General features: G+C 59.6%; 109 protein-coding genes and 2 tRNA genes (1 of these 111 running past the window's edge). 64 read left to right on the top strand and 47 right to left on the bottom strand.

Annotation, left to right across the window (positions count from 1 at the left end; genetic code table 11):
• Both glnL and ntrC read left to right on the top strand, forming a co-directional pair.
• Nucleotides 1-751: nitrogen regulation protein NR(II) (glnL, locus tag N8H71_RS17270; protein WP_262194915.1), on the top strand; the 751-nt coding region annotated here is incomplete at its 5' end.
• Nucleotides 748-2,184: a nitrogen regulation protein NR(I) gene (ntrC, locus tag N8H71_RS17265; protein WP_007952518.1), complete on the top strand. Its 1,437-nt coding sequence runs from the start codon at nucleotides 748-750 to the stop codon at nucleotides 2,182-2,184. The genes glnL and ntrC, both read left to right, overlap by 4 nt.
• A 410-nt stretch (nucleotides 2,185-2,594) precedes the next feature.
• On the opposite strand, the gene N8H71_RS17260 is transcribed toward ntrC, so the two are convergent.
• Nucleotides 2,595-3,035 carry a hypothetical protein gene (locus tag N8H71_RS17260; RefSeq protein WP_262194913.1) on the bottom strand — a complete coding sequence of 147 codons (441 nt, stop codon included), beginning with the start codon at nucleotides 3,033-3,035 and terminating at the stop codon, nucleotides 2,595-2,597.
• Here N8H71_RS17260 and N8H71_RS17255 point away from each other — a divergent pair.
• Nucleotides 3,034-3,489: a tRNA (cytidine(34)-2'-O)-methyltransferase gene (locus N8H71_RS17255; protein WP_065257698.1), complete on the top strand. Its 456-nt coding sequence runs from the start codon at nucleotides 3,034-3,036 to the stop codon at nucleotides 3,487-3,489. The genes N8H71_RS17260 and N8H71_RS17255 overlap by 2 nt on opposite strands.
• Before the next feature lie 121 nt (nucleotides 3,490-3,610).
• On the opposite strand, the gene secB is transcribed toward N8H71_RS17255, so the two are convergent.
• The 3 genes from secB to N8H71_RS17240 form a co-directional block, all read right to left on the bottom strand.
• Nucleotides 3,611-4,096, bottom strand: a complete 486-nt coding sequence (secB, locus tag N8H71_RS17250) for a protein-export chaperone SecB (protein ID WP_007909233.1) — start codon at nucleotides 4,094-4,096, stop codon at nucleotides 3,611-3,613.
• A gap of 63 nt (nucleotides 4,097-4,159) precedes the next feature.
• Complete coding sequence (grxC, locus tag N8H71_RS17245) at nucleotides 4,160-4,414, bottom strand: glutaredoxin 3 (RefSeq protein ID WP_262194912.1); 255 nt, start codon at nucleotides 4,412-4,414, stop codon at nucleotides 4,160-4,162.
• Between the two features lies 1 nt (nucleotide 4,415).
• Nucleotides 4,416-4,829, bottom strand: a complete 414-nt coding sequence (locus N8H71_RS17240; RefSeq protein ID WP_007952524.1) for a rhodanese-like domain-containing protein — start codon at nucleotides 4,827-4,829, stop codon at nucleotides 4,416-4,418.
• Between the two features lie 152 nt (nucleotides 4,830-4,981).
• On the opposite strand from N8H71_RS17240, the gene gpmI reads away from it, so the two are divergent.
• The 5 genes from gpmI (at nucleotide 4,982) to N8H71_RS17215 (ending at nucleotide 11,684) form a co-directional block, all read left to right on the top strand.
• Nucleotides 4,982-6,508, top strand: a complete 1,527-nt coding sequence (gpmI, locus tag N8H71_RS17235) for a 2,3-bisphosphoglycerate-independent phosphoglycerate mutase (protein ID WP_262194911.1) — start codon at nucleotides 4,982-4,984, stop codon at nucleotides 6,506-6,508.
• A gap of 251 nt (nucleotides 6,509-6,759) precedes the next feature.
• On the top strand, nucleotides 6,760-8,046 hold the full coding sequence (locus N8H71_RS17230) for a murein hydrolase activator EnvC family protein (protein ID WP_262194910.1): 1,287 nt from the start codon (nucleotides 6,760-6,762) through the stop codon (nucleotides 8,044-8,046).
• A gap of 33 nt (nucleotides 8,047-8,079) precedes the next feature.
• Nucleotides 8,080-9,399 carry a S41 family peptidase gene (locus tag N8H71_RS17225; protein ID WP_262194909.1) on the top strand — a complete coding sequence of 440 codons (1,320 nt, stop codon included), beginning with the start codon at nucleotides 8,080-8,082 and terminating at the stop codon, nucleotides 9,397-9,399.
• 2 nt (nucleotides 9,400-9,401) lie between these two features.
• On the top strand, nucleotides 9,402-10,178 hold the full coding sequence (locus tag N8H71_RS17220) for a divergent polysaccharide deacetylase family protein (protein WP_262194908.1): 777 nt from the start codon (nucleotides 9,402-9,404) through the stop codon (nucleotides 10,176-10,178).
• A gap of 117 nt (nucleotides 10,179-10,295) precedes the next feature.
• On the top strand, nucleotides 10,296-11,684 hold the full coding sequence (locus tag N8H71_RS17215; protein WP_262194907.1) for a Vps62-related protein: 1,389 nt from the start codon (nucleotides 10,296-10,298) through the stop codon (nucleotides 11,682-11,684).
• On the opposite strand, the gene N8H71_RS17210 is transcribed toward N8H71_RS17215, so the two are convergent.
• The 7 genes from N8H71_RS17210 to N8H71_RS17180 all read right to left on the bottom strand — a co-directional run bounded on the left by N8H71_RS17210 (nucleotide 11,665) and on the right by N8H71_RS17180 (nucleotide 17,530).
• Nucleotides 11,665-12,420, bottom strand: coding sequence for a substrate-binding periplasmic protein (locus tag N8H71_RS17210; protein WP_262194906.1), 756 nt, complete (start codon nucleotides 12,418-12,420; stop codon nucleotides 11,665-11,667). The genes N8H71_RS17215 and N8H71_RS17210 overlap by 20 nt on opposite strands.
• A gap of 76 nt (nucleotides 12,421-12,496) precedes the next feature.
• Nucleotides 12,497-13,267, bottom strand: a complete 771-nt coding sequence (gene hisF / locus N8H71_RS17205; RefSeq protein ID WP_007897430.1) for an imidazole glycerol phosphate synthase subunit HisF — start codon at nucleotides 13,265-13,267, stop codon at nucleotides 12,497-12,499.
• Nucleotides 13,268-13,276: 9 nt separating this feature from the next.
• The gene (gene hisA, locus N8H71_RS17200) at nucleotides 13,277-14,014 is read right to left on the bottom strand and encodes a 1-(5-phosphoribosyl)-5-[(5-phosphoribosylamino)methylideneamino]imidazole-4-carboxamide isomerase (protein ID WP_262194905.1); all 738 of its coding nucleotides are present in this window, start codon (nucleotides 14,012-14,014) and stop codon (nucleotides 13,277-13,279) included.
• A 42-nt stretch (nucleotides 14,015-14,056) separates the two neighbouring features.
• Nucleotides 14,057-14,317: a DUF2164 domain-containing protein gene (locus tag N8H71_RS17195; protein WP_011332018.1), complete on the bottom strand. Its 261-nt coding sequence runs from the start codon at nucleotides 14,315-14,317 to the stop codon at nucleotides 14,057-14,059.
• Nucleotides 14,318-14,956: an imidazole glycerol phosphate synthase subunit HisH gene (hisH, locus tag N8H71_RS17190; protein ID WP_007952546.1), complete on the bottom strand. Its 639-nt coding sequence runs from the start codon at nucleotides 14,954-14,956 to the stop codon at nucleotides 14,318-14,320. It abuts the gene before it with no gap.
• Entirely contained in the window at nucleotides 14,956-15,549 is a 594-nt protein-coding gene (gene hisB, locus N8H71_RS17185) for an imidazoleglycerol-phosphate dehydratase HisB (protein WP_007952547.1), read from the bottom strand. Before hisB ends, hisH begins: the two co-directional genes overlap by 1 nt.
• A gap of 316 nt (nucleotides 15,550-15,865) precedes the next feature.
• Nucleotides 15,866-17,530 carry an OFA family MFS transporter gene (locus N8H71_RS17180; protein WP_085608651.1) on the bottom strand — a complete coding sequence of 555 codons (1,665 nt, stop codon included), beginning with the start codon at nucleotides 17,528-17,530 and terminating at the stop codon, nucleotides 15,866-15,868.
• A gap of 352 nt (nucleotides 17,531-17,882) precedes the next feature.
• Here N8H71_RS17180 and N8H71_RS17175 point away from each other — a divergent pair, with 352 nt between their 5' ends.
• The 6 genes from N8H71_RS17175 (at nucleotide 17,883) to N8H71_RS17150 (ending at nucleotide 23,878) form a co-directional block, all read left to right on the top strand.
• On the top strand, nucleotides 17,883-20,108 hold the full coding sequence (locus N8H71_RS17175) for an AsmA family protein (protein ID WP_262194904.1): 2,226 nt from the start codon (nucleotides 17,883-17,885) through the stop codon (nucleotides 20,106-20,108).
• Entirely contained in the window at nucleotides 20,105-21,172 is a 1,068-nt protein-coding gene (mutY, locus tag N8H71_RS17170; protein ID WP_262194903.1) for an A/G-specific adenine glycosylase, read from the top strand. Before N8H71_RS17175 ends, mutY begins: the two co-directional genes overlap by 4 nt.
• Entirely contained in the window at nucleotides 21,169-21,441 is a 273-nt protein-coding gene (locus tag N8H71_RS17165) for an oxidative damage protection protein (RefSeq protein WP_007952551.1), read from the top strand. The genes mutY and N8H71_RS17165 overlap by 4 nt, the downstream gene beginning before the upstream one ends.
• Before the next feature lie 103 nt (nucleotides 21,442-21,544).
• Nucleotides 21,545-21,620, top strand: a tRNA-Phe gene (locus N8H71_RS17160).
• Between the two features lie 320 nt (nucleotides 21,621-21,940).
• Nucleotides 21,941-23,020, top strand: a complete 1,080-nt coding sequence (locus N8H71_RS17155) for a hypothetical protein (protein ID WP_262194902.1) — start codon at nucleotides 21,941-21,943, stop codon at nucleotides 23,018-23,020.
• Nucleotides 23,021-23,086: 66 nt separating this feature from the next.
• Nucleotides 23,087-23,878, top strand: a complete 792-nt coding sequence (locus N8H71_RS17150; RefSeq protein ID WP_262194901.1) for a TSUP family transporter — start codon at nucleotides 23,087-23,089, stop codon at nucleotides 23,876-23,878.
• Between the two features lie 186 nt (nucleotides 23,879-24,064).
• Here N8H71_RS17150 and N8H71_RS17145 read toward each other — a convergent pair whose 3' ends face one another.
• Both N8H71_RS17145 and N8H71_RS17140 read right to left on the bottom strand, forming a co-directional pair.
• Nucleotides 24,065-24,355, bottom strand: a complete 291-nt coding sequence (locus N8H71_RS17145) for a YceK/YidQ family lipoprotein (RefSeq protein WP_262194899.1) — start codon at nucleotides 24,353-24,355, stop codon at nucleotides 24,065-24,067.
• Nucleotides 24,356-24,430: 75 nt separating this feature from the next.
• Complete coding sequence (locus N8H71_RS17140) at nucleotides 24,431-24,880, bottom strand: carboxypeptidase regulatory-like domain-containing protein (RefSeq protein WP_262194898.1); 450 nt, start codon at nucleotides 24,878-24,880, stop codon at nucleotides 24,431-24,433.
• 260 nt (nucleotides 24,881-25,140) lie between these two features.
• Between N8H71_RS17140 and N8H71_RS17135 the strand changes: the two genes are divergently transcribed.
• The 4 genes from N8H71_RS17135 to N8H71_RS17120 all read left to right on the top strand — a co-directional run bounded on the left by N8H71_RS17135 (nucleotide 25,141) and on the right by N8H71_RS17120 (nucleotide 28,133).
• Entirely contained in the window at nucleotides 25,141-26,199 is a 1,059-nt protein-coding gene (locus N8H71_RS17135; protein ID WP_262194897.1) for a PDDEXK nuclease domain-containing protein, read from the top strand.
• Nucleotides 26,200-26,268: 69 nt separating this feature from the next.
• Nucleotides 26,269-27,240: an alpha/beta hydrolase family protein gene (locus N8H71_RS17130; RefSeq protein WP_262194896.1), complete on the top strand. Its 972-nt coding sequence runs from the start codon at nucleotides 26,269-26,271 to the stop codon at nucleotides 27,238-27,240.
• A gap of 20 nt (nucleotides 27,241-27,260) precedes the next feature.
• Nucleotides 27,261-27,674 (top strand): hypothetical protein, encoded by a 414-nt coding sequence (locus N8H71_RS17125; protein ID WP_262194895.1) that lies wholly within the window; start codon nucleotides 27,261-27,263, stop codon nucleotides 27,672-27,674.
• Between the two features lie 6 nt (nucleotides 27,675-27,680).
• Complete coding sequence (locus N8H71_RS17120; protein ID WP_262194894.1) at nucleotides 27,681-28,133, top strand: hypothetical protein; 453 nt, start codon at nucleotides 27,681-27,683, stop codon at nucleotides 28,131-28,133.
• Nucleotides 28,134-28,203: 70 nt separating this feature from the next.
• On the opposite strand, the gene gabP is transcribed toward N8H71_RS17120, so the two are convergent.
• The gene (gabP, locus tag N8H71_RS17115) at nucleotides 28,204-29,595 is read right to left on the bottom strand and encodes a GABA permease (protein WP_262194893.1); all 1,392 of its coding nucleotides are present in this window, start codon (nucleotides 29,593-29,595) and stop codon (nucleotides 28,204-28,206) included.
• Nucleotides 29,596-30,147: 552 nt separating this feature from the next.
• Between gabP and N8H71_RS17110 the strand changes: the two genes are divergently transcribed.
• The 7 genes from N8H71_RS17110 (at nucleotide 30,148) to N8H71_RS17080 (ending at nucleotide 35,691) form a co-directional block, all read left to right on the top strand.
• The gene (locus N8H71_RS17110) at nucleotides 30,148-30,921 is read left to right on the top strand and encodes an ABC transporter ATP-binding protein (protein ID WP_007897462.1); all 774 of its coding nucleotides are present in this window, start codon (nucleotides 30,148-30,150) and stop codon (nucleotides 30,919-30,921) included.
• A gap of 13 nt (nucleotides 30,922-30,934) precedes the next feature.
• Nucleotides 30,935-31,684: an ABC transporter substrate-binding protein gene (locus N8H71_RS17105; protein ID WP_262194892.1), complete on the top strand. Its 750-nt coding sequence runs from the start codon at nucleotides 30,935-30,937 to the stop codon at nucleotides 31,682-31,684.
• Nucleotides 31,685-31,762: 78 nt separating this feature from the next.
• Nucleotides 31,763-32,458, top strand: a complete 696-nt coding sequence (locus N8H71_RS17100; RefSeq protein ID WP_007952567.1) for an ABC transporter permease — start codon at nucleotides 31,763-31,765, stop codon at nucleotides 32,456-32,458.
• Nucleotides 32,455-33,144, top strand: coding sequence for an ABC transporter permease (locus N8H71_RS17095; RefSeq protein ID WP_007952568.1), 690 nt, complete (start codon nucleotides 32,455-32,457; stop codon nucleotides 33,142-33,144). The genes N8H71_RS17100 and N8H71_RS17095 overlap by 4 nt, the downstream gene beginning before the upstream one ends.
• Nucleotides 33,125-34,360 carry an SAM-dependent methyltransferase gene (locus N8H71_RS17090; RefSeq protein ID WP_262194891.1) on the top strand — a complete coding sequence of 412 codons (1,236 nt, stop codon included), beginning with the start codon at nucleotides 33,125-33,127 and terminating at the stop codon, nucleotides 34,358-34,360. The genes N8H71_RS17095 and N8H71_RS17090 overlap by 20 nt, the downstream gene beginning before the upstream one ends.
• 343 nt (nucleotides 34,361-34,703) lie before the next feature.
• Nucleotides 34,704-35,540, top strand: coding sequence for an FkbM family methyltransferase (locus N8H71_RS17085; RefSeq protein WP_262194890.1), 837 nt, complete (start codon nucleotides 34,704-34,706; stop codon nucleotides 35,538-35,540).
• Between the two features lie 75 nt (nucleotides 35,541-35,615).
• Nucleotides 35,616-35,691 (top strand) — tRNA-Thr (locus N8H71_RS17080).
• Between the two features lie 255 nt (nucleotides 35,692-35,946).
• Here N8H71_RS17080 and N8H71_RS17075 read toward each other — a convergent pair.
• Nucleotides 35,947-36,795 (bottom strand): hypothetical protein, encoded by an 849-nt coding sequence (locus N8H71_RS17075; RefSeq protein WP_262194889.1) that lies wholly within the window; start codon nucleotides 36,793-36,795, stop codon nucleotides 35,947-35,949.
• Nucleotides 36,796-37,122: 327 nt separating this feature from the next.
• Here N8H71_RS17075 and N8H71_RS17070 point away from each other — a divergent pair, with 327 nt between their 5' ends.
• From N8H71_RS17070 to N8H71_RS17055, 4 genes are all read left to right on the top strand, one after another.
• Nucleotides 37,123-38,571 (top strand): hypothetical protein, encoded by a 1,449-nt coding sequence (locus tag N8H71_RS17070; RefSeq protein ID WP_262194888.1) that lies wholly within the window; start codon nucleotides 37,123-37,125, stop codon nucleotides 38,569-38,571.
• A 422-nt stretch (nucleotides 38,572-38,993) separates the two neighbouring features.
• Entirely contained in the window at nucleotides 38,994-39,743 is a 750-nt protein-coding gene (locus N8H71_RS17065; protein WP_262194887.1) for a hypothetical protein, read from the top strand.
• A 26-nt stretch (nucleotides 39,744-39,769) separates the two neighbouring features.
• Complete coding sequence (locus N8H71_RS17060) at nucleotides 39,770-40,261, top strand: hypothetical protein (RefSeq protein WP_262194886.1); 492 nt, start codon at nucleotides 39,770-39,772, stop codon at nucleotides 40,259-40,261.
• 13 nt (nucleotides 40,262-40,274) lie between these two features.
• Nucleotides 40,275-40,466, top strand: a complete 192-nt coding sequence (locus N8H71_RS17055; RefSeq protein ID WP_262194885.1) for a hypothetical protein — start codon at nucleotides 40,275-40,277, stop codon at nucleotides 40,464-40,466.
• A gap of 177 nt (nucleotides 40,467-40,643) precedes the next feature.
• On the opposite strand, the gene N8H71_RS17050 is transcribed toward N8H71_RS17055, so the two are convergent.
• Nucleotides 40,644-40,826, bottom strand: a complete 183-nt coding sequence (locus N8H71_RS17050) for a hypothetical protein (RefSeq protein ID WP_262194884.1) — start codon at nucleotides 40,824-40,826, stop codon at nucleotides 40,644-40,646.
• Nucleotides 40,827-40,856: 30 nt separating this feature from the next.
• The gene (locus tag N8H71_RS17045) at nucleotides 40,857-41,282 is read right to left on the bottom strand and encodes a type II toxin-antitoxin system HicB family antitoxin (RefSeq protein WP_262194883.1); all 426 of its coding nucleotides are present in this window, start codon (nucleotides 41,280-41,282) and stop codon (nucleotides 40,857-40,859) included.
• Between the two features lie 500 nt (nucleotides 41,283-41,782).
• Between N8H71_RS17045 and N8H71_RS17040 the strand changes: the two genes are divergently transcribed.
• Nucleotides 41,783-42,049 (top strand): DUF3077 domain-containing protein, encoded by a 267-nt coding sequence (locus tag N8H71_RS17040; protein ID WP_262194882.1) that lies wholly within the window; start codon nucleotides 41,783-41,785, stop codon nucleotides 42,047-42,049.
• Between the two features lie 58 nt (nucleotides 42,050-42,107).
• On the opposite strand, the gene N8H71_RS17035 is transcribed toward N8H71_RS17040, so the two are convergent.
• From N8H71_RS17035 to N8H71_RS17020, 4 genes are all read right to left on the bottom strand, one after another.
• On the bottom strand, nucleotides 42,108-42,818 hold the full coding sequence (locus tag N8H71_RS17035) for an SDR family NAD(P)-dependent oxidoreductase (protein WP_262194881.1): 711 nt from the start codon (nucleotides 42,816-42,818) through the stop codon (nucleotides 42,108-42,110).
• A gap of 37 nt (nucleotides 42,819-42,855) precedes the next feature.
• Entirely contained in the window at nucleotides 42,856-43,500 is a 645-nt protein-coding gene (locus N8H71_RS17030; protein WP_262194880.1) for a DsbA family oxidoreductase, read from the bottom strand.
• On the bottom strand, nucleotides 43,497-43,715 hold the full coding sequence (locus N8H71_RS17025) for a tautomerase family protein (protein WP_007952610.1): 219 nt from the start codon (nucleotides 43,713-43,715) through the stop codon (nucleotides 43,497-43,499). The genes N8H71_RS17030 and N8H71_RS17025 overlap by 4 nt, the downstream gene beginning before the upstream one ends.
• Before the next feature lie 348 nt (nucleotides 43,716-44,063).
• Nucleotides 44,064-44,597, bottom strand: coding sequence for a PBECR2 nuclease fold domain-containing protein (locus N8H71_RS17020; RefSeq protein WP_262194878.1), 534 nt, complete (start codon nucleotides 44,595-44,597; stop codon nucleotides 44,064-44,066).
• 446 nt (nucleotides 44,598-45,043) lie between these two features.
• Here N8H71_RS17020 and N8H71_RS17015 point away from each other — a divergent pair, with 446 nt between their 5' ends.
• Nucleotides 45,044-45,970, top strand: a complete 927-nt coding sequence (locus N8H71_RS17015) for a LysR family transcriptional regulator (RefSeq protein WP_085608637.1) — start codon at nucleotides 45,044-45,046, stop codon at nucleotides 45,968-45,970.
• On the opposite strand, the gene N8H71_RS17010 is transcribed toward N8H71_RS17015, so the two are convergent.
• The 6 genes from N8H71_RS17010 to N8H71_RS16985 all read right to left on the bottom strand — a co-directional run bounded on the left by N8H71_RS17010 (nucleotide 45,887) and on the right by N8H71_RS16985 (nucleotide 50,587).
• Nucleotides 45,887-46,204: an AzlD domain-containing protein gene (locus N8H71_RS17010; protein ID WP_007952614.1), complete on the bottom strand. Its 318-nt coding sequence runs from the start codon at nucleotides 46,202-46,204 to the stop codon at nucleotides 45,887-45,889. The two genes, N8H71_RS17015 and N8H71_RS17010, sit on opposite strands and share 84 nt — an antisense overlap.
• Nucleotides 46,183-46,899, bottom strand: a complete 717-nt coding sequence (locus tag N8H71_RS17005; protein ID WP_085702720.1) for an AzlC family ABC transporter permease — start codon at nucleotides 46,897-46,899, stop codon at nucleotides 46,183-46,185. Before N8H71_RS17005 ends, N8H71_RS17010 begins: the two co-directional genes overlap by 22 nt.
• Nucleotides 46,896-47,273 carry a GNAT family N-acetyltransferase gene (locus tag N8H71_RS17000; protein ID WP_007952618.1) on the bottom strand — a complete coding sequence of 126 codons (378 nt, stop codon included), beginning with the start codon at nucleotides 47,271-47,273 and terminating at the stop codon, nucleotides 46,896-46,898. The genes N8H71_RS17005 and N8H71_RS17000 overlap by 4 nt, the downstream gene beginning before the upstream one ends.
• Before the next feature lie 79 nt (nucleotides 47,274-47,352).
• A complete protein-coding gene (locus N8H71_RS16995; RefSeq protein WP_262194877.1) occupies nucleotides 47,353-48,099 on the bottom strand; it encodes a 2OG-Fe dioxygenase family protein in 747 nt (248 codons plus the stop codon).
• 233 nt (nucleotides 48,100-48,332) lie between these two features.
• Nucleotides 48,333-49,619, bottom strand: a complete 1,287-nt coding sequence (locus N8H71_RS16990) for an OprD family porin (RefSeq protein WP_262194876.1) — start codon at nucleotides 49,617-49,619, stop codon at nucleotides 48,333-48,335.
• Nucleotides 49,620-49,918: 299 nt separating this feature from the next.
• Nucleotides 49,919-50,587 carry a DsbA family protein gene (locus tag N8H71_RS16985; RefSeq protein ID WP_262194875.1) on the bottom strand — a complete coding sequence of 223 codons (669 nt, stop codon included), beginning with the start codon at nucleotides 50,585-50,587 and terminating at the stop codon, nucleotides 49,919-49,921.
• A gap of 255 nt (nucleotides 50,588-50,842) precedes the next feature.
• Between N8H71_RS16985 and N8H71_RS16980 the strand changes: the two genes are divergently transcribed.
• The gene (locus N8H71_RS16980) at nucleotides 50,843-52,930 is read left to right on the top strand and encodes a TonB-dependent receptor (protein WP_262194874.1); all 2,088 of its coding nucleotides are present in this window, start codon (nucleotides 50,843-50,845) and stop codon (nucleotides 52,928-52,930) included.
• Nucleotides 52,931-52,995: 65 nt separating this feature from the next.
• Here the strand turns inward: N8H71_RS16980 and N8H71_RS16975 are convergent, their stop codons facing one another.
• From N8H71_RS16975 to N8H71_RS16965, 3 genes are all read right to left on the bottom strand, one after another.
• Complete coding sequence (locus N8H71_RS16975) at nucleotides 52,996-53,208, bottom strand: hypothetical protein (RefSeq protein WP_065257771.1); 213 nt, start codon at nucleotides 53,206-53,208, stop codon at nucleotides 52,996-52,998.
• 245 nt (nucleotides 53,209-53,453) lie between these two features.
• Nucleotides 53,454-54,560: an agmatine deiminase gene (aguA, locus tag N8H71_RS16970; RefSeq protein WP_262194873.1), complete on the bottom strand. Its 1,107-nt coding sequence runs from the start codon at nucleotides 54,558-54,560 to the stop codon at nucleotides 53,454-53,456.
• A 179-nt stretch (nucleotides 54,561-54,739) separates the two neighbouring features.
• A complete protein-coding gene (locus tag N8H71_RS16965; RefSeq protein ID WP_262194871.1) occupies nucleotides 54,740-57,652 on the bottom strand; it encodes an aminotransferase in 2,913 nt (970 codons plus the stop codon).
• Between the two features lie 178 nt (nucleotides 57,653-57,830).
• Here N8H71_RS16965 and rfbC point away from each other — a divergent pair, with 178 nt between their 5' ends.
• The 4 genes from rfbC (at nucleotide 57,831) to N8H71_RS16945 (ending at nucleotide 62,125) form a co-directional block, all read left to right on the top strand.
• Entirely contained in the window at nucleotides 57,831-58,376 is a 546-nt protein-coding gene (gene rfbC / locus N8H71_RS16960) for a dTDP-4-dehydrorhamnose 3,5-epimerase (protein WP_262194870.1), read from the top strand.
• A gap of 106 nt (nucleotides 58,377-58,482) precedes the next feature.
• Nucleotides 58,483-60,291 (top strand): sensor histidine kinase, encoded by a 1,809-nt coding sequence (locus N8H71_RS16955; RefSeq protein WP_262194869.1) that lies wholly within the window; start codon nucleotides 58,483-58,485, stop codon nucleotides 60,289-60,291.
• Nucleotides 60,288-61,673 carry a sigma-54-dependent transcriptional regulator gene (locus N8H71_RS16950; protein ID WP_262194868.1) on the top strand — a complete coding sequence of 462 codons (1,386 nt, stop codon included), beginning with the start codon at nucleotides 60,288-60,290 and terminating at the stop codon, nucleotides 61,671-61,673. Before N8H71_RS16955 ends, N8H71_RS16950 begins: the two co-directional genes overlap by 4 nt.
• Entirely contained in the window at nucleotides 61,670-62,125 is a 456-nt protein-coding gene (locus N8H71_RS16945; protein ID WP_262194866.1) for a thioesterase domain-containing protein, read from the top strand. Before N8H71_RS16950 ends, N8H71_RS16945 begins: the two co-directional genes overlap by 4 nt.
• A gap of 31 nt (nucleotides 62,126-62,156) precedes the next feature.
• On the opposite strand, the gene cysQ is transcribed toward N8H71_RS16945, so the two are convergent.
• Together cysQ and nudE are read right to left on the bottom strand one after the other, a co-directional pair.
• Nucleotides 62,157-62,990 (bottom strand): 3'(2'),5'-bisphosphate nucleotidase CysQ, encoded by an 834-nt coding sequence (gene cysQ, locus N8H71_RS16940; RefSeq protein WP_262194917.1) that lies wholly within the window; start codon nucleotides 62,988-62,990, stop codon nucleotides 62,157-62,159.
• A gap of 5 nt (nucleotides 62,991-62,995) precedes the next feature.
• Nucleotides 62,996-63,562 carry an ADP compounds hydrolase NudE gene (gene nudE / locus N8H71_RS16935; RefSeq protein WP_065257777.1) on the bottom strand — a complete coding sequence of 189 codons (567 nt, stop codon included), beginning with the start codon at nucleotides 63,560-63,562 and terminating at the stop codon, nucleotides 62,996-62,998.
• An 88-nt stretch (nucleotides 63,563-63,650) separates the two neighbouring features.
• On the opposite strand from nudE, the gene yrfG reads away from it, so the two are divergent.
• A complete protein-coding gene (gene yrfG / locus N8H71_RS16930; protein WP_262194865.1) occupies nucleotides 63,651-64,313 on the top strand; it encodes a GMP/IMP nucleotidase in 663 nt (220 codons plus the stop codon).
• A 93-nt stretch (nucleotides 64,314-64,406) separates the two neighbouring features.
• On the opposite strand, the gene lysM is transcribed toward yrfG, so the two are convergent.
• Nucleotides 64,407-64,847, bottom strand: a complete 441-nt coding sequence (gene lysM, locus N8H71_RS16925) for a peptidoglycan-binding protein LysM (protein WP_258712739.1) — start codon at nucleotides 64,845-64,847, stop codon at nucleotides 64,407-64,409.
• 137 nt (nucleotides 64,848-64,984) lie between these two features.
• Here lysM and N8H71_RS16920 point away from each other — a divergent pair, with 137 nt between their 5' ends.
• From N8H71_RS16920 to N8H71_RS16905, 4 genes are all read left to right on the top strand, one after another.
• Nucleotides 64,985-65,872, top strand: a complete 888-nt coding sequence (locus N8H71_RS16920) for a LysR family transcriptional regulator (RefSeq protein ID WP_262194864.1) — start codon at nucleotides 64,985-64,987, stop codon at nucleotides 65,870-65,872.
• A gap of 92 nt (nucleotides 65,873-65,964) precedes the next feature.
• A complete protein-coding gene (gene fdhD, locus N8H71_RS16915; RefSeq protein WP_085684137.1) occupies nucleotides 65,965-66,804 on the top strand; it encodes a formate dehydrogenase accessory sulfurtransferase FdhD in 840 nt (279 codons plus the stop codon).
• Nucleotides 66,801-69,149: an FdhF/YdeP family oxidoreductase gene (locus N8H71_RS16910; protein WP_262194862.1), complete on the top strand. Its 2,349-nt coding sequence runs from the start codon at nucleotides 66,801-66,803 to the stop codon at nucleotides 69,147-69,149. Before fdhD ends, N8H71_RS16910 begins: the two co-directional genes overlap by 4 nt.
• A 358-nt stretch (nucleotides 69,150-69,507) precedes the next feature.
• Complete coding sequence (locus N8H71_RS16905; RefSeq protein WP_085608624.1) at nucleotides 69,508-69,987, top strand: YMGG-like glycine zipper-containing protein; 480 nt, start codon at nucleotides 69,508-69,510, stop codon at nucleotides 69,985-69,987.
• Between the two features lie 55 nt (nucleotides 69,988-70,042).
• On the opposite strand, the gene N8H71_RS16900 is transcribed toward N8H71_RS16905, so the two are convergent.
• The 3 genes from N8H71_RS16900 to N8H71_RS16890 form a co-directional block, all read right to left on the bottom strand.
• A complete protein-coding gene (locus tag N8H71_RS16900) occupies nucleotides 70,043-70,474 on the bottom strand; it encodes an acyl-CoA thioesterase (protein ID WP_262194861.1) in 432 nt (143 codons plus the stop codon).
• 31 nt (nucleotides 70,475-70,505) lie between these two features.
• Complete coding sequence (locus N8H71_RS16895; protein WP_262194860.1) at nucleotides 70,506-71,729, bottom strand: 3-hydroxyacyl-CoA dehydrogenase; 1,224 nt, start codon at nucleotides 71,727-71,729, stop codon at nucleotides 70,506-70,508.
• Between the two features lie 109 nt (nucleotides 71,730-71,838).
• Entirely contained in the window at nucleotides 71,839-73,767 is a 1,929-nt protein-coding gene (locus tag N8H71_RS16890; protein WP_262194859.1) for a RecQ family ATP-dependent DNA helicase, read from the bottom strand.
• A gap of 233 nt (nucleotides 73,768-74,000) precedes the next feature.
• Here N8H71_RS16890 and N8H71_RS16885 point away from each other — a divergent pair, with 233 nt between their 5' ends.
• A complete protein-coding gene (locus tag N8H71_RS16885) occupies nucleotides 74,001-74,132 on the top strand; it encodes a hypothetical protein (RefSeq protein WP_262194858.1) in 132 nt (43 codons plus the stop codon).
• A gap of 6 nt (nucleotides 74,133-74,138) precedes the next feature.
• Here the strand turns inward: N8H71_RS16885 and N8H71_RS16880 are convergent, their stop codons facing one another.
• Nucleotides 74,139-74,642 (bottom strand): polysaccharide deacetylase, encoded by a 504-nt coding sequence (locus N8H71_RS16880; protein WP_262194857.1) that lies wholly within the window; start codon nucleotides 74,640-74,642, stop codon nucleotides 74,139-74,141.
• 304 nt (nucleotides 74,643-74,946) lie between these two features.
• Here N8H71_RS16880 and N8H71_RS16875 point away from each other — a divergent pair, with 304 nt between their 5' ends.
• The 6 genes from N8H71_RS16875 to N8H71_RS16850 all read left to right on the top strand — a co-directional run bounded on the left by N8H71_RS16875 (nucleotide 74,947) and on the right by N8H71_RS16850 (nucleotide 79,242).
• Nucleotides 74,947-75,228: a hypothetical protein gene (locus tag N8H71_RS16875; protein WP_262194856.1), complete on the top strand. Its 282-nt coding sequence runs from the start codon at nucleotides 74,947-74,949 to the stop codon at nucleotides 75,226-75,228.
• A gap of 102 nt (nucleotides 75,229-75,330) precedes the next feature.
• Nucleotides 75,331-76,458, top strand: a complete 1,128-nt coding sequence (locus tag N8H71_RS16870) for a hypothetical protein (protein WP_262194855.1) — start codon at nucleotides 75,331-75,333, stop codon at nucleotides 76,456-76,458.
• A 347-nt stretch (nucleotides 76,459-76,805) separates the two neighbouring features.
• A complete protein-coding gene (locus N8H71_RS16865; RefSeq protein ID WP_039764593.1) occupies nucleotides 76,806-77,105 on the top strand; it encodes a hypothetical protein in 300 nt (99 codons plus the stop codon).
• Between the two features lie 75 nt (nucleotides 77,106-77,180).
• Complete coding sequence (locus tag N8H71_RS16860) at nucleotides 77,181-77,345, top strand: hypothetical protein (protein WP_262194854.1); 165 nt, start codon at nucleotides 77,181-77,183, stop codon at nucleotides 77,343-77,345.
• 149 nt (nucleotides 77,346-77,494) lie between these two features.
• The gene (locus tag N8H71_RS16855) at nucleotides 77,495-77,974 is read left to right on the top strand and encodes a helix-turn-helix domain-containing protein (RefSeq protein ID WP_262194853.1); all 480 of its coding nucleotides are present in this window, start codon (nucleotides 77,495-77,497) and stop codon (nucleotides 77,972-77,974) included.
• Nucleotides 77,971-79,242: a type II toxin-antitoxin system HipA family toxin gene (locus N8H71_RS16850; RefSeq protein WP_262194852.1), complete on the top strand. Its 1,272-nt coding sequence runs from the start codon at nucleotides 77,971-77,973 to the stop codon at nucleotides 79,240-79,242. Before N8H71_RS16855 ends, N8H71_RS16850 begins: the two co-directional genes overlap by 4 nt.
• A 78-nt stretch (nucleotides 79,243-79,320) precedes the next feature.
• Here N8H71_RS16850 and N8H71_RS16845 read toward each other — a convergent pair whose 3' ends face one another.
• Together N8H71_RS16845 and hslO are read right to left on the bottom strand one after the other, a co-directional pair.
• Nucleotides 79,321-80,862, bottom strand: coding sequence for a phosphoenolpyruvate carboxykinase (locus N8H71_RS16845; RefSeq protein ID WP_007952682.1), 1,542 nt, complete (start codon nucleotides 80,860-80,862; stop codon nucleotides 79,321-79,323).
• A 181-nt stretch (nucleotides 80,863-81,043) separates the two neighbouring features.
• The gene (gene hslO / locus N8H71_RS16840) at nucleotides 81,044-81,946 is read right to left on the bottom strand and encodes an Hsp33 family molecular chaperone HslO (RefSeq protein WP_262194851.1); all 903 of its coding nucleotides are present in this window, start codon (nucleotides 81,944-81,946) and stop codon (nucleotides 81,044-81,046) included.
• Between the two features lie 104 nt (nucleotides 81,947-82,050).
• On the opposite strand from hslO, the gene N8H71_RS16835 reads away from it, so the two are divergent.
• Nucleotides 82,051-82,851, top strand: a complete 801-nt coding sequence (locus N8H71_RS16835) for a phosphatase PAP2 family protein (RefSeq protein ID WP_262194850.1) — start codon at nucleotides 82,051-82,053, stop codon at nucleotides 82,849-82,851.
• A gap of 69 nt (nucleotides 82,852-82,920) precedes the next feature.
• On the opposite strand, the gene N8H71_RS16830 is transcribed toward N8H71_RS16835, so the two are convergent.
• Nucleotides 82,921-83,328 (bottom strand): RNA-binding S4 domain-containing protein, encoded by a 408-nt coding sequence (locus tag N8H71_RS16830; RefSeq protein ID WP_085684161.1) that lies wholly within the window; start codon nucleotides 83,326-83,328, stop codon nucleotides 82,921-82,923.
• A gap of 116 nt (nucleotides 83,329-83,444) precedes the next feature.
• Here N8H71_RS16830 and N8H71_RS16825 point away from each other — a divergent pair, with 116 nt between their 5' ends.
• The 3 genes from N8H71_RS16825 to rimK all read left to right on the top strand — a co-directional run bounded on the left by N8H71_RS16825 (nucleotide 83,445) and on the right by rimK (nucleotide 85,623).
• Nucleotides 83,445-84,224: an EAL domain-containing protein gene (locus N8H71_RS16825; protein WP_115076182.1), complete on the top strand. Its 780-nt coding sequence runs from the start codon at nucleotides 83,445-83,447 to the stop codon at nucleotides 84,222-84,224.
• 77 nt (nucleotides 84,225-84,301) lie between these two features.
• The gene (locus N8H71_RS16820; protein WP_230737646.1) at nucleotides 84,302-84,721 is read left to right on the top strand and encodes an ATP-dependent zinc protease family protein; all 420 of its coding nucleotides are present in this window, start codon (nucleotides 84,302-84,304) and stop codon (nucleotides 84,719-84,721) included.
• Nucleotides 84,718-85,623 carry a 30S ribosomal protein S6--L-glutamate ligase gene (gene rimK, locus N8H71_RS16815; protein ID WP_065257794.1) on the top strand — a complete coding sequence of 302 codons (906 nt, stop codon included), beginning with the start codon at nucleotides 84,718-84,720 and terminating at the stop codon, nucleotides 85,621-85,623. The genes N8H71_RS16820 and rimK overlap by 4 nt, the downstream gene beginning before the upstream one ends.
• A 130-nt stretch (nucleotides 85,624-85,753) precedes the next feature.
• Here the strand turns inward: rimK and N8H71_RS16810 are convergent, their stop codons facing one another.
• Nucleotides 85,754-87,067 carry an ATP-binding protein gene (locus N8H71_RS16810; protein WP_262194849.1) on the bottom strand — a complete coding sequence of 438 codons (1,314 nt, stop codon included), beginning with the start codon at nucleotides 87,065-87,067 and terminating at the stop codon, nucleotides 85,754-85,756.
• 114 nt (nucleotides 87,068-87,181) lie between these two features.
• Nucleotides 87,182-87,922 carry an osmolarity response regulator transcription factor OmpR gene (gene ompR / locus N8H71_RS16805; RefSeq protein WP_007952694.1) on the bottom strand — a complete coding sequence of 247 codons (741 nt, stop codon included), beginning with the start codon at nucleotides 87,920-87,922 and terminating at the stop codon, nucleotides 87,182-87,184.
• Between the two features lie 360 nt (nucleotides 87,923-88,282).
• On the opposite strand from ompR, the gene N8H71_RS16800 reads away from it, so the two are divergent.
• The 7 genes from N8H71_RS16800 (at nucleotide 88,283) to tauD (ending at nucleotide 96,721) form a co-directional block, all read left to right on the top strand.
• Nucleotides 88,283-90,607 carry a Tex family protein gene (locus N8H71_RS16800; protein ID WP_262194848.1) on the top strand — a complete coding sequence of 775 codons (2,325 nt, stop codon included), beginning with the start codon at nucleotides 88,283-88,285 and terminating at the stop codon, nucleotides 90,605-90,607.
• Nucleotides 90,607-90,990, top strand: coding sequence for a PaaI family thioesterase (locus N8H71_RS16795; RefSeq protein WP_085733334.1), 384 nt, complete (start codon nucleotides 90,607-90,609; stop codon nucleotides 90,988-90,990). The genes N8H71_RS16800 and N8H71_RS16795 overlap by 1 nt, the downstream gene beginning before the upstream one ends.
• A gap of 317 nt (nucleotides 90,991-91,307) precedes the next feature.
• Nucleotides 91,308-92,891, top strand: a complete 1,584-nt coding sequence (gene gshA / locus N8H71_RS16790) for a glutamate--cysteine ligase (protein ID WP_115076177.1) — start codon at nucleotides 91,308-91,310, stop codon at nucleotides 92,889-92,891.
• Nucleotides 92,892-93,109: 218 nt separating this feature from the next.
• Nucleotides 93,110-94,087 (top strand): taurine ABC transporter substrate-binding protein, encoded by a 978-nt coding sequence (gene tauA, locus N8H71_RS16785; protein ID WP_007952702.1) that lies wholly within the window; start codon nucleotides 93,110-93,112, stop codon nucleotides 94,085-94,087.
• A gap of 16 nt (nucleotides 94,088-94,103) precedes the next feature.
• Nucleotides 94,104-94,898 carry a taurine ABC transporter ATP-binding subunit gene (gene tauB, locus N8H71_RS16780; protein ID WP_262194846.1) on the top strand — a complete coding sequence of 265 codons (795 nt, stop codon included), beginning with the start codon at nucleotides 94,104-94,106 and terminating at the stop codon, nucleotides 94,896-94,898.
• The gene (gene tauC / locus N8H71_RS16775) at nucleotides 94,895-95,734 is read left to right on the top strand and encodes a taurine ABC transporter permease TauC (protein ID WP_262194845.1); all 840 of its coding nucleotides are present in this window, start codon (nucleotides 94,895-94,897) and stop codon (nucleotides 95,732-95,734) included. Before tauB ends, tauC begins: the two co-directional genes overlap by 4 nt.
• A gap of 144 nt (nucleotides 95,735-95,878) precedes the next feature.
• Entirely contained in the window at nucleotides 95,879-96,721 is an 843-nt protein-coding gene (gene tauD / locus N8H71_RS16770; protein ID WP_262194844.1) for a taurine dioxygenase, read from the top strand.
• Nucleotides 96,722-96,881: 160 nt separating this feature from the next.
• Here tauD and mgrA read toward each other — a convergent pair whose 3' ends face one another.
• Genes mgrA through N8H71_RS16755 form a run of 3 tightly spaced genes read right to left on the bottom strand, consistent with a single transcriptional unit; the run spans nucleotide 96,882 to nucleotide 101,505 of the window.
• Entirely contained in the window at nucleotides 96,882-97,919 is a 1,038-nt protein-coding gene (gene mgrA / locus N8H71_RS16765) for an L-glyceraldehyde 3-phosphate reductase (protein ID WP_262194843.1), read from the bottom strand.
• Between the two features lie 39 nt (nucleotides 97,920-97,958).
• Entirely contained in the window at nucleotides 97,959-99,278 is a 1,320-nt protein-coding gene (locus N8H71_RS16760) for an LLM class flavin-dependent oxidoreductase (RefSeq protein WP_262194842.1), read from the bottom strand.
• 1 nt (nucleotide 99,279) lies between these two features.
• Nucleotides 99,280-101,505 (bottom strand): TonB-dependent receptor, encoded by a 2,226-nt coding sequence (locus N8H71_RS16755; protein ID WP_262194841.1) that lies wholly within the window; start codon nucleotides 101,503-101,505, stop codon nucleotides 99,280-99,282.
• 206 nt (nucleotides 101,506-101,711) lie between these two features.
• Between N8H71_RS16755 and N8H71_RS16750 the strand changes: the two genes are divergently transcribed.
• Entirely contained in the window at nucleotides 101,712-102,749 is a 1,038-nt protein-coding gene (locus N8H71_RS16750) for a LacI family DNA-binding transcriptional regulator (protein WP_262194840.1), read from the top strand.
• Nucleotides 102,750-102,948: 199 nt separating this feature from the next.
• Nucleotides 102,949-103,209: a hypothetical protein gene (locus tag N8H71_RS16745; RefSeq protein ID WP_007952727.1), complete on the top strand. Its 261-nt coding sequence runs from the start codon at nucleotides 102,949-102,951 to the stop codon at nucleotides 103,207-103,209.
• Nucleotides 103,210-103,233: 24 nt separating this feature from the next.
• Here the strand turns inward: N8H71_RS16745 and betT are convergent, their stop codons facing one another.
• Complete coding sequence (betT, locus tag N8H71_RS16740) at nucleotides 103,234-105,195, bottom strand: choline transporter BetT (protein ID WP_262194916.1); 1,962 nt, start codon at nucleotides 105,193-105,195, stop codon at nucleotides 103,234-103,236.
• 379 nt (nucleotides 105,196-105,574) lie between these two features.
• Nucleotides 105,575-106,501, bottom strand: coding sequence for a serine O-acetyltransferase EpsC (epsC, locus tag N8H71_RS16735; protein ID WP_007952730.1), 927 nt, complete (start codon nucleotides 106,499-106,501; stop codon nucleotides 105,575-105,577).
• A 190-nt stretch (nucleotides 106,502-106,691) separates the two neighbouring features.
• Between epsC and N8H71_RS16730 the strand changes: the two genes are divergently transcribed.
• The 3 genes from N8H71_RS16730 to tcyL all read left to right on the top strand — a co-directional run.
• Entirely contained in the window at nucleotides 106,692-107,696 is a 1,005-nt protein-coding gene (locus N8H71_RS16730; RefSeq protein WP_207984698.1) for a D-cysteine desulfhydrase, read from the top strand.
• Nucleotides 107,697-108,019: 323 nt separating this feature from the next.
• On the top strand, nucleotides 108,020-108,820 hold the full coding sequence (tcyJ, locus tag N8H71_RS16725) for a cystine ABC transporter substrate-binding protein (RefSeq protein ID WP_230734714.1): 801 nt from the start codon (nucleotides 108,020-108,022) through the stop codon (nucleotides 108,818-108,820).
• Nucleotides 108,820-108,923, top strand: partial view of a cystine ABC transporter permease gene (tcyL, locus tag N8H71_RS16720; RefSeq protein ID WP_011331947.1) — the 5' end (the start) only. 562 nt of this gene lie beyond the right edge of the window; only the first 104 of its 666 coding nucleotides appear in the window; its start codon is at nucleotides 108,820-108,822; the stop codon falls past the right edge of the window. Before tcyJ ends, tcyL begins: the two co-directional genes overlap by 1 nt.

The following is a 108,923-nucleotide window of genomic DNA, read 5'->3' as shown; positions in this document are numbered from 1 at the left end:
TCCCCGTGACCGCCTGTTGCGGATCACCAAGGAAGAGGCGCAGTTGTCGAAGCAGGAAACCAGCAAGATGCTGGTGCGCGGCCTCGCCCACGAGATCAAGAATCCACTGGGTGGCATCCGCGGTGCCGCGCAACTGCTGGCCCGGGAACTGCCGGAAGACAGCCTGCGCGATTACACCAACGTGATCATCGAAGAGGCTGACCGCCTGCGCAATCTGGTCGACCGCATGCTCGGTTCGAACAAACTGCCGTCGCTGGCCCTGTGCAACGTCCACGAAGTGCTGGAGCGCGTCTGCCAACTGGTCGAGGCCGAGAGCCAGGGCTGCATCACGCTGGTGCGCGATTACGACCCGAGCATTCCCGACGTTCTGATCGACCGCGAACAAATGATTCAGGCGGTGCTGAACATCGTCCGCAACGCGATGCAGGCCATCAGCAGCCAGAACGAACTGCGTCTGGGCCGCATCACCCTGCGTTCCCGAACGATGCGCCAGTTCACCATTGGCCACGTCCGCCATCGCCTGGTGACCAAGATCGAGATCATCGACAACGGCCCGGGCATTCCGGCGGAACTCCAGGAAACCATCTTCTTTCCCATGGTCAGCGGCCGTCCGGACGGTACCGGGCTGGGCCTGGCCATCACCCAGAACATCATCAGCCAGCACCAGGGCCTGATCGAGTGTGACAGCCATCCAGGCCACACCACGTTTTCGATCTTTCTGCCACTGGAACAAGGAGCCACATCGACATGAGCCGTAGTGAAACCGTGTGGATCGTCGATGACGACCGTTCTATCCGTTGGGTTCTGGAAAAAGCCCTGCAACAGGAAGGCATGACCACCCAGAGCTTCGACAGTGCCGATGGCGTGATGAGCCGCCTCGCGCGCCAGCAGCCGGACGTGATCATCTCCGATATCCGCATGCCCGGCGCCAGCGGCCTGGACCTGCTGGCGCGGATCCGCGAGCAGCACCCGCGGCTGCCGGTGATCATCATGACCGCTCACTCCGATCTGGACAGCGCTGTCGCCTCCTATCAGGGCGGCGCGTTCGAGTATCTGCCCAAGCCGTTCGACGTTGACGAAGCGGTATCGCTGGTCAAGCGCGCCAACCAGCATGCCCAGGAACAACAGGGCCTGGAAGTCGCTCCGACCCTGACCCGCACTCCGGAAATCATCGGCGAAGCCCCGGCGATGCAGGAAGTGTTTCGCGCCATCGGGCGGCTGAGCCACTCCAACATCACCGTGCTGATCAACGGCGAATCCGGCACTGGTAAAGAACTGGTGGCTCACGCGCTGCACCGCCACAGCCCGCGCGCGGCCTCGCCGTTCATCGCGCTGAACATGGCGGCGATTCCGAAAGACCTGATGGAATCCGAGCTGTTCGGCCACGAGAAAGGCGCCTTCACCGGCGCGGCCAACCTGCGTCGCGGGCGTTTCGAACAAGCCGACGGCGGCACGCTGTTCCTCGATGAAATCGGCGACATGCCGGCAGACACCCAGACCCGACTGCTGCGGGTGCTGGCCGATGGCGAGTTCTATCGCGTTGGCGGGCATGTGCCGGTCAAGGTCGATGTGCGGATCATCGCCGCGACGCACCAGAATCTGGAAACCCTGGTTCACGCCGGCAAATTCCGTGAGGACTTGTTCCACCGCCTCAACGTGATCCGCATCCACATCCCGCGCCTGTCGGACCGTCGCGAAGACATCCCGACCCTGGCCAAGCACTTCCTCAGCCGCGCCGCGCAAGAACTGGCGGTCGAGCCGAAGCTGCTGAAAAGCGAGACCGAGGAATACCTGAAAAACCTGCCGTGGCCGGGCAACGTGCGCCAGCTGGAAAACACCTGCCGCTGGATCACCGTGATGGCGTCCGGGCGTGAGGTACACATCAGCGACCTGCCGCCGGAACTGCTGAGCCTGCCGCAGGACTCGGCGCCCGTGACCAACTGGGAACAGGCGCTGCGCCAGTGGGCCGATCAGGCCCTGGCTCGCGGTCAGTCGAGCCTGCTCGACAGCGCGGTGCCGGCGTTCGAGCGGATCATGATCGAGACCGCGTTGAAGCATACCGCCGGGCGTCGTCGCGACGCTGCCGTACTGCTGGGATGGGGCCGGAACACCTTGACTCGCAAGATCAAGGAACTCGGCATGAAGGTCGATGGCGGGGATGATGACGAGGGCGATGAAGGCTGAGATTCAGCGCCAGCCTGCACCGCCGCAAGGCACCGTGACCCTTAATCGGGCACGGTCACTGGCTCAGGTTTGCACTGTGAACCGCTGAAAATCCCGTCCTGTGAAAAGACGAAGGCCCCGTATTACGGGGCCTTCGTCATTGTGTCGGGCTTTTTTGTTTCAAAACGAGAAAACCTGGCACGCCCCCTGCAATAACTCCAGCAGGTGATTCGATTCACCCACCCTTTCGGGGGCCTTGGTACAGGCAGGCCGGGGATTCCCCTCTTTACACCGGACTCAGCGAGTCCACCCTTTTGGGGCCCTTGATACAGGCAGGTCAGGGGTTCCTTCTTTACACCGGCTCAGAACGCGATGCGATGAGCCCGCCCGTTTCGGGAACCTTGGTACAGGCAGGCCGGGGATTCCCTCTTTTATTGCTCCCGGAGATGGATCTCCAGCCGCCAGCGGTCATCGACCGCCTGGCCGGCCCAGTCGCCCTGCAGCGGCCGCGCTGCCACGAGCGTCAGCAACAATCCCCCATCACTCAACCGCGTCCGCCAGTTCACGTCCTTGCCGTTGAACTTGAGCTGGCCTTTCTGCGCCTTGCCTTCGGCTTCGAACAACAACGCGATGCTGCCATCGACGATCTCGCCGTGCAGCTTCGGCTCGTTGTTGAACCAGACTGCCAGACCGCCATCGATCACCTCGACGTGCTGCAAAACGCTTGGATCAGGCGTGGTCAAACGGCCGATCATCATCCCGACCATCACACCGACGATCGCCAGCGATGCCATCACTCGCGGGAATAGTTTCGAACGCGGATCCGCTTGCGGCGTAGAATGCGCGTCATCTTTACCTTCGGAGCCGTGCATGTTTCACGTCATCCTTTTTCAACCGGAAATTCCGCCGAACACCGGCAACGTTATCAGGCTGTGCGCCAACAGCGGCTGCCACCTGCATCTGATCGAACCGCTGGGCTTCGAGATGGACGACAAGCGCCTGCGCCGCGCCGGTCTCGACTACCACGAGTATGCCACTTTGCAGCGCCATGCCGACCTCGCCAGCTGCCTGGAAAGCCTCGGCCATCCACGCCTGTTCGCGTTCACCACCAAGGGTTCGCGGCCGTTTCACGATGCCGCGTTCGTCCCGGGTGATGCGTTCATCTTCGGCCCGGAAAGCCGTGGCCTGCCGCCGGAAGTGCTCGATGCCCTGCCCGGCGAACAACGCCTGCGCCTGCCGATGCGCGAAGGCTGCCGCAGCCTGAACCTGTCGAACACCGTGGCAGTCGCCGTGTACGAAGCGTGGCGGCAGAACGGCTTTAAATAACACCCAAAACAACTGTGGGAGCGAGCTTGCTCGCGATAGCGGTGTGTCAGACGACATCAATGTCACCTGACCCTCCGTAATCGCGAGCAAGCTCGCTCCCACATTGGGTGTTGCAAAACGCTTACTGAACGGTCGGGGTCTCGCCGGATTCCTGCATGCGCTGCAGCTCTTGCGCGTACAGGGCGTCGAAGTTCACCGGGGCCAGCATCAGGGCCGGGAACGAACCACGGGTCACCAGGCTGTCCAGGGTTTCGCGAGCGTACGGGAACAGGATGTTCGGGCAGAAAGCACCCAGAGTGTGGCTCATCGAAGCCGCGTCCAGGTTCTTGATCAGGAAGATACCGGCCTGTTGCACTTCAGCGATGAAGGCGACTTCTTCACCGTTTTTCACGGTGACGGACAGGGTCAGCACGACTTCGTAGAAATCACCTTCCAGGGCTTTCTGGCGGGTGTTCAGATCCAGAGCGACCGCCGGATCCCACTGCTGGCGGAAGATCGCCGGGCTTTTCGGGGCTTCGAAGGACAGGTCGCGTACGTAGATGCGCTGCAAGGAGAATTGCGGTGCGGTTTCTTCTTCGCTGGCTGCAGTGTTCTGTTGGTCAGTCATCTCAGATCCTTTCTGATCTCGGGTCTTTTAGGGTTCTTGGTGTTCGGTAGAGCGTGCAGCAGTTCAGGCCTTGAGCAGCGCGTCGAGCTTGCCGGCGCGCTCCAGGGCATACAAATCATCACATCCGCCGATGTGCTTTTCGCCGATCCAGATCTGCGGCACGGACGTGCGTCCGGCCTTCTGGGCCATGGCGGCGCGCACCTGCGGTTTGCCATCGACCTTGATCTCTTCGAAGGCCACGCCTTTGTTCGCGAGCAGGTACTTGGCGCGCGAGCAGTAAGGGCAGTAATCGCTGGAGTAGACGATGACGGCGCTCATATCACTTCACCAACGGCAGGTTGTCGCCTTTCCAGCTGGAAATCCCGCCGGACAGCTTGGCGGCGGTGAAGCCGGCCTTCATCAGCTCGCGGGCGTGGGTGCCGGCAGTCTGGCCCAGGGCGTCGACCAGAATGATGGTCTTGGCCTTGTGTTTTTCCAGCTCACCGATGCGGGCGGCCAGTTTGTCCTGGGGAATGTTCACCGCGCCAACGATGTGACCGGCGGCGTAGTCCTTGCTCGGACGGATGTCCACCACCACGCCGGCTTCCTTGTTGACCAGTGCGGTCAGCTCGCCCGTGCTCAGGCTTTTACCGCCGCCCTGCACCGTATGCGCCAGCAGCAAAGCCAGCAATACGACGAAGATACCGACAAGAATGTAGTGGTTAGTGGCAAATTCAATCAGGTGAGCAACCATCGAAGGAGGTTCCAGGGCGTTAAAATGTCGGCCAGTATACACAGCCACTATGGTCGGCCAAACCCCGTCCGGCGGTGACGCCGCCGGAACTTCGCTTTAAACTCCAACTCCCTTTTCCATCGCCCTCTTCTTATTAGCCACGAGTGGATTCCATGACTACCACGCCTAAACCTTTGGTCCTGATGATTCTCGACGGCTTCGGTCACAGCGACAGCCCCGAATCCAACGCCGTCTATGCGGCCAAGAAGCCTGTGCTGGATCGCCTGTGGGCCACCGTGCCGAACGGCTTGATCTCGGGCAGCGGCATGGACGTCGGTCTGCCGGACGGCCAGATGGGCAACTCCGAAGTCGGCCACATGAACCTCGGCGCCGGCCGCGTGGTGTATCAGGACTTCACGCGCGTGACCAAAGCGATCCGCGACGGCGAGTTCTTCGAGAACCCGACCATCTGCGCCGCCGTGGACAAGGCCGTGGCCGCCGGCAAGGCCGTGCATTTCATGGGTCTGCTGTCGGACGGCGGCGTTCACAGCCACCAGGATCACCTGATCGCCATGGCCGAACTGGCCTTCAAGCGCGGCGCCGAAAAAATCTACCTGCACGCCTTCCTCGACGGCCGCGACACGCCGCCGAAAAGCGCTGCCTCGTCGATCGAACTGCTCGACGCGACCTTCCAGGCGCTCGGCAAGGGCCGCATCGCCAGCCTGATCGGCCGCTACTACGCCATGGATCGCGACAACCGTTGGGATCGCGTGTCCCAGGCCTACAACCTGATCGTCGATGGCAATGGCGAATTCAACGCTGCCACCGCCCAGGAAGGTCTGGAAGCCGCTTACGCCCGTGGCGAGAGCGACGAATTCGTCAAAGCCACCAGCATCGGTGAGCCGGTAAAAGTCGAAGACGGCGACGCCTTGGTGTTCATGAACTTCCGCGCCGACCGCGCACGCGAGCTGAGCCGCGTGTTTGTCGAAGACGGCTTCAAGGAATTCGAGCGCGCACGCCAGCCAAAAGTGCAGTACGTGGGCCTGACCCAATACGCCGCCAGCATCCCGGCTCCCGCCGCTTTCGCGCCGGGCAGCCTGGAAAACGTGCTCGGCGACTATTTGGCGAAAAACGGCAAGACCCAGCTGCGAATCGCCGAAACCGAGAAATACGCCCACGTAACCTTCTTCTTCTCCGGCGGTCGTGAAGAACCGTTCCCGGGCGAAGAACGCATCCTGATCCCGTCGCCGAAAGTCGCCACCTATGACTTGCAGCCGGAAATGAGCGCGCCGGAAGTCACCGACCGCATCGTCGAGGCCATCGAGAATCAGCGCTACGACGTGATTGTGGTCAACTACGCCAACGGCGACATGGTCGGCCATAGCGGCGTGTTCGAAGCCGCAGTGAAAGCCGTGGAATGCCTGGACACCTGCGTAGGTCGCATCGTCGAAGCCCTGGAAAAAGTCGGCGGCGAAGCGCTGATCACCGCCGACCACGGCAACGTCGAGCAGATGGCCGACGAATCCACAGGGCAAGCGCACACTGCGCACACCACCGAGCCGGTGCCGTTCATCTATGTCGGCAAGCGTGATCTGAAAGTCCGCGAAGGCGGCGTGCTGGCGGATGTGGCGCCGACCATGCTGAAACTGCTGGGCCTGGAAAAACCGGCGGAAATGACCGGCACTTCGATTCTGGTGTAATCCGCCCGTAAAAACGCCTCAAACCCTGTGGGAGCGAGCCTGCTCGCGATAGCAATCTGACAGCCAACAACTATGTTGAATGCTCAGACGCCATCGCGAGCAAGCTCGCTCCCACAGTGGTTTATAGGGTTTTCGAAATGGAATTCGGCCTGTCGCTCGCCCCAGTTATCACACAGTCCCAATTGGGCGTTTTTTTTGCCGCGTCGGGCGGGCATACTAGGCCGTCCCTTACCCTGGTGCCGCCCGCCTCTATGCTTCGCGTCCTGATCGCCCTCGCTCTGACATGCCTGCTCCAACCGGCCTTCGCGGATGAGCGCGCGCAAACCCAACAGCAACTGGACGCCACGCGCCAGGACATCGCCGAGCTGAAAAAACTGCTGGGCAAGCTCCAGGAAGAAAAATCCGGCGTGCAAAAGGAGCTCAAGGGCACCGAAACCGAGATGGGCAAGCTCGAGAAGCAGGTCGAAGCCTTGCAGAAAGAGCTGAAGAAGAGCGAATCCGAGCTGCAGCGGCTCGATGCGGAGAAAAAAAAACTCCAGAGCGCGCGCACTGAACAGCAGCGACTGATCGCCATCCAGGCCCGCGCCGCCTACCAGAACGGTCGCCAGGAATACCTCAAGCTGCTGCTCAACCAGCAGAATCCCGAGAAATTCGCCCGCACCCTCACCTATTACGACTACCTGAGCCAGGCTCGCCTGGAGCAGCTGAAAAGCTTCAACGAAACCCTGCGCCAACTGGCCAATGTCGAAAAGGACATCGGCTTGCAGCAGGCGCAATTGCTGGTGCAGCAAAGCGATCTCGACACTCAGCGCGAAGCGCTCGACAAGGTCCGCAAGGAGCGCCAGCAGGCCCTTGCCAAACTGAACGACGACGTGAAGGCCCGGGACCAGAAGCTGGCCGCCCGCGAGCAGGATCAGGCAGACCTGTCTAAAGTCCTTAAAACCATTGAAGAAACCCTGGCCCGTCAGGCTCGTGAGGCAGAAGAAGCGCGGCAGAAAGAGCTCATCGCCCAGCAGGAAGCCGAAAAAAAGCGCTTGCGTGAGGCCGAGGCGGAAAACACCGACGCCCCACGCAAACCGGTCAGATCGACACCCGGGGCCCTGGTATCCAGCGGCGGCGAGACCTTCGGTGGCCCTTTTGCGTCAAGTCGGGGAAAACTTCCATGGCCGGTTGATGGTCGACTGCTGGCACGCTTCGGCGAAACCCGTGGCGACGATGCCCGCACCAAGTGGGACGGCGTGATGATCAGCGCCTCTGCCGGCAGCCAGGTGCATGCCGTACACGGTGGGCGCGTGGTGTTTGCAGACTGGCTACGCGGTGCAGGACTACTGGTGATCCTTGACCACGGCAACGGTTTTCTGAGTCTTTACGGCCACAATCAGACGCTGCTCAAATCGGCGGGTGACGTGGTTAAAGCCGGTGAGTCCATCTCCACTGTCGGCAACAGTGGCGGCCAGGACACACCAGCACTGTATTTCGCAATTCGTCAGCAGGGTCACCCGAGTGATCCGGCGCAATGGTGCCGCGCGCAAGGATAGGCGTGAGTTACCTACATTAGGAGTTCGTTCGACATGCTGCATTTGTCCCGTCTTAGCTCGCTGGCCCTGACGATCGCCCTGGTGATCGGTGCGCCTCTGGCGTTCGCCGCTCAACCGGCTCCGGCCGTTGCTCCGGCAGGTACTGCCGCGACCAGCAAAGCCCCGTTGCCGCTGGAAGAGTTGCGCACCTTCGCCGAGGTCATGGACCGGATCAAGGCCGCGTATGTCGAGCCGGTGGACGACAAGACCCTGCTGGAAAACGCGATCAAGGGCATGCTCAGCAACCTCGATCCGCACTCTGCCTACCTCGGCCCGGAAGATTTCACCGAGCTGCAGGAAAGTACCAGCGGTGAGTTCGGCGGTCTTGGCATCGAAGTCGGCTCGGAAGACGGCTTCATCAAGGTCGTTTCGCCAATCGACGACACCCCGGCGTCGAAGGCCGGCATTCAGGCCGGTGACTTCATCGTCAAGATCAACGGCCAGCCGACCCGCGGCCAGAGCATGACCGAAGCCGTGGACAAGATGCGCGGCAAGATCGGCCAGAAAATCACCCTGACCCTGGTGCGCGACGGCGGCACGCCATTCGACGTAACCCTGGCCCGCGCGGTAATCCAGGTGAAGAGCGTCAAGGCGCAACTGCTGGAATCAGGTTATGGTCTGATCCGCATCACCCAGTTCCAGGTCAAGACCGGCGAGGAGGTCTCCAAGGCCCTGGCCAAGCTGCGCAAGGACAACGGCAAGAAGCTCAACGGCATCATCCTCGACCTGCGCAATAACCCGGGTGGCGTGCTGCAAGCGGCGGTGGAAGTGGTCGACCACTTCATCACCAAAGGCCTGATCGTCTACACCAAGGGCCGGATCGCCAACTCCGAATTGCGCTTCAATGCAACCGGCAAGGACGAGAGCGAAGCGGTGCCGATGGTGGTGCTGATCAACGGTGGCAGTGCCTCGGCCTCGGAAATCGTTGCCGGCGCCCTGCAGGATCAGAAACGCGCCGTGGTCATGGGCACCACCAGTTTCGGCAAGGGCTCGGTGCAGACCGTGCTGCCGCTGAACAATGACCGCGCGCTGAAGATCACCACTGCACTGTACTTCACCCCGAACGGTCGTTCGATCCAGGCCCAGGGCATCGTCCCGGACATCGAAGTACGCAGGGCCAAGATCACCAATGAGGCGGACAGCGATTACTTCAAGGAAGCCGATCTGCAAGGCCACCTGGGCAACGGCAACGGCGGCGCGGACAAGCCAACCGGTTCTGGCGGCAAGGCCAAGGCGATGCCGCAGGATGACGATTACCAACTGGCCCAGGCCCTGAGCCTGCTCAAAGGCCTGAGCATCACGTCCGGCCGTTGAGGATGTCTTGGCGTTTCCTCTTCGTCCTGCTGTGCTGTCTGGCGGGTGCTGCTCACGCAGAACCTGCCAGACCAACTCCTCAAAAAGCCTACCTGACGCTGATCATCGACGACCTGGGGCAGAACTTGCCACGGGATCGCCGCGTGCTCGCCCTGCCCGGGCCAGTCACTACGGCAATCATGCCCGACACCCCGCACGCCACCGAATTTGCCCGCGAAGCCCATCGCGCCGGCAAGATCGTGATCTTGCACATGCCGATGGACCCGGCCACCGGCCCGTTCGCTTGGCATCCCGAACTGCCCATCGAAGAACTCGAGAAACGCCTGAACGCTGCGTTCAAAATGGTCCCCTACACCGCCGGCATCAACAACCACATGGGCAGTCGCATGACCGCACAACCCGTGGCGATGGCGTGGTTGATGGGCGAGTTACAGCGCCGCCACAAGTTCTTCGTCGATAGCCGCACCAGCGCCCAGACTGTCGCTGCGCAACAGGCGCAGAAGGTCGATCTGGCGAGTGTTTCGCGGGATGTATTTCTCGATGACGAACGCACCGAGGCGGCGATCTTCACTCAGCTACAGACCGCAATCAGCCTGGCCCGCAAGCAGGGTTCAGCCGTGATGATCGGCCATCCTTACCCGCAGACTCTGGCGGTGCTGGAACGGGAATTGCCGAAGCTGAAAGCCCAGGGCATCGAGTGGATCGACATCAAACAGATGATCAGCGTGCGCAGCAATCGCGCCACGACTGCCCATGGTAAAGACGGTATCTACCGATAAATGCCCGGATACAACCCAAACATATAGTTACTGCCTGATGACTGGCCCGAGTCTGGATAGTCAGCCCTGCAAATGTTCGCGACTCCGAGAGTCGCCTTTCATATTTCAGGACTGACCATGACTACCGAGAACAGCCACAACTTGCCTGCCGGGCAAATGGAATCGATAAAGTTCGGCAATCTGCTGATCAATTTCACCAGCGAATTTCACCGGATCTGGGACAGCCGGGGCTCCGGCTCCTCGGTTGGAAGCTTTTGGCGCCCGACCCCCGCCCCTGACTTGTTGCCGGGCTACTTCCCGCTGGGGGATCTGGCTGTGGCCGGGTACGACAACGTCAACGCAAACAGGATCGTGGCCGTCGTCTGCGAAGGCGAGCCACAGGGCGAGGATGCCACCCGGAGCAAGGCTCTCAGCCCGCCCACGGACTATGAAAAAGTCTGGAGAGACGCCAACTCCGGTGCGGCGGCCGACTGCACGGTATGGCGCCCGATTCCTCCTGTCGGTTACGTGGCCATGGGGCTTGTCTGCTCCAATGGTCGCGACAAGCCACTGCTCAATACCATTCGTTGCGTCCGGGAAGATCTGGTCATCGCCACAAGTGTCAGCGATTTGATCTGGAGCGACAAAGGCAGCGGCGCCAGACAGAATTTCAGCGCCTGGAACATCGCCCCTCCGCAGGCAGCCCCGGGTGAGATCCACTTTTCAGCAGGGACATTTTTCGGCGTCCAGAGCCACTCCAGACCCCAGACATCCGTCGCCTATGCGTTGCGCATGCAGATCCCACGACAGTCGATGCCAGCCCCCGAGGCTCCGAAACTGTCGGGCTATGGAGCCCCCCCGGAACTGGAACCGGCCAAGGTCACCGAAACCGTGCGAATTCCATGGTTCGCAGTGAGCGATCACCTGCATCCGGGCGAGCAATTGCGCACATCCCCGTTCTACCGTCTGGAACGTTCGGATCAATACGTACTTGTGGGGCATGGCCACAACACCAGCGACTTGCCACGGCCTTTCAGGTGGAAAGCCGTTCGCGCTCAGAGCTCGCAGATGCAGCAGATTTTCAGTCGCCTCACCTCTATCGAGGTGACGACGCCCTGGTCCGAGAGGTCGTCCAGCGCAACCCGGCCCATCAGGTTTTCGGCACAGCTGTACAAGGACTTCACTTACTCCGAGGCATCAGTCAGCGGGTGGGATGATTCTCGCCCAACGGACATCGTCGCAATGGCCGCAAAAAACAAGGCCGTGGCGGTCTATCAGATACAGAGTCTCTACACACTGAAGCGCGCGGATGGCACTCAAGTCGCCGTCAGCATCGGATACACGGACGACGAAAGTCTTTACCTGACCGAGTACCCGCCAGAAGTCGATAGTGCGCTGACCTTTACTCCACAACTGGCGACAGAACCGTCGCCGGGCGAAAGCCCGTCAGTCAGCGAAAGCGACGATCCCCCGAGTGCCGGTCAGCCAATCACAGACGATACGATCGTTACAAATACCGGCCCATGATTTCGTCGACCACGCCGTCCTTGCGCATCTGATCCAGTGCTGCCTGCAACTTGGCGACCGCCTCATCGGACACGTCCTTGTTCAAGGCCAGATATAGCTCTGCACTGTTGAAGCGCAACACTGTTTTCAACCCGCTCACGCCATCCTGCCGCGCCAGATAACGGCCGGCAGGATCGCCGGTGGCCCACAGGTCAATCTGGCCGCTGACAAGTTTTTTGGCGTTGTCCTGATCGCGCAGCACCACCACCGGCTTCAGACCCTGCTTGGTCAACGTTTCGGCAATCGCATCGCCCTTGTAGGCGCCGATCTTGTACTTGCGCGCGTCGTTCAGGGTTTCGAGGGTGATCTTGCTGTCGGCCTTGGCCAGCATGACCCAGTCGTCCGGGCCGATCGGGCCGACCCACTTGAAGAGCTTTTCGCGATCCGGCAGCCGCGCCATGACGAACGCACCGTAACCGGGATTCTCCAGCGCCAGCTTGTAGACCCGCTCCCATGGGAAGCGCAGGGTCAGGCTGTAAGTGATGCCGGCACGCTTGAACATCTCGCGCACGATGTCCGTGGCGATGCCGTTGATGTTTTCGTCCTGGGCGAAATTCTTGCCGTTCTTCGCCATGTTGTATGGCGGAAAGTTTTCGGTGAGGAGCACCAGATCGGTGTCGGGACTTTCTTCGGCGTGACCTGTGTTGATCAACAACACAGAGGCACTGGCGAGGGCGAGAAGCAGGCGTTTGATCATGTCGGGCTACCGAAATCCATGGCGTGCCCAAGAGTGCCTTGGGTACGCCATGCTGTCCACTGGCCTGTATGGATGTTTAACGCATTACAATGCCGCGGTGCGCCATGTAGGCCTTGGCTTCCTGAACCGTGTATTCGCCGAAGTGGAAAATACTCGCCGCCAATACTGCGCTGGCGTGGCCTTCAAGAATGCCGTCGGCCAGATGCTGCAGGTTGCCGACGCCGCCGGAAGCGATCACCGGAATCCCCAGTGCATCGCTGATGGCGCGGGTCACGCCGAGGTCGAAGCCGTTTTTCATGCCGTCCTGATCCATGCTGGTCAGGAGGATTTCACCGGCACCGAGGCCTTCCATTTTTTTCGCCCACTCGACCGCGTCGAGGCCGGTCGGTTTGCGACCGCCGTGGGTGAAGATTTCCCAGCGCGGAGTTTCGCCCGGCCCGGAGACCTTCTTCGCGTCGATGGCGACGACGATGCATTGCGAGCCGAAGTGCTGAGCCGCTTCGCCGACGAATTCCGGGTTGAACACAGCAGCGGTGTTGATCGACACCTTATCCGCACCGGCGTTGAGCAGATTGCGAATGTCCTGCACGGTCCGCACGCCACCGCCGACGGTCAGCGGGATGAACACCTGGCTGGCCATGCGCTCGACGGTGTGCAGCGTGGTGTCACGGCCATCGACGCTGGCGGTGATGTCGAGAAAGGTAATCTCGTCGGCACCCTGCTCGTCGTAGCGACGGGCGATTTCCACCGGGTCGCCGGCGTCACGGATGTTCTCGAACTTCACACCTTTGACGACCCGGCCGTTATCCACGTCCAGGCAAGGGATGATGCGTTTGGCCAGCGCCATGGTCAGTCCTCAGCCTTGGTACGAGTCGCAGAAAGCTTGCGCTTCGGCGACGTCGAGAGTGCCTTCGTAGATCGCCCGGCCGGTGATGGCGCCGATGATGCCCGGTGCCTTGGCGTCGAGCAGCGACTTGATGTCACCCAGGTTGTGAATGCCGCCGGAAGCGATCACCGGGATCTTGGTGGCAGCAGCGAGCGCAGCGGTGAACGGTACGTTGCAGCCCTGCATCATGCCGTCTTTGGCGATGTCGGTATAAACGATCGAGGACACGCCGTCGGCTTCGAACTGCTTGGCCAGGTCGATGACCTGCACGGTGCTGATTTCAGCCCAGCCATCGGTGGCGACAAAAGCGTCCTTGGCATCGAGGCCGACGATGATCTTGCCCGGAAACGCGCGGCAGGCTTCAGCAACGAACGCCGGATCCTTCACCGCTTTGGTGCCGATGATCACGTAGCTGACGCCCGCCTTGACGTAGTGCTCGATGGTTTCCAGCGAACGGATGCCGCCGCCGATCTGGATCGGCAGGGTCGGGTAGCGCTTGGCGATCGCGGTCACCACTTCGCCGTTGACCGGCTGGCCTTCGAAAGCGCCGTTCAGGTCGACCAGATGCAGACGGCGGCAACCGCCCTCCACCCACTTGGCAGCCATGCTCACCGGGTCATCGGAGAACACTGTGGAATCTTCCATGCGGCCCTGGCGCAGACGTACGCAGGCACCGTCTTTAAGATCGATAGCGGGAATAATCAGCATCTGGCAAACCTTCAAATTTGAATGTTCAGCTTGGCTCGGAAATCAGTTTTTCTCGAGCGCCCACAGGTCGCTTTCGATGCTTTCAAACCGCTCCTTGAGGTGGGTCTGCACATCGAAAATCGCCCTGTTGTAATAGTGCGGAGCAATTTCGCGGGTAAACAGCTCAAGAATTTCCGCCGCCTCGAACGAACCCAGATCCAGTTCGAAACGATCCTCCATGAACCGCTGAATCTTGCGGTTGGCCTCGCTCTCCTGCTCGGGAGTGAGGGTCAGGATCGGCGGTTTGGATTTCTTGACGGCCATTTACCAGCGACCGTCCCACGCCGCGAAGTTCTGCAGCAATTGCAGGCCATGGGTATGGCTCTTCTCCGGGTGGAACTGCACGGCGAAACGCGAACCTTCGGCCAGCGCCGCGGCGAAATCGACGCCGTAATGACCGCTGCCAACCACCTGACGCGGATTACCGGCGGCGATGTAGTAGCTGTGCACGAAGTAGAAACGCGCCAGGTCCGGAATGTTGTGCCACAGCGGGTGATCCACCGCCTGCTTCACTTCGTTCCAGCCCATGTGCGGGACTTTCAGGTGCTCGCCGTCTTCATGCAGGTCTTTGCCGAAGAACTTCACCGCGCCCGGGAACAGGCCGATGCAGTCGACGCCGTCGTTCTCTTCGCTGCTGTCGAGCAAGGCTTGCATGCCGACGCAGATGCCGAGGAACGGACGATCCTGACTCACTTCACGCACCAGCGAATCGAAACCGAGGCGGCGGATCTCCGCCATGCAATCGCGAATCGCGCCAACACCCGGAAACACCACACGGTCAGCTTCACGGATCACTGCCGCATCGCTGGTGATCAGCACCTTGCCCGCACCGACGTGCTCGAGGGCCTTGGCCACCGAGTGCAGGTTGCCCATGCCGTAATCGATAACTGCAACCGTCTGCATTACAGGACGCCTTTGGTCGAAGGCATCTGGCCGGCCATGCGGTCATCCAGCTCGACGGCCATGCGCAGCGCGCGGCCGAAAGCCTTGAACACCGTTTCGATCTGGTGGTGAGTGTTGGTACCGCGCAGGTTGTCGATATGCAGGCTGACCAGTGCGTGGTTGACGAAACCCTGGAAGAATTCCTGGAACAGGTCGACGTCGAAGCCGCCAACGGTGGCGCGGGTGTACGGCACGTGCATCTGCAGGCCAGGACGGCCGGAGAAGTCGATCACCACGCGCGACAGCGCTTCATCGAGCGGCACGTAGGCGTGGCCGTAGCGACGGATGCCTTTCTTGTCGCCAATGGCTTGCGCGAAGGCCTGGCCGAGGGTGATACCGACGTCTTCCACCGTATGGTGGTCGTCGATATGCAGATCGCCCTTGCATTCGATATCCAGGTCGATCAACCCGTGACGGGCGATCTGATCCAGCATGTGCTCAAGAAAAGGAACACCGATATTGAATCGGGCCTTTCCGGTGCCATCAAGGTTGATCGAGGCTTTGATCTGGGTTTCCAGAGTGTCGCGCTCGACAGACGCCTTACGTTCGGCCATCACCAGCTCCGCAAAATCATTGGGCGAAAAAGGCAGCCATTATAGGGGCGCGGGGCCGAAACAGAAACACGAGAGGTGAGATGGCTGACGGATAGAACGCCCGGCTGTCGCGGGTAGACATGTCCATACAAGCCAAAAAAGCGGAAATTTGGAAACTTGAAGAGATCCCTGTGGGAGCGGGCTTGCCCGCGAAGAGGCCGGCACACACAACATCAATGCTGTCTGACCTGGCGCCTTCGCGGGCAAGCCCGCTCCCACAGGGATTAATGTTTTCCCTGGCTGACCTGAAAGCTTCAGATCAGCCAGGATCTACACCTTAGTGAAACAATACCGCCGTCTTCTGCAGGGTCACCCACACACCCCACGCCAACGGAATCCCCACCACCAGCCACGCAGCGATCGCCAATGGCTTGCTGCCTGGCGCGGCTTTCCACTCCAGCACGGTGCTGGCGTCAGCACCCTTGTCGTGGCCCAGCGCCTGTTCGGCAGCCAGTTCGGCGTCGGTCATGAAGTACTTGTCCGCGACCGGGCGCACCAGCAGGTTGCACAGGAAACCCAGCACCAGCAGGCCGGCGAGGATGTACAGGGTGATGTCGTAAGCGGCGGCGCGTTCAACGCCGATGCTCAGCTGATATTCACGCAGGTAATTCACCAGCACCGGACCCAGCACGCCAGCGGCAGCCCAGGCAGTCAGCAGACGACCGTGGATCGCGCCCACCATCTGCGTACCGAACAGGTCGGCCAGATACGCCGGAACGGTCGCGAAACCACCGCCGTACATCGACAGGATGATGCAGAACGCCGCCACGAACAGCGCAACGTTGCCCAGGTGACCGAGGTTCGGGATCAGTGCGTACAGCGCGAAACCAAGCGCGAAGAACACGAAGTAAGTGTTCTTGCGGCCCAGGTAGTCCGAGAACGACGCCCAGAAGAAACGGCCGCCGATGTTGAACAGGCTCAGCAGACCGGTGAAACCGGCCGCAATCGCAGCGATGGAAGCCAGTTGACCGGCGTCCAGCTGACCGAACGGCAGATCGTTGCCCAGCAGCTTGCCGCCGAACACTTCCTGCAACAGTGGCGAAGCCATGCCGAGGATGCCGATACCGGCAGACACGTTCAGGCACAGCACCAGCCACACCAGACGGAATTGCGGGGTTTTCCACGCCACATTCACGTGCACGTGACGGTGGGTGATCATCGCGTTCGACGCTTTCTTCGCCGGAGCGGTCCAGCCTTCAGGCTTCCAGCCGGTTGGCGGTACGCGGTAGGCCAAGGCGCCACCGATCATGAACACGAAGTAGATCGCGGCCATGGCCACGAAGCTCTGCCACACGCCCACGCCAGCCGGCGAAGCGAAATGGCTCATCAGAGCGGTTGCCAGCGGAGCGCCAACCATCGCGCCACCGCCGAAACCCATGATCGCCATGCCGGTCGCCATGCCTCGCTTGTCCGGGAACCACTTGATCAGGGTCGACACCGGCGAGATGTAGCCCAGGCCCAGACCGATACCGCCGATCACGCCGGAGCCGATCCACATCAGCCAGATCTGGTGGGTATAGATCCCCAGCGCAGAAATCAGCAGACCGCCGCACCAGCACAGTGCCGATACAACGCCGGCCTTGCGTGGGCCTGCGTGTTCGAGCCAGCCACCCCAGATCGCTGCCGAGCAGCCGAGGAAGATGAAGAACAGGGTGTAGATCCAGCCCAGCATGGAGATCGGCCAGTCGCATTGCGACGAGAAGACTTGTGCGATGAAGCTCATGTCCGGTGCGCAAGCCACCGGAGCGGTCACGCCCAGCGCCTTGGACAGCGGCAACCAGAACACCGAGAAACCGTAGGCCATGCCGATGCACAGGTGAATGGCCAGAGCGGCCGGTGGAACCAGCCAGCGGTTGAAACCGGGTTTGGCGATGATGCGTTCCTTGGACAGGAACCCGGGCTGATCGGCTTTGAAGCCGTCCGCCGTAATGGTCGTGCTCATGTGTATCCCCCAATTATTAGAATGGTTCGCCAGCCACTGCTCACCCCGGCCTTATGCACGCAGGCATGACCTTTTTTTGCGGGTGAAGCTCCTTGAAAGCGCGACGTTAAGTCGCAGATGGGCAGACGAACGGGCGAAGGTTACCACTTGCACGTGACAGAAAAACCAAACTGATATCACCTTTTTTAAGACATCTGATCTCATGGTGCCGGGGAACCCCGATCGCGGTCGTTGTCGAAGCGCTGTACATCGCGGTTCAGCGGGCTGCGCGGGACGCCGCAACAGCGAGAGTTGATGCAGCGCTATACTCCCCGGCTAAATTACGAATTCGACTACTTACAAGGACTCGCCCATGAAAGCGTTCGGCAAAATCCTGGGTCTGGTACTTCTCGGGCTGTTGCTGATCATTGTGGCGGCGGGCTTCGCCCTGACCCACCTGTTTGATCCCAACGACTACAAAGACGAGATCCGCCAGATTGCCCGCGACAAGGCCCACATCGAGCTGACGCTCAATGGCGACATCGGCTGGAGCCTGTTCCCGTGGCTCGGCCTGGAACTGCACGAGGCCAGCGTCGCGACTCTGGCCAAGCCTGCCGAACCGTTCGCCGACCTGCAGATGCTCGGTCTGTCCGTGCGCGTGCTGCCACTGCTGCGCCGCGAAGTGCAGATGAGCGACGTGCGCGTCGAAGGCCTGAACCTGCGCCTGAACCGTGACAAGAACGGGCATGGCAACTGGGAAGACATCGGCAAGGTGCCGCCCAAGGCCGGCAGCGCCCCGGCGCCGACCACCACAGCCGAAACCGCCCCCGAGGCCACCCCGCAACCTGAAAAACCGGCCCAGCCGATCCGCCTCGACATCGACAGCCTGACCGTCAACAACGCCCGCGTGGAATACAACGACGAGCTGACCGGCAAGCAATTCAGCGCCGAAAGCATCCAGTTGAGCACCGGAGCGGTTCACGATTCGACCAACATTCCGGTCAAGGCCACCGCGTTCCTCGGCACCAACCAGCCAGTGCTGCGAGTGCGCACCGAGCTCAACGGCGAGTTGCGTTTCGAGCGCGCCCTGCAACGCTACAAGTTCGAAGACCTGAAGCTTTCCGGCGAAGTTGCCGGCGATCCGCTGCAAGGCAAGACCGTGACCTTCGCCGCCCAAGGCCAACTGCTGCTGGACAAGGCCGCCAACGTCGCCGAATGGACTGGCATCAAACTCTCGGTCAACCAACTGCGCGCCTTGGGCGAGCTGAAAGCCAACGACCTGGACAAGACGCCACAGATCACCGGCGGGATTTCCATCGCCCAGTTCGACCTGGCGAAATTCGTCGACAGCATCGGCCAGACCTTGCCGGCCATGGCCGAAGGCAGCCTGAGCAAGGTTGAACTGGTCAGCCGTGTCGCCGCGACGCCGACCAGCGTTTCGCTGGACAACATCAACCTGAAACTCGACGACAGCAGCTTCAGCGGCCGCATCGCCGTCGAAGACTTCGCCAAGCAATCGCTGCGGGCGGTCCTCAAGGCCGACACCTTCAACGTCGACCGTTACCTGCCGCCGAAATCGGAAAAAGCCAACAACGCCACGCAGGTCCGCCAGGCCGAAGTCGCCAGCACCGAGGCCGATGCCATGGCCGGTGCCGGCAGCACACCGCTGCCGGAAAAACCGAGCAAAAGCGCCTGGAGCACCGAGCGCCTGTTCCCTGTCGAGCGCCTGAGCAAGCTCGACGTCAACGCTGACCTGACCTTCGGCCAACTGACCCTCGACAAGCTGCCAATCCAGAACGCCGCACTGAAAGCCACCGGCCAGGGCGGCCTGCTGACCCTTGAGAACCTGCGCGGCGAGCTGTACAACGGCGACTTCGAAGCCAAGGGCACGCTGGATGTGCGCCAGACGGCGCCAGTGCTGAACCTGCAAACCCGGATCAACCGGGTGCCGGTTGAGAAAATCCTCGAAAGCCAGGGCAAGAATCCACCGGTCAAAGGTCTGGTCAATCTCACCAGCAAAGTCACCGGCAGCGGCAACAGCCAGCAGGCACTGATCGAAACCCTCAACGGCAATGCCAGTTTCGTGATCAACAACGGCGTGCTGCTTAACGCCAACCTTGAGCAACAACTGTGCAAGGGCATCGCCACCCTCAACCGCAAATCCCTGAGCGGCGAGCCGCGCGGCAAGGACACGCCGTTCCAGGAACTCAAGGGCAACCTGACCTTCCGCAACGGCGTAGCCAGCAACCCGGACCTGAAAGTGCGCATCCCCGGCATGAGCGTCAACGGTGACGGCGATATCGACCTCAAAGTGCTGGGCATGGACTATCGCGTTGGCATCATCGTCGAAGGCGACACCAGCGCCATGCCGGATCCGGCCTGCCAGGTCGGTGACAAATTCGTCGGCATCGAATGGCCGCTGCGTTGCCGTGGCCCACTGGAGCTGGGTGCCAAGGCCTGCCGCGTGGACAACGAGCGCATGGGCCAGGTCGCGACCAAACTCGCTGGCGACAAGATCAGCGAGAAAATCGACGAGAAACTGGGCGACAAAGTCAGCCCGGAACTGAAAAACGCATTGAAGGGGCTGTTCAAGCGATGAGAGCGGAGCAGTTTTCCACGGCGGTGCTGGAATGGTTCGACCGCCACGGCCGCCATGATTTGCCCTGGCAACAGAACATCAACCCGTATCGGGTGTGGGTGTCCGAGATCATGTTGCAGCAGACACAGGTCAGCACCGTGCTCAATTACTTCGACCGCTTCATGGCCGCACTACCAACGGTCGAAGCCCTGGCCGAAGCGCCGGAGGACGAAGTGCTGCACCTGTGGACCGGTCTCGGTTACTACACCCGCGCGCGCAATCTGCAGAAAACCGCGAAGATCGTCGTCAGCCAGTACGGTGGCGAGTTTCCGCGCGATGTCGAGAAGCTCACCGAGCTGCCGGGTATCGGTCTGTCCACTGCCGGAGCGATCGCCAGCATCAGCATGGGCCTGCGCGCGCCGATCCTCGACGGCAACGTCAAACGGGTGCTGGCACGTTTTACCGCGCAAGAGGGTTACCCCGGCGAGCCGAAGGTCGCCAAGCAGCTCTGGGCCAACGCCGAGCGTTTCACGCCGCAGGATCGGGTCAACGCCTACACCCAGGCGATGATGGATCTGGGCGCCACGCTCTGCACCCGCAGCAAGCCGAGCTGTTTGCTGTGTCCGCTGGAAAAGGGCTGCGAAGCGCACATGCTTGGCCTGGAGACGCGTTACCCGATCCCCAAGCCGCGCAAGGCCATCCCGCAGAAACGCACGCTGATGCCACTGCTGGCCAACGAGGACGGCGCGATTCTGCTTTATCGCCGCCCGTCCAGCGGATTGTGGGGCGGTTTGTGGAGCCTGCCGGAACTCGACGACCTCGACGACCTGCAACACCTCGCCGCGCAGCACTCGCTGGAACTGGGCGAGCTGCAGGCGCTGCCGAGCCTTGTCCACACCTTCAGCCACTTTCAGCTGTCCATCGAACCCTGGCTGGTTCAGGTGCAGGAAGCCGGCGGTCACGTGGCCGAGGCCGACTGGCTCTGGTATAACCTCGCCACCCCGCCGCGCCTGGGCCTCGCCGCCCCGGTCAAGACCTTGCTCGAACGCGCGGCCGCCGTCTTGAATGCAGGAGAGTCGACATGACCCGCACCGTAATGTGCCGCAAGTACAAAGAACAACTCGAAGGTCTGGAGCGCCCACCGTACCCGGGCGCCAAGGGCCAGGACATTTTCGAACACGTCTCGGCCAAGGCCTGGGCCGACTGGCAGAAACACCAGACCCTGCTGATCAACGAAAAACGCCTGAACATGATGAACGCCGAAGACCGCAAATTTCTTCAGGGCGAAATGGACAAGTACTTCTCCGGCGAGGAATACGCTCAAGCCGAAGGCTACGTGCCGCCAGCGGAATAACTCCCGAAAAACGGGGGCCGGATCGTAAGCGACGGAATTAATTTAAGAAATTTTAAAAAAGTCGTTGACGTAAATCCGAAAAACCCTTTTAATGCGCCCCGTTGCCCAGATAGCTCAGTCGGTAGAGCAGGGGATTGAAAATCCCCGTGTCGGCGGTTCGATTCCGTCTCTGGGCACCAAATACCGAAAACCCTGAATCGCAAGATTCAGGGTTTTTTTATGCCTGCGATTTGGTGAGCTGCAGTTCTATAGCGCTGCGCTCACTGCCAATCCCCCTGCTGCTCCCCTCTCAACACATCACGATCATCTGTCGCGCCCTGAAGGGATGCAGACTGAATTCCACAGGCATCGGTGATCGATAAATCTCAAAATCCTTCAAATAGACCGGAACGCTCCGTAGGCCTCAGCGGAAATGGCCGACATACATTCATCCCGGGATTGAACAGAATCGCGCCCTGAGTTGCTAGCCAAAACCAGATACACGACAGGGACGTATCCGATGATCGACGCCATCAACCCCAACATCGCAATCGCTGAGCCTTGCATCGGACGAGAAACAAAAATTTTCAACTTTGAAAGGCAGCAATCAAACCTGCTTCAGAAACTCACGATGGAACTGGCCAGTATTGGCGGACCACAGGCGCCAGGAGCCTGCCTCATCGCCTCTTCGGCAGCTATTGAGTTGAAATCTTCATTTTCCGAGCATCAATGCGCACTTCTTGATGCGTACTCTGACTGCCTGCATTCCGTACTGATCTTCGAAGGCCTACAAAAGATTGTCGACTCAGGCCCACCTGATGAACTGCCCGATCTCGCGTCCATGGAAAGTCGCCATGACGTGCTCTGCCTCGCTGCACGCAACCAAATACTTTTGAAACTGGTTGATAACACTGCGTTCGCCTATGACATGGACAACGATGGAAAACTGGTTCGACTGGTAGCCAACTTCAAGGGTGGCGGGCTTACAACAATTGAGGGCGAGCCCGAATACAAAGAACTGAGCTCACACTCTGGCCTTGCACTTGGGCCGCACACCGAGGCGCCATACTGGTGCGCCATTAATGCAAAAAATGGCCATTCGCCTTCGCCGTCCTCACTCATACTTTCCGCCCTATGGAACCCTTCCCGTGAATCCACACGCGTCATTCCACTACCTCCCGTTTTAGAAAGGGTCGGCATAACCAATTGCCTTGCGCTGACCACAAACAACTTTCAGTTCACGCGTAGCGACTCGTTTGTCAGTGGCAAAGGAGAGGACGGGAGTAACGTCTCCATCCTTGAGTTTGACGACCGAGCAGGTTTCGCAGCGCGGTTCAATTCTTATCGTTTCTCGACAAGCAGTAACGTCTCGCCAATCGTAAAAAAGGCGTACTCCGCTCTATGCCAGGCGGTGAGTGAGTCGACTACGACAGATTATGTGCTGACTCAGGAGTCGGCCATGGTCATCAACAACGCCCGAGCGCTGCACTGTCGAGATGTCATCAAGGACAACAGACGTGTGCTGGTGCGCATTTTCGGACTTTCCAAATTTGCCTCTCCAATTGTCATTTCAGAGGATCCATTACTGCTACAGGGATGATTTCCACACACAGACCGCTGAGCATCTCGCGATCCAACAATAAATAAATCATGAAAAGGGGAAGCAATGTCCTGGGACATAATCGGCACGTTGGCACTTGTTGCTTTTTGTGCTGGATTCTTTGATGCGATTGCCGGCGGCGGCGGTTTGATTACGTTACCTGCCCTGTTTCTCGCCGGTGTCGACCCGATCAGCGCGATTGCCACAAACAAGTTCCAGGCCGCCTCAGCCACTATTTCGGCAACCGCGACCTTTGCCCGCAAAGGAATGATTGAATGGCGCGAAGGACGCTTTCTGGTTATTTGCGCGTTTCTGGGTGGAGCCAGCGGTGCGCTGTTGGTCAGTTCCATCGACAAGCGTTATCTGGAAGTGTGCGTGCCCATCATGCTTATTCTGGTGGCGATTTACTTTGCACTCTCGCCGAAACTGGCCAATGAGGATCGACGCAAGAGAATCGGCATTCTGCTGTTCTCCTTCACTGTTGCGCCGATCCTGGGCTTCTACGACGGCATCTTTGGTCCCGGCGTAGGCTCGTTCTTTATCGTCGGTTTCGTTCTGCTCTGTGGACTTGGAATGATGCGGGCAATGAGCTTCACCAAACTGGCCAACGCCTCCTGCAATCTGGGTTCGCTGTCAGTCTTCATCACCAAAGGCGTGATCATCTGGCCGATCGCGATTGCCATGGCTCTGGCGGCCTTCCTTGGCGCGCAATTGGGTGCAAGAGCCGCCGTCCGGGTCGGCCCGCGCTTGATCAAACCCATGTTGATCGTGGTCTGCTGCGCACTGGCGATCAAACTTCTGAGCGATGAGACCAATCCACTGCGAGTTGCAGTCATTCACACTCTGGCGGCCTTGTGATCAACCGGTTGGTGCTGACTGGCGCATCCATACTTCGATCCCGGTTACAGTTCGACGCGGCGCCAACCGGCACGGTGATCGGGCACAGACTTAGTTGCTACGCTGATAGCCTTGGCTATCGGCGCCTCGATCTACTGCTAAGCCCCCCATGCACACGCCGAAACGCCAGCGCCGCACAGAGAAAACCTAAAGTGTATTGATGTAATCGACAGGAAGCAGAACGGTGTCCAAAGCTGCATCCACTGGCAGCGATACGACGGTAATGACCGGACAGACAATCATCATGTAACAAATTATCGCTGCCGGCATGCCATCACTACCCCCGCCACGCACGCCCAGCAGATGAAGGTTGCCATCAACCCCCCGGTAATACCGGGCGTCAGACAAACCGTCATTCAAACGCCCGATAAACGTTCCGCAGCCAGCCAACAAAAATACAAGACCCACTACGCAGCCCATCCGCAAAATCCGTTTCAAGCCAACGCTTCCTTGGTTCACAAAGTATGAGGCGCAGGATTGTACCCGCGCCTTGTTTCACGATTACACCCATCTCTACCCTGCGTCATTCCAGTGGAACACCAGATTGCGCGCAGCACCGCCGCCAATTTCAGCCGCATCCCGGCGTGTTTCACCATTGCGGGTCGCGACGACCGTGTATTTGCCGGGCGGCAACTGCACGTACACCAATGGCCCGGTTTGATTCAGCTTCAGCACGGTTTGGCCGGGAGCCTTCTGAATCATTACGTCGACATCGGCGGTGTACTGGTTTTGCATGCCGACGGCGAACGTCATGTGCAGGTTGTAGCCCGCGGATTGCTGAATGGCTTTCGACTCATCTTCGCCAATACCGCCGGCCAGATAGCGAACACCGTTTTGCTCCTGCTGCTGAACCTGCACAGCGGAGCTGTCGATCGGCTCCAGATTCGCAGCCTGAGCCATGAGCGGGAACAGCAGCACCGCAGCAGCGGCGACGGGCAGTACGAGTAATAGAATGCGTTTCATGAGAATGACTCCCGGGCTCTCGCAGAACCCAATCGTTATTCCTTTTTGATTTCGCGTAACAAGCCCTGTTTTAGATTGATTGGGAGTTGCACGGGGTACGAAAAGGACTACACGCCGCACTCCTCGATCGCTACCTTCGTCGGCCTGATCCTGCACACCCCGTTCACCCTTCCTTCCGCCTTACCAGACCCGGCCGGCATCGCCAACCTGTGAGCTACCGGCATGCTCTTGCTTCTGTTCCCCCTGAGCCGGAAGACCTGATGAGCCAACTAGAACCTGCTGACACGCAAGACCCAAAACTCGATTCGCTGCTGGGCGATCTTGGTGAGCTCATACGTGAGGCGCGGCAGAAAGTGCTGCGAACGGTCGATACGATTCAAGTCCAGACCTGCTGGCAGATCGGGCGACATATTGTCGAATTCGAGCAACAGGGTGCCCGGCGTGCAGGGTACGGAAAACAGCTTCTGGCAACGCTGGCGAAGGAGCTGACTGCAGACTTTGGGAAAGGCTTTGATTCTTCCAACCTTCGCTATATGCGCTTGTTTTATCAGGCATTTCCAATTCGTGACGCACTGCGTCACGAATTGAGCTGGACCCACTACCGCAAGCTATTGGGGATAGAAAGCCAGCCTGCCCGGCAGTGGTACATGAACGAAGCCGCTACGCAAAACTGGTCAAGCCGCGCCCTCGATCGCCAGATCAATACGCTCTACTACGAACGTATGTTGATGAGCCGAGACAAAACCGACGTCTACGCAGAGGCAGCGACCAACATTGCCGCGATGAAAAGCGATCCCCGGGAATTCATCCGCGACCCCGTCCTTTTGGAGTTTCTCGGCCTGCCATCACCGGGCAAGCTTCAGGAATCCGAACTGGAGCAAGCCTTGATCGACCAGCTCCAGGGATTTCTCCTTGAGCTGGGCAAGGGCTTCGCTTTTGTCGGTCGTCAGCAACGCATAAGCGCTGGCGACGATGATTTTTACATTGACCTGGTGTTCTACAACTACCTGCTCAAATGCTTCGTCATCCTGGATCTGAAGCGCGGCAAACTCAGCGCCCGGGACGTGGGCCAGATGGACATGTACATCCGCATGTACGATGACCTCAAACGCAGCGAAGGCGACGGGCCAACGGTGGGGATCATCCTCTGCGCACAACAAAATGAATCGGTGGCGCGTTACACGATCCTCAAGGGCAATGAACAACTGTTTGCCAGTAGCTACAAACTGGTGCTACCGAGCGAAGAAGAGTTACGAGCGGAGTTGAACCGTGAACACACGCTGCTGGAAGAACGCTTGAGCGATCAGACGGCTGATTGACTGCCGACGGATTGTTCACCGAGCCGGCGGGGACTATCGTTGGCAGCTACTCCGCGAAGGTCGAGAACCATGGGTTTTCAAGAGACGCACGCACTGGAAGAGGCTCGGAACAGAGCTGCACTCGCAAGCGATGTTCAGGACGGACCCTTTCAGGAACCCGCCGCCGACGGCTATCTGCTCGGCGGTTTCACCTGGCGTCACGCCTCACCGGATCAACAACGCCCGGTGGTGATCATCAACGCCGCCACGTCCGTGCGCTGCCGCCACTACTCGCGCTTCGCGGCGTATCTGTTCGCCAACGGGTTCGACGTGATCATTTACGACTACCGGGGTATTGGTGAATCGCGGCCGAAGTCGATGAGACATCTGCAGGCTTCGTGGACGGATTGGGGTGCGCTGGATTTCGAGGCGATGCTCAAACGTGCGCAGCGAGAGTTTCCCGGCCAGCCGATCGATGTAGTCGGGCACAGCTTCGGTGGCTGCGCAGCAGGTCTGGGGGCGTCCGGAAAGATAATCCGAAGACTGGTGACGGTCGGCGCGCAATTCGCTTACTGGCGCGATTACGCGCCCGAGCACCGCTGGCGGATGTTCGGCAAATGGCACCTGCTGATGCCGCTGGTCACGCTGTTCTGTGGCTACTTTCCGGGCAAACGGCTTGGCTGGCTGGAAGACACGCCCGCCGGCGTGGTTCGCGACTGGAGCACGCCTGCCGCGCGTTATGAGCGGCGCCCGAGCGGTAGAACCATGACTGACTTGCCCTTCGCCAACGTCCGGGCCAAAGCCCTGGCAATCAGCATCAGTGACGATCCCTACGGCACGATTCCTGCCATCGAACGCCTGCTCGCTTACTTCCACAACGCGCAAAAGACCCACCTGCGAATCGAACCGCAGGACATCGGTGAACAGCAAGTCGGACATTTCGCCTTTTTTCGCAGCGCATACCAAGCCACACTATGGCCCATCGCTCTGACCTGGCTGCAGACTGGCGAATTGGCCTCCGACACACCGGGGCGCAAAATCCCACGCAGCCAAGCCCTTTAACGCACCACGGAACACACACCATGGCTTCCGCCAACAAGCAGCAAAAACGCGCCGCCCGGGCCAAGACCAAGGCCAAGCAGAACCGTACCAAACGTGCGGAAGTACCGGTCGAGCTGGATCCGAACGACGACCGCATCGATTTCGAGTCGGTGGACCTGACCGAACTGTTCAAGAAAATGATCGACGCCGAAAAGATCAGCCAGCAGGCCATGTGCACCGCGTTCCTTGAAGACCCGCTGCTGGAGCTGGTATACGAGCAGGAAGGCGAAGAAGGTGCGATGGACTTCATCCTCGCCGCGCTGATCGAGTACCGCCAGTGGTCCACCGAGACCGACGAGGCCGGCGCTCTGGCGTGGATCGAATCGCCGGATTTCCAGAAAGACTATGTGGCCGCGTCCGACGCGATCGCCGCACAAACCCAACAGAAAAACTGAGTTCCCATGGCATCCCTGAACAAACAGCAGAAACGCGCCAAACGCGCCAAGGCCAAAGCCAAGCAGATCAATATCCACGGCAGAAAACCCGTCGCACTGGACGATGACCTGGGTGAAATCGGCGAACCGATCCCGGAATACACCCTGGCGATGTTCAGCAAGATGCGCGACGCCGAAGCCGTCAGCCGCAACGAAATGCTGCTGACACTGCTCCGCGAGCTGGCGTTCATCATCGTCGATCATCCTGAACTGCTGGACATGGAAAACGCCGAGAACAAAGGCATGGCCGCCACTCACCTGGCCGCCGACATGCTGATCGATTACCGCATGTGGGCCGATGGCATGGATCGCGAGACCGCCCAGGCCTGGTTGAGCGAACCGGAGTTCATCAGCGATTTCGGGATTGCGCTGGACACCTACGGTCAGTCGGTGGAAGCGCAGGAAGAGAAGAGCGAATAAACCGCCCGCAGTAACAAAAACGGCCGCTTGTCATCACTGACAGCGGCCGTTTTGCGTTACGCGTTGCGAATCAGTTCAGGACCGCTGCGCCACGTTTTTCCAGATTGCGGCGGCGGGCCACCAGCAGACCGGCAGCGACCACCAGCAGGCTGAGCAGCCCGGTCGCGAGGATTTCCACGCGGTGGGCGTCCTGGAACAGCATGATGGTCAGGGCCGCCACGATGAATACGATCACCGCGTAGGTCAGGCCCGGGAACAGCCACATGCTGAAGACGATCTTCTCGCCGCGAGCCATGCGCTGTTTACGCATGCGCAGTTGCGAAATCGCGATCACCAGGTACACCAGCAACGCGATGGCGCCGGAGCTGGCCAGCAGGAACTCGAACACCGCAGCCGGGGCCACGTAGTTGGCGAAGGTGCACAGGAACGCCGCGCCGGTAGACAGCATCACCGCCCAGTAAGGGGTGCCGCTCTTGTTGGTGCGGGTCGACATGGCCGGAGCATCGCCACGCTTGCCGAGGGAGAACAGCATGCGCGAAGAGGTGTACAGCGCCGAGTTAAGGCAGCTGGTCACAGCAACCAGAACCACGATATCAACGATCATCTTGGCATTCGGGATGCCCATGCGCTCAAGCACGGTCTGGTAGGAGCCAAGGCTGGCCAGAACAGGGTCGTTCCATGGCACCAGAGCCACAACGATGAAGATCGAAACGAGGTAGAACAAACCGATCCGCCAGATCACCGAGTTGGTGGCCTTGGAGATCTGCTTGCCAGGGTTCTTCGATTCGGCGGCCGCGATGGTCACGATCTCGGTCCCCATGAAGGAGAACATGGTAGTCAGGATCGCGCCCAGTACCGCACCCATGCCGTTCGGCAGGAAGCCCTGAGTGTCGAAGATGTGCGAAACGCCGCTGACCTGGCTGTTCGGCAGGAAGCCGAAAATGGCCGCAACGCCAAGAATGATGAAGCCAATGATCGCCACGACCTTAAGCAGGGCGAACCAGAATTCGAACTCACCGTAGTTTTTCACGCTGAACAGGTTGGTCACGGTCAGCAGCATGGTGATGATCAGAGCGAAAGCCCAGATTTCCACACTCGGGAACCAGGCGTGCAGGATGGTTGCGGCGGCGTTGGCTTCCAGCGGAATCACCAGGACCCAGAACCACCAGTACAGCCAGCCGATGGTGAAACCGGCCCAGTGACCGATAGCGCGGTCGGCGTAAGTCGAGAACGAGCCGGTGTCAGGCGAGGCCACAGCCATTTCGCCGAGCATGCGCATGACCAGCACAACCAGCGCGCCAGCAGCGGCGTAAGCCAGCAGAACAGCGGGACCGGCGGCGGCGATGGCGTGGCCGGAGCCTACGAACAGACCTGCACCGATCACCCCGGCGATCGACAGCATGGTCACATGACGCGGTTTGAGCCCCTGTTCGAGGCCATTGGAGCTTTGGGTACTGCTCATTGAAACTACCTTTGCGAGGAAAGCGATTGCGTCCGGCCCGTCTGGCGTTCCTTCTCGTAAAAAGAATCCAACGGGGCGTTCCAGATTCTGCACGCAATAATTGCGCCAAAATGTTTCAAACTCTTCTGGCTCGCGGTTTTCAGCGCGACCGGACAGTCATCGCAAGTCATTGAGAATAATGGCCTTTCGCCAAAGCGTTACCCTGCGACCCACTTTTTAAACGAATCAGCGCACCAGAAACACACTGAAAAAGTACGGGATGCACAATAAAAGGGCGAATGAGGAGCGTTCGGCCGGTTAGCGCTTCCAACACCCCGCCAAAGGTGGCAACATCGCGCCTTTTTTTACGCGACACCCACGGGATTCCACGTTCAAACACCCGTTCGGTTGTTGATGGGGCGACAGTCTGCTGCGCCGATGCGACAACCTGCCACACGCCATCCGTTTACCGCTCGTAGCGCTGTTGGCTGCCATTGAAACGCTATGCTAGCTTGGCCGCCTCGCCAGGAAGGCCAACCAACAGCAGGAGCGCAACATATATGAGGAACGCACATGGCTGAGGCCACGCCCGCGCTTGAAATCCGCAACTTGCACAAACGCTACGGACAGCTTGAGGTGCTCAAAGGCATCTCGCTGACCGCCCGCGACGGCGATGTGATCTCGATCCTGGGTTCCTCCGGTTCCGGCAAGTCCACGTTCCTGCGTTGCATCAACCTGTTGGAAAACCCGCATCAGGGCCAGATCCTGGTGGCCGGGGAAGAACTCAAGCTCAAGGCCGCCAAGAATGGCGAACTGGTTGCCGCCGACGGCAAGCAGATCAACCGCCTGCGCTCCGAGATTGGTTTTGTGTTTCAAAACTTTAATCTGTGGCCGCACATGAGCGTGCTCGACAACATCATCGAAGCCCCGCGCCGCGTGCTCGGCCAGAGCAAGGCCGAAGCCATCGAAGTGGCCGAAGCGCTGCTGGCCAAGGTCGGCATCGCCGACAAGCGCCACGCCTACCCGGCGCAACTATCCGGCGGCCAGCAACAGCGCGCGGCGATTGCCCGTACGCTGGCGATGCAGCCCAAGGTGATCCTGTTCGACGAGCCCACCTCCGCCCTTGACCCGGAAATGGTCCAGGAAGTACTTAATGTCATCCGCGCATTGGCCGAAGAAGGCCGCACCATGCTGCTCGTGACCCATGAAATGGGCTTCGCCCGTCAGGTCTCCAGCGAAGTGGTGTTCCTCCACCAGGGCCTGGTAGAAGAGCAAGGATCGCCACAGCAGGTGTTCGAAAACCCGCTTTCGGCGCGCTGCAAACAATTCATGTCCAGCAACCGCTAACGGAGCTACCCGCATGCAGAACTACAAAAAGGTCTTCCTGGCCGCCGCCGTCACCCTCGCATTCAGCGCCGGTGCCATGGCCGAGACCCTGAAGATGGGCATCGAAGCGGCTTACCCGCCGTTCAACAACAAAGACGCCAGCGGTAACGTCGTCGGCTTCGACAAAGACATCGGCGACGCTCTGTGCGCCAAGATGAAAGTTGAATGCTCCGTCGTCACCTCGGACTGGGACGGCATCATCCCGGCCCTCAACGCCAAAAAGTTCGACTTCCTGATCTCCTCGATGTCGATCACCGACGAGCGCAAGCAAGCGGTGGACTTCACCGACCCGTACTACTCCAACAAGCTGCAATTCATCGCGCCGAAAAACGTCGACTTCAAGACCGACAAGGCTGCGCTGAAAGGCAAGATCATTGGCGCACAACGTGCGACCCTGGCCGGCACCTTCCTGGAAGACAACTTCGGTGACGACATCACCGTCAAGCTGTACGACACCCAGGAAAACGCCTACCTCGACCTGACTTCCGGTCGCCTGGACGGCATCCTCGCCGACAAATACGTCAACTACGAGTGGCTGAAAAGCGACGCCGGCAAAGCCTACGAATTCAAGGGCGACCCGGTGGAAGAAAGCGACAAGATCGGTATCGCTGTACGCAAAGGCGACCCGATCCGCGAGAAGCTGAACGCCGCGCTGAAGGAAATCGTTGCCGACGGTACCTACAAGAAGATCAACGACAAGTACTTCCCGTTCAGCATCTACTGATCCTGACCTGCCGGATCGGTGCCGTTACATGACGGCGCCGATCCCCGGCCTTGCCTGCCGCGATTTGAAAAGAAATCCATGATTATCGACCTCTACGGATTCGGCCCGGCGCTCTTCGCCGGCGCGCTGATGACCGTCAAACTGGCACTCTCGGCCCTGTGCCTGGGGCTGGTGCTCGGTCTGCTCGGCGCCTTGGCCAAGACTTCCCCGTACAAGCCGCTGCAATGGCTTGGCGGAACCTATTCGACCCTGGTGCGCGGTGTCCCGGAATTGCTCTGGGTGCTGTTGATCTACTTCGGTACGGTCAACGCGATGCGCGCGCTCGGTGAGTTCCTCGGCAATCCCGAGCTGGAACTCAGCGCCTTCGCCGCCGGCGTCATCGCGCTGGGCCTGTGCTTCGGCGCCTACGCCACGGAAGTGTTTCGTGGCGCCATCCTCGCCATTCCCAAAGGCCACCGTGAGGCCGGCGTGGCCCTGGGCCTGTCGAAATGGCGGATCTTCACCAGACTGATCATGCCGCAAATGTGGCGTATCGCCCTGCCCGGCCTGGGCAACCTGTTCATGATCCTGATGAAAGACACCGCGCTGGTGTCGGTCATCGGCCTGGAAGAAATCATGCGCCACGCACAGATCGGCGTAACCGTGTCCAAGCAGCCATTCACCTTCTATATGGTGGCGGCGCTCATGTACCTGTGCCTGACTGTACTGGCGATGATCGGCATGCACCTGCTGGAAAAACGCGCCGCACGCGGCTTCGCGAGGAGCGCTCAATGAATTGGGAAGTCATCATCAAATGGCTGCCGAAACTGGCCCAGGGCGCGACGCTGACCCTGGAACTGGTGGCCATCGCCGTGATCGCCGGTTTGCTGCTGGCGATTCCGCTGGGCATCGCCCGCTCTTCGAAGCTGTGGTACGTGCGCGCTTTGCCCTACGCCTACATCTTCTTTTTCCGTGGCACGCCGTTGCTGGTTCAGCTGTTCCTGGTCTACTACGGCCTGGCGCAGTTCGATGCGGTGCGTAACAGCTCGATGTGGCCATACCTGCGCGATCCGTTCTGGTGTGCCACAGCAACCATGACCCTGCACACGGCGGCGTACATCGCCGAGATCCTGCGCGGAGCGATCCAGGCGATTCCGCCGGGTGAGATCGAAGCGGCGCGGGCATTGGGCATGTCCCGGCCGAAAGCGCTGTTCTACATCATCCTGCCGCGTGCCGCGCGCATCGGCCTGCCGGCCTACAGCAACGAAGTGATCCTGATGCTCAAGGCCAGCGCCCTGGCCAGCACCGTGACCTTGCTGGAACTGACCGGCATGGCGCGCACGATCATTGCCCGCACTTACCTGCCGGTGGAGATCTTCTTCGCTGCCGGTGTGTTCTATCTGGTGATGGCCTACGTGCTGGTTCGCGGCTTCAAGCTGCTGGAACGCTGGCTGCGCGTCGATGCGTGCCAAGGGCGCTGATTCTTCCGACGTGCTGACGGGCGAGAATCTACTCGCCCGCTTCACGGCACTGAATACATTTCTCACAGCCCATCAGGCGCTGTGGAAACCCCGCCCGTTCACTCATCTGCAACTGCCATGGGAAGCGTCCTACCCGGAACTGGCCTCGTGGCTACGCGGGCGGTCGCTGGAGGATGCGGAAAACGCCCACAACCAACCTGCAGAACTCTTGGATACGCCGGAGCCGTTTGCTTCATTGGCGGCATTGTCGCTTGAGTTGAGTTCGGTCGGTGAGCTGCCTGCAAATTCGCTGGAAGCCGCCGGGCATCGTCTTAATGTCGATGTGCCGGGGCGCAAATGGCAGCAGATCGAAGCCTTCGCCAGCCGCTTGTCGTTTGCCTCGCAACCGAAGCACTGGCTGGATTGGTGTTCGGGCAAAGGGCATTTGGGTCGGCGTCTGCTCGGCGCTGATCAGCAACTCACCTGTCTGGAATATGACCCGGCGCTGGTTGCGAGCGGTCAGGCGTTGAGTCAGCGTCATCACCTGCATGCGCTGCATGTCGAGCAGGATGTGCTCGCCGGGAACACCGCTTTATTGCTGAGCGCCGAACACACGCCTGTTGCCCTGCACGCTTGTGGCGATCTGCATGTGCGGCTGATGCAACTTGCCTCCGCCGCTGGCTGCCGACAATTGGCGATTGCACCGTGCTGCTACAACCGGATCAGTCGCACTGAGTATCAGGCGTTGTCCTCCGCAGGATCGCGATCTGACCTACAGCTCTCGCTGGAAGATCTTTCACTGCCAATGAGCGAAACCGTCACCGCTGGTGCCCGCGTCCGACGTCAGCGTGACACCTCCATGGCCCGGCGACTGGCCTTCGACTTCCTGCAACGGCAAGTGCGCGGCGTCGACGAATACTTGCCAACGCCTTCTCTACCCAGCGCCTGGCTGGACAAACCGTTCGCCGATTACTGCTGCGACCTGGCAGCGTTGAAAGAGTTATCCACAATCGGCTCGCCAGATTGGGTAGCACTGGAGGCCGCCGGTTGGCAGCGATTGGCCGAAGTTCGTAACCTGGAACTGCTGCGCGGACTGTTCCGACGCCCGCTGGAGCTTTGGCTGAATCTGGATCGGGCACTTTTCCTCACCGAACAGGGATACGTCGTACGTCTCGGCACCTTCTGCGAGGCGCCGCTCACACCGCGCAATTTCCTGTTGCTGGCCGAACGCGTTTAATCTTTCACAGCCTGTGGATAACTCTGTTGATGGATTTATCGTGGATCCAATATCCACGGCTGTTTCAGGCCATTAACAGCACTGGTCATTTTTTGTTCACATAAATAAAAAACCGGCAAAACAGGGATTTGCGACTCAAATGAGAACCCGTCCACAAAAACCTGCCTAAGCCCGCCCTCTTCAAAGCCTGTTGTGCATAAGCCCTCGACCAAAAGGACATAACCGCCGAATCGCGGACGCCGGCAGCGGGCAATTGCGCCTGCCATCCGCCCTTGCTATACAGACTCACACCGTGCCGGCAGCGACGCACGTACAAGAAGAATCTGACCGACAGGGAGTGACCGTGACGTTCATCTCTTACGCACAGAATTTCGAAGACATACGCCTGTGGCGCGCCCTCAAGTTCTTCGAAAACGGCTTCTACATCGATGTCGGCGCCAACGACCCGATCCACGACTCGGTGACCAAGGCGTTCTATGATCGCGGCTGGAGCGGCATCAACGTCGAGCCGATGCAAAACTTCCACGACGCCCTGCGCCAACAACGCCCGCGCGACACGACGCTGCAATGCATCGCCAGTGATGAGCCCGGCGAAGTGACCTTCTACGGCATTCCCGGCACCGGCTTGTCCACCGCCGACCCCGTCACCGCCCAGGAACGCCGCGACCTAGGCCTTGACGTGCGCAGCCTCACCGTCAAGGCCCGAACCCTGACCTCAATCTGCGAAGAACACGCCACCGGCCGCGAAATCCACTTCCTGAAAATCGACGTCGAAGGCCACGAAGAAACCGTGCTGCGCGGCATGGACTTCAGCCGCTTCCGCCCGTGGATCATCCTCATCGAAACCCCGTTCGAGCGCGACCACACCTGGGAACACCTGATCACCGACGCCGGCTACACCAACGTCTGCTTCGACGGCCTCAACAGCTACTTCCTCGCCGACGAACACCTGAACCTCAAGCCCGCCTTCGAAATGCCGCCCTGCCAGCTCGACAACTTCCAGCTGTGCCTCGGCCACCCCTTCGCCCACCCCGTCAGCCCCAGCGAAGCCGACGCCCTGGCGCAAATCAGCGCCGCCACACAACGCGCCGAACACGCCGAAGCCCAACTGCGCGCCCTCCAGAACAACCGCGCCTGGCGAGCCCTTCAGAAACTGCGCAGCGTCCTGCGCCGAGCCTGATCGAAGCCCGCGCAAAAATAGTCTGAATTCAGGGGTTTACAGAAGCAACCGAGCCGCTATAATCGTCGCCCACACGCCGGTATAGCTCAGATGGTAGAGCAACTGACTTGTAATCAGTAGGTCCCGGGTTCGATTCCTGGTGCCGGCACCATACAAAACGAAGCCCCTGCAGAAATGCAGGGGCTTTGTTGTTTCTGGGGTTTGGAGAATGCTCTTGCCGCAATGGGAGAGATTTGTACGCCGAACATCATCACTGCGCGCTCGCTCCTCAGTCGAAGCGCAACGTGGGCAGTGATTGAAAAATAGATCTGTAACCTTTTCTGTGCGCAGTAACACTTAGAAGCCATCTTTGAAGAAAGGCCCTGTTTAGGCTTTCTTCCTCACATCGACATACATTTAAAGCGGGTCAGACATCTGGCCCCTTCTGCAAGCTCGCAGGACCAAACGTACCGGTTATTTTCCAGACGGTAGATTGGTGCTCTTCAAATTTTCCTCCCAGATCCAACCCAGTCCCCTTAATGGTGGCCTTAAAACCAGCATTCAACCCGTAGTCATCAGAATACGTGAGTGAAAGATTGAAGTTCTTCAGCCCGTTGGTTACGCGAGCGGTAGCAACAGCCTGCCAAAGAGCTTCATGAGGATACCAAGTCAAATTCTCCGGAATTGACGGGCTGTTATGCCCTTCCAGTTTTGCATCAAATAGAACCGCAGAGCTCTCCAACCCCTTTTTGCCAGCACCTAACGAAGCAGAGTCTTGAGATGGGACTGCTATTCCCAGGCCAGCAGAAAAGTCTTGGTCCCAGCCGACGACATGTTCAACCATGATTTCATTCGCTCCTAAGCTCGATAGGAGAGTTACAACTTCCGCGAATTTATGCTCAAACGCCTGACGGTGAAACGAGCTTGCCGTGTAGTAAACCGAAGGATTTGCAGGGTGCTGGGCGTAAACAACATTTTCTCGGGGATGTCCGGGCGGGAATATGAGTTTCAGCTTCTTAGTTTCGGTATTGCTTAAAGTAGTGAGGTCAGCGCCTTTATCGAGCGCCTCCATGATCGTCTTTATCAGTTCTACAGCTTGTTTACCTAGAGTGATAGCGAAGGGTTCCGTATACAAAGAGAAGACGGATTTTGCGATTTTTGTTGCGAAGCTTTCTTCAGAAGCTGAGGGTGCTGTCTGCGCTTTGCGCATAGCTTCAGCGGTTTTATCGGGGACCACTACAATCAATCTGTGTCCAATTTCATAGCTATCATCCATGAGGATTCAAAACTCCAGGCAGGTAGAGGGTTGTTGTCAGAGGCTACTTGGTTCGGAACGTTACTCCAACTGCTTTGGCTAGGTTGCCGGTAGCGAGCCAGGATTGCTTACCGATTTTCTGACCAATCGAGCTCGCATCGACGCTGTAGACTCTGGGGCTCATTCGTTCTGGTTTTTCTAGCGAATCAATGCGCGTGCGGAAGGAAATAACGGGGGCGGCTCGCCCACCCAAGAGATACAACGTACATCTACCCTGGCCAATCTGAGCGCGACTGTGCCAAATTTTGCCATATCGAATGACTCGATCTCGTGCTCTTGGAGAAAATCATGGAAAGGAAAACGTTGGAATTTGCGTTTCGCGGCATCTGGGCGAGATTTAAAAACTCCAACCAAGATAAGGTAAATCTGGTAGAGATTGAAAGCTGGGCAAAGGCGAAAGGTTTAGCTGTCTCCGGAGTTGTACGCGAAGATGTGGGGCGGTTTTGCAAAACCGATTGTGTGGTAATTCATACTGAGCACGGAAGCGCATGTTTTCCTGTGACCACAGAAGCGAACCGAGAAAATTGGACCAAGCGGGACGAATCTTATTCAAAGACGGCAGCAATCTGGGAAAAACTCGAGTGGTTCTCGCCTTTCTGGATCTGTAGAAAAGACGTAACAACAATACTTAATGACTGCGAGCATCGAACCGCCGAAGACGCGATAAAGCTGTTCAACTATCATACTTCCACCATCTACACGCTCTCTTTCGAAGCTGTCTGCATAGAGCAAATAATGGTTGGGGCGCCTTGCCTCGCTGATATCCGCCCTCTGGCCAGAGAGGCTTATTTGGCGTTCTACGCCGGTTACAAATCGGCAAGCATAGCGGCGCTCATCCCGGCCATTGAAGGCGCTATTACAAAAATACTTCCCAAGGAAACCCAATCCCTAAGCACCATGGAAAGAGTGAATAAAACCGTTGCGCGAGCCATCAGTAATGCTGCCGAGCTTCACTTTGAAGGGATGTGGGCTCCCAGTCACTACAAAACCACTGAATATCTATTCGACATGGACGAGATGGTCTTTGCATTTGAAACATTCAGGCGTTGGTTGCAAGATTCTTTTTACAAAAACACAGACCAATACAAAGGCGCGGCCCGTTTAAACAGACATCTTTTTGCACATGGGCTTTCACCCGAATGGCAACAGGCAAATTTGTCTCGATTGATTGTTGCCATATCTACTGTGGGTGTAATCCAGTCGTGGTATCAACAAGATAATTCAGCTCCACTTCTCTTCCCGGCGGCGAACAAAGACAGCGAACTTTTATGGCACCAGGCGATTCTTCATGGATCTGCTCAAATGGTTATAAAACTCATGGGCGAGAAGCGTTATCACGAGAACGGAAGATTGGTCCCTGTCGTGCCAACCGATGACGGAGCGCCCCTTCGAAAGGCGCTGCTTATGAAGGATTGTATCGACGATTTAGTACGACCTCTAAGAAACGCTGGATGGGCAGTGGAGTTTACTGATGATACAAGTGACCTCTATGTAAAAGTATTGGCGAAAAGTAAAGAAGGCGTACTGAACGTGGCCCTGCTGTACAGCTGTGGCAGCGATAATTCTTTGTACAAGGCGCTGGAGAAAGATTGTGATGCGATTTTGTATAGGGGTGCTCCATATCTACAAGAGCAATTTGCCAGAGGTGTGAAGATACATGTTGGGCCTGTTGCAGGATGGCAGCCACCACCCGCGATCAATTATGGAAAGGAAGGTCCTGGTGGCGCTTCTCTTTAAGCCGATACCAAGGCTGGCATCCACCACTTGAATCGCTCAGATGTGGGTACCTCGGCGGCAAACACCACCGCTGCGATTGGCGTATCGCGCAAAAAGTTTTCACACAGCCCTTCACACAATGTTTTCACGCACTTGGAGTGCGCGAAAGCTCCGTGGGAGCGAGCTGTGTACGTTGGAAACAGCCTAGCACCCAAGATCGGTACGCGCCCGGTGATGCTTTCCAGTAGCAAGCTCTCTGAGGTTCACACCAATGATGCGCAAGCGCCAACACTAGAGCCAGAAAGTCGCTCGCGGTTCCGATAACGCCGGGTGGATACTAGGGAAAGGCGATAGGGATGCGCCTATTTTGTGAAACCCTACATTAATAATGGCCGAACACCCAGATCTGAGCCATATTTCAGTCAGCCATCAGGAGGACAGCAATGACCGCGGAAATAGCTATCATGAGCCGAACTGCTGTAGTGCTGGCTGCCGACAGCGCCACGACTGTCACATCATGGAAGGATGGACAGCAAGAAAAGCGCTATTTCAAGGGAGCGAATAAGCTTTTTGAATTAAGCAGAGTCGGGCCGGTAGGACTAATGATATATGGGTCCGCAGATCTTCACGGGGTGCCTTGGGAGCTGCCCATCAAAGCTTACCGAGAGTCTCTTGGGCACGACCAATACGATAAGCTTGAAACTTATCCTCAACGTTTTTTTGAGTTCGTTGAAAAAGAAGAAAAATTCTTTTCGGAAGAGGCAAAATCAAAAACTTTGTTCGACCTAGTCGCAGCCGCCCTATACCGGTTACAGATGCGAATAGCAAACCATGCTGGCGTGGAACAAATTGACGATCTCTCTGGCAAATCAGATCAAGAAATAGAGAGTGCGCTGCAAGGGTGCGAACTTGATATCGATGCTTTGCCTCTGCCTTCACTGCTTAGAGAAGCAGACATAGCTAATGCCTATGCGAGCACCGCTCCTCAGTTATCGCCGGTGGCCACGTCCTCAATATTTTTGTTCATGCAATCCAACTCTAGGGGCTACTTGATCACAAGGTTCCTTGAGGCCTTGGCAAAGCTTGCTGTCAAAGAGTTCTTCTTGTACGCCGACAAGACAGGTGTGGTAAGGAAGAGTATTTCCCTGTTCTCGAGACGTTTGACTGTTACGGCTTTTTGGGAGATAGGCTGATTCTGAACCGGCAGGCCCCAACCATCATGGATGCCAACTGTCCGGCTGTCATCCAGCCGTTTGCCACTACTCACATGATTGATACATTTCGGATGGGGATCTCGCCAGATGTGTTCAATACGCTCAATACGTCGACAATTCAGGCTTTTGATGAGCTGAGTGACAAGATTATTGCAGAGATTGGTACAGTGGCTACGCTCGACCCAGCACGGAAGGCGCAGATCATCGATGAGGTGAACAGCGCTCATTCAGACCGATGGCATCAACACGTCCGGAATCAGCATATATTTCCACTGTCAACCATTGTACATTTGCTGCCGCTTCCAGAGATGGCAGGTCTAGCCAAAAGTCTGATCGAGCTGGAGTCGCTTAAAGAACGCGTTACCCGACCGTCAGAGTCGGTATCGGGACCAATTGACGTTGCGGTCATAAGCAAGCACGACGGATTTGTGTGGATCGACAGAAAACACTATTTCCGACCAGAACTGAACCATCGTTTTTTCAACCGAGCAGAGTGACGGAGCGCAAAAAATGAATATCCCTTTCGCTAACCTTCAATCGCAGCACCAAAGTGATTCTGCTTTGGATGCCCTCAGGTTGCCAAACCAGCGCGTACAGCCCATTCGTCAAAACGACGAAGCGGATATTTATGCACAAATGGTTAAGAAACTGAACGACAAGCCAAGCGTAAAAGAAATCCTATTGGCTTACTCGCACGGCTAGTGCTTTTTCTAAAAGAATCAAGAAAGCCCTCACCTAGTGATAGGTGGGGGCTTTTGCTTTTCTAAAAGTCCAATATTTTATAAAGACACCAGAGGATCGCTCTCGCGAACAGCGGTTAACTCCATTCACCTACAAAAAAGCCTTTACGACTTAAGAATCGGAGGCACACAACAACCCTTATTTCGTTAGGTAGCCTGGCGAAAACACTTTGCGAATCTCCAGCCTTACCCCTAAATCAGCTGTGGAGAACAGCTCTTCCAATCCACTCGTCCTCCTTGCGGCCGTCATTTGCAGTACAGAGTCCAACAAGTCTTTCTGAAACCGCTCCAGCTCATCGGCCATCGCAATCTCATCATTCAATTACAGTTCTCCAACGCTCAGTTGGTGAACCTACGCAGCCTCAATCGAAAGCAATATCCGGCGCCCAAGCTGCTTCAACGCTCGCTCCACATTCTCAATTTTGGAGTGATGCAGGAAATCGACTAATCGATCTAACTGAGGCCGTTGAACACCCAAACGGCGTGCCAACTCCGCTTTGCTCTTCCCAGATTCCAGAAGCGTATTCCACAGCGCAACCTTCGAGGCAGTCAGCGTAGGCAAACGCAAAACAGTGTCACTTTCTTGCTCTCCTGCATCACCTGTCGGAATGAACCGGCGATCATCAACGTATATCGACAAGGCTGTTTCCATCGCATCAATGGCGCCGTCGAGCGCTTCCTCGAGGGTGTCGCCCGCCGCATGCATCTCTGGAATTTCTGCGCAGGACAACCAGACATTGCCCGGCTCTTCGTGGACTTCCAAAGCATATTCGAACATCACGCTTCCTCTCATGGGTCCAACCGCATGCCGAAATTCGATGTTGCTCTCGCGCATCACTCGCCGCTTCGGTAGAGCGACCGTGCAACATATTTGTTACCCATGCAACATAAGTGTTGCATGCGAGTATGTCGGCCTCCCCGCCACCACCTGGCCACGATTGCGCTCCCCCCTCCCCCACGCTACCGTCAAACCCATCGCTGCCAATTCAGCGACCGGGCCTGAGAACCCGCGTAAGATGCAGGCGCACCAGCGCCCCAACCCACGTTTGCCGGCGTTTTTTTGTGCCTGCATTTCCGTGCAATGGCGGCTGTGCGTGGGAGGTCTTCGGGCCTGCCGGGTTCCTGTATCTCCGGTTTCTCAGCCTGCGCATAGCTGCCACCCTTTCGCCTGAGAACGAATTGGCAGCCCTCATTTGATACAGGGAGTTTCACAAATGATTAGCATCAATTCGTTCGAAGTTCGCCCTTTCCACCTTCCAGCAAACGGTAGGTGAAGCCATGACCAATCCCCACGATCTGAAAACCCTCGGCCTCACCCATTTCTCCTTCCAGTCCAACCACGCCCTCTTCCGCACCAACTCCGGCGTCCCGGTCGTCACCGCCCTCTCACACGCCTCGCATCTACTCCACATTTCCAAACTGCTCACGTCAGATACTTCTGCCGCCAACGATCCAGAACTCCACGCCTGCGCCTCGCAATATTTGCAGGAGTTGAGCAAGGCGCTGGTCGATAACGCGGTCAAAGTGCTGAGCCCAGATCCATAAGCTGTCGTCCACAAAAAAGCCCTCGCATCGCTGCAAGGGCTTTGTATTACCGCATCAATCAGTGCCCAGCGCTCTGCCCGCCATCCACATGCAGAATCTCCCCCGTCACAAAGTTCGCGTTATCGAGATACACCACCGCCTGCGCAATATCGTCGATCTCACCCATGTGCCCAACCGGATGCAGTGCACCCAGTGCCGCGTGGGTTTCCTCGCCGTGCATCGGCGTTTTGATGATGCCCGGCGATACCGCGTTCACCCGGATTCCGCGTTTGGCGTATTCGATGGCCAGGGATTTGGTGGCGGCGTTGAGGCCGCCCTTGGTCAGCGAAGCGAGGACCGAGGGCACGCCGTCGATGGCGTGGTCGACCAGGCTGGTGGTGATGTTGACCACGTGGCCCTTGCCCTGTTTTTCCATCTCGGCGATGGCCAGTTGGGTGATGTAGAAGAAGCCGTTGAGATTGACCGACAGCACCGCCGCGTAGTCTTCCGGGGTGTAGGCGGTGAACGGTTTGGCGACGAAGATGCCGGCGTTGTTGACCAGGGTGTCGATGCGACCGAAGCGTGCCACGCCTTCGCTGATTACGCGCAGTGCGGTAGCAGGGTCGCCGATGTCGCCGGCAATGGTCAGGATCTGCGGGTCGTTCGACGGTTTGATCGAGCGCGAGGTGGCGACGATGTTGTAGCCCAGCTCACGGAAGGCCTTGACCATGCCTTCGCCCAAACCTTGGGAAGCACCGGTGATAACGACGGTTTTTTTCGAGTTGCTCATGATGAAATCCTCAATCAATAAATAAATAGGTGTTGAATCAGGCGCTAGCCACTTGTTTCAGCATTTGTTCGTAGTACTCAACCGATTGCGAACCGGACACGAGGTGCTTGCCGTTCAGGATCAGCGCGGGCACCGAGTTGACCCCGTGCTGCCGGTAGAACGCCTGCAGTTGCCGCACTTCGCTGGCGAACTCGTCGTTGGCCAGCACCTTGCGGGCCCTCGCCGCATCCAGTCCCGCTTCGGTCGCCAGACGGATCAGCGTCGGGTGATCGTTCGGGTTGTCGCCGTCGCGGAAGTAAGCGCGCAGCAGGATCTTTTTCAGCGCGACTTGCCGCCCTTCCTGTGCTGCCCACATCAGCAATCGATGGGCATCGAAGGTGTTGTGAAAATGCGTGCGTTTCTCCAGGTCGAACTCGAAACCGATGGCCTTGCCACGTTCGATCTGCATCTTCTTGCCGGCGGCGACGTCTTCGGCGGTGCGGCCGTATTTGCGCATCAGGTGCTGCCCGGCCGGTTCGCCTTCGGCGGGCATGTCCGGGTTGAGTTCGAAGGGCTTGTAGGTCAGCTCTACCGAAACCTCACCGGCCAGATTGCCGATCGCCTGCTCCAGCGCCGTCGCCCCGAGTGCGCACCAGGGACACACTACGTCGGAGACGAAATCGATGGTCACGGTCGGGGTCATGACTGGCCCCGTTCCGCCAGTTGTCGGCGGTATTCGGTGGTGGTGATGCCGGCGTAGCCCCAGTTATCGGTGTCGACTTCTTCGATCACGATGTGGGTCAGGTCGGGGCGCTTGTTGAGGACGCGTTCCAGGGTTTCAGTGATTTCGGCGATCACCTGAGCTTTCTGCTCACGGGTAACACCGTCGCGGGTGATGCGTACGCTGACAAATGGCATGACGACTACTCCAGTGACCTGCCCTCGGGATGATGGTCAGGTGTTGGAGCTCAATGTAGGCGTGTGCCGGGAGGGGAAAAAGTAGGGGTGGGGTACTTCATTTGTGAGGTGGTGTAATGAATTGATACACCTATGTCTCTACCGCTTACCCATTGAAGTCGTAGGTTGACACATCAGATTCAGTGGCCGAGAATCGGCCCCAAGAGCGCGAAACCGACTGCCATCAGGTGGCGATAGTCGGCGTTAGGAACCCCGTTGATGACCTGAAAATCAGCGTTCGGGTGAGACCTCTTCTCCCCTGCTTGAGGGAGCACAATATCAAGCAACTTTTTCGTGAAGGGCAGTCTGTTAAGGCTGCCCTTTTTGTTTGGGCCATCGGTAACGTTGGAACAGCAGCTCTCCATGCCGATGCTTGTTCAGTCCCTTTTTGTCACAGTTCATGAAGTTCCAGAGTACGTTGCCGTGATCGATATGGATCACGACCAGCATCTGGTATTTCGTGTTGTAGACACCGATGTATGTCAGTCGGAAAGAGTCGTCATCGTAGGAAATCTTCCAGATCTCTAACGGCTTTTTCAGGGTGTCTTGCGCGAAGTCTGTGAAGCGCTCCCGAGCATTCGGGCGTTTTTCCACAATGTGCAACAAGTGCTCGCGCCTCACCAGAACAGGGCAAATGGGTGTCTCAATCACTGTTGAATTGAGGCCGTCATGAAGTCCCAAGCCTTTGGCAACTTGCTCCCATGCAGCCTCCAGACTCTCGGCACCCGGACGTTCTCTGATCGCAGAAGTCAGTAACTCGGGATCAATGTCCCGAATGTCCGGTAAACCAAGATCCTTCCAGTTCTTTTGTTCAGGTAACGCCCTGCTCCCAGGCACACTCATTGGCATCCTCTCGCTAGCTTCGCGGATGCCGGCATTGCCTGGATATCCAATGGCCTCGGACTGAAAAAGTCCCGAAATTAACTGCCTGATATTTCAGCCACTTGTGCTGCGGTAATAAATCAGTCCGTTCTTGTCTTTCAATAGGAGGCTTCCGGCATCAACGCTGAACAGCGCGAGAGGGCTGTACGAAATTGTCCCAGCCGCTGTAACCCGACCGCACAAAAAAGTGCCCGGCTCCTTCGAGTCGGGCACTTTTTTTGACCCCAATCACCCCCACGTCACCAAAAACCCCGATCCTGTGTCAGCCTCCAGCCATCGGCGGGGACATCAATTCGCTACTAATTGCGCGACAACTATGCTCAGGTACAGGAATATAGCCAGCAAATGGCGCCGTTCAGGCCGTCACGTACACAACAATACCCAGCCCACTTCAGAGGGCATTACCCATGGATAGCAGAACCTTACGCAACCTCATGCGCATCGTGCAGACCGGCTCCTTGTCGGCCGCAGCCGAGCATTCGTGCCTGACTGTGCAGGCCTTGGCCGCACAGTTGAACAAGGTCGAAGAGCAGTTCGGTTTCCGCTTGTTTCGCCGTTCCAACAAAGGGCTGACGCTGACGCCGCAAGGCACGGAGCTGACGCCTTATATGGACAGAGTGCTGATTGCCACGCGGCAGATGGAAGAGAAAGTCGAAGCGTTGAAGGTGCCGGGACAGCGCACGTTGAAAGTGGCGTTGAACACCACGCTTGCGCCGGACTTCAACCGGCGAATGATCGGACGCCTGATCGAGGTGTTTCCCGATTACCAGATGGAATTCAGCTACGCCGAGTCGATGGAAAACCTCAGCAAGCTGAAGAACGAGGACTTCGACCTTGCGGTGTTGATCGGCCCGCAGCGTCCGGGTTTGCCAAGCATTGTCCTGCCTGAAGTGCAGGTGCAGGTGGTCGGCGCTCACTGTGGTCAGGAGAACGATCCACTGACGTTGCTTGGTAACAAGTTTCAGGTGCGTCCCGCAGAAGATTGTCCGTATTCCCACAGCTTTTTGCGTTTTCTCGACGCGGGGCTGGGTAATCACGAAAACAGCCAACGGACGATTTACTCCTGCAGCGAAACGCTGACCCTGTCGCTCATCACCCAGATGGACGCGGTCGGCATGGTCTCCCGCGAGGCCGCGCAGAAGAACGGCCTGACGATTTTCCCCGGGTTTGAGGATTTCCTCGAAGTACGCCTGGCGGTGAACAATCCGGATCTGTCCGGCCAGGCGTTGAACGACGTGGTCGATCTGCCGCTACATGAACGAGCCGAGCGCAATGTACGCAGCCGTCCCAACCGCCACACTGAGAAAGAGGTTTTTGCTGAAATACGCACATAACAGCGTCGGAATCGCTGCATAGAATTCCGGGCGATCGAGCTGTATGTGCTGATCCTTGATCAACAAGGGTGTCAGGCTGATCGCAGCGACGATCGCCACCGGCAGGTATTCCAGCGCCCGAGCGACGAAGGGCGGCCAGTGCTCGGTATTGACCTGCAACGGCAAGGCCCGTGGCAGGAAGGTCACGGCCATCATCAGCGCGACCACCAGAATCAGGAACGTTTGGTCAGGCATACACCCACTCCGCAGCCCACAAACGTGGCAATGAAAACGTTGAATGGCGAGCTGCCCACCAGACTCAGTGCGCCCATGCAGACGACTGCGGCCATAGCGGCGATGAGTTTGTTGCGGGTGTTGCACAGCGAGACCAGCACGTAGAGCATCATCGCGGTCAGTGCGTAGTCGAGCTGGTATTTGATCAGGTGCGAGGCGTATTGCGCGCACAGGGCGCCGAGCAATCCGCCGATCACCCAGGAGGTGTGGCAGAACAGGTTGAAGCCGATCAGATATCGAATGTTCACCGGCGCACCAGTGCCCAGTTTGACGCTGTGGAAGGCGAACGATTCGTCGGTCAGGCCGCCGGCGTAACACCAGCGCTCCATGCGGCTCAGGCCCAGCGCCCGCAGGGCCTTCGCCATGTAGACCGACATCAGCATGTGCCGCGCATTGATCAGAAACGTGGTCAGCACGATGGTAGTCAGCGACGCCCCGCTGCTGATCAGCGCCAGCGCCGCGAATTGCGAAGCCCCGGCATACACGAACAGACACATGGCCACCGGCAGCCACAGCGGCAGCCCGGCGTTGACCGCCATCAGCCCGAACACGAACGACACGGTGAAGTAACCGGCCACGACCGGGCTGGCTTCGGCAAAGGTGCGCGATGGCTGACGGTCGACCATCAGCGGCGCACTGCCGGATGTTTCATTCATAGATCCCTCTCAAATGTCCGCTCGCCGTGAGGTTCGCAAAAACCCTGGGCCGTCCAGAAACGCTTGCCCGCGAGGTTAGCATCGTCGACGAACAGAAACATCCGCAGTACACCGACTCGCTTCATATCGGCCGACGCCGCTTCCACCAGCCGTTGGCCCACACCTTGGCTGCGATAGCGCAGGCTGACCGCCAGATGGTTGATGGTGCCGCGACTGCCCAGCATGCCCCCCAGCACCGCGCCGACGATTTCGCCTTCGACATCGAAGGCGAGATAGGCCGTGGTGGTTTTCTGGATCAGTACGCCCCGCAGGCATTTGGCGTCCTGCCATTCGCAGAACGACACTTCGTCGAACTGGCGGAAGAAACGCTCCATGCGCTGCGCGTCCTTGGCCGTCGCGCGCCGCAGCACCACCGGCGTCGAACACTCGAGGCCGTCTACTTGGGTGATCTGATTAGCAAACAATGTCGAAAGCGGTCCCGGGCCGCGAGAAAGAAATCGCCAGGATCTGCCGGTACGCCATGGCGTGAGAGTGAGTGTTGCGAGCCGGTGTCACGTAGTGGCGCATGTCGCGGTCGAGGAAGTAAGTGGTGTCGAGGATTTCCTGGTAGGTGGTCGACGCCAGTTGATGCTCGTGGATGTCGTACAGACGACTCTCCGCACCCTCGACATTATTGCGGCCCCAGAAGTGCACGCCGCTGAACGGATAACCGTCGCAGTGAATCCCTTCCGGGGTGATTTCCAGTTGTTTGCCGGGCTTGATCTCGATGCGGATCTGATGGATCTGGCACTGCCAGATTTCATCGTGCAGCTCTTCCGGCAGAACGCTTTTGTACACTTCAAAATCGGTGTCGATCAGGCTGCGCATCACCGGCGAGCTGATGACTTCGTCCGAGAAGTCCTGGAAGTGACGCACCACGCCGCCCACATAGCTGTTGTTGGCCTTGGACTGCACGTACGCGCGATGTTCCAGCTGCTTCAGTTCGCGAGTCTTGGGGTTGTATTCAAAGTCGCTGTAACGACGGTAACGCATGCCGGCTTCGGCCTGACCGTAGTAACTGTCAGGCTCCATGTTTTCCCAACTTTTGGTCAGTCTGACGAAGTCGGCGAAATGACCGTAGAGATTGAAGTCAGCACCCTGCACATTGGCGTACTTGTCGCGCCGTAGCGATTCGCCCACTTCTCTGGTTAAAACGATCATTACCAAATTCTCCGCTGCATTGAGCGGCCTAATCTATTAGGTGGAGAATTTGCGTCCATGAGAAAGAATTTCAGGCATTTAAAGCCCTGTTTGAAACGCGATTTGAAACGGCTTGAAAGTGCATTTCAAATGACAAAAACACGGGTTTTTATGCTGTTTTTTCAAAAAGCGTCAAAAAAAAACCCCGAACAAGTCGGGGTTTTTCTGTCGCGCTTTGCGGGTTCAACCGATCATCAGAAGATGTTGATCGGGTAATCCACGAAAACACGCAGCTCGTTACCGCTGACGTTGTATTCGCTGGATTTCTGCGAAACACGCAGGATCGAGCTGCGCAGCTTGATGCTCAGGTCTTTGGCCGGGCCACTTTGCACGACGTACTTGAACTGGTTGAAGTATTCGCGCTCGGTACCGCCAGTGCTGGTGGAGGTGGTGATGTTATCACCACGCACATACGCAAAGTTGTAGCTCAGACCCGGTACGCCGAACGCCGTGAAGTCCAGACCGTAACCCAGCTGCCAGCTGCGCTCGTCTTCCGCGTTGAAGTCGGACCAGTAGGAGTTGGCCAGGTAGATGGTATTGCCACCGTCACCCACGCGACCCTGACCTTTCTGGTAACCGCCGTAGGCGTAACCCAGGTTGCTGTCGCCAGTGGAGCGCTGGTGCGCCACGGTGAACGAGTGCGGGCCGGTGGCGAAGGTTGCTGCCAGGCTCCAGATCTTGTTGTCATCGCCGGTCACACCGTTTTCGCGGACGTAGGAGTTGTCCAGCTTGGTGCGGTAACCGTTGAAGTCCAGGGTCAGGGACTGATCCTTGTCGATCGGGAACACGTAGTTGGCGTTCACGTATTGCTTCTTCAGCACGTCTTCGACGTCGGAAGCGTACAGCGCAGCCTTGAACTGTTCGGTGAACTGGTAGCTACCGCCCAACACGTTGATCGACTTCAGACCACCGCTGTCACGACCTTCAGCGCTCTTGCGCGATTCGGCGGTGAAACGACCGGCATCCAGTTGCAGACCTTTGATTTCTTTGGAGGTGATCAAGGTACCGGTGTAGCTTTCCGGCAGCAGACGCACGTTGTCGTAACTCAGCACCGGCAGGGCCGGCATCTGGTCGCCGTAGGTCAGCACGGTGTTGGACAGACGGAATTTCACCGCTGCGCCGCCCTTCGACAGATCGTCAGCCGCGTTGCCGCTGTCACCCTGTTTGAAGAAGTCGATACCGCCGGCGCCGCTGCGGCCCTTGCCGCCGTCCAGACGCAGTGCATACAGACCGAACGCATCCACACCTACACCGACGGTGCCCTGGGTGAAACCGGACGAGAACGTACCGATGGCCGCCTGGCCCCACTCGGCCTTGTCCTGGTTGCCATCTTTGTAGTCACGATTGATATAGGCATTGCGCAGCAGCACTTTCAGACTGCTGTCTTCAACAAAACCCTTGGACTCGGACTGGTCGCTAGCCATTGCCTGAGTGGCGCTCAACATCCCCAGTGCGATCAAACTGATTCGCTTGTTCAACATTTTGTTTTCCTTATTACGGGTTGAAACGCGCTGTGTCGAACGGCTGAAACGGCGCTTGGTGCACTCTTTTATTCACCCCGAAACAAAAAGACCCGCTCAAGACAATGTCATGGCGGGCCTGCTCCTGATTTTGTGTCATGGCGGTTAGCCACAGGCGTTGGGCCGAATCGTAGCCGCGCCCTCAACAATGTGTCAATTTCAAGAATCGTCTTTAAATAGGCGAAAAACGTCTAAAAAAAGTAAATTTTGCGATGGCTTCGTGCACGGAATTGCTCTCCATCAGGGATTTTGATGCTGGATCACGCGCAACCGTCGAGGCCACAGACTGGCAGGGTTTCAGTCCTTGGCGCAGGTGTAATTGACTCACTTAACCATTGGGCGAAGGCTTGTGGCTTGCCCAGCCACGGCCCGATATCAACCAGTGTGAACTGACCGTCTCGCTCCAGTGCGAAAGTTGGAAAACCCTGCCCACCGAGTTTGGCCAACAGGGCGCGGCTGTTCTTTATGTGTTGTTCGGTGTCGACGGACTGCATGGCATTCAAGAACATCTCGGCGTTGTAGCCCTGCTCCACCGCGTATTCCACAAGCACACTTTCGTCGGCAATTCGCCGCCCCTCGACATAGTGCGCAGTTTGCAAACGGCCAAGTAGCTCCAGGCCACGACCATCGATTTTTTCCGCTGCCATCACAGCTGCAATCGGTGGTGCCGAATCAAACACCGCCGAGTGATCGCGCAACAGGCCTTCGAAATAAGCTTCGCCGAATGGCTGACCGGTGTATTCGGCAATGCGCCGGTCATGAGGCATCACGTAATTGCGCAGTTGCGGCGAAACGCTTTGGCGGTTCGCACCGGTCATCATGCCGCCGGCGTGGGCGATCACCGGCAGCACGTGCTGTGCGGCCTGCACCAGGGGTTTGGCGCCATAGCACCAGCCGCACAGCGGGTCGTAGATGTAATGAAGCGTCATTGGAAAGCTCCGGTCAGAAGGTGGGAAAAATGATGTCGGCACATTAGTCCCTCAGTCGTTGTGGAAAAACGCCGGAATGGCTTTCAGTCTGTTTCGGCAATCGGTCAAATGCGCTTTTTGTCCGCTACAACACAAACCTGAAATAAATTGACACAATCAAACAACGGAACCTTTCAGGAATAATTAACGGAAGTAAATGCAAAGCATTACCATTCGCGCGCTCGAATTCTTCTACCCTTTCGGATGCGCTTTTCAATGCCTGCCCCGTTCCGCCTTACGCCCGTCACGCTTGGGCTTTCTGCCTTTTTGTCCTCCGGTTTTGCTTACTCCGCGACCGAACTGCCCGCCACCTCGATCAGCGCCGAAACCCAGGCCGACGACCCGCGCGTGAAGGTCAGCAACACCGCGACCCGCACCTCAACCCCCGTTCGTTACGTGCCGCAGGCGATCGATTCGGTCAAGACCGCCAACGTCGCGGATTACGGCACCAATGACATCGAAGATGCCCTGAGCGGAATTCCCAACGTCAGCGGCGGTGGCGACACGCGCTTCGACAGCCTGCGCATCCGTGGCTTCGACGCCAGCAACGACTTCTATCTGGACGGCATCCGCGACGACAGCCAGTACAAGCGCGATCTGCACAACATCGAACGCGTCGAAGTGCTCAAGGGCCCCGCCGCAGTGCTGTACGGCCGTGGCAGCCAGGGCGGGATCGTCAACCGCGTCAGCAAGGCACCCGAATTCGGCCGCCGCTCGACCATCGAAGCCCAAGGAGGCAGCGAAGACCTGCGCAGCCTGTACGCCGACCTCAGCACCGACCCGAGCGACAACATCAGCCTGCGCCTGAACATGGGCAACATGGACGAGAACAGCTTCCGCGAGGGCGTCAGCGGCAACCGCCAGCTGTTCGCACCGTCGATGAGCTGGCAGCTCACGCCTGACCTGAACTGGCTGGTGCAATACGAATACAGCCGCTACAACCGCACGCCGGATCGCGGTATTCCCGGGGTCGGTGGACGTCCGGCAGATGTCGGCCGGGACACGACCTACGGCAACGATCACGATTTCATCGACGACAAGACGCAGTCCCTGCGCTCGAAGCTGAGCTATGAAATCAACGATAACTGGCAACTGCGCCACACGCTCGGTGTGTTCAAGCTCGACAGCGATTTCGACAACACCTACCTCACCGGTTACACCCCGGCGACAAAGAAGGTCACCCGCCAGCACTGGCAACAGGACCTGACCACCCGCAACGTGTTCAACAACGTTGAGCTGGAAGGCGGATTCGAAACCTTCGGTCTCGAGCACCGCTTGCTGACCGGCCTCGAAACCGGCAGCCAGCGCCGCGACCCGACGCTGTACAACGCGGCCACCGGCCGTGGTACTCAACCGGTACCGTCGCTGGATCTGTACAACCCCAACCGCGACCTGCGCCACACCGGGCGCATGCAGGTGTCGAGCAGCAGCCACACAGAAGTCGAAAGCCGCGCGGTCTACGTTCAGGATCAACTGCGCCTGAACGATCAATGGCAATTGCTGGCCGGCCTGCGCTACGACACCTTCGACATCGAGTCGACCAACAAACTGCGCAACATCTCCGAAGACCGTGACAGCCACAGCACCAGCCCGCGTTTCGGCGTGGTCTGGACGCCGCTGCAGAACCACTCGTTCTACGCTTCGTGGACCAAGACGTTTTCGCCAGTGGGCGGCGGTCTGATCGGCATCACCCCGGGCGCGGCCGGCAATACCAATGACCTGAGCCCGGAGCTGACCAAGCAGAAAGAAATCGGCGTCAAGAGCGACTGGCTCGACGATCGCCTGAGCACCACCCTCGCCGTCTATGAGCTGGAACTCTACAACCGTCGCACCACCGATCCGAACGACCCGACCCTGACCGTGCTCAGCGGCCTGCAACGCTCGCGCGGGATCGAGCTGACAGGTACCGGCAAGATCGTCGGCAACTGGTACGTGCGCGGCGGCGTCGGTGTGCAGGACGCGACCATCGAGAAGGACAACAACGGTCTGGAAGGCAAACGCGTGAACAACGTGGCCAAGCGCAACGGCAGTCTTTTCCTGACCTGGAAACCGGAAATGGGCTGGTACGCCGAAACCGGCCTGACCCTGGTCGGCCAGCGTTATGCCGACAACGCCAACACCACCGTGCTGCCGGGCTACGGCCGTTGGGACGCACTGGTCGGCTACCGCCACAAAGACTGGGACCTGCGTGGCGCCCTGAACAACATCACCGACCGCGAGTATTACTCGTCGGCCACCAGCGCATTCCAGATCCAGCCAGGCGCACCGCGCAGCCTGGTGGTCACCGGCACCTACAGCTTCTGATATAGCGCCCATAAAAAAAGCGCTGCCATCCGGGCAGCGCTTTCTACAATCCTTGTTTGTTCTTCTTATCCTTCCATCACATCCCAAAGTGCATCCAGTTCGGCCTCGCTGAACAGGCCAGCGGGGTAACGCTCGATCATCATCCGGCGCGGATCAGGTTCCCTGATCTGACGCGTTCCATTGGATTTCAACCAGTGCGCGACAATCTGGAGCGACTCACTATTAACAGCCATGGGATGCAACGTCCGCTCGCTGATTACGTTCACTTCGGCGTTCATTTCAGCGCTCTCTCCCCGTTCGTGAGCGGCTAAGTTATCCAAGGTTTATGACAGAACTGTTGAAGTTCTCCCCCCTCCCTAGTGCGCCATGACCGATACAAGAGCTATGCCAACGTAATGAAATTGTCGACCAGCGGACATAAAGAAACCCGCAGTCCTGACGGGCTGCGGGTTTCGCTTCAAGCGTGGGCAACAAATGACTGCCCGGTCGTTTTTTCAATCAACTCAAGCTGTTACATCCGCACTCACTCTTTGTGCGGCGCGGGTTGCTGCTGGGTAAGGCAGTGAATATTGCCGCCCCCCAGTAACAGTTCGCGGCCCGGGACCATTACCACTTCATGTTGCGGGAACAGGTTCTGCAGGATCTCGCGCGCCGGGGCATCCATCGGGTCGTCAAAGCTCGGCGCGATGATGCCGCCGTTGACGATCAGGAAGTTCACATATGAACCGGCCAGACGCACGCTCGGGTTGCGTTCCTGTGTGCCGTCCACCGGATCCACGCCTGCGCATTCCTCTTCGGTGGCAAACAGCGGCCCCGGAATCGGCATCTTGTGCACCGTGAACGGGCGGCCCTTGGCGTCGGTGCTGCTTTCCAGCACTTTCATCGCTGCCTGGCAGCGCGGGTAGTTCGGATCCTGCGGATCGTCGGTCCACGCCAGCAGCACTTCGCCCGGACGCACGTAGCAGCAGAAGTTATCCACATGGCCGTCGGTTTCGTCGTTGAACAGGCCATCCGGCAGCCAGATGATCTTGTCCACGGACAGGTTTTCGCTGAGCACCGCTTCGATTTCTTCGCGACCCAGGTGCGGGTTGCGATTGCGGTTGAGCAGGCATTCTTCGGTGGTGATCAGCGTGCCTTCGCCGTCGACGTGAATCGAGCCGCCTTCCAGCACGAAGCCTTCGGTGCGGTAGCGCGGGCTGCGCTCGATTTCGAGGATCTTGCCGCCGACCTGGGAATCGCGGTTCCACGGCGAATACAGACCGCCATCAAAACCGCCCCAGGCGTTGAAGTCCCAGTTCACACCGCGCACTTCGCCGGTGTTGTTGATCACGAACGTCGGGCCGCTATCGCGGACCCAGGCGTCATCGCTGGACATCTCGACCACGCGGATATTCGGCACGTCGAGGCGAGCACGGGCGTTTTCGTACTGGCCGGCGGAGACCGCCACGGTTACCGGTTCGAAACGCGCAATGGCTTTGGCCACGGCGGCGTGAGCAGCCTGTGCTGGCTTGCCGCCCAGACGCCAGTTGTCCGGACGCTCGGGCCAGATCATCCAGGTCTGGGTTTGCGGTGCCCATTCGGCCGGCATGTAGAAGCCATCGGCGCGTGGTGTGCTTTTCAATGTGGTCATGTCGATCAGACTCCAGGGAACCGTCGAGGTTTTTTCAACACGCCGTACAGGGTTGGACGACGGACTATGGCGACTTTATAAACGATAAATATCGGCTTTAGAAGCCATAAATAAAATACGACCCCAATTTAACCCGAAAAATACCGATACAAATCGGTATTTTTCGCTTCCGCATGGCCTCAGAGCCCTTCTTCCAGCACCTTCGCCAGCATGTCGACGAAGAAATCCACGCTCTGACGCGAGGTGACCATCGGCGGCTTGATCTTCAGGACGTTCAGATAATCGCCGGTCGGCTGCATGAAAATCCCCAGTTCCCGCAGGCGATCACACAACAGCGTGGTTTCCTCGGTCGCCGGTTCCAGGGTTTCCCGATTGCGGATCAGCTCGACCCCCAGATAGAACCCCGAACCGTGTACCGCGCCGACCAACGGATATTGATCGATCAACGCCTCCAGCCGGGCTTTGAAGTGGGCGCCGACCACCTGGGCGTTTTCCCAGAGTTTTTCTTCTTCCATCACATCCAGCACTGCCATGCCGATCTGGCAACTCACCGGACTGCCGCCGGCGGACGAGAAGAAATAACCTTCGGCTTCCAGCGCCTCGGCGATTTCCCGGCGGGTGATCACCGCGCCCAGCGGCTGACCGTTGCCCATGCCTTTGGCCATGGTGATGATGTCCGGCACCACGCCTTGCTCTTCGAAACCCCAGAAGAAGTGACCCATGCGCCCGTAACCGACCTGCACCTCGTCGGCGATACACACACCGCCACGGGCACGCACCCGTTCATAAACTTTTTTCAGGTAACCCGGCGGCAGCGAGATCCCGCCCGCGTTGCCGTAGACCGGCTCGCAGATGAACCCGGCCAGTTGCCGCTTCTGCTCATCGATCTTCGCCAGATGATGTTCGACGCTGCGCACATAATCCGGCGCCGAATCCGGGCCGCGAAATTCGCCGCGATAGGTGTTGGGCGCGGTCACCGCGTGTACCCAGTCCGGGCGACTGCTCAGGGCCTGCGGGTTATCGGCAATCGAGGTCGAGACCGCGTCCGCGCCGACCGTCCAGCCGTGATAAGCCTCCAGCACGCTGATCATGTCGCGTCCACCACTGGCGGCCCACGCCAGGCGGATCGCCAGATCGTTAGCCTCGCTACCACTGTTAACCAGAAACACCCGATCCATGCCCTCCGGTGCCAGTTTCAGCAATCGCTCGGAAAACTCGGCAACAGCCGCATAGTTGAACCGCGAGTTGGTGTTGAGCAGCGACCACTGCCGGCTCGCCACCGCCGCCATGCGAGGGTGACCGTGACCGAGCACCGCGACGTTGTTGAGCATGTCGAGGTAGGAGCGGCCCTGCATGTCGATCAGGTGATTGCGCCAGCCGCGTTCGACGCGCGGCGGGTCGACGTAATAGTGCTTCTGGGTGCGGGCAAAACTAGCGTCGCGGCGGGCCAGCAGGGTTGCTGCGTCCAGCTCCGGCTCGGCGTCGCAGGCCAGGCCCAGCAGTGCTGCCGGCGAGGGGCACAACGCCTGCCACGCCCCCGCGCGGGTCGGCGTGCAGAACAGCGGCGCTTCAAGCTGTGCGCCGCGAGTCATTTGCACGGTCAACGGACCATCCACCGAACCCAGCACCTGACCTTTCACCAGCGCCGTGCCGCCGTGCAACGAAGGTTTCACGCCCCACAGACGCAGGCTTAGTTGCGGGCCGTCGAGTCGCAGCGCGCCGTCGGCCGACAGTTGAAGTACGCCAGCAAACGGCGCTTCCACCGTCGAACCCTGAGGTACATGCAATTCAACGTGTAGCGGGAATGTCTCTGGCTCATCGGCGCTGTCGGGCAGGGTGCGCGACAACCGGTATTGCCCGTATCGACTGGCCGACAGACCGTGGATAGCGGCGGCCTCGCTCAACAGACGCTGATCAATGCCAGGCTGCTCCCAGTTGCCCGCCTCGAAGTGCGCGCTCAACACACCCAGATCGATCAACGCGAATTCGCGCCCGACCAGATCGGGCAATAACGGCGCGAAGCCTTCACTGTCGAAGGTCGGTAATGTCTGGCCGAGCGCCGTGAAAATCGCCGCCTCCATCAATGCCAGCGGTACCGAAGTGGCGACCCGGAAGATCTCCCATTCGTGGGTCAGGTTGTCGCGGCTGTAGGTATTGCCCGGATCGATGCTGACCTGTTGCTCGCCACTGAGCACCAGCACCGCTGCCCGCGCCACAATCAGCGGCCACAGCGCCAGCAATTCTTCGTGTTGCAGAGGATTGACCGCGTGATAGGCCTGCACTGCCGGCAGGATCACGAATGGATCGCCGGCGGCGTGATGCAGCAGTGCGGCGCAGGTAACCGACAGATCGGTGATGCGCCAGGTGCGAACCAGATCGCCGAAGTCGATGACGCCCTGCAATTCCCAGTGCCGCCGGGCATCACGCTGCCAGACCACGTTGTCGTCGGTGATGTCCATGTGGATTGCCTGCACCGGCAGCTTTTCCAGCAGCGGCTGCAAACGAAGCCTGGCCTGTTCGGCAGCCTCGGCGATCAACGCGCGCTGGCGTTCGTCGTCGATCACTGGCAGAAGATGTTCGATCAGTGCACTGGCGTGGCGCGCGTCCCATTGCAGCGTGCGCTCGAGACCCGGATGGTCGAAGCCGGCCAGGGCCAGATCCATTTCGCCGCAGAGCCGGCCAAATCCGGCGACGACTTCATGGCCAAGATGATCGAGCGCCGTCAGCGGCTGGCCCTCGATGTAATCGAGCAGCCGCACATGCACCGATTCTCCACCGACGTCCAGGGTCAGCAGGTCAGCGCCGTTAGTGGCCGTCATCACACGAGGAACCTTAACGGCACCCTTCTCGGCCAGATATTTCAGGCCCGCATGCTGGGCCTGCAGCTCTACCAGCGAATAGTCACCCCGGCAGATCTTCAGCACGAATCGCCCACGTTCGCTGTCGATTCGGTAATTGAGGTCCTGCTGACTGCCCAAGGCCTGCAATGTGCCGCTCAACCCGTATTGCTGCGCCAGCAGATGCCGGGCCTGCTCCACCGAAACCTGAGGGCTGGGCAAGCTGGCGCGATGAATCAACGTGGCGAACGACATGGAACGACCCCTGAAATTTTATTAGGCGCCTATATCGCCATTGCTTCAGGCGATAAGCAACCCCCCGACCATCCGCCCCCGACCTGCTGCGAGGCGGGCGATTTGCATGCGCCCCTCGCACCGATCGGCACTTTGCGCAAGAATGTCGCCCATTCACACCTGCCACTGGAATATCCCCATGAATGTAATCCCCACTGACCTGCCTGGTGTCCTGATCATCGAACCCAAGGTTTTCGGTGACGAGCGCGGGTTCTTTTACGAAAGCTTTAATGCCAAGGCCTTTCAGGACGTAACCGGCCTCGACACGCAATTTGTCCAGGACAACCATTCGCGCTCGCAGAAAGGCGTGCTGCGCGGTCTGCACTATCAGCTGGAAAATACCCAGGGCAAACTGGTTCGTGTCACCGTGGGTGAAGTGCTTGATGTGGCAGTGGACATCCGTCGCAGTTCGCCGCATTTCGGCAAATGGGTCGCCGTACGTCTTTCCGCCGACAACCATCGCCAACTGTGGGTTCCGGAAGGCTTCGCCCACGGTTTTGTGGTACTGAGCGAGTTCGCCGAATTCCTCTACAAGACCACCGACTATTACAACCCGTCTTCCGAGCGCAGCATTCGCTGGGACGATCCGGACCTGGGCATCGACTGGCAACTGGACGAAGCGCCGAAACTGTCGGCCAAGGATCAGGTGGGCGCCCTCCTGAAGGACGCCGAAGTCTTTTCCTGAAGTCCTGTGTGAAACTTCAGCGCCGCTGCATGCCCGGCAACGGGTGCGCAGACTGCAACGGCAAGCCTAGGCATAATGCGCCTGTACCCACAGGCGCCCGATGTTTATGACTCCGACCCTCCCCCGTCGCCCCCGCTGGCGAAGTCTTGCCTTGCTGGCCCTGTGTCTGGCCCCGCTGTTGTGGCCGCTGGAGCATCTGGCCGAGCGCTACTACCGCAATGAGCTGGCCGGTCAAAACCGCCAGACGCTCGACCTCTACGTCGCCAACCTGCTGGGCACCTTGCATCGCTACGAAGTGTTACCACAGATTCTCGGCGACCTGCCGGCCCTGCGTGCGGTCGTCGGCGCGCCGGACGACGGTGTCACCCAGGGCAGTGCCAACCGCCTGTTGAAGAACATTGCTTCCCAGACCGGAGCCGAAGTCATGTACCTGATGGACACCACCGGCCGCACGCTGGCGGCGTCGAACTGGGACAAACACGACAGTTTCGTCGGGCGCAATTTTTCGTTCCGACCGTACTTCAGTGAAGCCATGGCCGGGCGCCTGGGCCGCTTCTTCGGCCTGGGCACCACGTCCGCCAAGCGTGGCTATTTCTTCGCTGCAGCGGTGCGCAACGGCGAGAAAATCATTGGCGTGTTGGTGGTCAAGGTTGACCTCGACCATACCGAGAGCCTGTGGGGCAAAACGCCGGAGCAACTGCTGGTGACCGACCACAATGGCGTGGTCATCCTGACCTCGCGCCCGGAATGGCGCTTCCGTTCAACCCGCAAGCTGAGCGACGACGAACGTGCGGCGATCACCGCGATCCAGCCCTACCCGACCCGCGAGCCACGGCCCTTGAACCTGAGCCCGACCGCGTGGCTGCCGCAGACCCAGGACATCGCGGAAACCGGCTGGAGCGTCAGCATTCTTGCCCCGCGCACGCTGATCGACCGACCGGTACGCACAGTGGTGGCGATCGGCAGCGCCACGTTGCTGGTAGTGATGCTGTTGCTGGGCCTGATGATGCAGCGCCGTCGCCATTATCTGGAACGGATCGCTTTCGAGGCCAAGGCCCGACGAGAGCTCGAAGGCCGGGTTGCCGAACGCACCAGCGATCTGGAGGGACTCAACCGTCGTCTGAAACAGGAAGTGCTGGAGCGCGAACAGGCACAGCAGGAACTGGTCCGGGCCCAGGACGATCTGGTCCAGGCCGGCAAGTTGTCGGCGCTGGGGACGATGTCGGCGAGCATCAGTCACGAACTCAATCAGCCACTGGCGGCGATCCGCAGCTACGCCGAGAACGCCGAGGTGCTGCTTGACCATGAGCGTACCGAAGACGCCCGAGGCAACCTCAAGCTGATCAGCGAGCTGACCGGACGCATGGCTTCGATCATCGCTCACCTTCGCGCTTTCGCCCGCCGGGATCGCCATGCCCCGGAAAGCGTCGCGCTGCAACCGGCACTGGACGATGCATTGGCGTTGCTGGCCAAACGTCGCCGCAGCATGGACGTCGAACTGATCCGCGACCTGCCGGCCGCCACCCTGTGGGTCGAGGCCGGTGAGACTCGTCTGCGCCAGGTGCTGGGCAACCTGCTCGCCAACGCCCTCGACGCTCTCACCGAAAAAGGCCCGCCGCGCAAATTGTGGCTGAGTGCCGAATCCACCGACGAAGGCGTCAACCTGTACATTCGCGACAATGGCCCGGGTTTCTGCATGGAAGCCCTGGGCCGTGCCAGCGAACCCTTCTACACCACCAAGACCCGAACTCAGGGTCTCGGTCTGGGGTTGGCCATTTGCGAAACCCTGATGCGCGCCTTCGGCGGTGAACTGTCGTTCGCCAACCACAAGCAAGGTGGCGCCTTGATCACCCTGCGGCTGCGCGCCGGCGCGCCCGGGGTCAGCCTGCAACCGCCCGAGGATCGAAGCGCATGACCATCGACAACCGCATTCAGGTAGTGCTGATCGACGACGATCCGCACCTGCGTCAGGCCCTCGGCCAGACCCTGGATCTGGCCGGCCTGAAGATTCTTCCGCTGTCCGAAGCCAAGGGACTGGCTGCACAACTGGAGCGCGACTGGCCCGGTGTGGTGGTCAGCGACATCCGCATGCCCGGCATGGATGGCCTGGAACTGCTGAGCGAACTGCACGCCCAGGATCCGGAACTGCCAGTGCTGCTGATCACCGGCCACGGCGACGTGCCACTGGCCGTGCAGGCCATGCGCGCCGGCGCCTACGACTTTCTGGAAAAACCCTTCGCCAGCGACGCCCTGCTCGACAGCGTGCGCCGCGCCTTGGCCCTGCGGCGTCTGGTTCTGGACAACCGCAGCCTGCGCATGGCCCTGAGTGATCGCAATGAACTGAGCGCGCGGCTGGTCGGTCAGTCCGCGCCGATGTCGCGCCTGCGCGAGCAGATCGGCGCACTGGCGGCGACAAAAGCCGACGTGCTGATCCTCGGCGAAACCGGTGCCGGCAAGGAAGTCGTCGCCCGCGCCCTGCACGATCTGTCTAGCCGGCGCAACGGCCCGTTCGTGGCCATCAACGCCGGAGCGCTGGCCGAGTCGGTGGTCGAAAGCGAACTGTTCGGTCATGAACCCGGCGCCTTCACCGGCGCGCAAAAACGCCGGATCGGCAAGTTCGAATTCGCCAATGGCGGCACGCTGTTCCTCGATGAAATCGAGAGTATGAGCATGGATGTGCAGGTCAAACTGCTGCGCATGTTGCAGGAGCGCGTGGTCGAGCGTCTGGGCGGCAATCAGTTGATCCCGCTGGACATTCGCGTCATCGCCGCCACCAAGGAAGACCTGCGCCAGGCCGCCGATCAGGGCCGCTTCCGGGCCGACCTGTATTACCGCCTCAATGTGGCGCCGCTGCGCATTCCACCGTTGCGAGAACGAGGTGAAGACGCCTTGATGCTGTTCCAGCATTACGCCGACGAAGCCAGTGCCCGCCATGGTCTGCCACCGCACGAACTGCAGCCGGCGCAACGGGCGTTGCTGCTGCGGCATTCATGGCCGGGCAACGTGCGGGAATTGCAGAACGCGGCGGAGCGTTTTGCCCTTGGCCTGGAGCTGGCGCTGGACAACACTCAGCCTGACGGCAGCAGCGCGGCCATCGAGATCACCAGCGGTGGCCTCAGTGAACAGGTGGAGAATTTCGAAAAGTCATTGATCGCCGCCGAACTGGCCCGATCGCACAGCTCGGTACGCAGTCTCGCCGAAGCCCTGGGCATTCCGCGCAAGACGCTACACGACAAACTGCGCAAGCACGGTCTGAATTTCGCCGACAGCAGCAGCCATGGAGACGAATCCGAATGAATCGCGACAGTCGCCATCTCGAATCCGTCCTCCATCACGACATCCCTCTGACCCGGGACATGGGCCTCAAAGTCCTCGAATGGCAGGACCAGCAACTGCGCCTGCACTTGCCGCTGGAAGCCAACGTCAATCACAAGAGCACCATGTTTGGCGGGAGCCTGTATTGCGGCGCGGTATTGGCCGGTTGGGGCTTGCTGCATTTGCGCTTGGAGGAAGAAGGCATCAAGGACGGGCACATCGTGATTCAGGAAGGACAGATCAGTTATCCGTTGCCGGTAACCGGCGATGCCAACGCCATCTGCGCGTCGCCAAGCCCGGCGGTGTGGAAGAAGTTTCTGACGATGTATCAACGCTACGGGCGAGCGCGATTGACGTTGCACACGCGAGTCGTCAATGCGGGGAGCGATGAAGATGCGGTGACCTTCAGCGGGCAGTATGTCCTGCACCGCTGAGGGCTGAGCGTTCCCGAGTCAGGGAGCGCGCTTACGAACGGGCCAGCTCCAGCAGCTTCGCTCGCCACGCGGCTTTCGCCGGTAACGCCAGGAAGAATCCGTTCAACAACGATTCTCGCGGCGGATAGCAGAAGGCTTCGCCGCTCAAGTCCAGCACCTCGCCACCCGCACCTTCCAGAACGCCCTGCGCTGCCGCCGTATCCCACTGGGACGTCGGCGCCAGTCGCGGATAGCAGTCCGCCGCGCCTTCGGCCACCAGACAGAACTTCAGCGAACTGCCGATATTGGCCAGTTGCAACTCGCCCAGGCTTGCGCTCAAACCGGCCAGCAGGCGCTCCTGCTCCGGGCTCGAATGGCGGCGACTGGCGACCACGGTGAACGCTTCCCCAGGTCCGGGTACGTCACGAGCCTGAATCGCCACTGGCGTGCCGCCCTTGTCGCCGCGCCAGGCACCGAGTCCGGTACCGCCAACGTAGAAACGCCCATTGGTCGGCATCGATACCACGCCAAAGACCACCCGGCCATTTTCGATCAAGGCAATGTTGACGGTGAACTCTTCGCTGCCGCTGATGAACTCCTTGGTGCCATCCAGCGGATCCACCAGCCACCAGCGCTGCCAGCCGGCACGCACGCTTTGCGGGATGTCGGCATCCTCTTCGGACAACACCGGGATGCCCGGATCCAGGGCGGTCAGGCCGGCTACGATCACATGGTGCGCAGCGATGTCTGCAGCGGTCACCGGCGAATCATCGGATTTGGCGGTCACCGCCACATCGGCGCGCCAGAACGGCAGAATCGCCTCGCCAGCACGCAACGCCAGTTCAACCACCGGCGCCATCAACGGATGGGGAAAATTCATAGACATCTCACTCATGACTGGAAAAAGCCGCGCTGGGTCAGCAGGTCGCGGGCCAGGTACAACGCCGCCAAGGCACGACCTTCGGAAAATTGCGGATTTTGCGCCAATGAAGAGAGATCCCTCAGGTTGACCTTGTCCACCCGCATCGGCTCCGGCTCGTCGCCTTCCAGTCGCTCTTCATACAGATCGCTGGCGAGCACCACCTGGATTTTCTGGCTCATGTAGCCAGGGGACAGCGACAGCTCGGTCAGGTGTTCCAGTTGCCGGGCGCCGAAGCCCGCCTCTTCCTTGAGCTCACGCTCGGCTGCCGCCAGCACATCCTCGCCCGGTTCGATCAAACCTTTGGGCAGGGACAATTCGTACTCGTCGGTACCACCACAGTATTCCTCGACCAGCACCGCATGTTCGGCATCAAGCATGGCCACAATCATCACCGCGCCGTAACCGGCGCCCTTGCCGACCAACCGCTCGTAAGTGCGTTCCACGCCGTTGGAGAAACGCAGCTTCAGCTCTTCGACGCAGAACAGCCGGCTGGTGGCGACGATCTCGCGGGCAAGTACGGTGGGTTTCTGGCGCATGCAAAGCTCCTTGGCGTGAACGCGCTACTATAACGCGGCTTTTCCGATTGTTTGCGTCGGATATCTTTTTACCGTTCGAGACGTTGCCATGCCTTCATTACCGTGGTCCGACATCGATACCGTTCTGCTGGACATGGACGGCACGTTGCTCGACCTGCACTTTGACAACCATTTCTGGCTGGAACACCTGCCACAACGCTACGCCGAACTGCATGGCGTGAGCCGGGCCATGGCGGAAATGGAATTGCAGCCGTTGTTCGAGCGACATGCCGGTCAACTCCAGTGGTATTGCCTGGATTTCTGGAGCGCAGAACTGAAGCTGTCGGTACGTGAGCTGAAAATGGAGACTGCGCACCTGATTGCCCTGCGCCCGGATGCCGATACCTTTCTGTCCGCGATCAAACGCGCCGGCAAGCGCGTCGTGATGATCACCAATGCGCATCGCGACTCGCTGTCGCTGAAACTGGAACGGGTTGAAATGGCACCCTATTTCGAGCGGCTTATCAGCTCACACGATTATGGCTTTCCCAAGGAGAACCCGCAGTTTTGGGACGCGTTGCAGGCCGACATCGGCTTTGACCCGGCACGCAGTCTGTTCATCGACGACACCTTGCCGATCCTGCGCAGCGCACGGGACTTTGGTGTAGCGCATCTGTTGGCGGTGAAGGAGCCGGACAGTCGCAAGGGGCCGAAGGATACCGGAGAGTTTGCGGCGGTCGAGGATTATCGGGATTTGATTGCGGGCCTGTAAACCACATCGTGCCCATCGCGAGCAGGCTCGCTCCCACAATTGAAATGCATTCCAACGTGGGAGCGAGCCTGCTCGCGATAGCGGTATCTGCGGTTACTCAGGGATACGCAGCGTCTGCCCCGGATAGATCTTGTCCGGATGAGACAACAGCGGCTTGTTGGCCTCGAAGATCTTGTTGTACTGGTTGGCATTGCCATACACAGCCAGGGAAATCGCGCTGAGGGTGTCGCCCTTTTTCACCACCACAAAACGTGCAGCGGCCACCACCGGCCCGGTCACGGTGATCTGGTCATCGACGCTGCCGACACCGGCGATGTTGCCCACCGCCAGCAGAATCTTCTCTTTCTCTTCCTGGCTCGCCACCTCGCCGGTGACCGTCACCTTGTCACCGTCCACGGTCGCCTGGACATTCGGGTTACCCAACCCGACCTTGCTGATGTGCTCCTTCAACTGGTCGCTGGCATTGGCGTTGCCGGGGGTCAGCAGGTCGAGCAGTTTCTCACCAGCCTCTTTTACAAAGCTCAAAAGACTCATCGCGCACACTCCTTGATTTAAGTTCCAGACGCCCAAGCCTAGACCACGCCGGACAAACCCGGTTCCGGCCCGACCAATGACCCTGCCCTCGTACAAGCGGTAGAATCGCCCAACCTTGCCAGCGCCCCGGAGCGAAGATGGACATCAAGCAGCTGAAATTCCTCATCGCCCTCGACGAAACCCGCCATTTCGGCCAGGCCGCAGCACGCTGCCATATCACCCAGCCAACCCTGTCCATGCGTCTGCGCAGCCTTGAAGAAGAACTGGATCTGCCGCTGGTCAATCGTGGTCAGCGATTCGAAGGATTCACGGCACCCGGCGAGAGAGTGCTGGCCTGGGCCCGCACGGTGCTGGCGGCTTACGATGGCTTGCAGGCCGAAGCCGCAGCTTGTCGCGGCAATCTGATCGGCACACTGCGGCTGGGGGTGGTGCCGCTGTCGAGTTTCGACGCATTGCCCCTGATGCAGCGTCTGCATGCCGAACACCCGAACCTGCGGTTTGAGCTGTCATCGCTGAGTTCGGAGCAGGTGCTGGAGCAACTGGCGAACAATCGTATCGACATCGGCGTGTCTTACCTGGAACGCCTCGACAGTGAACGATTCGAATCCCTGGCCTTCAGCGAAACCCGGATGGGCCTGCTCTATGACCAGCGTTTCTTCAACTTCAGCGAGGCCCCCCTGAGCTGGGAGTCGTTGATCGAATTGCCGCTCGGCATGCTCACCAGCGGCATGCACTTTCGTCAGTCCATCGACCACAACTTCCATAGCCGAGGCCTGACGCCACAGCCATTGCTGCAAACCGATGCCGTCCACCAATTGTTGCAAGCCGTGCACGGCGGTCTTTGCTGCGCCGTGATGCCATTGGACGGCGGTCTGGAAAACCTCACCGATCACTTGCGCCTGCAACCTATCGAAAGCGCTCAGACGCTCGCCCGGCTGGGCCTGATCATGCGCCGCGGTGCACCACGATCAGCGCTGGCCGAGGCCTGTTTCGCGCTCTATCAAAAATCACCAGCCGACTCTTGATCGACAGCATCTATCGAGAGATCGAAACTAGCGATTAGACGCGACAGTTTGCCGCGCCTAGTCTTAACGTTGATCAATCCGTTGGTGATGCCATGAACGCCAAGCGCCCGGCCTGCGCGGCGCCCGCTCTCGAAACGCCCGCGCCTGCCGCCAGTCAGACTTACAGTTACAGCGATCTTCCCCTCGCGGAATCGGCAAGCACCGCGCTGGCCGAAGAAGTCGCGCTGGCGATTGCCTACAACGGTATCAGCCAGGCCGTCATGCTGGTCACGCCGACCGACCTTGAAGACTTCATCGTCGGTTTCAGCCTCGGCAGCGGCATTATCGAAGACGCCTCGGACATCTATGACCTGCAACTGACCGGTTCGGGCTCGGCGCAATACGCACAAGTCACCATCGCCAACCGCGCCTTCTGGAACCTCAAGCAACAGCGTCGGCAACTGGCCGGCACCAGCGGATGCGGCTTGTGCGGCGTGGAAGCGGTGGAGCAGGCGTTGCCTGATCTCAAGGTCCTGCCCGGCGCTCCTTTGCCGCCCATCGAATGGCTCGACGGCCTGCGTCAGCGCATCGGCGCGTTCCAGCCATTGGGCCAGCATTGCGGCGCAGTGCACGCGGCGGTGTTCATGAACGCCAGCGGTGAATTGCTGCTGGGCCGTGAAGACATCGGCCGGCACAACGCCCTCGACAAACTGATCGGCGGCCTGATCCGGCAAAAGATATCCACAGCCGGCGGCCTGGCGATTGTCACCAGCCGTTGCAGTCTCGAATTGATCCAGAAAGTTTTGCGGGCCGGGATTCAGACCCTGGTCAGCCTGTCCGCGCCCACCGGCCTCGCCGTGCAATGGGCCCGACGCCACAACCTCAATCTCATCCACCTGCCGCAGAAAAACGCGCCGCGGGTGTATAGCCCAGAAATGGAGAAACACCCGTGAGCCAACATCATCAAGCCGACCAGAAACCCGTCCCGCGCTACAAGCCTTACAAGGGCGCAGCTGGCGGCTGGGGCGCCCTGATCAGCGTGGCCCAGGCCTGGCTGACCAGTGACAACGCGCTGAAAAACCTGCGCATGATGCTCAAGACCAACCAGAACGGTGGCTTCGACTGCCCTGGCTGCGCCTGGGGCGATTCGCCGGAAAGCGGCATGGTCAAGTTCTGCGAGAACGGCGCCAAGGCGGTGAACTGGGAAGCGACCAAACGTCGGGTGGACGGCAAATTCTTCGCCAAACACAGCGTCACTGCGTTGCTGGAACAGAGTGACTACTGGCTCGAGTATCAAGGTCGCCTGACCGAGCCGGTCGTGTATGACGCTGAAACCGACCGTTACAAGCCGATCAGTTGGGACGATGCCTACGCGCTGATCGGCAAACACCTGCAAGGACTGTCGAGCCCGGATCAGGCCGAGTTTTACACCTCGGGCCGCGCCAGCAACGAAGCGGCGTACCTGTATCAACTGTTCGTGCGTGCGTTCGGCACCAACAACTTCCCCGACTGCTCGAACATGTGTCACGAGGCCAGCGGCGTGGCACTCGCACAAAGCGTCGGTGTCGGCAAAGGCACTGTGACCTTCGATGATTTCGAACACGCCGATGCGATTTTCGTCTGGGGCCAGAATCCCGGCACCAACCACCCGCGCATGCTGGAGCCGCTGCGTGAAGCGGTGAAACGCGGTGCTCAGGTGGTGTGCATCAACCCGCTGAAAGAGCGTGGTCTGGAGCGCTTCCAGCATCCGCAGCATCCGATCGAAATGCTCACCAACGGCGACAAACCGACCAACACCGCGTATTTCCGTCCGGCTCTGGGTGGTGACATGGCGGTACTGCGCGGCATGGCCAAGTTCCTGCTGCAATGGGAGCGCGATGCGCAGAAGGCCGGCGCACCGGCGGTGTTCGATCACGACTTCCTCAATGAACACAGCGTCAACGTGCTCGAGTATCTGGGCGTCGTCGACGATACCCCATGGGAACAGATCGTTGCGCAGTCCGGCCTGACCCTGGTGGAAATCGAGCAAGCGGCGCGCATGTACGCCAAAGGCAAGAACGTGATCATGTGCTGGGCGATGGGCATCACTCAGCACCGCCATTCGGTGCCGACCATCCAGGAAATCGCCAACCTGATGCTGCTGCGCGGCAACATCGGCAAGCCCGGCGCCGGTCTGTGCCCGGTGCGTGGCCACAGTAACGTGCAGGGCGACCGCACCATGGGTATCAACGAGCGTCCGCCGGTGGCGTTCCTCGATTCCCTGGAGCGCCGCTTCCAGTTCAAGGTGCCACGTCACAACGGGCACAACGTGGTCGAAGCGATTCATGCGATGGCCGAAGGTCGCGCCAAGGTGTTCATCGGGCTGGGCGGCAACTTCGCCCAGGCTACGCCGGACAGCCCGCGCACCTTCCAGGCCCTGAGCAACTGTGACCTGACCGTGCAGATCAGCACCAAGCTCAACCGCAGCCACCTGGCTCATGGCAAGGACGCGTTGATCCTGCCGTGCCTGGGTCGTACCGACATCGATATCCAGACCGAAGGCCCGCAGGCCGTCACCGTGGAAGACTCGTTCAGCATGGTGCACGCCTCCAATGGTCAGTTGCAGCCACTGTCGAACCAGATGCGCTCGGAGCCGTCCATCATCGCCGGCATTGCCGCCGCGACCCTGGGCAGCAAACCGGTGGACTGGAACTGGCTGGTAGCCGACTACCGCCGTATCCGCGAACTGATCGCCGACACCATTCCGGGCTTCAAGGACTTCAACGAGAAGGTCAAGAACCCGGGCGGTTTCTACCTCGGCAACAGCGCCGGCGCGCGCAAGTGGAACACCACGTCAGGCCGGGCCAACTTCAAGCCGAACCTGCTGCCCAAGGATCTGATCCACGAACGTACTCGCGCTACCGGCAAACTGCCTGACCTGATCCTGCAATCGATGCGTTCCCACGATCAGTACAACACCACGATTTATGGTCTCGACGATCGTTATCGCGGCGTGAAGGGCCAACGTGATGTGCTGTTCGCCAATGAGGCGGACATCATTCGTCTTGGCTTCAAGCCGGGGCAAAAGGCTGACATCGTGTCGCTGTGGGACGATGGTCGCGAGCGTCGGGTGAAGGGCTTCACACTGCTGGCGTTCGATATTCCGGCGGGGCAGGCGGCGGCTTATTACCCAGAGGTGAACCCGCTGGTCCCACTGGAAAGCACCGGCGATGGCAGCCATACGCCGACGTCGAAGTTCATTGCCATTCGCCTGGAAGCCGCGAGTGAAACCGGACTGATCATGGCTAAATCGGCCTGATACGGCGCCTGGACGGGCGCCTTCGTCGGAACGCCGCCCGGAGCAAGCTCGCTCCCACATGAATACGGGTCTCTTCTGAAAGAACACCGTCACTGTGGGAGCGAGCTTGCTCGCGAAAGCGGCAGCCAGTTCAATGATTTTTCCCGCACGAGCAATTTTCAAACGCCCACAAAAAAGGCCGCTTTGTGATCAAAGCGGCCTGTCCGAAGTAGTTAAAGACCGGCGAAAATCAGTTAAGTTCCACCCAAAAATCAGTAACTTGCAGAATTGTATACAAGTCGTGTTATTCGTCGGATTTCGATTGTCACGCCCATTCCAGAGCCTCAGGATCGCGCCGTCATCCCTTTGAGGCTCCTCTATGAAGTTCTCCTCGATTCTCTTGTTGTCCCTTGGCCTGGTCAGTGGCTTCGCTTCTGCCGGAGGCACCACCGAAGCAGGTGTGGGCGGCGCATTGGGCGGGGTTCTTGGCTCGGTCGTCGGTCAATCGCTAGGCGGCAGTACAGGTTCGACCATTGGCGCAGCCCTGGGCGGCGCGGGTGGTAGTGCGGTGGGCGCCGACAAGCGCAGCCGTGGCGAAGCAGCCATCGGCGGTGCGCTGGGCGCAGCCGGCGGCAACGTGGTGGGCCGCAGCATGGGCGGCACCACCGGCAGCCTGATCGGCGCAGCAGCCGGCGGCGGCGCGGGTGGCGCGCTGGGCAACTACATGGGCAACAAGAGCGATGACGATGATCGTCATTACGACCGTGGTCGTGACCGTCGCTACTACCGTGACGACCACCGTGGTCGCGGCCACGCCTACGGCCATCGCAAGCATCACAAGTACTATCGCCACCGCTGAGGCGAAGGCTTGAAGAAAAATCGCAGCTCCCCCGGGCTGCGATTTTTTTTGCCTGTCACACCGTCAGACGTTCCAGCGCTTCGCGCAATGAAGCCGGAATCGACACTGGCTGATTGGAAGCCCGGTCGACAAACACATGCACGAAGCGTCCGGCAGCACAGGCTTCCACCTCTCCTTCCTTGAACACCGCCAGTTCGTACTGCACCGAACTGTTGCCCAGCTTGCCGACCCGCAGACCGATCTCGATTCGATCCGGAAAAGCGATTGACGCGAAGTAGTCACAGGACGAACTCACCACAAACCCCACCACCTCGCCGTCATGGATATCCAGCCCGCCGACCTGGATCAGGTAGGTGTTCACCGCCGTGTCGAAGAAGCTGTAATAGGTGACGTTGTTGACGTGGCCGTAGGCGTCGTTGTCATGCCAGCGCGTGGTGATCGGCTGGAAGTGCGGGTACTCGCTGCGTTGCGGCATCGGGTTGGACATCAGTGTCGATTCCTGGAGTGATCTGCCCAGTCTAAAGGTAAAAACCCTTGCCTCGCGCCGCCAGCTCACCGATCAATGGCGCCGGCCGCCAGTGATCGCCCTGCCGGGTCTCCAGCGCCAGCAATCGTTTGTGAATGTCGGCCAGCCCCTGATCGTCCGCCCAGGCCATCGGCCCGCCCCGCTCCGCCGGGAAGCCATAGCCATTCAGATAGACCTGATCGATGTCATGCGCCGACTCGGCAATCCCTTCCTGCAGGATCTTCGCGCCCTCGTTGACCAACGCCAGCAGGCACCGCTCGAGGATCTCCTCCGAGCCGATATCCCGCCGATGAAACCCCAGACCTTCGCTGACGCTCAACACCAGCGCATCGACCTCGGGATCATGCTCGGCCTGACGACTGCCCGGCTCGTAGTGGTAGTAACCATTACCGGACTTCTGACCGAAGCGACCCTGTTCGCACAAGTGGTTATCCACCTGAACCTCGGGCGCATCCTGCCCCTTGCCGGCCAGCTCGCGGGCACGCCACTCGAGATCGATGCCGACCACGTCGTACATGCGAAACGGCCCCATGGCAAAACCGAAGCTCTGCAACGCCGCATCGACCTGATGTGGATACGCCCCTTCGAGCAACATCTTGCGCGCTTCGAGCACATACGGATGCAGCATGCGATTGCCGATAAAACCGTGGCAGTTGCCCGATACCACACTGACCTTGCCCATGCGCTTGCCCAGCTCTAAAGCGGCTTCAAGCACAGCCGGTGAGGTCTGCGCGCCACGGACGATTTCCAGCAATTTCATGATGTGCGCCGGGCTGAAGAAATGCAGGCCCAGCACTTGAGTCGGGCGCCGTGTCGCGGCGGCAATGGCGTCGATGTCCAGCGCCGAGGTATTGCTCGCCAGCAGCGCCTCGGGCTTCAGCACGCCATCGAGCTCGCGGAAGATCTTCTGCTTGAGTTCGAGGTTTTCGTACACCGCTTCGATCACCAGGTCGACGTTGCGGATCGCCACATAGTCCGGCACCGCACTGACACGGGCGATCCGCGCATCGGCCTCGGACTGGTCGATCCGGCCCTGTCGCACGTTGTGCGCGTAGGTATCGGCCACGGTGGCCAGCGCCTGTTCGAGCATCTGTGGATTGTTATCGACCCACTGCACTGACACGCCGGCATTGGCCAGGCACATGACAATGCCGCGGCCCATGGTACCGGCGCCGATCACGGCGGCCTGCTGAATAGCGAAGGATGTCTGGCTCATGTTGTTCTCTTGTTGGCGATCCGAAGACAGCCATCACCATAGTCAGCCAACAGGCATTTTTGAAGTTCATTGCCGTGATGATCGACATTCAGCAGATGGATTCGAGACTTCAAAGATGCGCCTGAGCCCAGGCCCGCACCTCGGCATAGGGATACTCCTCCAGCGCCGCAAATCCTGAGATGGCCCGGGCCTTGAGCCGGGTAAACAACGGCACGCTGATTCCGCACAGAAACCGGGTCAATCGCTCCGCCGACGGAGCACTGCCAACGTGCTGCTGGTGCCTGTGGATAAAATCGCTACACAACGCCGCAAAATTTTTATCCACAAGCGCCGGCAATTCAGGAGGTACCGGCAGCCGGGCGACGTGCCCGTGACAGACCGAGCAATGCCCGCACTGCTGCGGCGCATTGTGATCGCCAAAATATTCGGCCAGCCGATATCCGAGGCATCGCTCGGTGGCGAACAGCTCGAGCATGGCGTGAATCCGCGCCACTTCGGTTTGCTCATGGCGGGTGAAATATTCATGCAGTTCAGCGCTCAGGGCCTGGCTGTCGAAATCGCCGCGCAGGACGTTGTAGACCTCGGTCATCTGCTTGCTCTCAAGCTCGACCCAACCCTTTTCCTGAAAGTAATCCAGCGCCTTCACCACCCGATTGCGCTCGGCGGAATACTGCTCGTACATCGCCTCGAAATTCACCGTGGCCCAGGTGCGCGCACGGCTTGAGGTCTGGATGATCGCTGCAACGAAATCCCTGCGCTCACCCTCGAAACGCTCAAGCAACGCATCGGGTTCCAGCAAATATTTGAAGCGGTACTCGGCGTAGTACGCGTAGCGCGGGGCAATCAGCCCTCGCAGCTCCAGCTGCACCAGTAACGTCTTCAAAGGCAACGAACGAATGTTGCTCTGATCCGCCAACGGCCCGAGCAGAAATTCCCATTGGCCTTCGGGAGCGGCGGCCTGCAACTCGTCCAGCACATGGCGAATGCCGTCCTGTTCCGGCGTGTCGCCATACACGAAGTTTTCCAGCACATTGAGGCTGTCGCGGTTGGCCAGTACCAGGCAGTCGGACGGCTGCCCATCACGCCCGGCACGACCGATTTCCTGGCTGTAGTTTTCGATGGACTTGGGCAGGTCGAAATGCACCACGTTGCGGATGTCGCTCTTGTCGATGCCCATGCCGAAGGCGATGGTGGCGACGATGCAATTGGACTGCCCGCCCATGAAGCGCTTCTGGATCCCGTCCCGTTGCTCATGGGGCAAACCGGCGTGATAAGCCTCGGCCTGAATGCCATTGCGCTCAAGATGTTCGGCAATCTGCTCGGCGGTTTTTTGCAGGGTGACGTAGACGATGCTCGGCTGACCCACGCGCTCGCTCATCCACTCCACCAGACGGCTGCGCTTGTCCTGGCCACGCACCGGCTCGACCAGCAGATTCAGGTTGGGCCGATAGAAACCGGTGGTCACCACATCTTCTGCCGCGATGGCGAATTTCGCCTGCATGTCGGCGATGACTTTCGGCGTTGCCGTGGCAGTCAGCAGCAAGGTTTGCGGGATGTTGAACTGGCGCTGGTAGTCCGGCAGCTTGAGGTAGTCGGGGCGGAAATTGTGGCCCCACTCGGAGATGCAGTGCGCCTCGTCCACCACCAGCAGCGAAATCGGCACCTGCTGCAAAAAGTTGCGAAAGCGCTCGTTCTTCAAACGCTCCACGGAAATCATCAGGATCTTCAGTTCGCCGGAACGGGCGCGAGCCATCACATCGTTGGCGTCTTCGCGGCTCTGCGCCGAATCGATGCTGCCTGCCGAAATCCCGTGCCGACGCAAAAACTCAAGCTGATCCTGCATCAGCGCCAGCAGCGGCGAGACGACCAAAGTCAGGTGTGACAGCAAGAGAGCGGGGACCTGGTAACAAAGGGATTTGCCGGACCCGGTTGGAAATATCGCCGCTACCGAGCGTCCGGCGAGAACAGCGCTGATCGCGGCCTCCTGGCCGGGTCGAAACTGTGGATAACCGAAAACCTGTTCCAGGGTGTTATGCATTCGCTGTCACTCCGTTGACCGCTGTGATGCCAACAGCCTAGCGGGCGATCGCAGCGAGTCGAGAAAAGGTCGGGGGCAAATCGATACGGGATGATACAGCGTCAAATGCGCCGCCACGGTCTGAAACAAACGAAACACTTTGTTCCTCGCCGAAGTCGCGAGGACGAGTGTAACGTTTATCGAACATCGCGCCAGGACGGCCGATGCCTCTGGATTCTCACCAAGGAAGACACATGTCGAATCGTTTGAAACTGCCCTTCGCTCTTGTCATCGCGGCCCTGCTGCTCGGCGGCTGCTCCCCCTTTCCCGGCGACATTCCCCCACTTGCCAGCGCAGTGACAGCGGGTCATACGGTTACGACCTGACAGGCGCTACGGCTGCAACACAGCCACTCGCAATTGTTCGTTCAATAGCTGCTCATGCACGCCCCGGCTGTTGCTGGCCCAACGTGCATGGGCCGGGCTGATATCACCGGTAAATGCCGCCGCCAACTGACGCAGGTCGGCAACACTGCGCACACGTGGACAGAAAGCTTGTTCGTCGCAGTTCTGGCTGGCGTTGCGATAGGTGGTGAGCAAACGATCCCACAAACCGTCACGCACCTGGCGAATCGACTTGAGCTGCACATGCGGCACGCCCAGACGTTGTTGAAGTCCGGATTCATCAAGGGCTTCGCTGGCCAGCAGGGCCTTGCCGAACATCAACACTTCGGCGCGTGACGCGGTGTCGATGCTGGCCTGGGTGGTGAGTGCGTCCGGCCAGTCCGTACGCTCGACTTGCGTAAGCGCCAGTCCGCTACCCACCTCGGAGGCCATCGCCACACGACAACCACTGATCCACAGCAAAACAATCGAGGCCATTCGTAGCCACTGCATACCTAATTCCCTTTAAGCCTGTATCGGACGCCTGGAAACGCCCTACGGATTCTGGCGCGCACCATACAGAGATTTACTCTGAAACGCCTGACAAACACGTCGGAAATTTCGCCCATAAGGGTTTGGCTGTGAAAAAGCCGCAAAAACGCGTAGGGCAAATGCCCGAATCCCGGAAAAACCCCTACGAATTCTGTCCATTGTGGCTGTCTTGTCCCACTCGACGTCGCCCTTCTATAGTGGCCGGCGCGACTGAAAACACTGTGTCGGCCCGCCGAAGCGACTTCGTAAAGGACACGCCTCAATCATGAACATGTTCACACCACTGAATACTCGTTTTCGCCCTCTCAAGACCTGCGACGGCGACAACCCGGTACTGGTCATCGACACCGCAGCAGCATCGGGTGATTTGCTCAATGCCGCCGATCAACGCCTGCGTGCCGCCAGTGATCTGCTGGAAACTCTTTACTGCTTATGTTTCAAACAGGCCGACGTGAAAGACATCCCGAATATCGTCAATGCGCTTTATTTATTGACGCAGGACGGCTGTGACTTGCTGGAAGTTGCAAGACGAAAGATAAATAGATAAAGCCAGCAAATAAAATTACAAAGTTAGCAACAACCCATCGCTTCCATTACAACAAAGATCGAAACTAGCCTGTTTGCTCTTACATCAACCAAGAGCAACAACATGACTACGCTGACTATTTTCTTTTGCGGTACAGGTTCGACAAAGTTTGATAACGCCCACGAAAACTATTGGGATGGTGAATTGGTCTCCACACTGGCTTCTCATCACGTCGGTCGCGAGTTCGCCGAATGGATCGTGGTCGACGGCCCCGGCACCAGCAACCTGCAAGCCGATGAACTGTTCACCCAATCCAAGGACTACGGTCTCAGCGGGACCTTGTTCGGCAAGGGCTGGGAGGAAAACGTCCAGCACGCGGCAAACATCATCAAAGGCCAATGCGACTGGCAGCGCGAGCAACTGACCGAGGCGGAATACAACCGCCTTAAAGCCGCCGGCATCCCGATTGAAGATGTAAAAGTTGAAGGTTCCTGGCTGTGGCGTAAATACAACTATGGCGATCGCAGCGTCACGCAGCAGAAGTTACAGGAGCAAATTATCAAAACCTTTCGCAAGGATGGTGTTATTCCAACAAAAGTCAATCTGGTGGGCTGGAGCCGCGGCGGTATCAGTTGTCACATGCTGGCCAATGCCATGTTCAATGACAGTGCACTGAAAAACATTCCAGTAAATATCTTTGCCATTGACCCGGTGCCGGGCATCGGCAACTTTCAGGAACAACGAGTAAAGCTCAACGCCAACGTAAAAGAGTATGTAGGTTTCTACGCGAGAGATGAACGCTCCAAGGGCTTCAGCTGCGTCATCCCGCAAACCGCGACCGGCACCAAAACCAGCATCTTCCCCATGCCCGGCCGTCACGCCACCCTGGTCGGCAACGCCTCCGCCGATGGCAACAGTGGTCCCAAAGTGCTGGCCGAACCCGGCCTAATCGTCCGCCACTTTGCCGAGGTCTGCCTGAAACGCTGGGGCACCGCACTCGACAAAAACCTCAACCTCACCGACGCCGACCTTCGCAACCACGCCGCCACCATCGTCAACGCGGCAGCGAAATACAAGGCCATGGAGAAGTGCTCCTACACCTGGTTCACCGAGCTGGATCAAGGCGAGCGGTACGTTTCGCTGGGCAGCAAAGGCGTTCCGTTTTCGACGGTGAAAGGCATGATCTACAGCCCGGCGACCGGGCTGACGACGAGTGTGCTGGATGTTGAAGGGTATCGGGCGATTCGTTGAAAACCGTGATCGATCTGTAGGAACGGCCTGCCGGAATCTGCATCCCGTTCCTACACGCAGCGGCGCCTTGTCTTCTATCGGCGCCAGTGGGCTGAAACCTATAGTTGTGACTGTCGCTGCCAATTCAGCGACTCGGGCTTGGTCACCCGAATGGATCATGCATTCGCGTCCGCTGTATGCTGCCGGCACTCAATTGCCAGCAGCGTTATGGTGGCTGTGTTTGGGACGCTTTCGAGCGTGCCGGGTATGTGCATGATCCTCACCGGTTGACCAACCCGAACACAGTCGCCTCCAGTCGCTTGGTCACGATGTGGTGGCTTCATTCGAAGCAATTGAGGATCTAAAAAATGAAATCATGGAACGAACTCCACTCCAATCGCTACCGTCCACTCGACTCCAACCTCACCGACACCAAGCCCCTGGTCATCGACACCGAGGCCAACCCGCAAGACATCCTCGAATGCGCCGTCCAGCGCCTGCGCGCCTCAAGCGACCTGCTGCAAACCCTCTACTGCCTCTGCTTCAAACACGCTGATGTCGAAGACATCCCGCACATCACCCATGCGCTCTACCTTCTCACCAAAGACGGCTATGACCTGCTCCAAGTAGCCCAGCAGCGAATGCTCAACTGGAAAGCGCCGGCCTGAGGCTGAGTGAACGAATCGCTCTCCGGCACTACCTGAGAGCGATGGAAAAAACGCAATCAAGCAATGGAGATTCTCGTGAGCAAATTTTTTGATGAGCTGATGGAAAGCGTCAAACAGTTAGATGAAATCTTTCGCCGCGAGCACGGGCACCTCAACTCGAAACCTGCTCCAAAGATGCCGCTGAAAATCGAAGAACACCTTCAAAGCGTGCCGTTCCCTGACAACGACGAAGGCAAATAAGTAGCAGAATTCTGCTCATTAGCCATAACAACAGGTGGAATATTTCCAGTTAGGCGTTTCTGCCTCCACTTGTCTCGCCAAATATCCTCCTGAGTCTTAAGTGCTACTATTCTGGTAGTTAAGGCTTAAAAATGAAGGAATATTGGCACATGGCTAATAAGACAGCATCACTCTTGCCCACGACTTCCAGACTGCTTTCCGAGTTTGGCGAGCGCCTGAAGCTGGCCCGCCTGCGCCGCAAACTGACGGCCAAGCAAGTCGCAGAACGATCAGGTATGTCGCTGACAACCCTGCGCTCTCTAGAGTCCGGAGGCTCGGGAGTAACCATCGGTGCCTATCTGTCAGTCATGCAGGTACTCGGGCTGGAAAAGGATCTGAATAAACTGGCCGAGGCCGATGAGATGGGGCGCCGATTGCAGGACGCGCAATTGCTGCCTGGAGCAAAACCCCAACGAGTACGCGGAACATCCAGGATCAAGAAGTCGCCTCTGGTCGGCGAAAAAAGCACACGAGTGGAGGAAGACAGCGCCTACATCGCCAGCCTGACCCAAGACTTCCCCCTCAACACCCACTCGCTTTCAGAACTGTTGAACAAGAAAAAAAGCGGCTCCAAAACAGGTGAAGAATGACGCGAATTGCGGTTTATGCAGATTGGGAATCCTTGAATGGCGCAAGACGCCTCGGATTCCTGCATGCCAGAAAGGCCCGTGCTAACGAAGTGTTCGAGTTTGAGTACGATCCAGCCGCACTGGCCGATCCAGAACTGAGCTTCATGAAGCTCGATCCCCGTATCAACCTTTTCGAAGGGCACCAGTTCCCCGGCGGGCACCAAACCCAGTTCGGCGCATTTGCAGACTCAAGCCCCGATCGTTGGGGACGTTTACTGATGAAACGGCGTCTGGAGCGAGACGTTCGCGACGGGCTGTTGCCAAGCGGCAGCAAGCTTTACGAATCCGACTGCCTACTGGGTGTACATGACCTCTTTCGCGTTGGAGGCCTGCGCTACAAGCTCAACGATGAAGGCAGTTTTCTTGATGACCGCGACGGCATAGCCGCCCCGCCGTTTCTGGAGTTGCGCGCACTGGAGCAAGCGAGCCGCGCACTGGAAAACGACCCGGACAACACAGCACTTGAAGGACGCGAGTGGCTGAAAATGCTGATCGCACCCGGCGGCTCGCTGGGTGGCGCCAGACCCAAGGCCAGCGTCGCAGATCGGCACGGTCATCTGTGGATCGCCAAGTTTCCGAGCATTCGAGATGACTACGACGTCGGTGCATGGGAAATGGTGGTGAATGCTCTGGCCAAGAACTGCGGCTTAAGAGTAGCGACCGGCACCGCTCAACGTTACGCGAGCCAGCACCACTGCTTCATGGTCAAGCGATTTGACCGAAGCAAATCCGGTGGCCGCTTCCACTTCGCCTCCGCCATGACCATGACCGACCGCGTCGACGGTGACGATGCCTCGAACGGCGCCAGCTACATCGAACTGGCTCGAGTAATCATTGAACACGGCTCTGAGGTCGACACCGACCTGCGCGAGCTGTGGTCGCGAATCGTCTTCAACATTCTCGTTTCGAACACCGACGACCACTTGCGCAACCACGGATTTCTTCTCGATCCTGGCCGCGGGTGGAGGTTATCCGAGGCTTACGACATGAATCCGGTGGCGAACGCGGATGGGTTGAAACTGAACATCACGGACTCTGATAACGCCCTGGATCTGGACCTTGCTCGGGAAGTGGCGATTAACTTCCGGGTTGACCGAGAGGATGCCGACAAAATCATCAACGACTTCAAAGAGACCGTAACGCAGTGGCCGGAATTGGCTGGTGCGCTCGGCATTCCGAGGCGCGAACAGGAAAAAATGGCCCCCGCATTCCAACTATCGGCATATTAAAAGCGCCCGCAACTAATCCATCACCCACAAAAAAGCCGCCCTCAAGAGGCGGCTTTTTCATTAGCTACGAACCCAGTCTTACAACTTAGGCCCGGCAGCCTTGATCGCGTCGCTCACTTCGAACTTCTTGAAGTTCTCGATGAACAGACCGGCCAGTGCTTTGGCAGCTTCGTCGTACGCAGCCTTGTCAGCCCAGGTGTTGCGTGGGTTGAGCAGGTTGGTTTCGACGCCCGGTACGGCCAGTGGCACGTCCAGGTTGATGGTGTCCAGGTGCTCGGTGGCTGCACCGATCAGCGCGCCGCTCTGGATCGCTGCGATCACCGCACGAGTGGTCGGGATGTTGAAGCGTTTGCCGACGCCGTAGCCGCCACCGGTCCAGCCGGTGTTGACCAGGTAGACCTTGGAGCCGAAGCCGCGGATGCGCTTGATCAGCAGTTCAGCGTATTCGCCAGCCGGACGCGGGAAGAACGGTGCGCCGAAGCAGGTGGAGAAGGTCGACTTGATGCCGCTGCCCGAACCCATTTCAGTCGAGCCCACCAGTGCGGTGTAGCCGGACAGGAAGTGGTAGGCCGCTTGCTCTTCGTTGAGGATCGACACTGGCGGCAGGACGCCGGTCAGGTCGCAGGTCAGGAAGATCACAGCGTTTGGCTCGCCGCCCAGGTTCTTCTCGGAACGCTTGGCAACGTGCTCCAGCGGGTAGGCCGCGCGGCTGTTCTGGGTCAGGCTGACATCGGCGTAGTCGGCGTGCTTGGCGTCGTCGATCACGACGTTTTCCAGCACCGCGCCGTGCTTGATGGCTTTCCAGATGACCGGCTCGTTCTTCTCGGACAGGTCGATGCACTTGGCGTAGCAGCCGCCTTCGATGTTGAAGACAACGCCTTCGCCCCAACCGTGTTCGTCGTCACCGATCAGGTAACGGCTTTCGTCGGCGGACAGGGTGGTCTTGCCGGTGCCCGACAGACCGAAGAACAGGGTCACGTCGCCTTCTTCGCCGATGTTGGCAGCGCAGTGCATTGGCAGCACGTCAGCGGCCGGCAGCAGGAAGTTCTGCACGGAGAACATGGCTTTCTTCATTTCACCGGCGTAACGCATGCCGGCGATCAGCACTTTCTTCTGGGCGAAGTTGATGATCACGCAACCGTCGGAGTTGGTGCCGTCACGCTCAGGCACGCACTCGAAGTTGGCAACGTTCAACACTTGCCACTCTTCGCGACCGGCCGGGTTGTACTGAGCCGGGTTGATGAACAGGCAACGACCGAACAGGTTCTGCCAGGCAGTCTGGGTGGTCATTTTCACGGCCAGGTAGTGATCTTCGGCCGCGCCTACATGCACGTGGGAAACGAAATGCTCTTGCGCGTTGTTGAATGCTTCAACACGAGCCCACAGCGCGTCGAACTTGTCGGCCGGGAACTTGCGGTTGATCGGGCCCCAGGCAATGGCGGCCTGGGTGGAAGGCTCTTCAACGATGAAACGGTCGACTGGCGAACGGCCGGTGCGGTGACCGGTGCGAACTACCAGAGCGCCGGTATCGGCAAGCTCGCCTTCACCGCGGTTCAGGGCTTCTTTTACCAGATCATCAACACTCAGATCGGTGTACACGGCGTTATTGGCTTGCGTCATGAGGTTCCCCGTCGGCCAGTGGCCGAGTGTGCTCCAAACGTTTTGTAGTAGAAAGTCGCGCACTACTACCGCGAAAAAAGTGGGCCGGATTATGCCAGAAAAGCCCAAAAAGAGTAGGGCCCTCCCGTCGTAACGGCGTTATTCCGTCGTTGAGCAGTGAATTTACCTGCGCTGAACCGTTTTAGTGCCGGGTATCTGACGGCGTCTCGACGCCCGCGCCAGCGAACAATTGAGCGATATCTGCCGCATCGAACAGGTAGCGCTGGTTGCAGAACTGGCAATCGATCTCGACTTTTCCACCTTGCTCGGCCACGAGCGCCTGCGCATCTTCCAGACCCAGACTGACCAGCGCATTGCCCGAACGTTCGCGGGAGCAGCTGCAGTGGAAGCGCAGTTTCTGCACATCGAACAGACGAACCTGCTCTTCATGGTAGAGGCGATGCAGAACCGTTTCGTTGTCCAGGCTCAACAGTTCATCAGCGGTCAGGGTGTTGCCCAATGCGGTGATGTGCTGCCAGCTGGCGGCGCGTTCTTCTTCGTCTTTCAGGCGATCGGCCGGCAGTTGCTGCAACAACAGACCACGGGCACGACGGCCATCGGCGCAGAGCTTGAAGCGAGTGCCGACCTGCTGGGACATGACGAAATAGTTGGTGAAGCAGTCGGACAGGGTTTCGCCGTCGAGGTCGACGATGCCCTGATAACGCTGGCCGGCGATCGGGTCGACGGTCAAGGCCAGGACACCGTTCGGCATCAGGTCGCCGAGGGTCGCGTCGGCCGGGATCTGCTCGGCGTGATAGCGCGCCAGGCCACGGATTTCGCGTTCGCTGGAGCATTCGATCATCAGCAGCGGGATCGGGCCTTCGGAGCGGGCCTGAAGAATCAGCAAGCCATCGAATTTCAGGGTGCCCACCAGCAACGACGCGGCAGCCATCAGTTCGCCCAGCAATTGCGCAACCGGTTCCGGGTACAGGTGCTTGGCGAGCACTTCGGCATAGCTGCGCTCCAGCGACACCAGTTCGCCGCGAGTGTCGCTGTCATCGAAGATGAAGCGTTGGGTGTAATCGGTATCGAGGAAATCGGTCATAGGTCTGGGTATCTGAATGTGATGACAAAATGGTTACAAAGAATGAAAATTCCGCGCTTCTGGCATCCTTTTTGATGCCGATGTTCAGCCACGGGAGGCATTTTATGAACAATCCGGGTTTGTTCCAATCAAGGTGGAACCTCGGCCGGCTGGTTCTGTGCAACATCGTGCCATTGGCACTACTGGCTTTCTGGTTATGGCCTACGGGCCAGATGCTGTGTGTGATTTTCGACGAGTGGCTGTTCCGCTCACTCAATGCACCGCTGGCCAGCAACCCCATATGGCTCCACATATGGGCAATTGCAAGTCTGCGACCGTTCGACATCGTCGTCGGCCTGATTCTGCTGATGCTGCTGATCAAGGGGGACTGGGTGTTCCGGGCGATTGACGTGCGTCGCGCGTTTTTCGGATTTTTCTCGATCCTGCTGCTGATGGTGGTGATCCGCGCGCTGTTCTCCAAGTTCTCCGATCACATGGGCTGGCAGCACAGCAGCCCGTCGATGGTGCTCGAAGGCGCGGTGCATATCAGCGATTACTTCCCGCATCTGGAGAAGACCTGGGAACTGAAGGATCGCTCGAGCCAGAGCTTCCCCGGTGACCACGCTTCGGTGCTGCTGATCTGGGCGTTGTTCATGGGCGTGTTCAGTCGCACGGTCGGCCAGTTCCTGGTGATCTGGGGCCTGGCACTGCTGTTCATGTTGCCGCGCCTGGTCGCCGGTGCACATTGGGGCCAGGACGACTACATCGGCGGCATGCTGCTGGCGGTGTGGGCACTGGGCTGGGGTTACTACACGCCGTTTGCTTATCACGCGGCGAATTTCTGGTTGAAGGTCACGGCGCCGGTTTTCCGGCTGCTGGGCAAACTGCCGGTGGTTTCGCGAATGAGTGTGGTGTCCGCGCACTAATCATCGGTTACTGAAAAAAAACGCAGCCGCCGGCGGGTCTCGAACCCAGGCCGGCAGGCTGCGTTTTTTTTATTCGCCGCTACTGTTCCCACGAAATTTAAACAGATCCCGACGCTGCTTCTTGCTCGGTTTGCCATCGGTGGTCACACCCAGGGCGCCTGCCTTGCGCATCGCCGCAGCGGCTTCACGTTTGGCAATACTCGCCTCGGTCTCGGCATACAGCGTCTGCGCCTCAGGTGCGCCTCGACGCACGATCGACAGGGCCTGAACCACAATGGTCTTCTCGTCAAAGCCCGTGCGGATCTCGAACTCATCGCCAATGCGTGGCTCTTTGCCAGGCTTGCAGCGCTCTCCCCGACAATGCACCTTGCCGCTCTCGATGGCAGCCTTGGCCAAGGCGCGAGTCTTGAAAAAACGCGCAGCCCACAGCCACTTGTCGAGACGGACCTTGTCGTCCTCTTCCTGTTTTTGCGCCATATGAATTCCTCGTTCAGCCAGTAGTCGGAACTGTACTACCGATTCTGTCGGGCGCAAGAATCCGGCCCTCCAGATAAACTGTGATCTTCGCCGGTTCAACGGCATGGAGTGATCGAGTGACCAAATTTCCGTCTTCATTGACCTCGCCCAAATCCGGGTGCGCGGGCTGCCAGCAAAGCGAGCCGCTGGGCTTCGATTTTTCCTTCGCTTATCAGCCCATCGTGGATCTGCGAGACGAGTCGGTATACGCCTACGAGGCACTGGTTCGTGGTGCGGCCGGTGAAGGCGCTTTAACCGTGTTGGATCAGGTTACGGAAGATAACCGCTACCGTTTCGACCAGCTCTGCCGGACTCGTGCCATCGAAGGCGCGGCCGAGCTTAATATGCAGACACACTTGTCGATCAACTTCATGCCCAATGCGGTCTATCGTCCAGAGTTATGCATTCGCAGCACCCTGGAAGCCGCCAGAAAACACAATTTCCCGATCGACCGGCTGATTTTCGAAACACTGGAAAGCGAGCACGTAGATAACTATCGCCATTTGACCAATATTCTGCGTGAATACCGCGAATTCGGCTTCAAGACGGCCATCGACGATTTCGGTGCCGGCTATTCGGGGCTCAATCTGCTGGCCGATTTCCAACCGGACCTGATCAAACTCGATATGGCACTGATCCGCGATATCGACCGTGACCGTGTTCGTCAGGCTATCGTTCGGGGGATTGTCACAATCTGTGCGGAGTTGGACGTTACAGTCATCGCCGAAGGCATAGAGAGTGCGGGTGAACGGGATTTCCTGGCGGACTGCGGAATATTTCTGATGCAGGGTTACTGGTTCGCCAGACCCGCATTCAAAGCGTTAGCCCAGGTGTCCCCTGAAGCGTGGACGCGTTAATCGTTGGTTTTTTTCCATTGAAGACATTTGACCATTTGACCGTTATCGGTCTGCGCGAGTGGGTGGCGCTTCCGGATCTGGGAGTCGCCGGCCTTCGGGCAAAAATCGACACCGGCGCCAGCACCTCCAGCCTGCATGCCACCGACATCGAGCCGTTCGAACGTGACGGCGAGAAATGGGTGCGCTTCACTGCGCACCTGGGCACTGTCGTGCAGTTGCGCCATCGACGATGCGAAGCGCCGCTGGTCGCCCGCAAGACCATCAAGAGCTCGAACGGCCAGGCCCAGGTGCGCTACGTGATCAGCACCACCCTGGCCCTGGGTGACCGGGTCTGGCCGATCGAGTTCACCCTCGCTTGCCGCAAGTCCATGCGCTATCGCCTGTTGCTCGGTTCCAAAGCCCTGATTGACGGCCAGCTGGTGGTCAATCCGGGCATCAAATATGTACAAGACAAGCCGGTGTTCCCGGTATCTACCTCCTCCACAGGTGTTGCATGAAGATCGCTGTGCTGTCGCGGAACCCGCGTCTGTATTCCACCCGCCGTCTGGTCGAAGCCGGAACCGAACGCGGGCATGAAATGGTGGTGATCGACACCTTGCGCGCCTATATGAACATTGCCAGCCACAAGCCGCAGATCCACTACCGCGGCAAACCGCTGGAGGGTTTCGACGCAGTAATCCCGCGGATCGGCGCGTCGGTGACGTTTTATGGCTGCGCAGTGTTGCGCCAGTTTGAAATGATGGGGGTGTTTCCACTCAATGAATCGGTGGCCATCGCCCGCTCGCGGGACAAGCTGCGTTCGCTGCAATTGCTGTCGCGCCGGGGCATCGGCCTGCCGGTGACCGGGTTCGCCCACTCGCCGGACGACATTCCCGACCTGATCGACATGGTCAACGGCGCGCCGCTGGTGATCAAGGTGCTGGAAGGCACACAGGGCATTGGCGTGGTGCTGTGCGAAACCGCAACGGCGGCAGAGTCGGTGATCGAGGCGTTCATGGGCCTGAAGCAGAACATCATGGTGCAGGAATACATCAAGGAGGCCGGCGGCGCCGACATCCGCTGCTTCGTGGTCGGCGACAAGGTGATCGCGGCGATGAAACGTCAGGCCAAGCCTGGGGAATTTCGCTCCAACCTGCACCGTGGCGGCAGCGCCAGCCTGATCAAGATTACCCCTGAAGAACGCATGACCGCGCTGCGTGCGGCGAAGGTGATGGGGCTGACGGTAGCGGGGGTGGATATCCTGCGCTCCAACCATGGACCGCTGGTGATGGAGGTGAACTCCTCGCCTGGTCTGGAAGGCATCGAAACCACCACGGGCAAGAACGTGGCGGGAATCATCATCGAGCATCTCGAGAAGAATGGCGGGCCGAACATGACCCGCACAAAAGGCAAGGGCTAGAGCTGAAGCGATGTGGCGGCCAGATGGCCGCCATCGCGAGCAAGCTCGCTCCCACAGTTGAAATGCATTCCCCCTGTGGGAGCGAGCTTGCTCGCGAAGAGGCCGTCAGACCCAGCAAGGATATCTGCCGTTAAACGGCATCCCGCGGCAACATCAATCCCAGCGGCAACCGGACCCGCGCCTCAAGCCCGCCACCGGAGCGGTTGCGCAGTTCGACATTGCCGCCATGCATCGACGCAATCCGCTTGACGATCGCCAGACCCAGCCCGGTGCCCTTCCCGCCCCGCGCACGATCACCTCGGGTGAACGGGTTGAAGATCGCCTCAAGTTCAGATGGATCGATCCCCGCTCCACGGTCCATCACACTCAACACCACGTACGGCGCACTCGTGTCACCGGACACATAGGCCGCGACGTCCACGCTACCGCCGGCATGATTCAACGCGTTGCCAATCAGGTTGTTCAGCAAACGCTTCATCGACACCCGACGCAACGGGAACGGCTGGATCGGCTCCAGCCGAAGACGCACTTTCTCTTCGGTCTGGTTGTAAGGGGCCGCCACTTCACGAACCAGATCGGTGAGGTCCACCTCCTCCACCGATTCATCCCGACCATCGCGTATGAACGCGAGGAACTGGTCGAGGATCGCGTCCATGTCTTCGATGTCGCGCACCATGTCATCGGTCAGGTCGGTACGATCGCCCATCAACTCCAGCGACAACCGCAGACGGGTCAGCGGCGTACGCAGATCGTGGGACACCCCGGCGAGCATCAGCTCACGTTCGCGACCGGCCTGCTCGACGTCTTCGGCCATCTGGTTGAAGGCGCGATAAACCTCAGCCATCTCGCTCGGGGTGTCACTGATCGGCAGGCGCACGCTGCGCCCCTGACCGAGTTGTCGGGCGGCATAGACCAGACGTTTCAGTGGTTGGTTTAGCTGGCTGACGAAAATCCACGCAGACGCCGTGGACAACAGACCGATCGCCAGGAACCAGCCGAGCACGTTCCATATTTTCTGACCGCGCAAAGGGTGCGGGTACAACGGCACTTTCAACCAGCCGTCACCGAGGCTCGGCGCGCGAACCCACAAGGCCGGCGGCGAGTGCATGCGCAAGCGCACTTCGGTGTCGGCACCCAGTTCCGCCTGCATCTGCCGCTGGTAGATTTCGCTGTACGGCCAGTGCTGTTCGCCTTCCGGCACACCAGCACCCACCACCCGGATCAGGGTCGCGGCATCAGCGATTTTCGCGCGGTTTTCTTCGTCGGCGGCCCAGTAGGCACGCAGCGTCAGGGCGACGCCGTGGCTGTATTGGCGATCCACCAGCACGTCCTCGTTCATCAACAGATAAACCAGGGTCAATGCCTTGGAAAACAATACGACGATGAGCACCAGCCAAAGGGTGCGGGAGAAGAAACTTTGGGGGAACCAGACGGGGGTTTTCATGGATAACCGCTACACACTTGCAGGAGCGAGCAATGCTCGCATATTGCGGATTGCGAGTCTGCGCTGACGGCGTTTCCGACCGTTTCCCGCAGACCCGCTCCTACAAATCACCCATCACTTGGTGGAGTTGCCATCCGGCACGAACACGTAGCCGACACCCCAGACGGTCTGGATGTAGCGCGGCTTGGACGGATCAGGTTCGATCATCCGGCGCAGACGGGAAATCTGCACGTCGATGGAACGCTCCAGGGCATCCCACTCACGACCACGGGCGAGGTTCATCAACTTGTCGCGGGTCAGCGGCTGACGGGCATTCATCACCAGGGCCTTGAGCACCGCAAACTCACCGGTAGTGAGCATGTGCACTTCGTCGCCGCGCTTGAGTTCGCGGGTGGCCAGGGACAGCACGTAGTCGCCAAACGTGACGTTTTCTTCTTCACTGCCCGGCGCGCCCGGTACCGGTGCGGCCTGACGGCGCAACACGGCTTTGACGCGAGCCATCAGCTCGTCAGGGTTGAACGGCTTGGCCAGGTAGTCGTCGGCGCCCAGTTCCAGGCCCTTGATACGGCTCAACTCGTCGCCCTTGGCGGTGAGCATGATGATCGGAATCTGATTGTTCGCGCCACGCAGGCGGCGGCAAGCTGTCAGTCCGTCTTCGCCCGGCAGCATCAGGTCGAGGACGACCAGGTTGAACACTTCACGCGACAGCAGACGATCCATCTGCTCGGTATTCGGTACGGCGCGGGCACGGTAGCCCTTGCTGACGAAAAAGCGTTCCAGCAGGCTGCTCAGCCCCGGATCGTCGTCAACGATGAGAATTTTTTCGCCTTCAGCAGTTTGTGCAGTGCTGCTCATTGGATGCTCCTTTTAGCTCGGCGCGCATTATGGCGTAGCTGCCGTTATACGCACCGTGTGCATTGTTAGCAGATTTTTCCTTCACTGCCAGAAAACCGGGGCTTGTGCCTACAGACTGCGTCGCCCCCGAATGACAGAACGCTGGTTATAATGCGCGGCCTTTTGTGTCAGGCAACGTCTGAATCGTTACCGCAGGTGGCCGTCCTTTATTTTCATGGGCGCCGCAGTAATTGTTCGATTTCACGGGTCAATGGGATGCCTTTTGACCCAGGCAGCGGCCAGCATCAAGCCGCCCCACCAGACTCCGGGCCTTCATTTACGCGCCTGCGAGCCTGCTTTCACAATTTGTCAGGTGGTTTTATGGACAGCATCAACAGCCGCATCGCCGAGGAACTCGGCGTACGCCCACAACAGGTCGAAGCGGCCGTCGCGCTACTCGATGAAGGCTCTACCGTTCCCTTCATCGCCCGTTACCGGAAAGAAGTGACCGGCAGCCTCGATGACACCCAACTGCGTCATCTGGAAGAGCGTCTGCGCTACCTGCGAGAACTCGACGAACGGCGCATCAGCATTCTTTCCAGCATCCAGGAGCAGGGCAAACTCACCCCTGAGCTGGAGCGCGAAATCAAACTCGCCGACACCAAGACCCGCCTCGAAGACTTGTACCTGCCGTACAAGCAGAAGCGCCGCACCAAGGGTCAGATCGCCCTGGAAGCCGGCCTCGGCGAACTGGCCGACGGTCTGTTCAACGACCCGTCACTGGCCCCGGAAGCCGAAGCCGCGCGCTTCATCGACGCCGAAAAAGGTGTGGCCGACGTCAAGGCAGCGCTGGAAGGCGCCAAGTACATCCTCATGGAGCGCTTCGCCGAAGACGCCAACCTGCTGGAAAAGCTGCGCACCTACCTGAAGCAGGAAGCCACCCTCAGTGCCCGCGTGATCGCCGGCAAGGAAGAGGAAGGCGCGAAATTCCGCGATTACTTCGAACACGACGAGCCTCTGAAAAGCATGCCGTCGCACCGTGCGCTGGCGATTTTCCGTGGCCGCAACGAAGGCATTCTCAGCTCCGCGCTGAAAGTCGGCGAAGAGCTGCCGGGCACCCTGCACCCGTGCGAAGGCATGATCGGTCAGCACGTCGGCATCCAGAACCAGAACCGTCCTGCCGACAAATGGCTCGGTGAAGTGGTGCGCTGGACCTGGAAGGTCAAGCTCTACACCCACCTGGAAACCGACCTGCTCGGCGAGCTGCGTGACGGCGCCGAAACCGAAGCGATCAATGTGTTCGCCCACAACCTGCACGACCTGCTGCTGGCCGCCCCGGCTGGCCCGCGCGCCACTTTGGGCCTCGACCCGGGCCTGCGTACCGGTTGCAAGGTTGCGGTGGTCGACTCCACCGGCAAGCTGCTGGATCACGCCACGGTTTACCCGCACGTACCGCACAACAAATGGGATCAGACCATCGCCATCCTGGCCGCCCTGTGCGCCAAGCATTCGGTCGACCTGATCGCCATCGGCAACGGCACCGCCAGCCGTGAAACCGACAAGCTGGCGATCGAGCTGATCAAAAAATACCCAGCGATGAAAATGACCAAGGTCATGGTGTCCGAAGCCGGCGCATCGGTGTACTCGGCATCGGAACTGGCGGCCAAGGAGTTCCCGGATCTGGACGTGTCGATCCGTGGCGCGGTCTCGATCGCCCGCCGTCTGCAGGATCCACTGGCCGAGCTGGTGAAAATCGATCCGAAATCCATCGGTGTCGGCCAGTACCAGCACGACGTGTCGCAACTGAAACTTGCGCGCGGCCTGGACGCCGTGGTCGAGGACTGCGTGAACGCCGTGGGCGTGGACGTGAACACCGCGTCCGTGGCGCTGTTGGCGCGGATCTCCGGCCTCAACGCGACCCTGGCGCAGAACATCGTGACTCACCGTGACGAGCACGGCGCATTCAAGACCCGCGCTGCGCTGAAGAAAGTCGCGCGTCTGGGCGAGAAAACCTTCGAACAGGCAGCCGGCTTCCTGCGTGTGATGAACGGCGACAACCCGCTGGACTCCTCGGCGGTTCACCCGGAAGCCTATCCACTGGTGCAACGCATCGCCGCTGAAACCGACCGCGACATTCGCTCGCTGATCGGCGACGCCGCGTTCCTCAAGCGTCTGGATCCGAAGAAATTCACCGACGAGACCTTCGGTCTGCCAACCGTCACCGACATCCTGCAGGAACTGGAAAAACCGGGCCGTGACCCGCGTCCGGAGTTCAAGACCGCCGAGTTCCAGGAAGGCGTCGAGGACCTGAAGGACCTGCAACTGGGGATGATCCTCGAAGGCGTGGTGACCAACGTGACCGCATTCGGCGCGTTCGTCGACATCGGCGTGCATCAGGACGGTCTGGTGCACATTTCGGCGCTGTCGGAGAAATTCATCAAGGATCCGCGCGAAGCGGTGAAGGCCGGTGACGTGGTGAAAGTGAAGGTCATGGAAGTCGACATCCCGCGCAAACGCGTCGGCCTGTCGATGCGCATGAGCGACACCCCGGGCGAGAAGATCGACGGCGCCCGTGGTTCGCGTCCGGGCTCGGCGCCACGCCAGTCGCAGGGTTCGGCTCCGCGCAAGGAAAGCATCCCGGCGGCTCCAGCCAATAACGCGATGGCGTCGCTGTTTGCCAACGCCAAGCAGTTGAAGAAACGCTGATGGAGATTCCGGCCGGGCTCGTCGAGAGCGCGTTTTTCAAGCTGTTGGGCTGCCGCCTGCACAGTCTGGAAACCGGGGTGGCGCAAGTCGCCCTGGCGCTGGAACCCGAACTGCGCAACCGCGGCGGCAAGCTGCACGGCGGCGCGCTGTTCAGTCTGGTGGATATCGCCATGGGGCTGGCCTGTTCCAGCACCCACGGCTTCGACCAGCAGAGCGCGACCATCGAGTGCAAGATCAACTATATCCGCGCCGTCTCTGAAGGCGAGGTGATGTGCACGGCGCGGGTGATCCACCCGGGCCGGCGCACGCTGGTGGTCGAAGCCGACGTGATGCAGGGCGACAAACTGGTCGCAAAAGCGCAAGGCACGTTCGCTGTCCTGTAGATGTTGTTCATCATTTTGAGTTAATTTCGGCGCTGTGATCGCAGCGTCGAGCTTTTCTGTGGGAGCGGGCTTGCCCGCGAAGAGGGAGTGTCAGGCAGCATCAGGTTGCCTGACACGACGCCTTCGCGGGCAAGCCCGCTCCCACAGGGACCGCGTAATCTTCGCGTGCATCGGCCAGATTCAGGGAGTGAAGTTGGCGTTTCAACGGGGGCTACAGAGCCCGAAAAACCAGGCGAAAACGCCAGTTTCAACTTCACCCTTGTAGACCGTCCTGCCCACCCCCATATTGGGGCGACTGACGCGTGAAGGAATCCAAATTGAGCGAACTTCTCAACCGCCGCCTGGCTCTGCTCGGCGAGCGCGCTAACCTCTCTCTGCTTGAGCAGTGCCTTCACGGTATCGAACGTGAATGTCTGCGCGTGACCGGCGAAGGCCGCCTGGCCCAAACGCCGCACCCTGAAGCCCTGGGTTCCGCGCTGACCAACGAACAGATCACGACCGACTATTCCGAGTCGCTGCTGGAGTTCATCACGCCCGCCCTGCCAGACCCGGCCGACACCCTGGCGAGCCTGGACAAGATTCATCGCTTCGCCTACAGCAAGCTCGGCAACGAGTACCTGTGGAGTCCATCGATGCCGTGCCCGTTGCCGGCCGAGGAAGACATCCCGATCGCCTATTACGGCACCTCCAACATCGGTCAGCTCAAGTACGTCTACCGCAAGGGCCTGGCCCTGCGTTACGGCAAGACCATGCAGTGCATCGCCGGGATTCACTACAACTTCTCCCTGCCGGAAAAGCTCTGGCCGTTGCTGAAAGAAGCCGAAGGCTTCGTCGGCACCGACCGGGATTTCCAGTCATCGTCCTATATCGCGCTGATCCGTAACTTCCGCCGCTATAGCTGGCTACTGATGTACCTGTTCGGTGCTTCGCCGGCGCTGGACGCGGGTTTCCTGCGCGGTCGTGCGCACCAGTTGGAACAGCTGGATCCAGACACCCTGTACCTGCCCTACGCCACCAGCCTGCGCATGAGCGACCTCGGTTATCAGAGCAACGCCCAGGCCGGTCTGACCCCTTGCTACAACGACCTGGCGAGCTACACCGACAGCCTGCGCAAAGCGGTGGCCACGCCGTACGCGCCGTACGTTGAAGTCGGCACGCACCAGGATGGCGAGTGGGTGCAACTGAACACCAACATCCTGCAGATCGAAAACGAGTACTACTCCAACATCCGTCCGAAACGCGTGACCTACACCGGCGAGCGGCCGATCCAGGCCTTGATGGCTCGTGGCATCCAGTACGTCGAAGTGCGCTGCCTGGACATCAACCCGTTCCTGCCGATGGGCATCGACCTCACCGAGTCGCGCTTCCTCGACGCGTTCCTGCTGTACTGCGCGCTGAACGAAAGCCCGCTGCTGACCAACAACTCCTGCGGCAACGCCACCTCCAATTTCCTCAGCGTGGTCAAGGAAGGTCGCCGTCCGGGTCTGCAATTGCAGCGCGACGGCCAACCGGTCGAGCTGAAGGAATGGGCCGCCGAACTGCTGGAAAAAATCGCTCCGCTGGCGGCGCTGCTGGATCAAAGCCACGGCGGCGATGCCCACAGCAAGGCGCTCGATGCGCAGCTGGCCAAGGTCAAGGATTCGTCCCTGACACCTTCTGCCCAGGTGCTGGCAGCCATGGCCACGCACAAGGAAAGCTTCGCGCAATTCTCCCTGCGCCAGAGCCAGGCCCACGCCGAGTTCTTCCGCAGCGAGCCGTTGGCGGCTGAGGAACAAGCGAAGTTCGAAGAACTGGCGCGCTCGTCGCTGGCTCAACAGGCTGAGCTGGAGCAGAACGAGGTGGGCGATTTCGACGTGTTTGTCGGGTCGTATCAGGCGAGCATTCTGGCGATCAGCAACTGACATCAGAAGGTTCTTCGAACCTTTTCGCGAGCAGGCTCGTTCCCACAGGTGATTGCAATCTCCTGTGGGAGCGAGCCTGCTCGCGAATGACCGCGCAGCGGTCACGCTTAGATTTTTCCGCTCATAAGCTCATTCTAAAAAGTTATTTATTTTTAGATTCTTAGATCATTTAGTCTCCTTTCACGCCGACGCTCGGTCGCCTGATATGGAGCTCTTCAATGAAACTGAATTTCCCGCTTCGCCTGCTGGCCGTGGCCTCTCTGGCTGCCGCGAGTTTTCTGGCTCAGGCCGCCGACCTCACCGTCGCCTACCAGACCACCGTTGACCCGGCGAAAGTCGCCCAGGCCGACGGCGCCTACGAAAAAGCAACCAAGGCCGACATCAACTGGCGCAAATTCGATAACGGTGCCGACATCATTGCCGCCATCGCCTCCGGTGACGTGCAGATCGGCTACCTCGGTTCCAGCCCGCTGACCGCTGCAATCACCCGCAAAGTCCCGGTGGAAACCTTCCTCATCGCCACCCAGATCGGCGCCGCCGAAGCACTGGTCGCCCGTGACGGCTCCGGCATCAAGACCCCGCAGGATCTGGTCGGCAAGAAAATCGCCGTGCCGTTCGTGTCCACCGGTCACTACAGCCTGCTCGCCGCGCTCAAACACTGGAACATCGACCCCTCAAAAGTCACCGTCCTCAACCTCGCCCCGCCAGCGATCATTGCTGCGTGGAAACGCGGTGACATCGACGCCACCTACGTTTGGGACCCGGCGCTGGGTGTGGCCAAGGAAAACGGCAAAGTGCTGATCACTTCCGGCGAACTGGCCAAATTCGGCGCGCCGACCTTCGACGCCTGGATCGTGCGCAAGGACTTCGCCGAGAAGCACCCGGAAATCGTCACCGCGTTCGCCAAGGTCACCCTCGACGCCTACGCCGACTACCGCAAAGATCCGAAAGCCTGGCTGGCCAATCAAAGCAACGTCGACAAGCTGGTGAAACTCTCCGGCGCCAAGGCCAGCGACATTCCATTGTTGCTGCAAGGCAACGTCTACCCGCTGGCGGCGGATCAGGTCAGTGACCTCGGCGCGCCGACCACCAAAGCCATCACCGACACCGCTGCGTTCCTCAAGGAGCAAGGCAAGGTCGAAGCGGTACTGCCGGACTACGCGCCGTACGTCAGCGCCAAGTACATCACCAACTGATCGGGAGTTAATTGCGATGGCCTTGCTACAGCTGGAGCGCATCAGCGCACAGTACCCCGGCAGCCCGGAACCGGTACTGTCCGACATTTCCCTGACCCTCGGCCCTCAGCAATTGCTGGTGGCCCTGGGCCCGTCCGGCAGTGGCAAGACTTCGCTGTTGAACCTGATTGCCGGTTTCGTCGAACCGAGTGCCGGCCGCATCACCCTCGACAACGTGCCGGTCAAAGGCCCGAGCGCCGAGCGCGGCGTGGTGTTTCAGGACGACGCCCTGCTGCCCTGGCAGGACGTGCTGGCCAACGTGGCGTTCGGTCTGGAACTGGCCGGTGTGGCCAAGGACAAACGCGAACAACGCGCCCGGGAAATGCTCACGCTGGTCGACCTTTCCGGTTTTGAACATCGTCGCATCTGGCAACTCTCCGGTGGCCAGAAGCAACGTGTTGGCCTGGCCCGCGCCCTCGCGGCCGACCCGCGTGTGTTGCTGATGGACGAGCCCTTCGGCGCCCTCGATGCCTTCACCCGCGAACAGATGCAGGAACTGCTGCTGCAAGTCTGGCAACGCACCGCCAAACCGGTGTTCCTGATTACCCACGACATTGAAGAAGCGGTGTTCCTCGCCACTGACCTGATTCTGCTGGCGCCGAATCCGGGGCAGATCGTCGAGCGTCTGCACCTCGACTTCGGCCAGCGCTACGCCGCCGGCGAATCGGCGCGGTCGATCAAGTCCGATCCGCGCTTCATCGAAACCCGCGAACACGTGCTGGCCAAAGTGTTCTCGCAACGCAGCGCCGTTCAGCGGCAGGAGCGCGCATGAGCAGTTACGACGTTTCCGCCACCGCCATGAAACCCGCCGCCACGTCGGTGGTGATTCCCGTGCGCCGCAGTCTCAGCACCCGCTGGATCAGCCTGCTGACCCTGTTCGCGTTGCTGGTGATCTGGTGGGCCGTGACCGCCACCGGGCTGATCGAACCGCTGTTCCTGCCGCCACCGTCCGCCGTGTTGCAAAAAGGCTGGCTGCTGGCGACCACGGGCTACATGGATTCGACGTTGTGGCAGCACCTGGGCGCAAGCCTCAGCCGCATCGGCCTGGGTCTCGGTTTTGCGATTCTGACCGCGGTGCCGGTGGGCATTGCCATCGGCGCCAACCGCATCGCCCGTGGCGTGCTCGATCCGCTGATCGAGTTCTACCGCCCGATTCCGCCACTCGCCTATCTGCCGCTGATCGTGATCTGGTGCGGCATCGGCGAGTTGTCGAAAGTGCTGCTGATCTACCTGGCGATTTTCGCCCCGATCGCAATTGCCACCGCCACCGGCGTGCGCACTGTCGACCCGGCCAAATTGCGCGCCGCGCAGTCGCTGGGCGCCACTCGCGCACAACTGATCCGCCACGTGATTTTGCCAAGCGCCCTGCCGGACATTCTGACCGGTGTGCGCATCGGTCTCGGTGTGGGTTGGTCGACTCTGGTCGCCGCCGAACTGATCGCGGCCACCAGCGGCCTGGGCTTCATGGTGCAGTCGGCGGCACAGTTCCTGGTCACCGATGTGGTGGTGTTGGGGATTCTGGTCATCGCCCTGATCGCCTTCGCCATGGAAATGGGCCTGCGCGCCCTGCAACGCAAACTGGTGCCGTGGCACGGCCAGGCCCATTGAAAAACTTCAGGTGAAAAACCTGTGGGAGCGAGCCTGCTCGCGAAAGCGTCGGATCAGTCACTGCACTGTCGCCTGACACTCAGCATTCGCGAGCAGGCTCGCTCCCACCAAAAGCATGCCCCCAAGAATTTGAAGAGAACCACCATGAGCAGCCTGAACATCACCCCGTTAAGCTCGGCCCTCGGCGCACAGATCAGCGGCGTCGACATCAGCCAGCCGCTGAACCTGGAACAGCGCGACGCCATCGAGCAGGCACTGCTCAAATACCAGGTGCTGTTCTTCCGCAGTCAACCGATCGAGCCGTCGCAGCAGGCGCGTTTCGCCGCCTACTTCGGCGACCTGCATATTCATCCGATCTACCCGAATGTGCCTGAGCAACCGGAAGTGCTGATCCTCGACACCGCCGTTACCGACGTGCGCGACAACGCGATCTGGCACACCGACGTGACCTTCCTGCCGACCCCGGCCATGGGCGCGGTGCTCAGCGCCAAGCTGCTGCCGGAGTTTGGTGGCGATACGTTGTGGGCCAGCGGGATAGCTGCGTATGAGGCGCTGTCGGCGCCGATGAAAGCAATGCTTGAAGGGCTGACTGCGACTCACGACTTCACCCGCTCGTTTCCGCTGGAGCGCTACGGCAACACGCCGGAGGCACTGGCGCAGTGGGAAGCGGCACGACGCAAGAATCCACCGCTGTCGCACCCGGTGATTCGCACACATCCGGTGAGCGGACGCCGTTCCTTGTTCGTCAGTGAAGGGTTCACGTCGAAGATCAATGAGCTGTCGGAAACCGAGAGCGAAGCGGTGTTGAAATTCTTGTTTGCCCATGCAACGCGGCCGGAATTCACCATTCGCTGGCGCTGGCAGAAGGATGATATTGCGTTCTGGGATAACCGCGTGACCCAGCATTACGCGGTGGACGACTACCGGCCGGCGCGGCGGGTGATGCAGCGGGCGACGGTGTTGGGGGATGTGCCGTTTTTTAAATAGGCCCCGATTTCCCTGATGCTTGAGCCGGCCTCTTCGCGGGCAAGCCCGCTCCCACAAATACAGCTGTGTTCGCAGATTTTGTGTACGACTCGGCCCCTGTGGGAGCGGGCTTGCCCGCGAAAGCGTCAGAACAGGCGCCGAATAACTCGGCGCCAGTCAGTTATTCAGCCGTCGAAGGCTTCTCCCAAAGATTGATCCCGCCCTCCTGGGCAAACCGGTCAATCTCCGCCAGTTCCTCAGCACTAAAACTCAAATTCTTCAAAGCCCCGACGTTCTCGATAATCTGCTCCGGCCGGCTGGCGCCGATCAGCGCCGAAGTCACTCGCGGATCCCGCAGCGTCCACGCCAACGCCAATTGCGCCAGGCTCTGCCCACGACGTTTGGCGATTTCATTCAACGCCCGCACGTGAGCAATATTCGCCTCGGACAAGTGCGAAGACAGCAGCGAACCACCGCCCGGACGATTGACCCGCGCATCCGCCGGTACGCCGTTGAGGTATTTGTCAGTCAGCAATCCTTGCGCCAGCGGGGTGAATGCAATCACACCGGTGCCGAGTTCGTCGGTGGTGTCGAGCAGGTCCTTTTCCACCCAGCGGTTGAGCAGGTTGTAAGCCGGTTGGTGAATCAGCAGCGGGACTTTCCACTCTTTGAGCAGCGCGGCGATCTCACGGGTTTTTACTCCGGAGTATGACGAGATACCGATGTACAACGCCTTGCCCTGCTGCACCGCCGTGGCGAGGGCGCTGGCAGTTTCTTCCAGCGGGGTGTCCGGGTCGAAGCGGTGCGAATAGAAGATATCCACATAGTCGAGACCGAGGCGTTGCAGGCTCTGGTCGAGGCTGGCCAGCACGTATTTGCGCGAGCCGCCGCCCTGGCCATAAGGGCCGGGCCACATGTCCCAACCGGCCTTGCTGGAGATGATCAGTTCGTCGCGATACTGCTTGAAGTCTTCGCGCAGCAGACGGCCGAAATTGGTCTCGGCGCTGCCGTAGGGCGGGCCGTAGTTGTTGGCCAGGTCGAAGTGGTTGATCCCCAGATCGAACGCCGTGCGCAGCAACGAGCGCTGGGTGTCGATCGGTGTGCTGTCGCCGAAGTTGTGCCACAGGCCCAGGGACAGTGCCGGCAGCACCAGACCGCTGCGTCCGACGCGGCGGTAAGGGATGGAGTTGTAGCGATTCTTGGCAGCGGTGTAAGTCATCGAATCCTCTCTTGTCGGTCTTGAATCGGGTGTCGATTGCTACGCAAATCTATTGCCGGGCCGGTCGAGGCCAAGGTTCTGGCGCAAGGTCCGGCCCTCGTACTCGGTTCTGAACAGTCCGCGCCGTTGCAGTTCCGGGACCACGCCATTGGCGAAGTCTTCGAGCCCGCCGGGCAGGTGCGGCACCAGCACGTTGAAGCCGTCCGCCGCGCCCTGCTCGAACCATTCCTGCAAACGGTCGGCAATCTGCGCCGGGGTGCCGACGACGCTGTAATGCCCGCGACCGCCGGCGATTCTGCGGCCCAGTTCGGCCAGGGTCAGATGCTCCCGGCCGGCCAGTTCGGTCAGCAGTTTCTGTCGGCTCTGCTGACCGCTGTCAGTCAGCGGCAACTCCGGCAGCGAACCGTCCAGCGGGTACTTCGACAGATCGAAGTTGCCCAGCATACGCCCAAGCAGGGCGACGCCAACCTCGGGTTCGACCAATTGCTGAAACGTTTCACATTTTTCCTGCGCTTCGGCTTCCGTCTGCCCGACCACGACGAACACGCCGGGCATGATTTTCAGCGAATCGGCACTGCGTCCGTACTTCGGCAAGCGCCCCTTGAGGTCGGCGTAAAACGCCTGGGCGCTGGCCAGTGAAGTCTGCGCAGTGAACACCACTTCGGCCGTCTGCGCCGCCAGTTCACGCCCTGTTTCCGACGACCCGGCCTGCACGATCACCGGCTGACCCTGTGGTGAACGCGCGACATTCAGCGGGCCTTTGACCCGGAAGTGCTCGCCAACGTGATCCAGCACATGCAGTTTTTCCGGGTCGTAATAGGCGCCGCTGGCCTTGTCGCGAATGAAGGCATCGTCCTGCCAACTGTCCCAGAGCCCGGTGACCACCTGATGAAATTCCCGGGCGCGGCTGTAGCGTTCGGCATGGCCGATGTGTTCGTCGCGGCCGAAATTCTGCGCTTCGGCGGCGTTGTCCGAGGTCACCAGATTCCATCCCGCTCGCCCGCCGGACAGGTGATCGAGGGACGCGAATTTACGCGCCACGTGGTACGGCTCGTTGTAGCTGGTGGTGGCGGTGGCGATCAGGCCGATGTGCTCGGTCACCGCGCTCAAGGCCGAGAGCAAGGTCAGCGGTTCGAAGTGATCCGATCGGGCCATGCGGCTGGCGATGTCCTGGGTCGGCGCGGCGACGCTGTCGGCGACGAATAACGTGTCGAACTTCGCCGCCTCGGCGATCTGCGCCAGGCGTTTGTAATGGGCGAAATCCAGCCCGGCGTTGGCGGGTACGTCCGGGTGACGCCATGCAGCAACGTGGTGCCCGGTAGCCATGAGGAACGCGCCAAGTTTCAGTTGTCTGCTCATCTCAGAAGTCCTTGCGCAGTTGCACGCCGAAGTAGCGCTCGTCGTCGCGAGGCACAGCGCGGTAGATGTAGTTGCCACCGCTGGCGAGCAATGGCGAATACGACTTGTCGGTGAGGTTCTTGCCTAGAAACGCCACGCGCCAGCCATTGGTGTAATCGGCCAGGGCCACGCTGGCGTTCCAGAGGCCGTAGGCGCCCTGTTTGGTGTCGGCGTTCTGGCTGATGTCGTACTGCACTTCGCTCTGCCAGCTGTAGTCGGTGCCGAGCTCGATATCCAGGCCGTTATCCAGCGGGATGGTGTAGTCGGCCCGCACGTAGCTTTTCCAGTCCGGGCTGAACGGCAGCGGCTTGCCATTGACGTTGCACGACGCCGCCGCGCCCGCCGGGCAAGCGAACTCGTCGATGCGGGCGCGGGTGTAGGCCAGCGCACCGGAGAACTTTAGTTGCTGGGTCGCCTGCAGGGCGAAATCAAGTTCCACGCCCTCGGTGCTGACGCTGCCGGCGTTGATCAGCCGAGTTACGACTTGCCCGGCGACGGTGTCAAAAAAGTTCGCCTGATAGTTGTCGTAGTCGCTGTGGAAAACCGCGAGGTTGGTGGTCAGGCGATTGTTCCAGCTTGACGCTTTGATCCCCGCCTCCCAGGTGTTGGAGGTTTCCGGTTTCAGCGCTTCGGTGTCGCGCGGTTGCATGTTGAAGAACACGTTGTAGGCCGGGCCTTTGTAGCCGCGCGAGTAGGTCAGATAAGTGGTGACGGTATCGCTCAGGTCGTACTGCAAACCGAGCCGCCCGGACCAGCCGTCCTCGTCCACCGAGCCGGAACTGCTGGTCGCCGGTTGAATGCCGCTGACAGTTGTGGCGGAAGTGGAGACGCGACGGTGATCGTATTCAAGATCGTCGTGGGTGTAGCGCAGGCCGGCGATACCACGCAAGTCCGAAGTGAAATTCAGCGTGCTCTCGCCGAACACCGCGTAGCTGTCGCTGGTGGTGCTGTAATCGGCGACGCCGCGATCAGTCCGCGTGGTGGTGGTCAGCGTGCGCTGATAGGTTTCATCATCCTTGCCGTGCATGTAGAACAAGCCGCCGACGTATTCGAGGAAATCGCCTTTCGGCGAGGCCAGTCGCAGTTCCTGCGAGTACTGGTCGAAGGCCAGATCGCCCTTGTCCGCCGTGCCGGGGAACGCCGCCGTCACCGTGCCGAGGCGATCGCCGTCCTGATACTGGGTGTTGTCCCAGCCGCGCCACGCGGTGATTGAGGTCAGGGTGTAATCGCCGAGTTGCCAGTCGAGTTGGCCGGACAGGCCCTTGTTGGTGTCCTCGACGTGGGTGCGGGTGTCGGTGTTGATGTCGCGGTTGTGGCTGGTGGCGCTGACCGGACTCAGCGCATTGGCGAAGGCCGGGGTCAACGACTTGGTCACGACGCCGTTCGGGCCGTCATCGTGGGACTGCATGTAGTCGGCGATCAGGGTGAAGGTGACGTCGTCGTTCGGGGTGAATTCCAGTTTGCCGCGCACGCCGCGATGGTTGTAACCGTTGACCTCCTGACCGTTGTGCTTGTTGTCGACGTTGCCGTCGTACCTGCCGAAAAGGGTGCTGATCGAACCCTTGAGTGTGTCCGGAATCAGGCTGCCGCCGATGCCGAAACGGGTGCGGCTTTCGTTGCCGCTGTAGTACGACTGATCGATGTAGCCGTGGGTCTCGGCGGTCGGCGCCTTGCTGGTGATGTTCAACACGCCGGCCGAGGCGTTCTTGCCGAAAAGCGTGCCTTGCGGGCCGCGCAAGACTTCGACGCGTTCCAGGTCCAGCAGATCCAGAGTGGATTGGCCGGGGCGCGCATAAACCACGCCATCAATCACCGTGGCCACGGTCGGCTCGACGCCCGGCGAGGTGGAAATGGTCCCCACACCACGCACGAACAACGAGGTGTCCTTGTTCGATGCGCCAGTGCGGAAATTCAGCGACGGCACTTGCTGGACGATGCTCGCCACGCTGTTGCGGTTATCGCGCTCCAGTTGCTCGCCGTCGATCACCGACACCGCCACCGGGACCTTTTGCAGCGACTCTTCGCGGCGGGTGGCGGTGACCGTGACGGACTTGAGTGTCGGCTCCTGATCGGTGCTGTCGGCGGCGAACGCGGCAGGCAGCGGCAGCGCGGCCAGCCCGGTGAGTAGCCAGCCCGCAGCGCGGATCGATTGCGCCAGTTTGTGTGTCGCCCCAGGAATGTTGTGCATGTTTGCCCGCTCGAAAAGTTGCCCTGAACCGCTGCCGTTCTGCGACGACAGCGCCTGTCTCGGTGTCTTGGGCATTCGCTCGAGCGAGTAGCAGACAACACGCTTTGTTAGCGCTAACATCGCCAGTATTGGCAAGCCGGACATAGACCGTCCAATACTGAAAAATTACTTTTATATGCGTTTTGGTTTTTAAGAAGGATCGAGCCTTGAGCGAAGAAAAGCCCCGCAAACGCCGTGGCGCCGGTCGCGTGACCCTCAATGCGGTGGCGCGCCAGGCCGGCGTTTCGGCGATCACCGTGTCGCGCTACTTCAACCAGCCGGAACAGGTCTCACCCGAACGCCGCGAACGGATCGCGGCAGTGGTCGCCGAACTGGGTTACGTGCCGAATCTGGTGGCCGGTGGGCTCGCCTCGGCGCGGGGGAAAATCGTCGGCATGGTGATCCCGAACATCTCCGGGCCGATCTTCGCCAACACCATTCAGGGCTTCAGCGACACCCTCAGCCGTCACGGTTATCAGCTTCTTCTGGCATCGAGTTACTTCAGCACTGAACAGGAAGAAAGCGCGGTACGGGCGTTCCTCGGCTGGTCGCCGGCGGCGCTGGTGGTGACCAGTCACTTCCACAGTGCGGGCACGGAGAAGATGCTCGCCGAAGCGGATATCCCGGTGATCGAAACCTGGGATTACCAGCCGGATCGAGAGCCGATGCAGATCGGTTTTTCGCACTTTGAGGTGGGTGTCAGCGCCGCTCGTTATTTGCACGGCAAGGGCTATCGGCGAATCGCCTTCGTGCAGAACAGCGCACCCGGCGACTTCAGCGCACTGGAACGCCGCGACGGTTATGCGGCGACCGTGCGTGAGTCAGGACTTGAGCCGTGGGTATTCGCACCGGACGCCGATCGCGCCCCGTTCGAGGCCGGCAAGCAAGCGATGGAAGCGCTGATGAACGCCTCCCCACGCCCGGACGCCATCATCTTCGCCAACGACAACCTCGCCGCCGGCGGCCTGCTCGCCGGGCAACGCGCCGGCCTAAAAATCCCTGAAGACTGCGCCGTCCTCGGCTTCGGCGACTACCCGTTCGCCGAAATGCTGCTGCCGAGCCTGAGCACCATCAAACCGCCGGCGCTGGAGATCGGTGTACTGGCGGCAACGCGTGTGCTGGAAAGCCTTGGCGTGTTGCCGAGTGATGAGGTGCAGCGGTTGAATCTGCTGCAGTGCACGGTTATTGAGCGGGAAAGTACCTGACGAATATGGCGTGGGCTGGTTTGGCTATGCTCTAAATGAAACCGAGGTGGCGCCTTCGCGGGCAAGTCGAATCGTCGCACCGCCGCTCCCACAGGTTCTGTGTTGCGTACAAAATCTGTGGACGACGGAGAACCCCGGTGGGAGCGGGCTTGCCCGCGAAGGCGCCCGACCAAACACCGACTATGCCGCAGGCCTCCCCATGCACACCGCAATCATCATCTTCTTCGGCCTGATCCTGCTGGCGCTGATGTTCTACATCGGCGAGCGCATCGGCTTCAGTCGGCAGACGCTGGCCTATGGTTTCGCAGCGTTGTGGCTGGCGTTGACGGTCATCAATGGTGCGGTCGGCGTGGTGCATGCCGGGCAGCCGTTGGGGTCGGAGATTGCAATTGGAAGCGCCGTGTATGGCGTGCCGCTGGCGGCGATGGTGTTGTTCATGGTGCTGAGCGCCGAGACCTGAAAGCGTCCCGACGCCCTGCCCCGATCAACGCACCAGATGCAGGAACTGCATGTGCCGTTCGTACTGGTCGAGGATGTCGTTGATGATCTGTTCTTTCGTGTAACCGACCAGATCGTAGTCCTGACTGCCCTCGCTCAGATGCACTTCGGCGCGGTAGTAGCGGCGATTGTTGAGCTGCTTGGAGCCCATGCCACCACGGGCAAACGACGGCGTGAAGTAGCCGCGCATCTGCACCTGGTAGATGAACGGATGCTGCTCGCCGTGACCGATTTCCAGGCTGACGCTGTCGTGCGCCGGATCCGGTTGGGTGATCACGTTCAGGCCTTTCTCGGCGAATACGGCCGTTACTTCTTCGATGGCCGGTTTCACCGTGGTGTCCATAAAGCGGTACACCTCGTCGCGCGACGGGAAGTGCACGGCCTGGCTCAGACGCTGGCGCCAGCCGCCCTTGCCACGCCGTGAACCGGACACCGGTGCCAGCGAATGCAGTTGCGCGATCTGCTTCTGCGACTCCAGATAGAACGCCTTGTGCAGGCCCCACATCATCAGCAGCAGAATCATCGAGAACGGCAGCGAGGTCAGCACCACCGCCGACTTCAGTGCATCGATGCTGCCGGAGAACAGCAGTGCACTGGTCACCAGCGCGGTCATCGCACCCCAGAACACCCGCAGCCATTTCGGCCCGTCTTCATCCGGATTGCCGCCCTTGGCCGACAGGGTCGAGAGCACCACGGTGCCGGAGTCGGCGGAGGTGACGAAGAACACGAAGCTGATGAACACCGTCACCGCGATGACGGTCTTGCTCCACGGATAGGTTTCCAGCAGCAGGTAAAGGGTCATCGACGGGTTGTCGAGGGCCGACATGCCCAACGCCGACATACCGTGATTGAGCACCTGGTCGATGGCGCTGTTACCGAAGATCGACATCCACGCCAGGGTGAAACCGAGCGGAATCAGCAGCACGCCGAAGACGAATTCGCGGATGGTCCGGCCTCGGGAAATCCGTGCGATGAACAGGCCCACGAACGGCGACCATGCGATCCACCAGGCCCAGTAGAAGACTGTCCAGCCGCCGAGCCAGTCGCTCGGTTTGTCGTAGGCGTAGAGGTCGAAACTCTTCATCGGCAACGCGCCGAGGTAGTCGCCGAGGTTCTGGATCAGGGTGTTGAGCAAATGCTGGGTGGGGCCGGCGAACAACACGAACAGCAGTAGCGCACAGGCCAGCAGCATGTTGATGTCGGACATGACTCGCACACCCTTATCCACACCGGAGACGGCGACGATGATCGCCGCGCCCATCATCAGCGTGATCAGGCCGACCTGAATCCACTGGGTGTGGGCGATGCCGAACAGGTAGTCCAGACCGGAGTTGAGGTGCAGCACGCCGAAGCCCATGTCCGCACCGAGGCCGAACACCGTGGCGATGATGCCGAAGCCGTCCACCGCGTAGCCGATGGGGCCGTTGATACGCTTGCCGATCAGCGGGTACAGCGCCGAACGCAGGGCCAGCGGCAGGTTATGCCGGTAGGCGAAATACGCCAGCGCCATGCCGACGAAAGCGAACACGCCCCAGCCGTGCAGGCCCCAGTGCAGAAACAGTATCTGCATCGCCTGACGCGCCGAATCCGCCGTGCCGGCCTCGCCTTGCGGCGGCTGGATCATGTGGGTCAGCGGCTCGGACACACAGAAGAAAAACAGCGTGATGCTGATCCCGGCGGCGAACAGCATGCCGGCCCAGGACAGGTAACTGAATTCGGGTTCGTCGTGGTCGGCACCGAGTTTGATCTTGCCGTAGCCCGACAATGCGGTCACCACCACGAAAATCAGATACAGGGTCATCGCGAGCATGTAGTACCAGCCGACCGTGTTGGCCGCCCAGTTTTGTGCTTCGAGAAGCCAGGCGCCGGCCTGTTCCGGCATGGCGATGACCGTCAGGCCGAACAGCAGGATCACCGTCGCGGCGAACCAGAACACCGGCGGATTCATCCGTACCAGACCGCTGGCGGGGGTAGACGATGCACTCATGAACGGTGCACCTCAAGGGGGTGGAAAATGGCTGAAATGATCAGACTCAGCAAAGGCAAGCCTCCTGTTGTGAGCGGGCAGCGAACCGCCGGTTTAACTTGAATGAACGTTCAAGTTAAACATGGATAGCACGCTCAGGACTAATCGCAGGGCTCAGCGGTAACTTTCGTACGCTAGCTCAAGGTTCGGTATGACGCGGGGTTGGGAGGATTCGTTCAGTTTTCAGTTTTGTGTGAACGCCCATCGCGAGCAGGCTCGCTCCCACAGTGAACCGCGTTCCAAATGTGGGAGCGAGCCTGCTCGCGATGGGGCCGGATCAGTCAGAAAGAGATCTGAAGATCTACTTCTGCGTCCCGTCATCATGCTGCAGGTTGGCCTGGGTCAGGTTGCACCCGGCCGGTACGCTGCGGGTCAACCACACGTTGCCGCCGATGGTCGAGCCCTTGCCGATGGTGATCCGTCCGAGGATCGTCGCCCCGGCATAAATCACTACGTCGTCCTCGACGATCGGATGGCGTGGATGGCCCTTCTGCAACTGCCCGTCCTCATCCGCCGGGAAGCGTTTGGCGCCCAATGTCACCGCCTGATAGATCCTGACGCGCTCGCCGATGATCGCGGTCTCGCCGATCACCACGCCGGTCCCGTGGTCGATGAAGAAACTGCGGCCAATCTGCGCGCCCGGGTGAATATCGATGCCGGTCGCCGAGTGGGCGATTTCCGAGCTGATCCGCGCCAGCAGCGGCAGACCTGCGCGATACAAATGGTGCGCCAGACGATGGTGAATCACCGCCAGAATCCCCGGATAGCACAGCAGCACTTCGTCAACGCTGCGCGCCGCCGGATCGCCGTGATACGCCGCCAGCACATCGGTGTCGAGCAGGCTGCGCAGGCCCGGCAACGCGAGGGCGAAATCCTGGATGATCCTGATCGCCTGCGCCTCGACTTCAGTGTCAGCCTGAGCGCTGTGGCGGGCGACGTAACGCAGTTCGAGTCGTGCCTGGGCCAGCAACGCATTCAAGGCGACATCGAGGGTATGGCCGACGTAGAAATCCTCGCTCTCTTCACGCAGATCCACCGGCCCCAGTCGCATCGGAAACAGTGCGCCGCACAGCGCTTCCAGGATCTGCGCCATCGCATCACGGGACGGCAATTCGCGCCCGCCCTGCTCGCCGGAAGCACGGCCATTTTGTGCCCGCCACTGATCCCGCGCGGTACGCAGCTGGCTGACGATGGTCTGCAATTGCCAATGGCTGGAACGCTCGCTCACGGTAAAGACTCCTCACGGGCGGCCGGACTGTCTGGCCGCGTCAACGGCGACTACTTTACGGCAAGCCCACGGGCGCGAATTAAGAACCGATAGTGCTGGATTAAGCACATTTGGCTATAAGCGATTGACGGTTGCCCCGGTAAATCGGCGTGCCTATAGTCCTGACATCTCCTTGCATCAGTACGGAACCATGTCCACACAACCGATCAAACAACAGCTGGATCGCTTTAACCGTCTCGACCTGCTCGGCCAACCGACCCCACTGGAAAAACTCGAGCGCCTGTCCACCTGGCTCGGTCGCGATGTCTACATCAAACGCGATGACCTGACACCGCTGGCCATGGGCGGCAACAAGCTGCGCAAGCTCGAATACCTCGCCGCCGATGCCCTTGCCCAAGGCGCGGACACCCTGATCACCGCCGGCGCACTGCAATCGAACCACGTCCGCCAGACCGCCGCGCTGGCCGCGAAACTGGGCCTGGGCTGCGTGGCCCTGCTGGAAAATCCGCTGGGCACCGACGACAGCAACTACACCGGCAACGGCAACCGCCTGCTGCTGGACCTGTTCGATACCAAGGTCGAGCTGGTCGACAACCTCGACAACGCCGACGAACAACTGGCCGCCCTCGCCGTGCGCCTGCGCAGCAACGGCAAGAAGCCGTACCTGGTGCCGATCGGTGGCTCCAACGCCCTCGGCGCGCTGGGTTATGTGCGTGCCGGTCTGGAGCTGGCGGAGCAGATCAAGGACACCGGCCTGCAATTTTCCGCCGTCGTTTTGGCCTCGGGCAGCGCCGGCACTCACAGCGGTCTGGCGCTGGCCTTGAGCGAAGCGCTGCCGCAACTGCCGGTGATCGGCGTGACGGTTTCGCGCAGCGAAGAAGACCAGCGCCCGAAAGTCCAGGGCCTGGCCGAACGCACCGCCGACCTGCTGGGTGTAGCGCTGCCGGACAGCTTCAAGGTCGAGTTGTGGGACGAATACTTCGGCCCGCGCTATGGCGAGCCAAACGCCGGGACGCTGTCGGCAGTGAAACTGCTGGCCAGCCAGGACGCCGTGCTGCTCGATCCGGTCTACACCGGCAAGGCCATGGCCGGGCTGCTCGACGGCATCGGTCGCGGGCGTTTCGACGACGGCCCGATCATCTTCCTGCACACCGGCGGCGCCCCGGCGTTGTTTGCGTACAAAGACTTTCTGTAGGTCGACGCGCGTGGTGCAGCGCTCGTTCCCACGCTCTGCGTAGGAATGCAGCCCGGGACGCGTCGCGTCCCTTTCCGCCCGTTGAAGCGATCCCACGCAGCGTACAGGATCAATCGGAATACGAAAAACACATATTCCACAGATGAATAACAAACGGAAAATTCATTATTTTCCATTCTAAAAGAATCGTCATATAGTCTCGCCGCAGGCGAATTTCGCGAGAGACGCATAAGCTGCTTTAAGGCAGGATAGCGCTGTCGTCCAATTCCCGGATTCGCCAACTTTCCTTAAGCGTCTTCCATAAGAAAACACAGGGGCTTGTCATGATTCTTTCCGCACTACGTCGAAATCTGCTGGTAGGTTCGCTGGGCCTGGCACTGAGCGCCGGTCTGCTGGGGCAGGCGGTTGCCGGTGAGCAACTGCAACAGATCAAGGACAAAGGCGTTATCAACGTCGGCCTGGAAGGCACTTACCCACCGTTCAGTTTCGTCGATGCCGACGGCAAACTGTCGGGTTTCGAAGTCGAGCTGTCCGAAGCCCTGGCCAAGAAACTGGGCGTGAAGGCCAAGATTCAGCCGACCAAATGGGACGGCATTCTCGCGGCACTGGAATCCAAGCGTCTGGACGTCGTGGTCAATCAGGTGACCATCTCCGAAGAGCGCAAGAAGAAGTATGACTTCTCCGAGCCGTACACCGTTTCCGGGATTCAGGCGCTGGTATTGAAAGACAAGGCAGCCGCGCTGAACATCAAATCCGCCGCTGACCTGTCCGGCAAGAAAGTCGGCGTGGGCCTGGGCACCAACTACGAACAATGGGTCCGCGCCAACGTGCCGGGTGCCGACGTTCGCACCTACGACGATGATCCGACCAAGTTTGCCGACCTGAACAACGGCCGTACCGACGCGATCCTGATCGACCGTCTGGCGGCGCTGGAATACGCCAAGAAAGCGCCGAAAACCGTCGCTGCCGGTGAAGCCTTCTCGCGTCAGGAAGCCGGTGTAGCCCTGCGCAAAGGCGAGCCTGAACTGCTGGCCGCCGTGAACAAGGCCCTCGACGAACTGCGTGCCGACGGCACCCTTGAGAAGCTGTCCACGAAATACTTCAACGCTGACGTCACCAAATAATGGAAGAAGCTTTCCAACTCGCACTGGACTCCGCGCCCTTCCTGTTGAAGGGCGCGTACTACACGGTAATCCTCAGCCTCGGCGGCATGTTTTTCGGCCTGCT

This window comes from Pseudomonas koreensis (assembly GCF_025447595.1).
GTDB classification, from domain to species: Bacteria; Pseudomonadota; Gammaproteobacteria; order Pseudomonadales; family Pseudomonadaceae; genus Aquipseudomonas; species Aquipseudomonas koreensis_H.
The sequence above is the reverse complement of the archived record's forward strand: the minus strand, read 5'-3'. Positions and strand labels throughout refer to the sequence as shown.

Coding starts and splice junctions, on each gene's coding strand:
- ntrC (WP_007952518.1), top strand. CDS start 748: ATGAGCCGTAGTGAAACCGTGTGGATCGTCGATGACGACCGTTCTATC.
- N8H71_RS17255 (WP_065257698.1), top strand. CDS start 3,034: ATGTTTCACGTCATCCTTTTTCAACCGGAAATTCCGCCGAACACCGGC.
- N8H71_RS17260 (WP_262194913.1), bottom strand. CDS start 3,035: ATGCACGGCTCCGAAGGTAAAGATGACGCGCATTCTACGCCGCAAGCG.
- secB (WP_007909233.1), bottom strand. CDS start 4,096: ATGACTGACCAACAGAACACTGCAGCCAGCGAAGAAGAAACCGCACCG.
- grxC (WP_262194912.1), bottom strand. CDS start 4,414: ATGAGCGCCGTCATCGTCTACTCCAGCGATTACTGCCCTTACTGCTCG.
- N8H71_RS17240 (WP_007952524.1), bottom strand. CDS start 4,829: ATGGTTGCTCACCTGATTGAATTTGCCACTAACCACTACATTCTTGTC.
- gpmI (WP_262194911.1), top strand. CDS start 4,982: ATGACTACCACGCCTAAACCTTTGGTCCTGATGATTCTCGACGGCTTC.
- N8H71_RS17230 (WP_262194910.1), top strand. CDS start 6,760: ATGCTTCGCGTCCTGATCGCCCTCGCTCTGACATGCCTGCTCCAACCG.
- N8H71_RS17225 (WP_262194909.1), top strand. CDS start 8,080: ATGCTGCATTTGTCCCGTCTTAGCTCGCTGGCCCTGACGATCGCCCTG.
- N8H71_RS17220 (WP_262194908.1), top strand. CDS start 9,402: ATGTCTTGGCGTTTCCTCTTCGTCCTGCTGTGCTGTCTGGCGGGTGCT.
- N8H71_RS17215 (WP_262194907.1), top strand. CDS start 10,296: ATGACTACCGAGAACAGCCACAACTTGCCTGCCGGGCAAATGGAATCG.
- N8H71_RS17210 (WP_262194906.1), bottom strand. CDS start 12,420: ATGATCAAACGCCTGCTTCTCGCCCTCGCCAGTGCCTCTGTGTTGTTG.
- hisF (WP_007897430.1), bottom strand. CDS start 13,267: ATGGCGCTGGCCAAACGCATCATCCCTTGCCTGGACGTGGATAACGGC.
- hisA (WP_262194905.1), bottom strand. CDS start 14,014: ATGCTGATTATTCCCGCTATCGATCTTAAAGACGGTGCCTGCGTACGT.
- N8H71_RS17195 (WP_011332018.1), bottom strand. CDS start 14,317: ATGGCCGTCAAGAAATCCAAACCGCCGATCCTGACCCTCACTCCCGAG.
- hisH (WP_007952546.1), bottom strand. CDS start 14,956: ATGCAGACGGTTGCAGTTATCGATTACGGCATGGGCAACCTGCACTCG.
- hisB (WP_007952547.1), bottom strand. CDS start 15,549: ATGGCCGAACGTAAGGCGTCTGTCGAGCGCGACACTCTGGAAACCCAG.
- N8H71_RS17180 (WP_085608651.1), bottom strand. CDS start 17,530: ATGAGCACGACCATTACGGCGGACGGCTTCAAAGCCGATCAGCCCGGG.
- N8H71_RS17175 (WP_262194904.1), top strand. CDS start 17,883: ATGAAAGCGTTCGGCAAAATCCTGGGTCTGGTACTTCTCGGGCTGTTG.
- mutY (WP_262194903.1), top strand. CDS start 20,105: ATGAGAGCGGAGCAGTTTTCCACGGCGGTGCTGGAATGGTTCGACCGC.
- N8H71_RS17165 (WP_007952551.1), top strand. CDS start 21,169: ATGACCCGCACCGTAATGTGCCGCAAGTACAAAGAACAACTCGAAGGT.
- N8H71_RS17155 (WP_262194902.1), top strand. CDS start 21,941: ATGATCGACGCCATCAACCCCAACATCGCAATCGCTGAGCCTTGCATC.
- N8H71_RS17150 (WP_262194901.1), top strand. CDS start 23,087: ATGTCCTGGGACATAATCGGCACGTTGGCACTTGTTGCTTTTTGTGCT.
- N8H71_RS17140 (WP_262194898.1), bottom strand. CDS start 24,880: ATGAAACGCATTCTATTACTCGTACTGCCCGTCGCCGCTGCTGCGGTG.
- N8H71_RS17135 (WP_262194897.1), top strand. CDS start 25,141: ATGAGCCAACTAGAACCTGCTGACACGCAAGACCCAAAACTCGATTCG.
- N8H71_RS17130 (WP_262194896.1), top strand. CDS start 26,269: ATGGGTTTTCAAGAGACGCACGCACTGGAAGAGGCTCGGAACAGAGCT.
- N8H71_RS17125 (WP_262194895.1), top strand. CDS start 27,261: ATGGCTTCCGCCAACAAGCAGCAAAAACGCGCCGCCCGGGCCAAGACC.
- N8H71_RS17120 (WP_262194894.1), top strand. CDS start 27,681: ATGGCATCCCTGAACAAACAGCAGAAACGCGCCAAACGCGCCAAGGCC.
- gabP (WP_262194893.1), bottom strand. CDS start 29,595: ATGAGCAGTACCCAAAGCTCCAATGGCCTCGAACAGGGGCTCAAACCG.
- N8H71_RS17110 (WP_007897462.1), top strand. CDS start 30,148: ATGGCTGAGGCCACGCCCGCGCTTGAAATCCGCAACTTGCACAAACGC.
- N8H71_RS17105 (WP_262194892.1), top strand. CDS start 30,935: ATGCAGAACTACAAAAAGGTCTTCCTGGCCGCCGCCGTCACCCTCGCA.
- N8H71_RS17100 (WP_007952567.1), top strand. CDS start 31,763: ATGATTATCGACCTCTACGGATTCGGCCCGGCGCTCTTCGCCGGCGCG.
- N8H71_RS17095 (WP_007952568.1), top strand. CDS start 32,455: ATGAATTGGGAAGTCATCATCAAATGGCTGCCGAAACTGGCCCAGGGC.
- N8H71_RS17090 (WP_262194891.1), top strand. CDS start 33,125: ATGCGTGCCAAGGGCGCTGATTCTTCCGACGTGCTGACGGGCGAGAAT.
- N8H71_RS17075 (WP_262194889.1), bottom strand. CDS start 36,795: ATGGATGATAGCTATGAAATTGGACACAGATTGATTGTAGTGGTCCCC.
- N8H71_RS17070 (WP_262194888.1), top strand. CDS start 37,123: ATGGAAAGGAAAACGTTGGAATTTGCGTTTCGCGGCATCTGGGCGAGA.
- N8H71_RS17065 (WP_262194887.1), top strand. CDS start 38,994: ATGACCGCGGAAATAGCTATCATGAGCCGAACTGCTGTAGTGCTGGCT.
- N8H71_RS17060 (WP_262194886.1), top strand. CDS start 39,770: ATGGATGCCAACTGTCCGGCTGTCATCCAGCCGTTTGCCACTACTCAC.
- N8H71_RS17055 (WP_262194885.1), top strand. CDS start 40,275: ATGAATATCCCTTTCGCTAACCTTCAATCGCAGCACCAAAGTGATTCT.
- N8H71_RS17045 (WP_262194883.1), bottom strand. CDS start 41,282: ATGTTCGAATATGCTTTGGAAGTCCACGAAGAGCCGGGCAATGTCTGG.
- N8H71_RS17040 (WP_262194882.1), top strand. CDS start 41,783: ATGACCAATCCCCACGATCTGAAAACCCTCGGCCTCACCCATTTCTCC.
- N8H71_RS17035 (WP_262194881.1), bottom strand. CDS start 42,818: ATGAGCAACTCGAAAAAAACCGTCGTTATCACCGGTGCTTCCCAAGGT.
- N8H71_RS17030 (WP_262194880.1), bottom strand. CDS start 43,500: ATGACCCCGACCGTGACCATCGATTTCGTCTCCGACGTAGTGTGTCCC.
- N8H71_RS17025 (WP_007952610.1), bottom strand. CDS start 43,715: ATGCCATTTGTCAGCGTACGCATCACCCGCGACGGTGTTACCCGTGAG.
- N8H71_RS17020 (WP_262194878.1), bottom strand. CDS start 44,597: ATGAGTGTGCCTGGGAGCAGGGCGTTACCTGAACAAAAGAACTGGAAG.
- N8H71_RS17015 (WP_085608637.1), top strand. CDS start 45,044: ATGGATAGCAGAACCTTACGCAACCTCATGCGCATCGTGCAGACCGGC.
- N8H71_RS17010 (WP_007952614.1), bottom strand. CDS start 46,204: ATGCCTGACCAAACGTTCCTGATTCTGGTGGTCGCGCTGATGATGGCC.
- N8H71_RS17005 (WP_085702720.1), bottom strand. CDS start 46,899: ATGAATGAAACATCCGGCAGTGCGCCGCTGATGGTCGACCGTCAGCCA.
- N8H71_RS17000 (WP_007952618.1), bottom strand. CDS start 47,273: ATGGAGCGTTTCTTCCGCCAGTTCGACGAAGTGTCGTTCTGCGAATGG.
- N8H71_RS16995 (WP_262194877.1), bottom strand. CDS start 48,099: ATGATCGTTTTAACCAGAGAAGTGGGCGAATCGCTACGGCGCGACAAG.
- N8H71_RS16990 (WP_262194876.1), bottom strand. CDS start 49,619: ATGTTGAACAAGCGAATCAGTTTGATCGCACTGGGGATGTTGAGCGCC.
- N8H71_RS16985 (WP_262194875.1), bottom strand. CDS start 50,587: ATGACGCTTCATTACATCTACGACCCGCTGTGCGGCTGGTGCTATGGC.
- N8H71_RS16980 (WP_262194874.1), top strand. CDS start 50,843: ATGCCTGCCCCGTTCCGCCTTACGCCCGTCACGCTTGGGCTTTCTGCC.
- N8H71_RS16975 (WP_065257771.1), bottom strand. CDS start 53,208: ATGAACGCCGAAGTGAACGTAATCAGCGAGCGGACGTTGCATCCCATG.
- aguA (WP_262194873.1), bottom strand. CDS start 54,560: ATGACCACATTGAAAAGCACACCACGCGCCGATGGCTTCTACATGCCG.
- N8H71_RS16965 (WP_262194871.1), bottom strand. CDS start 57,652: ATGTCGTTCGCCACGTTGATTCATCGCGCCAGCTTGCCCAGCCCTCAG.
- rfbC (WP_262194870.1), top strand. CDS start 57,831: ATGAATGTAATCCCCACTGACCTGCCTGGTGTCCTGATCATCGAACCC.
- N8H71_RS16955 (WP_262194869.1), top strand. CDS start 58,483: ATGACTCCGACCCTCCCCCGTCGCCCCCGCTGGCGAAGTCTTGCCTTG.
- N8H71_RS16950 (WP_262194868.1), top strand. CDS start 60,288: ATGACCATCGACAACCGCATTCAGGTAGTGCTGATCGACGACGATCCG.
- N8H71_RS16945 (WP_262194866.1), top strand. CDS start 61,670: ATGAATCGCGACAGTCGCCATCTCGAATCCGTCCTCCATCACGACATC.
- cysQ (WP_262194917.1), bottom strand. CDS start 62,990: ATGTCTATGAATTTTCCCCATCCGTTGATGGCGCCGGTGGTTGAACTG.
- nudE (WP_065257777.1), bottom strand. CDS start 63,562: ATGCGCCAGAAACCCACCGTACTTGCCCGCGAGATCGTCGCCACCAGC.
- yrfG (WP_262194865.1), top strand. CDS start 63,651: ATGCCTTCATTACCGTGGTCCGACATCGATACCGTTCTGCTGGACATG.
- lysM (WP_258712739.1), bottom strand. CDS start 64,847: ATGAGTCTTTTGAGCTTTGTAAAAGAGGCTGGTGAGAAACTGCTCGAC.
- N8H71_RS16920 (WP_262194864.1), top strand. CDS start 64,985: ATGGACATCAAGCAGCTGAAATTCCTCATCGCCCTCGACGAAACCCGC.
- fdhD (WP_085684137.1), top strand. CDS start 65,965: ATGAACGCCAAGCGCCCGGCCTGCGCGGCGCCCGCTCTCGAAACGCCC.
- N8H71_RS16905 (WP_085608624.1), top strand. CDS start 69,508: ATGAAGTTCTCCTCGATTCTCTTGTTGTCCCTTGGCCTGGTCAGTGGC.
- N8H71_RS16900 (WP_262194861.1), bottom strand. CDS start 70,474: ATGTCCAACCCGATGCCGCAACGCAGCGAGTACCCGCACTTCCAGCCG.
- N8H71_RS16895 (WP_262194860.1), bottom strand. CDS start 71,729: ATGAGCCAGACATCCTTCGCTATTCAGCAGGCCGCCGTGATCGGCGCC.
- N8H71_RS16890 (WP_262194859.1), bottom strand. CDS start 73,767: ATGCATAACACCCTGGAACAGGTTTTCGGTTATCCACAGTTTCGACCC.
- N8H71_RS16885 (WP_262194858.1), top strand. CDS start 74,001: ATGTCGAATCGTTTGAAACTGCCCTTCGCTCTTGTCATCGCGGCCCTG.
- N8H71_RS16880 (WP_262194857.1), bottom strand. CDS start 74,642: ATGCAGTGGCTACGAATGGCCTCGATTGTTTTGCTGTGGATCAGTGGT.
- N8H71_RS16875 (WP_262194856.1), top strand. CDS start 74,947: ATGAACATGTTCACACCACTGAATACTCGTTTTCGCCCTCTCAAGACC.
- N8H71_RS16870 (WP_262194855.1), top strand. CDS start 75,331: ATGACTACGCTGACTATTTTCTTTTGCGGTACAGGTTCGACAAAGTTT.
- N8H71_RS16865 (WP_039764593.1), top strand. CDS start 76,806: ATGAAATCATGGAACGAACTCCACTCCAATCGCTACCGTCCACTCGAC.
- N8H71_RS16855 (WP_262194853.1), top strand. CDS start 77,495: ATGGCTAATAAGACAGCATCACTCTTGCCCACGACTTCCAGACTGCTT.
- N8H71_RS16850 (WP_262194852.1), top strand. CDS start 77,971: ATGACGCGAATTGCGGTTTATGCAGATTGGGAATCCTTGAATGGCGCA.
- N8H71_RS16845 (WP_007952682.1), bottom strand. CDS start 80,862: ATGACGCAAGCCAATAACGCCGTGTACACCGATCTGAGTGTTGATGAT.
- hslO (WP_262194851.1), bottom strand. CDS start 81,946: ATGACCGATTTCCTCGATACCGATTACACCCAACGCTTCATCTTCGAT.
- N8H71_RS16835 (WP_262194850.1), top strand. CDS start 82,051: ATGAACAATCCGGGTTTGTTCCAATCAAGGTGGAACCTCGGCCGGCTG.
- N8H71_RS16830 (WP_085684161.1), bottom strand. CDS start 83,328: ATGGCGCAAAAACAGGAAGAGGACGACAAGGTCCGTCTCGACAAGTGG.
- rimK (WP_065257794.1), top strand. CDS start 84,718: ATGAAGATCGCTGTGCTGTCGCGGAACCCGCGTCTGTATTCCACCCGC.
- N8H71_RS16810 (WP_262194849.1), bottom strand. CDS start 87,067: ATGAAAACCCCCGTCTGGTTCCCCCAAAGTTTCTTCTCCCGCACCCTT.
- ompR (WP_007952694.1), bottom strand. CDS start 87,922: ATGAGCAGCACTGCACAAACTGCTGAAGGCGAAAAAATTCTCATCGTT.
- N8H71_RS16800 (WP_262194848.1), top strand. CDS start 88,283: ATGGACAGCATCAACAGCCGCATCGCCGAGGAACTCGGCGTACGCCCA.
- N8H71_RS16795 (WP_085733334.1), top strand. CDS start 90,607: ATGGAGATTCCGGCCGGGCTCGTCGAGAGCGCGTTTTTCAAGCTGTTG.
- tauA (WP_007952702.1), top strand. CDS start 93,110: ATGAAACTGAATTTCCCGCTTCGCCTGCTGGCCGTGGCCTCTCTGGCT.
- tauB (WP_262194846.1), top strand. CDS start 94,104: ATGGCCTTGCTACAGCTGGAGCGCATCAGCGCACAGTACCCCGGCAGC.
- tauC (WP_262194845.1), top strand. CDS start 94,895: ATGAGCAGTTACGACGTTTCCGCCACCGCCATGAAACCCGCCGCCACG.
- tauD (WP_262194844.1), top strand. CDS start 95,879: ATGAGCAGCCTGAACATCACCCCGTTAAGCTCGGCCCTCGGCGCACAG.
- mgrA (WP_262194843.1), bottom strand. CDS start 97,919: ATGACTTACACCGCTGCCAAGAATCGCTACAACTCCATCCCTTACCGC.
- N8H71_RS16760 (WP_262194842.1), bottom strand. CDS start 99,278: ATGAGCAGACAACTGAAACTTGGCGCGTTCCTCATGGCTACCGGGCAC.
- N8H71_RS16755 (WP_262194841.1), bottom strand. CDS start 101,505: ATGCACAACATTCCTGGGGCGACACACAAACTGGCGCAATCGATCCGC.
- N8H71_RS16745 (WP_007952727.1), top strand. CDS start 102,949: ATGCACACCGCAATCATCATCTTCTTCGGCCTGATCCTGCTGGCGCTG.
- betT (WP_262194916.1), bottom strand. CDS start 105,195: ATGAATCCGCCGGTGTTCTGGTTCGCCGCGACGGTGATCCTGCTGTTC.
- N8H71_RS16730 (WP_207984698.1), top strand. CDS start 106,692: ATGTCCACACAACCGATCAAACAACAGCTGGATCGCTTTAACCGTCTC.
- tcyJ (WP_230734714.1), top strand. CDS start 108,020: ATGATTCTTTCCGCACTACGTCGAAATCTGCTGGTAGGTTCGCTGGGC.